The sequence below is a fragment of the Flavobacterium macacae genome (genome assembly GCF_003865365.1).
In the GTDB taxonomy this organism is placed as follows: Bacteria; Bacteroidota; Bacteroidia; order Flavobacteriales; family Flavobacteriaceae; genus Flavobacterium; species Flavobacterium macacae.
On sequence record NZ_RQVR01000007.1, the window covers coordinates 1 to 115343 of the forward strand.

Annotated in this window: 107 protein-coding genes and 2 tRNA genes (1 of these 109 running past the window's edge); 65 read left to right on the forward strand and 44 right to left on the reverse strand. The window is 36.3% G+C overall.

Annotation, left to right across the window (positions count from 1 at the left end; all coding sequences use genetic code 11):
- Positions 1-337, forward strand: a 337-nt coding sequence (locus EG849_RS07280; protein WP_125012420.1) for a type IX secretion system membrane protein PorP/SprF, incomplete at its 5' end; no start/stop codon positions are given.
- 20 nt (positions 338-357) lie between these two features.
- A complete protein-coding gene (locus tag EG849_RS07285; RefSeq protein ID WP_125012421.1) occupies positions 358-2226 on the forward strand; it encodes an OmpA family protein in 1869 nt (622 codons plus the stop codon).
- A 236-nt stretch (positions 2227-2462) separates the two neighbouring features.
- On the opposite strand, the gene EG849_RS07290 is transcribed toward EG849_RS07285, so the two are convergent.
- A complete protein-coding gene (locus EG849_RS07290; protein WP_125012422.1) occupies positions 2463-3056 on the reverse strand; it encodes a HupE/UreJ family protein in 594 nt (197 codons plus the stop codon).
- A gap of 132 nt (positions 3057-3188) precedes the next feature.
- Between EG849_RS07290 and EG849_RS07295 the strand changes: the two genes are divergently transcribed.
- Complete coding sequence (locus EG849_RS07295; RefSeq protein WP_125012423.1) at positions 3189-3620, forward strand: tellurite resistance TerB family protein; 432 nt, start codon at positions 3189-3191, stop codon at positions 3618-3620.
- Between the two features lie 80 nt (positions 3621-3700).
- On the opposite strand, the gene fbp is transcribed toward EG849_RS07295, so the two are convergent.
- Positions 3701-4717: a class 1 fructose-bisphosphatase gene (gene fbp, locus EG849_RS07300; protein ID WP_125012424.1), complete on the reverse strand. Its 1017-nt coding sequence runs from the start codon at positions 4715-4717 to the stop codon at positions 3701-3703.
- 402 nt (positions 4718-5119) lie between these two features.
- On the opposite strand from fbp, the gene EG849_RS07305 reads away from it, so the two are divergent.
- From EG849_RS07305 to EG849_RS07320, 4 genes are all read left to right on the forward strand, one after another.
- A complete protein-coding gene (locus EG849_RS07305; protein ID WP_125012425.1) occupies positions 5120-5590 on the forward strand; it encodes a GNAT family N-acetyltransferase in 471 nt (156 codons plus the stop codon).
- Positions 5591-5642: 52 nt separating this feature from the next.
- Positions 5643-6902 carry an aspartate kinase gene (locus EG849_RS07310; protein WP_125012426.1) on the forward strand — a complete coding sequence of 420 codons (1260 nt, stop codon included), beginning with the start codon at positions 5643-5645 and terminating at the stop codon, positions 6900-6902.
- 126 nt (positions 6903-7028) lie between these two features.
- On the forward strand, positions 7029-10436 hold the full coding sequence (locus EG849_RS07315) for a hypothetical protein (RefSeq protein WP_125012427.1): 3408 nt from the start codon (positions 7029-7031) through the stop codon (positions 10434-10436).
- Between the two features lie 56 nt (positions 10437-10492).
- On the forward strand, positions 10493-10966 hold the full coding sequence (locus tag EG849_RS07320) for a hypothetical protein (RefSeq protein ID WP_125012428.1): 474 nt from the start codon (positions 10493-10495) through the stop codon (positions 10964-10966).
- Between the two features lie 186 nt (positions 10967-11152).
- On the opposite strand, the gene EG849_RS07325 is transcribed toward EG849_RS07320, so the two are convergent.
- From EG849_RS07325 to EG849_RS07360, 8 genes are all read right to left on the reverse strand, one after another.
- Positions 11153-12154, reverse strand: a complete 1002-nt coding sequence (locus EG849_RS07325; RefSeq protein ID WP_125012429.1) for a hypothetical protein — start codon at positions 12152-12154, stop codon at positions 11153-11155.
- 260 nt (positions 12155-12414) lie between these two features.
- Positions 12415-13668 carry a TSUP family transporter gene (locus tag EG849_RS07330; RefSeq protein WP_125012430.1) on the reverse strand — a complete coding sequence of 418 codons (1254 nt, stop codon included), beginning with the start codon at positions 13666-13668 and terminating at the stop codon, positions 12415-12417.
- Between the two features lie 48 nt (positions 13669-13716).
- Positions 13717-14628: a cysteine synthase A gene (cysK, locus tag EG849_RS07335; protein ID WP_125012431.1), complete on the reverse strand. Its 912-nt coding sequence runs from the start codon at positions 14626-14628 to the stop codon at positions 13717-13719.
- A 29-nt stretch (positions 14629-14657) separates the two neighbouring features.
- A complete protein-coding gene (epsC, locus tag EG849_RS07340; RefSeq protein WP_125012432.1) occupies positions 14658-15479 on the reverse strand; it encodes a serine O-acetyltransferase EpsC in 822 nt (273 codons plus the stop codon).
- 12 nt (positions 15480-15491) lie between these two features.
- A complete protein-coding gene (locus EG849_RS07345; protein WP_125012433.1) occupies positions 15492-16730 on the reverse strand; it encodes a sulfate adenylyltransferase subunit 1 in 1239 nt (412 codons plus the stop codon).
- An 18-nt stretch (positions 16731-16748) separates the two neighbouring features.
- Positions 16749-17654 carry a sulfate adenylyltransferase subunit CysD gene (gene cysD / locus EG849_RS07350; protein ID WP_125012434.1) on the reverse strand — a complete coding sequence of 302 codons (906 nt, stop codon included), beginning with the start codon at positions 17652-17654 and terminating at the stop codon, positions 16749-16751.
- Between the two features lie 21 nt (positions 17655-17675).
- Complete coding sequence (locus tag EG849_RS07355; protein WP_125012435.1) at positions 17676-18368, reverse strand: phosphoadenylyl-sulfate reductase; 693 nt, start codon at positions 18366-18368, stop codon at positions 17676-17678.
- Positions 18369-18915: 547 nt separating this feature from the next.
- Positions 18916-18989: transfer RNA gene (locus tag EG849_RS07360), tRNA-Ala, on the reverse strand.
- Between the two features lie 101 nt (positions 18990-19090).
- Here EG849_RS07360 and EG849_RS07365 point away from each other — a divergent pair.
- The 4 genes from EG849_RS07365 to EG849_RS07380 all read left to right on the forward strand — a co-directional run bounded on the left by EG849_RS07365 (position 19091) and on the right by EG849_RS07380 (position 22423).
- Entirely contained in the window at positions 19091-19858 is a 768-nt protein-coding gene (locus tag EG849_RS07365) for an enoyl-CoA hydratase/isomerase family protein (RefSeq protein ID WP_125012436.1), read from the forward strand.
- Between the two features lie 26 nt (positions 19859-19884).
- A complete protein-coding gene (locus EG849_RS07370) occupies positions 19885-20334 on the forward strand; it encodes a 6-pyruvoyl trahydropterin synthase family protein (protein ID WP_125012437.1) in 450 nt (149 codons plus the stop codon).
- Positions 20335-20418: 84 nt separating this feature from the next.
- Positions 20419-20859: a deoxycytidylate deaminase gene (locus EG849_RS07375; RefSeq protein WP_125012438.1), complete on the forward strand. Its 441-nt coding sequence runs from the start codon at positions 20419-20421 to the stop codon at positions 20857-20859.
- A complete protein-coding gene (locus EG849_RS07380) occupies positions 20849-22423 on the forward strand; it encodes a S41 family peptidase (protein ID WP_125012439.1) in 1575 nt (524 codons plus the stop codon). Before EG849_RS07375 ends, EG849_RS07380 begins: the two co-directional genes overlap by 11 nt.
- Positions 22424-22487: 64 nt before the next feature.
- On the opposite strand, the gene EG849_RS07385 is transcribed toward EG849_RS07380, so the two are convergent.
- From EG849_RS07385 to EG849_RS07395, 3 genes are read right to left on the reverse strand one after another with little or no spacing between them, the layout of a single operon-like run.
- The gene (locus tag EG849_RS07385) at positions 22488-23102 is read right to left on the reverse strand and encodes an FAD-dependent oxidoreductase (RefSeq protein WP_125012440.1); all 615 of its coding nucleotides are present in this window, start codon (positions 23100-23102) and stop codon (positions 22488-22490) included.
- Between the two features lie 2 nt (positions 23103-23104).
- On the reverse strand, positions 23105-23305 hold the full coding sequence (locus EG849_RS07390; RefSeq protein ID WP_125012441.1) for a hypothetical protein: 201 nt from the start codon (positions 23303-23305) through the stop codon (positions 23105-23107).
- A 50-nt stretch (positions 23306-23355) separates the two neighbouring features.
- The gene (locus tag EG849_RS07395; protein ID WP_125012442.1) at positions 23356-23931 is read right to left on the reverse strand and encodes a MarC family protein; all 576 of its coding nucleotides are present in this window, start codon (positions 23929-23931) and stop codon (positions 23356-23358) included.
- A gap of 169 nt (positions 23932-24100) precedes the next feature.
- Here EG849_RS07395 and EG849_RS07400 point away from each other — a divergent pair, with 169 nt between their 5' ends.
- The 9 genes from EG849_RS07400 (at position 24101) to dgt (ending at position 31995) form a co-directional block, all read left to right on the forward strand.
- On the forward strand, positions 24101-24670 hold the full coding sequence (locus EG849_RS07400) for a DUF3109 family protein (protein ID WP_125012443.1): 570 nt from the start codon (positions 24101-24103) through the stop codon (positions 24668-24670).
- A 270-nt stretch (positions 24671-24940) separates the two neighbouring features.
- Entirely contained in the window at positions 24941-25930 is a 990-nt protein-coding gene (locus EG849_RS07405; RefSeq protein ID WP_125012444.1) for a ribonucleotide-diphosphate reductase subunit beta, read from the forward strand.
- A gap of 111 nt (positions 25931-26041) precedes the next feature.
- Positions 26042-28480 carry a ribonucleoside-diphosphate reductase subunit alpha gene (locus EG849_RS07410; RefSeq protein ID WP_125012445.1) on the forward strand — a complete coding sequence of 813 codons (2439 nt, stop codon included), beginning with the start codon at positions 26042-26044 and terminating at the stop codon, positions 28478-28480.
- 91 nt (positions 28481-28571) lie between these two features.
- Positions 28572-28790 (forward strand): hypothetical protein, encoded by a 219-nt coding sequence (locus EG849_RS07415; RefSeq protein ID WP_125012446.1) that lies wholly within the window; start codon positions 28572-28574, stop codon positions 28788-28790.
- Positions 28787-29071, forward strand: coding sequence for a type II toxin-antitoxin system RelE/ParE family toxin (locus EG849_RS07420; RefSeq protein WP_125012447.1), 285 nt, complete (start codon positions 28787-28789; stop codon positions 29069-29071). The genes EG849_RS07415 and EG849_RS07420 overlap by 4 nt, the downstream gene beginning before the upstream one ends.
- A gap of 77 nt (positions 29072-29148) precedes the next feature.
- Complete coding sequence (locus EG849_RS07425) at positions 29149-29853, forward strand: AAA family ATPase (RefSeq protein ID WP_125012448.1); 705 nt, start codon at positions 29149-29151, stop codon at positions 29851-29853.
- A gap of 11 nt (positions 29854-29864) precedes the next feature.
- Positions 29865-30092 (forward strand): hypothetical protein, encoded by a 228-nt coding sequence (locus EG849_RS07430; protein WP_125012449.1) that lies wholly within the window; start codon positions 29865-29867, stop codon positions 30090-30092.
- A gap of 5 nt (positions 30093-30097) precedes the next feature.
- Entirely contained in the window at positions 30098-30610 is a 513-nt protein-coding gene (locus tag EG849_RS07435) for an RDD family protein (RefSeq protein WP_125012450.1), read from the forward strand.
- A 35-nt stretch (positions 30611-30645) separates the two neighbouring features.
- Positions 30646-31995: a dGTP triphosphohydrolase gene (dgt, locus tag EG849_RS07440; RefSeq protein WP_125012560.1), complete on the forward strand. Its 1350-nt coding sequence runs from the start codon at positions 30646-30648 to the stop codon at positions 31993-31995.
- A gap of 1 nt (position 31996) precedes the next feature.
- On the opposite strand, the gene EG849_RS07445 is transcribed toward dgt, so the two are convergent.
- A complete protein-coding gene (locus EG849_RS07445; protein ID WP_125012451.1) occupies positions 31997-32971 on the reverse strand; it encodes a DUF3078 domain-containing protein in 975 nt (324 codons plus the stop codon).
- Positions 32972-33012: 41 nt separating this feature from the next.
- Complete coding sequence (locus tag EG849_RS07450; protein ID WP_125012452.1) at positions 33013-34782, reverse strand: 1-deoxy-D-xylulose-5-phosphate synthase; 1770 nt, start codon at positions 34780-34782, stop codon at positions 33013-33015.
- Between the two features lie 86 nt (positions 34783-34868).
- Between EG849_RS07450 and EG849_RS07455 the strand changes: the two genes are divergently transcribed.
- The 3 genes from EG849_RS07455 (at position 34869) to pbpC (ending at position 43510) form a co-directional block, all read left to right on the forward strand.
- Entirely contained in the window at positions 34869-35312 is a 444-nt protein-coding gene (locus EG849_RS07455) for a nucleoside deaminase (protein WP_125012453.1), read from the forward strand.
- Between the two features lie 180 nt (positions 35313-35492).
- Positions 35493-40991, forward strand: coding sequence for an alpha-2-macroglobulin family protein (locus EG849_RS07460; RefSeq protein ID WP_125012454.1), 5499 nt, complete (start codon positions 35493-35495; stop codon positions 40989-40991).
- A gap of 146 nt (positions 40992-41137) precedes the next feature.
- Positions 41138-43510, forward strand: coding sequence for a penicillin-binding protein 1C (pbpC, locus tag EG849_RS07465; RefSeq protein WP_125012455.1), 2373 nt, complete (start codon positions 41138-41140; stop codon positions 43508-43510).
- A 156-nt stretch (positions 43511-43666) separates the two neighbouring features.
- On the opposite strand, the gene EG849_RS07470 is transcribed toward pbpC, so the two are convergent.
- The gene (locus EG849_RS07470; RefSeq protein ID WP_125012456.1) at positions 43667-45211 is read right to left on the reverse strand and encodes an Rne/Rng family ribonuclease; all 1545 of its coding nucleotides are present in this window, start codon (positions 45209-45211) and stop codon (positions 43667-43669) included.
- A gap of 399 nt (positions 45212-45610) precedes the next feature.
- Positions 45611-45907 carry an HU family DNA-binding protein gene (locus EG849_RS07475; RefSeq protein WP_125012457.1) on the reverse strand — a complete coding sequence of 99 codons (297 nt, stop codon included), beginning with the start codon at positions 45905-45907 and terminating at the stop codon, positions 45611-45613.
- 133 nt (positions 45908-46040) lie between these two features.
- Here EG849_RS07475 and mutY point away from each other — a divergent pair, with 133 nt between their 5' ends.
- The 3 genes from mutY to gldD are packed head-to-tail and all read left to right on the forward strand — an operon-like array spanning position 46041 to position 48136.
- The gene (mutY, locus tag EG849_RS07480) at positions 46041-47081 is read left to right on the forward strand and encodes an A/G-specific adenine glycosylase (RefSeq protein WP_125012458.1); all 1041 of its coding nucleotides are present in this window, start codon (positions 46041-46043) and stop codon (positions 47079-47081) included.
- Between the two features lie 57 nt (positions 47082-47138).
- On the forward strand, positions 47139-47570 hold the full coding sequence (locus EG849_RS07485) for a single-stranded DNA-binding protein (RefSeq protein WP_125012459.1): 432 nt from the start codon (positions 47139-47141) through the stop codon (positions 47568-47570).
- Between the two features lie 2 nt (positions 47571-47572).
- On the forward strand, positions 47573-48136 hold the full coding sequence (gldD, locus tag EG849_RS07490) for a gliding motility lipoprotein GldD (RefSeq protein ID WP_125012460.1): 564 nt from the start codon (positions 47573-47575) through the stop codon (positions 48134-48136).
- 33 nt (positions 48137-48169) lie between these two features.
- Here the strand turns inward: gldD and EG849_RS07495 are convergent, their stop codons facing one another.
- Positions 48170-48715 (reverse strand): heavy-metal-associated domain-containing protein, encoded by a 546-nt coding sequence (locus tag EG849_RS07495; RefSeq protein WP_125012461.1) that lies wholly within the window; start codon positions 48713-48715, stop codon positions 48170-48172.
- 119 nt (positions 48716-48834) lie between these two features.
- On the opposite strand from EG849_RS07495, the gene EG849_RS07500 reads away from it, so the two are divergent.
- Positions 48835-49701 carry a DMT family transporter gene (locus EG849_RS07500; RefSeq protein ID WP_125012462.1) on the forward strand — a complete coding sequence of 289 codons (867 nt, stop codon included), beginning with the start codon at positions 48835-48837 and terminating at the stop codon, positions 49699-49701.
- Between the two features lie 110 nt (positions 49702-49811).
- Here the strand turns inward: EG849_RS07500 and EG849_RS07505 are convergent, their stop codons facing one another.
- On the reverse strand, positions 49812-51857 hold the full coding sequence (locus EG849_RS07505) for a M16 family metallopeptidase (protein WP_233581757.1): 2046 nt from the start codon (positions 51855-51857) through the stop codon (positions 49812-49814).
- 10 nt (positions 51858-51867) lie between these two features.
- The gene (locus EG849_RS07510) at positions 51868-53196 is read right to left on the reverse strand and encodes a M16 family metallopeptidase (protein WP_125012463.1); all 1329 of its coding nucleotides are present in this window, start codon (positions 53194-53196) and stop codon (positions 51868-51870) included.
- Positions 53197-53416: 220 nt separating this feature from the next.
- Between EG849_RS07510 and rplU the strand changes: the two genes are divergently transcribed.
- Together rplU and rpmA are read left to right on the forward strand one after the other, a co-directional pair.
- Positions 53417-53839: a 50S ribosomal protein L21 gene (gene rplU, locus EG849_RS07515; protein WP_125012464.1), complete on the forward strand. Its 423-nt coding sequence runs from the start codon at positions 53417-53419 to the stop codon at positions 53837-53839.
- Between the two features lie 23 nt (positions 53840-53862).
- Positions 53863-54123: a 50S ribosomal protein L27 gene (gene rpmA, locus EG849_RS07520; protein ID WP_125012465.1), complete on the forward strand. Its 261-nt coding sequence runs from the start codon at positions 53863-53865 to the stop codon at positions 54121-54123.
- A gap of 76 nt (positions 54124-54199) precedes the next feature.
- On the opposite strand, the gene EG849_RS07525 is transcribed toward rpmA, so the two are convergent.
- The 9 genes from EG849_RS07525 to EG849_RS07565 form a co-directional block, all read right to left on the reverse strand.
- Positions 54200-54622: a hypothetical protein gene (locus EG849_RS07525; RefSeq protein WP_125012466.1), complete on the reverse strand. Its 423-nt coding sequence runs from the start codon at positions 54620-54622 to the stop codon at positions 54200-54202.
- Between the two features lie 62 nt (positions 54623-54684).
- Positions 54685-56535, reverse strand: coding sequence for a type VI secretion system baseplate subunit TssF (locus EG849_RS07530; protein WP_125012467.1), 1851 nt, complete (start codon positions 56533-56535; stop codon positions 54685-54687).
- A gap of 8 nt (positions 56536-56543) precedes the next feature.
- Positions 56544-56975, reverse strand: coding sequence for a GPW/gp25 family protein (locus EG849_RS07535; protein ID WP_125012468.1), 432 nt, complete (start codon positions 56973-56975; stop codon positions 56544-56546).
- Positions 56944-59397 carry an AAA family ATPase gene (locus EG849_RS07540; protein ID WP_125012469.1) on the reverse strand — a complete coding sequence of 818 codons (2454 nt, stop codon included), beginning with the start codon at positions 59395-59397 and terminating at the stop codon, positions 56944-56946. The genes EG849_RS07535 and EG849_RS07540 overlap by 32 nt, the downstream gene beginning before the upstream one ends.
- A gap of 11 nt (positions 59398-59408) precedes the next feature.
- Entirely contained in the window at positions 59409-59927 is a 519-nt protein-coding gene (gene tssO, locus EG849_RS07545; protein WP_125012470.1) for a type VI secretion system TssO, read from the reverse strand.
- A gap of 24 nt (positions 59928-59951) precedes the next feature.
- Complete coding sequence (locus tag EG849_RS07550) at positions 59952-61133, reverse strand: hypothetical protein (protein ID WP_125012471.1); 1182 nt, start codon at positions 61131-61133, stop codon at positions 59952-59954.
- A 10-nt stretch (positions 61134-61143) separates the two neighbouring features.
- Positions 61144-62007, reverse strand: a complete 864-nt coding sequence (locus EG849_RS07555) for a TssN family type VI secretion system protein (RefSeq protein WP_125012472.1) — start codon at positions 62005-62007, stop codon at positions 61144-61146.
- Positions 62004-62930: a hypothetical protein gene (locus EG849_RS07560; RefSeq protein WP_125012473.1), complete on the reverse strand. Its 927-nt coding sequence runs from the start codon at positions 62928-62930 to the stop codon at positions 62004-62006. The genes EG849_RS07555 and EG849_RS07560 overlap by 4 nt, the downstream gene beginning before the upstream one ends.
- A gap of 3 nt (positions 62931-62933) precedes the next feature.
- Entirely contained in the window at positions 62934-63536 is a 603-nt protein-coding gene (locus tag EG849_RS07565) for a C40 family peptidase (protein ID WP_125012474.1), read from the reverse strand.
- A 404-nt stretch (positions 63537-63940) separates the two neighbouring features.
- On the opposite strand from EG849_RS07565, the gene EG849_RS07570 reads away from it, so the two are divergent.
- From EG849_RS07570 to EG849_RS07650, 18 genes are all read left to right on the forward strand, one after another.
- Positions 63941-64933: a PKD domain-containing protein gene (locus EG849_RS07570; protein WP_125012475.1), complete on the forward strand. Its 993-nt coding sequence runs from the start codon at positions 63941-63943 to the stop codon at positions 64931-64933.
- A 41-nt stretch (positions 64934-64974) separates the two neighbouring features.
- Entirely contained in the window at positions 64975-65439 is a 465-nt protein-coding gene (locus EG849_RS07575) for a hypothetical protein (protein ID WP_125012476.1), read from the forward strand.
- A gap of 7 nt (positions 65440-65446) precedes the next feature.
- Complete coding sequence (locus EG849_RS07580; protein WP_125012477.1) at positions 65447-66814, forward strand: DUF5458 family protein; 1368 nt, start codon at positions 65447-65449, stop codon at positions 66812-66814.
- Positions 66815-67003: 189 nt separating this feature from the next.
- Complete coding sequence (tssD, locus tag EG849_RS07585) at positions 67004-67390, forward strand: type VI secretion system tube protein TssD (protein ID WP_125012478.1); 387 nt, start codon at positions 67004-67006, stop codon at positions 67388-67390.
- 109 nt (positions 67391-67499) lie between these two features.
- A complete protein-coding gene (gene tssD, locus EG849_RS07590) occupies positions 67500-67895 on the forward strand; it encodes a type VI secretion system tube protein TssD (protein WP_125012479.1) in 396 nt (131 codons plus the stop codon).
- A gap of 10 nt (positions 67896-67905) precedes the next feature.
- Entirely contained in the window at positions 67906-68841 is a 936-nt protein-coding gene (locus EG849_RS07595) for a polymorphic toxin type 23 domain-containing protein (RefSeq protein WP_125012480.1), read from the forward strand.
- A complete protein-coding gene (locus EG849_RS07600) occupies positions 68841-69413 on the forward strand; it encodes a hypothetical protein (protein WP_125012481.1) in 573 nt (190 codons plus the stop codon). The genes EG849_RS07595 and EG849_RS07600 overlap by 1 nt, the downstream gene beginning before the upstream one ends.
- Before the next feature lie 65 nt (positions 69414-69478).
- Entirely contained in the window at positions 69479-70207 is a 729-nt protein-coding gene (locus EG849_RS07605; RefSeq protein ID WP_125012482.1) for a tetratricopeptide repeat protein, read from the forward strand.
- A gap of 30 nt (positions 70208-70237) precedes the next feature.
- Complete coding sequence (locus tag EG849_RS07610) at positions 70238-72046, forward strand: type VI secretion system Vgr family protein (RefSeq protein WP_125012483.1); 1809 nt, start codon at positions 70238-70240, stop codon at positions 72044-72046.
- A 56-nt stretch (positions 72047-72102) separates the two neighbouring features.
- Positions 72103-73158: a DUF2931 family protein gene (locus tag EG849_RS07615; protein ID WP_262679740.1), complete on the forward strand. Its 1056-nt coding sequence runs from the start codon at positions 72103-72105 to the stop codon at positions 73156-73158.
- A 17-nt stretch (positions 73159-73175) separates the two neighbouring features.
- Positions 73176-75077, forward strand: a complete 1902-nt coding sequence (locus EG849_RS07620; RefSeq protein ID WP_125012485.1) for a phospholipase effector Tle1 domain-containing protein — start codon at positions 73176-73178, stop codon at positions 75075-75077.
- Between the two features lie 12 nt (positions 75078-75089).
- Positions 75090-75839 carry a hypothetical protein gene (locus EG849_RS07625; protein WP_125012486.1) on the forward strand — a complete coding sequence of 250 codons (750 nt, stop codon included), beginning with the start codon at positions 75090-75092 and terminating at the stop codon, positions 75837-75839.
- Between the two features lie 15 nt (positions 75840-75854).
- Positions 75855-77264, forward strand: coding sequence for a DUF4280 domain-containing protein (locus EG849_RS07630; RefSeq protein ID WP_125012487.1), 1410 nt, complete (start codon positions 75855-75857; stop codon positions 77262-77264).
- The gene (locus EG849_RS07635) at positions 77254-78147 is read left to right on the forward strand and encodes a hypothetical protein (protein WP_148096057.1); all 894 of its coding nucleotides are present in this window, start codon (positions 77254-77256) and stop codon (positions 78145-78147) included. The genes EG849_RS07630 and EG849_RS07635 overlap by 11 nt, the downstream gene beginning before the upstream one ends.
- A gap of 273 nt (positions 78148-78420) precedes the next feature.
- Positions 78421-78594 (forward strand): hypothetical protein, encoded by a 174-nt coding sequence (locus EG849_RS15595; protein WP_158611928.1) that lies wholly within the window; start codon positions 78421-78423, stop codon positions 78592-78594.
- Positions 78595-78929: 335 nt separating this feature from the next.
- Positions 78930-79484, forward strand: a complete 555-nt coding sequence (locus tag EG849_RS15815) for a hypothetical protein (protein WP_233581759.1) — start codon at positions 78930-78932, stop codon at positions 79482-79484.
- Between the two features lie 162 nt (positions 79485-79646).
- The gene (locus tag EG849_RS07645; protein ID WP_125012489.1) at positions 79647-80078 is read left to right on the forward strand and encodes a hypothetical protein; all 432 of its coding nucleotides are present in this window, start codon (positions 79647-79649) and stop codon (positions 80076-80078) included.
- A gap of 15 nt (positions 80079-80093) precedes the next feature.
- The gene (locus EG849_RS07650; RefSeq protein ID WP_125012490.1) at positions 80094-80561 is read left to right on the forward strand and encodes a hypothetical protein; all 468 of its coding nucleotides are present in this window, start codon (positions 80094-80096) and stop codon (positions 80559-80561) included.
- A gap of 282 nt (positions 80562-80843) precedes the next feature.
- Here the strand turns inward: EG849_RS07650 and ahcY are convergent, their stop codons facing one another.
- Complete coding sequence (gene ahcY, locus EG849_RS07655) at positions 80844-82160, reverse strand: adenosylhomocysteinase (protein ID WP_125012491.1); 1317 nt, start codon at positions 82158-82160, stop codon at positions 80844-80846.
- A gap of 283 nt (positions 82161-82443) precedes the next feature.
- Here ahcY and EG849_RS07660 point away from each other — a divergent pair, with 283 nt between their 5' ends.
- From EG849_RS07660 to EG849_RS07685, 6 genes are all read left to right on the forward strand, one after another.
- The gene (locus EG849_RS07660; RefSeq protein WP_125012492.1) at positions 82444-83079 is read left to right on the forward strand and encodes a 4'-phosphopantetheinyl transferase family protein; all 636 of its coding nucleotides are present in this window, start codon (positions 82444-82446) and stop codon (positions 83077-83079) included.
- A gap of 90 nt (positions 83080-83169) precedes the next feature.
- On the forward strand, positions 83170-83907 hold the full coding sequence (locus EG849_RS07665; RefSeq protein ID WP_125012493.1) for a geranylgeranylglyceryl/heptaprenylglyceryl phosphate synthase: 738 nt from the start codon (positions 83170-83172) through the stop codon (positions 83905-83907).
- A 4-nt stretch (positions 83908-83911) separates the two neighbouring features.
- On the forward strand, positions 83912-84535 hold the full coding sequence (gene pnuC / locus EG849_RS07670) for a nicotinamide riboside transporter PnuC (RefSeq protein WP_125012494.1): 624 nt from the start codon (positions 83912-83914) through the stop codon (positions 84533-84535).
- Positions 84496-86610 (forward strand): DUF4301 family protein, encoded by a 2115-nt coding sequence (locus EG849_RS07675; RefSeq protein WP_125012495.1) that lies wholly within the window; start codon positions 84496-84498, stop codon positions 86608-86610. Before pnuC ends, EG849_RS07675 begins: the two co-directional genes overlap by 40 nt.
- A gap of 2 nt (positions 86611-86612) precedes the next feature.
- A complete protein-coding gene (gene arfB / locus EG849_RS07680) occupies positions 86613-87014 on the forward strand; it encodes an alternative ribosome rescue aminoacyl-tRNA hydrolase ArfB (protein ID WP_125012496.1) in 402 nt (133 codons plus the stop codon).
- A gap of 233 nt (positions 87015-87247) precedes the next feature.
- Complete coding sequence (locus EG849_RS07685; protein WP_125012497.1) at positions 87248-89479, forward strand: TonB-dependent receptor; 2232 nt, start codon at positions 87248-87250, stop codon at positions 89477-89479.
- Positions 89480-89704: 225 nt separating this feature from the next.
- Here EG849_RS07685 and EG849_RS07690 read toward each other — a convergent pair whose 3' ends face one another.
- Positions 89705-90130 carry a Rieske (2Fe-2S) protein gene (locus tag EG849_RS07690; protein ID WP_125012498.1) on the reverse strand — a complete coding sequence of 142 codons (426 nt, stop codon included), beginning with the start codon at positions 90128-90130 and terminating at the stop codon, positions 89705-89707.
- A 164-nt stretch (positions 90131-90294) separates the two neighbouring features.
- Between EG849_RS07690 and greA the strand changes: the two genes are divergently transcribed.
- Together greA and EG849_RS07700 are read left to right on the forward strand one after the other, a co-directional pair.
- Entirely contained in the window at positions 90295-90771 is a 477-nt protein-coding gene (gene greA, locus EG849_RS07695; RefSeq protein WP_125012499.1) for a transcription elongation factor GreA, read from the forward strand.
- Between the two features lie 71 nt (positions 90772-90842).
- Complete coding sequence (locus EG849_RS07700; protein WP_125012500.1) at positions 90843-91232, forward strand: HIT family protein; 390 nt, start codon at positions 90843-90845, stop codon at positions 91230-91232.
- A 75-nt stretch (positions 91233-91307) separates the two neighbouring features.
- Here EG849_RS07700 and EG849_RS07705 read toward each other — a convergent pair whose 3' ends face one another.
- A complete protein-coding gene (locus EG849_RS07705) occupies positions 91308-92453 on the reverse strand; it encodes a sensor histidine kinase (protein WP_125012501.1) in 1146 nt (381 codons plus the stop codon).
- 130 nt (positions 92454-92583) lie between these two features.
- Here EG849_RS07705 and EG849_RS07710 point away from each other — a divergent pair, with 130 nt between their 5' ends.
- From EG849_RS07710 to aat, 3 genes are all read left to right on the forward strand, one after another.
- Positions 92584-93462 (forward strand): flavin reductase family protein, encoded by an 879-nt coding sequence (locus tag EG849_RS07710; protein WP_125012502.1) that lies wholly within the window; start codon positions 92584-92586, stop codon positions 93460-93462.
- Positions 93463-93515: 53 nt separating this feature from the next.
- Positions 93516-93890: a DUF3127 domain-containing protein gene (locus tag EG849_RS07715; RefSeq protein ID WP_125012503.1), complete on the forward strand. Its 375-nt coding sequence runs from the start codon at positions 93516-93518 to the stop codon at positions 93888-93890.
- 160 nt (positions 93891-94050) lie between these two features.
- Positions 94051-94695: a leucyl/phenylalanyl-tRNA--protein transferase gene (gene aat / locus EG849_RS07720; protein ID WP_125012504.1), complete on the forward strand. Its 645-nt coding sequence runs from the start codon at positions 94051-94053 to the stop codon at positions 94693-94695.
- Here the strand turns inward: aat and EG849_RS07725 are convergent.
- Entirely contained in the window at positions 94692-95390 is a 699-nt protein-coding gene (locus EG849_RS07725; RefSeq protein WP_125012505.1) for a DUF1826 domain-containing protein, read from the reverse strand. The two genes, aat and EG849_RS07725, sit on opposite strands and share 4 nt — an antisense overlap.
- 245 nt (positions 95391-95635) lie before the next feature.
- On the opposite strand from EG849_RS07725, the gene EG849_RS15960 reads away from it, so the two are divergent.
- Positions 95636-95761, forward strand: a complete 126-nt coding sequence (locus EG849_RS15960) for a hypothetical protein (protein ID WP_262679707.1) — start codon at positions 95636-95638, stop codon at positions 95759-95761.
- Between the two features lie 452 nt (positions 95762-96213).
- Here the strand turns inward: EG849_RS15960 and tsf are convergent, their stop codons facing one another.
- From tsf to EG849_RS07755, 6 genes are all read right to left on the reverse strand, one after another.
- Entirely contained in the window at positions 96214-97176 is a 963-nt protein-coding gene (gene tsf, locus EG849_RS07730) for a translation elongation factor Ts (protein ID WP_125012506.1), read from the reverse strand.
- A 114-nt stretch (positions 97177-97290) separates the two neighbouring features.
- On the reverse strand, positions 97291-98067 hold the full coding sequence (gene rpsB / locus EG849_RS07735) for a 30S ribosomal protein S2 (protein ID WP_125012563.1): 777 nt from the start codon (positions 98065-98067) through the stop codon (positions 97291-97293).
- Positions 98068-98249: 182 nt separating this feature from the next.
- Positions 98250-98636: a 30S ribosomal protein S9 gene (gene rpsI, locus EG849_RS07740; protein ID WP_125012507.1), complete on the reverse strand. Its 387-nt coding sequence runs from the start codon at positions 98634-98636 to the stop codon at positions 98250-98252.
- Positions 98636-99091 carry a 50S ribosomal protein L13 gene (gene rplM / locus EG849_RS07745; RefSeq protein ID WP_125012508.1) on the reverse strand — a complete coding sequence of 152 codons (456 nt, stop codon included), beginning with the start codon at positions 99089-99091 and terminating at the stop codon, positions 98636-98638. Before rplM ends, rpsI begins: the two co-directional genes overlap by 1 nt.
- Positions 99092-99345: 254 nt before the next feature.
- Positions 99346-100182, reverse strand: coding sequence for a ferritin-like domain-containing protein (locus EG849_RS07750; RefSeq protein ID WP_125012509.1), 837 nt, complete (start codon positions 100180-100182; stop codon positions 99346-99348).
- Positions 100183-100207: 25 nt separating this feature from the next.
- Positions 100208-100957 carry a ferritin-like domain-containing protein gene (locus EG849_RS07755; protein ID WP_125012510.1) on the reverse strand — a complete coding sequence of 250 codons (750 nt, stop codon included), beginning with the start codon at positions 100955-100957 and terminating at the stop codon, positions 100208-100210.
- 376 nt (positions 100958-101333) lie between these two features.
- On the opposite strand from EG849_RS07755, the gene EG849_RS07760 reads away from it, so the two are divergent.
- The gene (locus tag EG849_RS07760) at positions 101334-102368 is read left to right on the forward strand and encodes a LacI family DNA-binding transcriptional regulator (protein WP_125012564.1); all 1035 of its coding nucleotides are present in this window, start codon (positions 101334-101336) and stop codon (positions 102366-102368) included.
- A 59-nt stretch (positions 102369-102427) separates the two neighbouring features.
- Here EG849_RS07760 and EG849_RS07765 read toward each other — a convergent pair whose 3' ends face one another.
- Positions 102428-103735, reverse strand: a complete 1308-nt coding sequence (locus EG849_RS07765) for a serine hydrolase domain-containing protein (protein ID WP_125012511.1) — start codon at positions 103733-103735, stop codon at positions 102428-102430.
- Positions 103736-103846: 111 nt separating this feature from the next.
- Positions 103847-106687: a DNA polymerase I gene (gene polA, locus EG849_RS07770; protein ID WP_125012512.1), complete on the reverse strand. Its 2841-nt coding sequence runs from the start codon at positions 106685-106687 to the stop codon at positions 103847-103849.
- A gap of 315 nt (positions 106688-107002) precedes the next feature.
- On the opposite strand from polA, the gene EG849_RS07775 reads away from it, so the two are divergent.
- Together EG849_RS07775 and EG849_RS07780 are read left to right on the forward strand one after the other, a co-directional pair.
- The gene (locus EG849_RS07775) at positions 107003-108241 is read left to right on the forward strand and encodes a metallophosphoesterase (RefSeq protein ID WP_125012513.1); all 1239 of its coding nucleotides are present in this window, start codon (positions 107003-107005) and stop codon (positions 108239-108241) included.
- A gap of 76 nt (positions 108242-108317) precedes the next feature.
- The gene (locus EG849_RS07780; protein WP_125012514.1) at positions 108318-108614 is read left to right on the forward strand and encodes a thioredoxin family protein; all 297 of its coding nucleotides are present in this window, start codon (positions 108318-108320) and stop codon (positions 108612-108614) included.
- Here the strand turns inward: EG849_RS07780 and EG849_RS07785 are convergent.
- Together EG849_RS07785 and EG849_RS07790 are read right to left on the reverse strand one after the other, a co-directional pair.
- Positions 108611-109258, reverse strand: a complete 648-nt coding sequence (locus tag EG849_RS07785) for a polysaccharide deacetylase family protein (protein ID WP_125012515.1) — start codon at positions 109256-109258, stop codon at positions 108611-108613. The two genes, EG849_RS07780 and EG849_RS07785, sit on opposite strands and share 4 nt — an antisense overlap.
- Before the next feature lie 78 nt (positions 109259-109336).
- Complete coding sequence (locus EG849_RS07790) at positions 109337-112621, reverse strand: DUF2723 domain-containing protein (RefSeq protein WP_125012516.1); 3285 nt, start codon at positions 112619-112621, stop codon at positions 109337-109339.
- 142 nt (positions 112622-112763) lie between these two features.
- Here EG849_RS07790 and EG849_RS07795 point away from each other — a divergent pair.
- Positions 112764-112834, forward strand: a tRNA-Gln gene (locus EG849_RS07795).
- Between the two features lie 52 nt (positions 112835-112886).
- On the opposite strand, the gene EG849_RS07800 is transcribed toward EG849_RS07795, so the two are convergent.
- Entirely contained in the window at positions 112887-113711 is an 825-nt protein-coding gene (locus tag EG849_RS07800; protein ID WP_125012517.1) for a universal stress protein, read from the reverse strand.
- A gap of 190 nt (positions 113712-113901) precedes the next feature.
- On the opposite strand from EG849_RS07800, the gene rimP reads away from it, so the two are divergent.
- Entirely contained in the window at positions 113902-114366 is a 465-nt protein-coding gene (rimP, locus tag EG849_RS07805; RefSeq protein WP_125012518.1) for a ribosome assembly cofactor RimP, read from the forward strand.
- Between the two features lie 14 nt (positions 114367-114380).
- Positions 114381-115343: the 5' portion of a transcription termination factor NusA gene (nusA, locus tag EG849_RS07810; RefSeq protein ID WP_125012519.1), read on the forward strand. It continues 282 nt past the right edge of the window; only the first 963 of its 1245 coding nucleotides appear in the window; it begins with the start codon at positions 114381-114383; the stop codon falls past the right edge of the window.

Sequence of the window (115343 nt, forward strand, 5' to 3'; positions counted from 1 at the left end):
TTATTTCCTGACGGCAGGTTATGTCTTCCAGCTTTCAGAAAGCGTGAAGTTCAAACCTTCGGCCATGCTTAAGTCTGCCTTCCAAGCGCCAGCCTCACTTGACGCATCTGCCAATTTCCTTTTCAACGAAAAGTTTGAGATCGGTGCGACTTACAGGCTTGACGACTCTTTCGGAGCGATGGTCAACTATGCGATCACGCCCAACCTGAGAATAGGATATGCATATGACCACATCGTTTCTGACCTAGACGTTACCACGCCTTCGTCACACGAGGTTATCCTGCTTTTCGACTTGAACTTCCCGAAAAAGGTTTCACGTTCACCAAGATATTTCTAACCTAAAAGCGACACAGTACAATGAAGAAAATATATATCACACTAAGCCTGCTTGCAGGGATGTCCCTTGCGGCTCAGAACAAGGACACCGAGAAGGCAGACAAGCTTTTCTTGAGGTTCGAGTATGTCGACGCGGCTGCAGAATACCAGAAGCTTGTTGACTCGGGCAAATCAGACGCCTACGTTTACAGACAGCTTGCGGACAGCTATTATAACGTTTACAATTCAAAGGAAGCGATCAAATGGTATGCCAAGGCAACAGAAAGCACCCAGGATTCAGAAACTTATTTCAAGTATGCCCAGATGCTGAAAGCAGAAGGGAAATATGAGGAGGCAAACGTCCAGATGAAGAAATTCGCTGGGTTGGCTCCCAATGACCAGCGTTCTGTAGAATTCATGAAAGACCCGAACTACCTTCCGAAACTGAAGTCCCAGACCAAGCTTTTTGATGAAGTGGCCTTGGGCATCAACAGCGGCAGTTCTGATTTCGGGGCAGTGCTTACGGATGACAACACGATTTATTTTGCGAGTTCCAGAAACAAGTCCAGAAAGACTTACGGATGGAACGAGGAGCCTTTCCTTGATCTTTATACGGCTACCTACAATGCCAACGGCACGTTCAGCGAGCCGGTAGCGGTAAGCGAGCTGAACACGAAATTCCATGACGGTCCTGCCAGCGTGAGCGCCGACGGGAACACGATCTACTTTGCGAGCGAAAGCTTCAAGGAAGAGGATTTCGAGAAAGACAAGAAGAACAAGCTGAAAGTGGGCCAGGTGTACCTTTTCAAGGCGACCAAGGACGGAAGCAAATGGGGCAACGTGAAAGCGCTTCCCTTCAACAGCAAGGACTATTCGGCAAGCAACCCGAGCCTGTCTAAAGACGGCAAGACGTTATACTTTTCGTCAAACATGCCGGGATCTTTGGGTGGCAACGACATCTGGAAGGTAGCTGTCAATAGCGACGGAAGTTTCGGGACGCCAGAAAACATGGGCCCGAAGGTAAACACTCCCGGCAACGAGAGCTTCCCTTTTATTACAGAAGACAACGTGCTTTACTTTGCATCAGACGGCAGAAAGGGACTTGGAGGATTGGACGTTTTCCGCATCGACCTTTCAAAAGGATCAGAAGCAGAGAACCTTGGCGAGCCGGTGAACACATCAAAAGATGATTTCGCCTTCTCCTTCAACAAGACCAAGAACGTAGGTTTCTTCTCCAGCAACAAGACTGGAAAAGATAAGATCTACCAAGCAAATCCGGTTTGCCATATAGAAATTGTCACGCTCGTAAAAGATGCCAAAACAGGTGCTGTTTTAGCAAATTCAAAAGTTTCTGTTCTTGATGACAAGAAAAATGTTATTGAAACGAAGGTTTCTGGAGCTGACGGAAAAGTGACGTACAACGCCGATTGCAATAAAGCATTTATGATTCAAGTGGCAAGAGATGGTTATGAAAGCAACAGTTTTCCGGTGGCGAAAACGAATGGCGGTGTTGTAAATGTTACGGCTGATCTGCAGCCTATCGAAACGATTGTTAAAGAAGATGTTGTGGTGTTGAACGATATTTATTTTGAATTCAATAAATCAAATGTTACTAAAGAAGGTGCGTTTGAATTGGACAAATTGGTTCAAGTATTGAACAAATATCCAAATATGGTTGTTATGGTTAAAGGCCATACGGATAACAGAGGAAGTGACAGCTACAACATGAGCTTATCAGACAGAAGAGCGAAATCATCGGTGCAATATATTCTTTCAAAAGGAATTGCGAAAGCAAGAATTTCAGGAAAAGGGTATGGCGAAAGCGAGCCTAAAGTGGACTGCAAAGAAAACTGTACTGAAGAGGAACACGCACAGAACAGAAGAAGTGAGTTTATTATCGTAAAAAAATAAGAATTTGATTATTTGTTTTAGTTAGAACGAAAAAGCAGCCGAAAGGCTGCTTTTTTTATGGATTCCTATTGGTAAAGGCAAAGATTGGAAAAGCCAGCAAGTATTCAAATGGATTGCCGATAGCCCCGATTGGCGGCAGTAGCCTTTTTTCCCGGGGTTCGGGGAAAAGCTACTGCAGAAAGCGGGAATATGGATGGTTGGAAATGCCTAAACTTTCGCTTCTAAATAAAAGAAATTTATCTTCCCCAGATTTCGCTTTCAATGATCATTGGCAAAACGACGCCGATGACAAAGGCGGACATCACCAGTGTCCAGTCGCGTTTTGAAAAACGGAAAACGGTTTGCACGATGTAAGATAAAATGAGCACGATTAAAACGACAATGATTTGTGCGGCTTCGATACCGAGCGCAAATTCTAATAACGGCAAGAGTTTGGCTGTGGCGTTTCCGGGCAAAATTGTGTTGAAATAATTTGAAAACCCCAATCCGTGGATGATTCCGAAGAAGAGCGTGACGAGAGCAATAAAGCTGATGCTTTCTTTTTTTGAATTTTTTCCGGCGGTAAAAAGATGGAAAACGGCGGTTATCAAAATGGTTATGGGAATTAAAAATTCGACCAAATTGACTTTTATCTGTATCAATCCGTACACTGAAAGAAGCAATGCCATGGTGTGGCCAACGGTAAAAAGAGTTACCAGTAATAATACTCTTTGCCAGTCTTTAAAGGCGTAAGGAATGGTTAATGCGATTAAAAATAAGACATGGTCGTAGGCATTGATGTCTAAAACGTGACGCAGTCCGGTGTTGAAATAGATCCAGAATTCTGACATAGTATTGTGTTTTTTTTGATTGGGATTCCAAACTTACGATATATTTTTAAAACACTTAATTTGTGTTAATAAAAGTGAAGATTTTGTATCGTTAAAATGGAAATAGGATTATATTTGCAAAAAAATATACTTATGTCAATTTCAGATTTATTTGATAGCGGGTTTAAAAATAGAAATAAGGGCCACTTTGCTTCTATTGTGAGAGTTGCAATGGAAAACGGGCATTTGAGCGAAGAAGAAAGACACTTCTTAGACAAATTAGCGAACCAATTGGAAATTTCTCCGGAAGAATATTCAGAGATTCTTGCCAATCCGATGCGATACCCAATTAATCCTCCGTACTTGCACACGCAAAGATTGGAGCGTTTGTATGACTTGTCAAGAATGGTTTATGCAGACCACGTACTTGGGCCAAAACAAAAAGAGATTTTGACGCGTTTTGCATTGGCTTTAGGTTTTACGCCAGGAAACGTGCAATACATTACTGATAAAGCATTGTCATTGCTTGTCTTGGGTGTTGACTTAGATACTTTTCTTTTTGAAATGCAACACATGAACAAATAATAGCAGAAACTATTGATATAAAAAAAGCTCCGAAATATCGGAGCTTTTTTGGTTTTTGGTGGTTTGGTTTATTGGTTGTATTATAAATTGTTATTGGCGTTTTCCATAAACTCTTCTGCTTTTTCAACCATATTTTGGCTGCCGCAGAAAAAAGGAACGCGCTGGTGTAATTCCGTGGGCTGGATTTCCATGATTCTTCCAAAACCGTCAGATGCTTTTCCTCCGGCTTGCTCTGCCAAAAATGCCATAGGATTGCATTCGTATAAAAGACGCAGTTTTCCGCTTGGGGCTTTTGAACTTGTCGGGTAAATATAAATTCCTCCCTTGATCATGTTTCGGTGAATGTCAGAAACCAAACTTCCAATGTATCGTGAAGTATAAGGCCTGTCGCCTTCTTCAAGCTGGCAGTATTTGATATAATCTTTTACGCCCTGCGGAAAATGCACATAATTCCCTTCGTTTATCGAATAGATATTGCCATCTTTAGGGAACTGCATGTTTGGGTGCGAAAGATAAAAAGTTCCGATCGCTGGGTTTAAAGTAAAACCGTTTACGCCGCGGCCTGTGGTGTAAACCAACATTGTGGAAGTGCCATAAATGACATAACCCGCAGCAACTTGATTCACGCCAGGTTGTAAGAAATCTTCTATCGTTACTGGAGTTCCAATAGGTGTCACCCTTCTAAAAACTGAAAAAATTGTTCCAACCGATACATTTACGTCGATATTTGAAGAACCGTCAAGCGGATCCATCAACACCACATATTTGTTATTGTGGCATTCGTCTTTTCCTTTGATCGTAATAAAATCATCGCTTTCTTCAGAAGCAATACCGCACACGATTTCTCTATTGATTAAAGTTTGGATAAAAGTGTCATTGGCAAAAACGTCTAATTTCTGCTGGTCTTCGCCTTGAATATTTTGTGCGCCAACAGCGCCAACGATATCCACCAATCCGGCTTTGTTTACTTTGTAATTAACGACTTTTGCCGCCAATCGAATGGAATTGATTAATCGGGATAATTCTCCTGATGAATATTGAAAGTCTTCCTGCTTTTCGATAATGAACTCGCCTAATGTCTTATTTCTTTCTTCCATTTACTATAACGTTGTAGTTGTTTTGCAAATATCGTTTTAAAATTCAATTATTCTATTTCCAAATAAACATTTTTAAGGCTAAACCAAAATAAATTTAAAACATAATATTATATTAATGGTGCGTTTTGATAAATAAAAACAAATGATGTGTAAAAATATATTTTATTTATTATTTTTGTCGGATTATTATGTTTTAAAAGAAAATTCACGAATGGATGCAGTACAAAGTGGAAAATTATTTTCGAAAATTTAAGAAATTAAAAGACCCGTCCGCTTAATCGATTTCATCTTTTAATATCTTAGCCAAAAAAGAGCAACAAGGTCTGTCTGTTGGTTATAAAGTCAGGAAGAGCTTTCTGAAAAAAATAAAACTTCGTTTCGAAATTATAAAAAAAATAAAAAATGGTTATCCGAAAAGGAACTAAAGAAGATATGCCGGCAGTTTTAGACTTGATAAAACAGCTGGCTTTATTTGAGAAAGAACCTGATGCTGTGGTGATTTCAGCGCAAGATTTGGTCAGGGACGGTTTTGGCGAAACGCCGATGTTCGGTACATTTGTAGCCGAAGTCGAAAATGAAATTATTGGCGCGGCCTTGTTTTATTTTCGCTATTCTACTTGGAAAGGAAAAACCATCCATTTAGAAGATTTGATTGTAACCGAAAACAAGCGTGGAACCGGAGCCGGTTTTGCCCTGTATTCAGAAGTTATTAAGGAGGGAAAAAGGCAAAATGTTCGCAGAATTGAATGGAATGTTTTAGACTGGAATGAACCTGCAATTCGGTTTTATGAAAAATCAGGAGCCAAAGTTTTTGAGGATTGGCGAACAGTTCAAATGGACGAAAATGCCATTAATGAATTTTTAAAAAGATAAAGTTACCGCATTTCAGAGGTCAAATCTGGAATCTTAAATCTGAAATCAAAGAATGAGAGTATTTAAATTTGGGGGTGCTTCGGTAAAAGATGCCGAAGGAATTAAAAACGTCTATAGCGTTTTACAGCAAGTGGGTTTTGATGATGTTTTGCTCGTGGTTTCGGCAATGGGAAAGACAACCAATGCGCTGGAAGCTGTCATAAAGAACTATTTTGAAAAATCACCAGAGTTGCAGTCCTCGGTTCAAGATGTCAAGAAATACCACAACCAAATTCTCTTGGATTTATTTGATGACGAAAAAAATGACGTATTTACGGCTTTTAATTGGTTGTTTTCAGATTTAGAAAGTTTCTTGAAAAACAATAAATCGCCGAATTATAATTTTGTGTATGACCAAATTGTAAGTTTTGGAGAAATTATTTCGACCACCATTATCAGCCATTATTTCAACTTTGCAGGTATCAAAAATCAATGGCTTGATGTCCGGAATTTTATTAAAACAGATACGACGTACCGTGATGCGATCGTTGATTGGGATCAAACGCAAGCCTTGATTTCAAAAAACGTCAAAAAAAATGTCTTGAATATCACGCAAGGATTTTTGGGTTCTGACGAAAATAATTTCACCACAACATTAGGAAGAGAGGGTTCTGATTACACGGCGGCGATCTTTGCCTATTGCTTAAATGCGGAAAGTGTGACGATCTGGAAAGACGTTCCAGGTGTGATGAATGCAGATCCCAGATATTTTGAAAATGCCACTTTGCTCAACCAGATTTCTTATCGTGAAGCCATTGAATTAGCGTTTTATGGTGCCACCGTAATTCACCCAAAAACATTACAGCCGTTGCAAAGAAAGGAAATTCCGTTGTTTGTAAAATCATTTTTGAATCCGTCTTTGCCAGGAACAAGTGTCAGCAAAGGAGCCGATTTAGAACCGCTTTTGCCGTGTTTTATCGTGAAAAGAGACCAGCTTTTGATTTCGCTTTCGTCGATTGATTTCTCTTTTATTATGGAAGAAAACATCAGCGAAATCTTCGGACTTTTTTACCAATATAAAATGAAAGTGAGCTTGATCCAAAATTCAGCCATTAGTTTTTCGGTCTGCATTGAAGATAAATTTGGCAATTTCAACGACTTAAAAAATATACTTTCAAAGAAATTTAAAGTGTCTTACAATGAAAATGTCTCGCTTTACACGATTCGCCATTTTAACGAAAAAGCGCCAGAAATGGTCGAAAAAGGCAAACAGGTTTTGCTAAAACAAATCAGTCGCGAAACGATGCAGATTGTAACTAAAGACGCGGAGTAAAGTACAAATACAAAGAAAAGGAGAATGTAAAAGTTTTCCTTTTTTATTTAAAAGTTATTCGGACGAAAACGTCCGAAATTTTAATTTTATAAATACTACTTTTGACCTTTCCGAGTTATAGTATTTATGTTTAAAAAACTGCTCTTCTTGTTTTTAATCGGCTTTGTTTCTGGGCTTTCCGCTCAGGAAATAAAATCGCCGTACAAGAATAAGAAAATTGCAGTTTCAAGAGACACGATTCAGCTCGACAGCGTGAGCATCAACAAGTCTTTTTTTAGGCTTCAAGATGCACTTGGAAACGATATTGACACCACTTTTTATAAAGTCGATTTCCAAAAAAGTCTTCTTATTTTTAAAAATAATTTTAAAACGGAAGATTCTTTGAATGTAAGGTATTTTGCATATCCCGAATATCTTACCAAAGAATACAGCATTTATGATGACAGCCGTGTGGTTTCTAACGAATCTGGAACTGGCAATTTATACAAAGTTTCCCGCGACCCCATTTCTACCTTCAAGCCTTTTGACGGATTAAATACATCGGGAAGCATTACGCGAGGCATTACGATCGGGAACAATCAAAATTCGGTGGTTAATTCCAATTTAGATTTGCAAATTACCGGAAAAATTTCAGACAAGGTAAGTCTTCGCGCTTCCATTCAAGACAGCAATATTCCCTTGCAAGAAGGCGGTTATTCTCAAAAGTTAGATGAATTTGACCAAATCTTTATTGAACTTTTTGCCGAAAAATGGAACATTCGGGCCGGAGATTTGTTTTTGGAAAACCGCCAATCCCGCTTTTTGAATTTCAATAAGAAAGTGCAAGGTTTGGCTGCTAATTTTAATTTTGGAACTCCAGAAAAAAAGACAAATATTTTTGCGTCGGCGGCTTTGGTCAGAGGGCAATATGCCAAAAGTACTTTCGTGGGTCAGGAAGGAAATCAAGGTCCGTATAAATTACAAGGTCCCAATGGCGAGTTGTATATTTTAGTAATTTCAGGTTCTGAACGTGTTTTTGTCAACGGAATTTTATTGACGCGTGGCGAAAATAAAGATTATACCATCGATTATAATGCAGGAGAAATTATTTTCACCTCGCTTTTCCCGATTACCTCAGAAATGCGAATTAATGTCGAATACCAATATTCTGATAGAAATTATACGCGTTTTGTGACCTATGCAGGCGCTACGCACGAAGAAGAAAAATGGAGCATCGGCGGTTATTTATATTCTGAAAATGACGTAAAAAATCAACCGTTGCAACAAAATCTTTCGGCAGAACAAGTTGCGATTTTAAAAGAAGCTGGAGATGATTCTGCGTTGATGACTGCTCCTTCGGCTTATATTGATTCTTATTCTGAAAATAAAATCTTGTATAGAAAAACTCAAATTTCGGGTGTTGAAATTTATGAATTTTCAACGGATCAGGAGGAAGAATTGTATAACGTAAGATTTACTTTGGTCGGTGCCAATCAAGGAAACTATACGTTGGCAAATTCAGCAGCGGTCGGTAGAATCTACCAATATGTTGCTCCGTTAAACGGAATTCCGCAAGGGAATTATGAGCCGATTGTACGATTGGTGGCCCCCACAAAAATTCAGATTGCAACCGTTATGGCGAAATACAAACCCAGTGAAAAAACGCTGGTTGATTTTGAAATTGGAATCAGCAATAATGATTTGAACTTGTTTTCTTCGGTTGCAGATAGCGATAATTCAGGTGTTGCCGGAAGAATTTATGCCAAACAACGATTGCTTTCAAAAAAATGGGAAATTGACGCCTTTGCCAATTATCAATTTGTGCAGAAAGAATTCAAAACCATCGAGCGATTATTTACCATAGAATTTGATCGGGATTGGAATTTAGTAAATCCATTGGGAAACCAAAGCTTGTTGATTTCTGGAGCCAATTTTAATCTTCCGGGAAAAGGTTCAGCCAAATATCAATTGGAGAAATTAGATTTTTCTGAAAGTTTTTCAGGATCAAGACACGTGGTTGACGGACTGTTTCGGTTTAAAAATTTGATGATCCAAAATTCAGGAAGCATTTTAAAAAGCGACAGCGATTATTCAGAATCTATGTTTATCAGAAATCAATCACAAGCCCGATATCACTTCAATAAAAACTGGGTTGGCGGTTCTTTTCGATTGGAAGACAATGAAGAAAGATTAAAAGAAACCAACCAGTTTTCTGCTTTAAGCCAAAGGTTTCACGAATTTGGAGCATTTGTTGGGCGAGGGGACAGCACTAAAGTTTTTGTGGAATTAGGTTATTTGCAACGTTCCAACGACAGTTTGGTCAACGGATTAATTCAGAAAGTAAATACATCAAATTCCTATTATTTGAAATCAAGATTGTTGAAAACAGATAAAAGCGATTTGTCTTTATTTGTAAATTATCGTAACCTGAAATTTGAAGATTCTGAAAGAAAAAATGAACCTTCGTTAAATTCGAGATTGCTTTACAATGATCGTTATTTTGACCAACTGATTCAAGTTACCACGGCTTATGAAACGACTTCAGGAACGATTCCGCAACAAGAATTCACCTATTTAAAAGTGGAAGCGGGACAAGGAATTTATGTTTGGATTGATTACAATAACAACAATATTCAAGAATTGGAAGAATTTGAAATTGCCCAATTTTCCGACCAGGCAGAATACGTCCGGATTTTTCTTCCGAATCAGATTTTTATCAAAACGCATCAAAATAAGTTTTCCCAATCGGTTATTTTGAATGCCAATCAATGGCAGAACGAAAAAGGATTTAAAAAGTTCTTGTCGTATTTTTACAACCAGACTTCCTTTTTGATTGATCGAAAAATCATTCGTGGCAACGCTAATTTCGATCTTAATCCGTTTTCAACCAGCGATGATGATTTATTAGGGTTAAATTCGAGTATTCGAAATAGTTTGTTTTACAATCGGGGCAAGCAAGACCATTCGGTGACTTTGACTTATTTGCGAAATCGCGCCAAAAACTTGCTTTCTGTAGGTTCTCAAGAAAATAATAATCGTTCGTACCAATTTCAATATGCGCATCTTTTGAAGAAAAGCTGGCTTTTTGGTTTGGTAGGAAAAACGATTGAATCAGAAACCATTTCGGAAAATTATGCCAGCAAAAATTTTGAATTAAACGGCTATCAATTGGCTCCAAAAATATCTTACTTGTTTTCAAGAAATGCAAGCTGGGATTTATTTTATGAATACCAAGACAAGAAAAACCAGATTAATGATCTGGAAACGTTGCAACAGCATCGCTTCGGAACGTCTTTTACTTACAATTCAGAAGCAAAATTAACTATGAACGGCGAATTTTCGTTATACCAAAATGATTTTGCAGGAGATGAATTGTCGCCAGTTGCGTATCAAATGCTTGAAGGTTTGCAAGCCGGACAAAATTTAACTTGGAGATTGTTAATTCAAAAAAATCTGACGCAATATCTTGATGTCAATGTGAATTACCAAGGAAGGAAAAGCGAAGAGAGCAAAACGATCCATACCGGAAGCGTTCAGTTAAGAGCGTATTTTTAACATAGATAATTATTAAAATATAGTATATTTGGAATCTAAATATTTAAAAACTAACAATGAAAACTAAGATATTTTTAAGTTCACTTTTGGCAGTTTCACTTTTTATGGTTTCTTGCCAGAAAAAATTACAGCCACAAGAAAGTGCTGAACCAACCGAAGCAGCTGTAATTGATGCTTCATCTCAGCAAGTACCGACTGCTCAACCAGGAGCAATGCCATCTGAAGCGCCAGCAATTACACAACCAGGACAGCCAGGACAGCCAACAACAACGGCTCCAGGAATGAATCCTCCACACGGAGAACCAAACCACAGATGTGATATTGCTGTTGGAGCGCCATTGAATTCGGCTCCAAGTAAAAATGCTGCACCGCAAAATCCAACGCCAGCACCATCACCAATCCAAGCGCAACCGCAAATGCAACCACAAGCTACTGCACCAGCAGGAGTAACGGCTCCGGGGATGAATCCGCCACACGGTCAACCAGGACATAAATGTGAGGTTGCTGTAGGAGCGCCGCTTCCAAAATAATTTTTACAGTTTAAAAATAAAAAAGAGCAATTACATTAGTAGTTGCTCTTTTGTTATTAGCATTCATTATAAAATTAAAATCATTTTATCCATTCTGGTGCTTCGCCCAAATACTTCCAGTTTTTTCTTTAAACTTCGCCGATGAAATTAATTTGATCAAAAAATTTCATCGGCGAAATGGCTTAATTATTTCTTTTTCTTAAAACTTGGATTAAATGAAAAACCTAGGATAAAATAGCCCGTTCCGTCTTGATTGTTGGAATAAATATAGTCGTTTGTGTTTTCGCCTCTTTCTGAAACTCTAGAATTGAAAACCGTCGCCAATCCGGCTCTAAAACTACCAATAATTGAAGGGCTGAAACTGTGTTCGTACTTCAAGCCACTGTTGATTTCGATCGTTCGGTAATCGTATACTTTTGCAAAACCCGATTGGTTGACATAGGTGTAAAATCCGTTAGTGTTCAACTCACTTCCTAAAGAAAGCCTGCCATCTTTGAACAAATCTCTTTTAAACATCAAACGCTGTGGTAAAATAAAATCCATTGTCCAAGGCGAATCTTTAAAGCGGTGTTCCCACATAAAAGTTGGCGTAGCAGGAACCGGAGATGTTGGATCAACCAGCACAATCAAACCCAGTCCAATTGTGGTTCTTTCTGTTTTCTTTAAAATAACTGTCGCTCCAAAAAAACCTTTGATTCTTTCGGCGTCTTTTTCAGTTCCATCCACAATTAAACTGGCATTGTAAATAAAAGGCTTGTTGAATAATTTCGAAAAATAGGTAAAACTCAACGCTCCAGATAAATAGTGATAATTGTATTTTTTATCATAAAGCGGGATTGAATTATCGACACGATTGGCCACATCATTTACTTCAAAAGCTTCGTATCTGTAACGCAATGAAGTGGTAATGTTCCATTTTGGCTTCATAATTATCGGAAGATTGGCACTCGCGCTAAAACGATAATGGTTTTTAATTTCGCCTTCCTCAAACGGAGCGTCAAACAATTCTGAATCAAAATCGGTTGGCAAATAGTGCTGGTATTGCACATCAAAAAGGCGTGCTGACGGGAAACGATTTGTCACTGCTTTTCTAGTGTTTTCTTTCAGTTTTTGGTCTTCTTCTTTTTCTTCTTGGGCATTTGTAATCGTGCATATAAAAGCGGTTAAAAGCAGAAACTTTAATTTCATTGGTTGTTGATAAGGGTTATTGTTTAAATTTTATCTGGAATGTTTTTTCCTAAATATGGTTCCAAAAACTTTTTTCGGAGCACTTCACCAATCGGAATTTCGGTGGATTTTTATAAATGGTAGGGTTGCCAAAGAAATCAATGCAACTGCTGTTGACCAGATATGATCGACATAATCTTTTTGTATACGATTCGTTTTTAAAATCTAAAGGTAAAACTTTAATTGATAATAAAGAAAATCGGTTCCTTAAATGTAATTCACTAAAAAAATATTCTTTTTAAGCTGGTGATTATGATCAAAATACCAACAAATAGCATCATCGGTTTCGTCGGAATTTTATTTGCCATAAAAGCGCCAATCGGTGCAGCAATAACGCCTCCAATAATTAATCCTAATATAACCGACCAATGTGTAAATCCAATGGTGGCGATAAAAGTAAAGGAGCTCGCCAATGCAACAAAAAACTCGGCTAAATTTACAGAGCCAATCGTGTAGCGCGGGTTTTTTCCATTGGCAATTAAAGTTGAAGAAACAATTGGTCCCCAACCGCCACCGCCTATAGAATCTAAGAAACCACCCGCTGCCGCAAGTGGAAATAAACGTTTTACTTTTTTGCGGCTTCGCTTTTTTTGCAAGGCTTTTCGAATGATTATAATTCCCAAAATCAAAGTATATGCTGAAACAATTGGCATAATGTATTGGTTGTAATCTTCCAAGCTTGTCAATAAATAAGCGCCCAAAATGGCTCCGATAACACCCGGAATTAGCAGGTTTTTAAATAGTTTTGAGTTTACATTTCCAAATTTCAAATGCATTAATCCCGAAACGCCGCTGGTAAAGACTTCAGAAGCGTGGACGCTTGCGCTCGAAACGGCAGGACTCATCCCAAAGGACAGAAGAAAACTTGTGGCAGTAACACCATAAGCCATCCCTAAAGCACCATCGATCAATTGTGCCACAAATCCGGCAAGGATGAAAAGAAGGATATTTTCGTCTAAGTTATCTAAAACGCTGGTTCCCATTCTTCCAATTTCTTCCGGAGAAATAAAGCGCCCCAAGAAATAGGCGGTGAGAAGCAAAGCCGGAATGCTCAAACCATAAATCCAAAACCGGATGTTGCTGATTTTTAAGCGTCCCGTTTTTTCTACATAAGGTTCTGTCAAAGAAAAGTCGCTTAATTGCGGTTTTCCTGCCAAATAAACCGGCAGTTTTTTTTGCTTTGCGATTTCTCGTAGGGCTAGATTTTCAGCATCAGAATCTAAAGCAAGAATCACGAAATCGACTTCGTCTAAATCGTTTATGGTAAAAGATTTGTTGCTGGTTTTTATATGCGGAAATTTCCCCAACACTTTTGAAAGCGATGGGGAAATTTTATCTGAAAGTAATGTTATTGACGCTTTTGGATACAATTTTAAAACCATTTCGGTTTTTTTCAGTGCCATTTTTCCGCCACCAACAATTAAAAATCGAGCCACTTCTGCCTTCAAAAAGACCGGAAATACAGTTTCACTCATTAGTATGTTTTAGTTCTGAATGCATAGAACTTTTAGGTGAAAAATAATTTAAAAAAGACCTTCGGTAGAAAGATAACGTTCGCCCGTATCGTAATTGAAAGTCAAAATAATAGCGTCGTCTGGCAATGTGGCCGCTTTCTTTGCTACAGCGGCAAGTGAAGCTCCCGTTGAAATTCCAACCAGAATACCTTCTTGATTGGCACTTTTTCGAGCATATTCAAAAGCTTCTTCTTTGCTGATTTGAATGACTTCGTCAATGGCGTTTGAATGATAATTTGCTGGGATAAATCCGGCACCAATTCCTTGAATCGGATGCGGTGCAGGAGAACCGCCACTTAAAACCGGAGACAATTCTGGCTCCACAGCAATCACTTTCAGGTTTGGATATTTTTCTTTTAAAACTTCAGCTACGCCCGTGATGTGACCGCCCGTTCCCACGCCTGTAATCACATAATCCAATCCTTCAGGGAAATCCGCAAGAATTTCTTGAGCGGTTGTTTTTTTATGAACTTCAATATTCGCAGGATTTTCAAATTGTTTTGGCGACCACGCTTTTGGGTTTTCTGCAGTCAATTCTGCCGCTCTTTCGATGGCACCTTTCATTCCTTTTTCACGAGGCGTCAATTCAAATTCAGCTCCATAAATTTCCATCAGTTTTCTGCGTTCGACAGACATTGATTCTGGCATTACCAAAATCACTTTGTACCCTTTTACAGCGCCAACCAAAGCCAAACCAATTCCAGTATTTCCAGATGTTGGCTCAATGATTACGCTATCTGGCGACAATAATCCTTTTGCTTCAGCATCTTCAATCATTGCCAAAGCAATGCGGTCTTTGATGCTGTTTCCTGGATTGTTTCGTTCTAGTTTGATCCAGATATTTTTATTGTCTCCGAATAATTTATTGATTTTTACCACAGGTGTTTTTCCGATGGTTTCTAAAATGTTCTGTGCTTTCATAATTTTTAAATATTAAATTAAGAATTCGTTTATATACTAAAATTCAAAGCTTCCGGAAAAACCGTCTTGCTTTTTATGATGATTTCGCTTTTATGAAAAACCAATGATTCTGCCGGAATAGAGTTGGTGATCCAAACATTTCCTCCGATAACGGCGCCTTTTCCGATAGTCGTGTTGCCCCCTAAAATGGTAGCATTCGAATAAATGATCACGTCATTTTCAATCGTAGGATGGCGTTTTTTTTCCGCTTTGTCTTTGCTGACACTTAAAGCGCCAAGCGTTACGCCTTGATACACTTTCACATCGTTGCCGATAATTGTGGTTTCGCCAATGACAACGCCGGTTCCGTGGTCGATGAAAAAACGTTCGCCAATTTTAGCACCGGGATGAATGTCGATTCCGGTTTTGCTGTGCGCAAATTCTGAAATCAATCTTGATAAAATCAGGGCTTTTTGTTTCCATAATTTGTGCGAAATTCGATAAACCGTTATGGCAAAAAATCCGGGATAAGCCAGCAAAACTTCGTTGCGGGATTTTGCTGCGGGATCAAATTCCAAAATCGCTTTTAAATCGTCAGAAAGCAATTTGTGTATGGCATTTATAGTTTCAAAAAAATCTTCTGAAATTTGAGATGCCTTGTCAGAAGAAATTGAGGATTCTTCCAGCAAAGTTTTCAAAAGCAGTTTCAGTTCGTTTTCTTTTTCTTCAAAAAACGTGTAATTCACATATTCCTTTTCGCTACAGAAAAGCCAATTTGACAATTCATTAATCCAATATTTTGCTTCTTTTCTGTTTAAGAAAATTCGCTTTTGATGGAAATTTGCTTGGTAAAGTGATTTGTTTTTTGACATAATTGAAACCGATTAATTTTCTAAAAACATTAAAGCACCAACGGTATTAAAACTTGTTTCGTCAATAAGGATTGCGTTTCCAGTCTTGTCATTATCTACAAAAGAATCAAAGAAAAGTGGCTGATTGGTGCGGATTGAAATCTGTGCAATATCGTTTAATTTGATATCTTCGGCAGGCGTAAATTCCCAATCGTTGACGTTCCATTTTTGGTTGATGGCTTGCACCTTTACGCGGACATTTCTAAAACGATGCTGTAAAATATAGGTTTTCCCCAATTGCAATGGCGCATTATCCAGCCAAGAAACCCAAGTGTTGATTTGATTCGATTCTTTCGGAAGCTCGTCAAATTTCACAACGGTGTCGCCACGGCTGATGTCAATATTGTCTTCAAAATGCAACACGACATTTTCGCCCGCTTTTACTTCTGAAACCGATTCTAAATTTATTTCAATCTTCACGATCGAAGTTTCGATATTCGCAGGAAGGATTTTTACTTTGTCGCCTACGTTGTATTTGCCACTCAAAACCAATCCGGCGTAACCTCTGTAATCGTGGTTTTCTTCATCTTTTGGACGAATAACCCACTGCACTTGAAATCTTGAAGCGAGATTTATGTTGCTTTTTGGTTCAATTTCTTCCAAAGTTTCTAAAAGCGCTTTTCCAGAATACCAAGGTGTTTGCGAAGATTTTGCTACGATATTATCTCCGGCCAAAGCACTTACAGGAATATAAACGATTTCGTCAAAAAGCAATTCGGTGCTAATTTTAGCAAAATCATTTTTGATATTCGTAAAAACTTCTTCGGAATAATTAATTAAATCAATTTTATTCACGGCAATAATGGCTTTTTTGATTCCCATTAAAGAACCAATGCTGGCGTGCCTTTTGGTTTGTACTGTAATTCCTTTTCGGGCATCTACAAGAATAATGATAAGGTCAGAATTGGAAGCTCCGGTAATCATATTTCGGGTATATTGCTCGTGGCCTGGCGCGTCGGCAATAATGAATTTTCTTTTCTTGGTAGAAAAATATTTATAAGCAACATCAATCGTAATTCCTTGTTCTCTTTCGGCTCTTAAACCGTCGGTAATTAAGGATAAATCAATGTCAACACCTTCTTGTTTGGTCTGTTTTTGCAACACGCCAAGTTGATCTGCGTGAATAGAATCGGAGTCATACAGCAATCTTCCGATCAAGGTGCTTTTTCCGTCATCAACATTTCCTGCTGTAATAAATCGTAATGTTTTCATAGTTTTCTTGGCTTTAAATTAAAAATATCCTTGTTTTTTTCGGTCTTCCATTGCGGCTTCTGAAAGTTGGTCGTCTAATCGTGTTTGACCTCTTTCACTGATTCTTGTTTGAAGAATATCTTCGATAATATCTTGAATCGTAGAAGCTTCTGACAGAACTGCAGCCGTACAAGTCATATCCCCAACCGTTCTATATCTTACTTTTTCTACCACGACGGTATCTGATTCTAAAGGCTGAATAAATTGAGAAGTTGCCACCAATTTGTCTTGGTGAACGATGCATTCCCTTTCGTGAGAAAAGTATAAATTAGGCAATTCGATATCATATTTTTGGATGTAATTCCAAACGTCTAATTCGGTCCAATTGCTGATTGGGAAAACACGAACGTTGTGTCCTTTCTGGGTTTTTCCGTTTAAAATATCCCACAATTCTGGGCGTTGCAATTTTGGATCCCATTGCCCAAAATCATCTCTCACAGAAAAAATTCGTTCTTTTGCACGCGCTTTCTCTTCATCACGACGCGCGCCTCCAATGCAAGCGTCAAACTCGTTTTCTTGAATGACATCTAACAAAGTGTAAGTCTGCAATGAATTTCTTGACGGAAAACGCCCGGCAGTTTCTTTTAAATTATATTTTTTGATGCTGTCTTCCACAGAACCAACAATTAGTTTTTCTCCGATTTTATTGGCTAAATAATCTCTGAAAGCAATGGCTTCTGGAAAATTATGACCGGTATCAATGTGTACCAAAGGAAACGGAAATTTCCCTGGGCGAAAGGCTTTTAATGCCAAATGCACCAAAACAATTGAGTCTTTTCCGCCAGAAAAAAGCAAGGCGGGTTTCTCAAATTGAGCGGCAGTTTCACGAAGAATGTAAATGGCTTCGTTTTCTAATTGGTCTAAGTAGTCTTTTGAGTTATTCATTTCGTGCTTAAAATTTTAAAATTATTTATGAAGACCGCATTCTTTTTTAGAATTGTCTTCCCACCACCAACGTCCCGCACGGAAATTTTCTCCGGCTTTAATCGCTCTGGTACAAGGCGCGCAACCGATGCTGATAAAACCTTGGTCGTGCAACGTGTTATAAGGAACGGCATTTTTTTTCAAATAATCCATTACATCTTCGGTCGTCCAATGCAATAGCGGATTGTATTTGAAAAGCTGTTGCTGTTCGTCCCATTGAAGCATTTCTAATGAATTTCTGTTATCTGATTGTTCGGCTCTTAAGCCTGTAATCCAGACTTTAGCGCCTTGCAACCCTTTTTGCAACGGAACCACTTTTCGTATTGAACAGCATTCTTTTCGCAATGCTACCGAAGTATAAAAAGGATTGATTCCGTTTTCATTCACAAAATTTTCTATGGCATCCGCATTTGGATAATAGCATTTTATTTTGCCACCATATTGAAGCAAAGTTTTGTCCCAAACGGCATACGTTTCAGGAAACAAGCGTCCTGTATCTAAAGTAAAAACCTCGATATTTTTTATTTTTTGGCTGAAAATTGCGTGCGAAATCACTTGGTCTTCAATACCGAAACTTGTTGAAAAAACTATTTTTTCCTCAAAATTTTCAGCAAGAAACCGAAGGCTTTCCTCTAAGCTTAGATTCGCTAAATTTTCTAAAACTGGACTATTCATTTTTTTGTTATTAAAAAAAGCCTGTTGACAATCGACAAGAGGCTTTGGTAGAACTAATTATATTGCAATACTATAATCCGACGGCTTCCTCTTGATGAAAGAAGACAGCACGTTTCGCTAAAAAATATTGCATTTAAAATCATACTTCTTGATGTTATAAATAAAAAATCCCCAATTTCTTGAGGAGATTTGTTATACTTTATATCATTCTATAAAATGGCAAAAGCAGACACTTACTCCTCGATTTTCGAACAGCAGATACAAGCTAAGTACTTATTTATAAGGTAATTATTCATTTTTTTTTATATAAAAAATGTTGAAGTAAACTTATAGCGTTTTTTCAATTTCTCAAACTTTATAAAAATCTATTAACAGCGAAATCAGAAATTATATTTTTTAAGTGTAAATTATTGAAGTATCTGTTTTTTTAGGCAAAAAAAACTTTAGGAAAGTTAAAGATTCACAATAAAGGTGGTTTAGAAATGTTAAAGAAGATATCATAAAAAAACCTTCAATTCAAAGCGAACAGAAGGTTTGTAGAAAATAGTGGAGAATATCGGATTCGAACCGACCACCTCTTGCCTGCCAGGCAAGCGCTCTAGCCAAATGAGCTAATCCCCCAAAAGTATTCCGCAAATAAAGTCATTTAATTTTCAAAAACCAAATAGCTGGCCTTGAAAATATTTTTCAAAACCGTAACTTTACGAACAAATAAATTTTTTATGATTACAGATAGAGAAAACGGATCACTTTACACCACTATACTTAATAAGATTGCCACTGTTGAATTCGGGCATCCGGCAAGCAATTCGTTTCCTAGCGAGTTGCTGGAAAGGTTGACAGATGAATTGAATGCTTTGAGTAAAAATGATGAAGTAAGTCTGATTGTTTTGAAAAGCCAAGGCGAAGGCGCGTTTTGTGCGGGTGCTTCTTTTGACGAATTACTTGCGGTTTCGACTTTAAAAGAAGGTGCAAAATTCTTCTCTGGATTCGCTAACGTAATAAACGCGATGCGAAAATGCTCTAAATTAATCATCGGAAGAATCCACGGAAAGGCGGTAGGAGGAGGCGTTGGCCTGGCTTCTGCCTGCGATTATGCTTTTGCAACAGTTGGCAGTTCGGTGAAATTATCTGAATTGGCAATCGGAATTGGGCCTTTTGTAATTGAACCAGCCGTTTCTCGAAAAGTAGGGAAAGGCGCTTTGGCAGAAATGACTTTGGCGGCCCACGAATGGAAAACGGCCTATTGGGCTCAAGAAAAAGGAATGTTTGCCAAGGTTTTTGAAACCACTGAAGAGTTAGATAAAGAATTAGAAATTTTTACTTCAAAATTAGCAAAGTACAATCCTGAAGCTTTGTCAGAGATGAAAAAAGTCCTTTGGGAAGGCACTGAAAAATGGGATGCTCTGTTAATGGAAAGAGCTGCGATTTCAGGGAAATTGGTTTTGTCAGATTTTACTAAAAATGCCCTGAACCAATTTAAAAAGTAACTAAATTTGTACCCAAATACAATAGAATGAGCAAAATCAGAATTACCAAGCAATTTAGTTTCGAAACCGGCCACGCACTTTACGGCTATGACGGAAAATGCAAAAATGTGCACGGTCACAGTTATAAGCTGTCGGTAACCGTTATTGGAAGCCCGATAACAGATGTAAATAATGTGAAATTTGGGATGGTGATTGATTTTACAGATTTGAAAAAAATCGTAAAAGAGGAAATTGTTGACAATTTTGACCATGCGACTGTTTTCAATAAAAATACGCCACACATTGAATTGGCAAAAGAATTGCAAAATCGTGATCATCACGTTATTTTAGTTGATTATCAGCCAACAAGTGAAAATATGGTGATTGATTTTGCTGCTAAAATAAAAAGCAGATTGCCAGAAAACATAAATTTACATTCACTAAGATTGCAAGAAACTGATACTTCTTTTGCAGAGTGGTTTCAAAGTGATAATTAGGCGTACTACTTTATTATATAGGGCTCACAAAGCCAATACGCAAAATTGTGAACTTAGAAACTTAGCATCTCAGAAACTTAAAAAATGAATCCACAGAAATTAAATAAATACGACAAAGCTTATTTGCGCATTGCAAAAGAGTGGAGCCGACTTTCATATTGCAACAGAAAACAAGTTGGCGCAATTATTGTTAAAGATAGAATGATAATTTCTGACGGATACAACGGTACGCCATCCGGATTTGAAAATTGCTGTGAGGGCGCTGACGGATTAACGCTTTGGTATGTACTTCATGCCGAAGCAAATGCGATTTTAAAAGTAGCTGGTTCTACACAATCTTGTGAAAAAGCGACATTATATATCACACTTTCACCTTGCAAGGAATGCAGTAAATTGATCCACCAATCTGGGATCAAAAGAGTGGTGTATCAAGACGGTTACAAAGACGAATCTGGAATTGAATTTTTAAAAGAAGCTGGTGTTGAGGTTGTGCATATCTCTGAAACCGAAATGAATGAAAAATAAGAAAATATTTTTGCCGATTGTTATTTTCACCGCTCTAGCTTTGGGAGTGGTTTTGGGTGGAATGCTTAATTTTCCAACCCAAGGCGTCGCTTTTTCTAAAACTAATCCCAAAAATAAATTAAACAAATTACTTGACTTTATCGACCGGGAATATGTCGATAATGTCAATACGGATTCGATTGTTGACTTGACTGTCACCGGAATTTTAGATAAACTGGATCCTCATTCCGTTTATATTGCCAAGAATGAGATGGAGGAAGTTTCGCAAAGTATGAAAGGCGATTTCGTGGGAATCGGGGTTAACTTTTATATGTACAATGATTCTGTAGCGGTCATAAAACCGGTGGAAGGCGGTCCTTCTGAAAAAGCAGGAATCAAATCGGGTGACCGAATTCTTTTCGCAAATAACTACAAACTTTTCGGTAAAAAAATTACAAACGATACGCTGTTTTCTAAATTAAAAGGAAGCGTAGGGTCAGAAGTCGAACTTACGATTTATCGAAAAAGTGAAAACAAAAAAATAAAAGTTAAGGTAAAACGGGATATTGTTCCGATAAAAAGCGTGGATGTTGCTGTGATGGTAAATCCCACGACGGGTTATATCAAGGTGAATCGTTTTGCTGAAACCACTTATGACGAATTCGAAAGCGGTTTGTTAAGCTTGAAAAAACAAGGTGCCAAGTCAATGATTATTGATGTTCGCGACAATGGCGGGGGTTATTTAGACAAGGCAATTGAAATGGCCGACGATTTCTTGAAAGACGACGCCCTTATCGTATTTACTAAAAACAAAAAAGGCAGGATCGACAGGACCTTTGCTACTAAGAATGGTAGTTTTGAAGACGGAAAAGTATACGTCTTGATTAATGAAAATAGTGCTTCTGCAAGCGAAATTTTGGCAGGAGCGATTCAAGATAACGACCGAGGTTTGATTGTTGGAAGACGCTCTTTTGGAAAAGGCTTGGTACAGCGAGAAATGCCTTTGGGCGATGGTTCTGCAGTGCGATTGACAGTTGCTCGATATTACACGCCAACCGGTCGTTCGATCCAAAAATCGTATGAAAAAGGAAGTGAAGAATATTTCAAGGAATTTGAAAAACGTTTTGATTCAGGGGAATTGTACAAATCAGACAGTATAAAAGTAGCCGATACTTTAAAATTCAAAACGCCAAAAGGGCGAATTGTTTATGGCGGAGGCGGTATCGTTCCTGATATTTTTGTGCCTTTGGAAGTAGAACACGGCGAGGAAAGCATTGCTTATTTAATGCAATCTGGTTTGGTGGGTTACTTCGCATTTGAGCAATTGGACAAAAACAGAAAAGAGTTTAAGGGATTGACATTTGCTCAGTTTCAAGAAAAAATGGACAACTCAGATGTCTATTTTCAAAGTTTCCAGAAATATTTGGTTAAAAATGCGGTGTTGTTGAATTTGAAACATACCAAAAATCTTGTAAAACGCTATCTCGCTGCTGAATTTGCAAGGCAGTTATACGGAGACGATAAATATTATGAAATCGTTCTGAAAGAAGATGCAATGATTAAAGCGGTTTTGGAAAATAAATAAAATTTTGAAGCCAGAAGTTTACGTATGAAAAATTATTTCATGAATCCAAGTGAATTTTTTGAAATTATTCTTTATTTCTAATGCTGTCATGGACTTGAGAATGTTTTCCTTCATTCCACAAAGTAAGAATATCTGTGGCAACAGAAGCGCCGCTTCCGGCGGCAATTGACAATTGGCTTCTCCAGCCTGCCAAAGTTCCGGCTACATAAATTCCTTCTGAAACTAAATGGTCTTCGTTCTGAAGTTGGATTCTGTTTTTCTCAACAATTACTTTTTTATGCGGAATCACATAATGCATCAATCCTTCAATGGCAAAAGTATTCGAAGCATTGACCGCCACAACAATCATTTTTGTCTGGTAAGAAGCTTTGTTGGTTACAACGGTAAAATTCGGGAATTCTCCCTCCACGCGAAGCACTTTTTCGTTAGAAATTTGTTCTACTTGAGGATAAAGTGTGTGTAATTGTTCGATGCTTTCTGACATGATTTCCGAGCCTAATTTTCCAGCCGGAATTCCGTAAGCATTGTTAAATAAAGCATCTTGAAGGTTTGATGCTTTTTGGTGTGTAAAAATCCCGACTTTTTTATCAGCTGCAAAAGCTTTATTTCCTGCAGAACCTAAGACCAATGCGCAGGACATTCCAGAAACGCCGCCACCAATGATTAAAACATCAAACATGATTACCTGTCTTTGGTTTTTTCTTCAATCATTTTTGACATTCTAAAAATTAAAAGAATGAAAATAGCACAAAAAGAAGCTGCAATGCCGATTAAGCCCACAACGCTATCGCCTTCAAAAAGATGGTCGAAGTCTAAAATTGTAATGTTAAATACGATTAATGCTAAAGCTAAAACTATTAATATGTAAGTAAAAATCTTCATTATAAGATGGGTTGTCTATTTATGAGACCGTGAAATTAATAAAATCTATTTTAGATGAAAAGCCCTTTAACATTGGCGCCAAATAATTTAACAGCAATGGCTAATAAAATCACCCCAAATATTTTTCGGATGACTCCAAGTCCGTTTTCACCAAGTAATTTCTCGATTTTCGCGGAAGACTTTAGAACGGCGAAAACTACAATTATATTTATGATTATCGCCATAATAATATTTATTTTTTCATATTCGGCACGAAGCGATAGAATTGTAGTCATCGTTCCGGCTCCAGCGATTAATGGAAAAGCAATGGGCACGATAGAAGCCGTGCTCGGATTGTCTTCTTTGTATAATCGAATGCCGAGAATCATCTCCAGTGCCAGAAAAAATAAGACAAACGAACCGGCCACGGCAAAAGAGCTGGCGTTGATTCCAATTAATTTTAAAATTTCTTCTCCAACAAAAAGAAAAGCGATCATGATCACACAGGCCACAATCGAAGCTTTTTCCGATTGAATGTAGCCGACTTTTGTACGTAAATCAACTATAATAGGAATACTTCCAACGATGTCAATTACTGCGAATAACACCATGCTTGCGGTAAAAATTTCTCTCCAGTCAAAGCCCATAATTACTGTTTTTTTGAAAGGCGCAAAATTATTTTATTTATGCGATAAATTAGCAAAGTATACGTTAAATTTTTACCTAGTAAAATACTGGAAATCTGATTATTGCGTTAATATCTAAATTCTCAATGCTAAATTCTCAAATCTCAAATCCAAATCGTATCTTTGCCGCATGTTTCAAATAGGAAAAACCATTGTCTCTGAAGACATATTAGAAAAGGAATTTGTATGCAATCTTTCAGCATGCAAAGGCGCTTGTTGCGTGGATGGAGATGCAGGTGCGCCATTAAATGAAGAGGAAACCAAAATCTTGAAAGCCATTTATCCAAAAGTGAAGCCCTTTCTTCGAAAAGAAGGAATTGCTGCGATTGAAGCGCAAGGTACTTGGGTAACCGGAACCGATGGCGAATTAGAAACACCGCTGATTGATGATAAAGATTGTGCTTACGTCATCTTTGACGGAAAAACCGCGCTTTGCGGAATTGAGCAAGCCTATAATCAAGGAATAATTGACTGGAAAAAACCAGTCTCGTGCCATTTGTATCCCATACGGATTAAAGATTTCTCAGAATTTGCAGCAGTAAATTATGATAAATGGGATATTTGTGACGATGCCTGTTCTTTAGGCAAAGAATTAGAAGTCCCGGTATATAAATTTGTAAAAGAAGCGCTTGTCAGACGCTTTGGTGAAGATTGGTATATGGAACTTGAAAAAGTGGCTGCGGAGTTAAAAAATCAATAAATTTTCTTAATCCTTTTTAAGGATTTACCCCTAATTAAAATCCTATAGTTTACGGGCAATTGCAAATATTTTATTTCGCAATTGCTTGTTTTTCAGCATTTTGTATTTTTTAAGAAAAAGAAGAATAAAAAAATGCTTTGTTCAAAACTATGCGCAATTGTGGATAAGTTTGAATTGTTTTGGCTTTTTTAAACCGTAAGAAATGCCAATCTTTGTATCTCTGAAATAACGAAAAATCCTTTTTCGCAACAATATAAAAGTCAATTGAATATGTCTGCAATAGAACCAATTTTACAAGAAAACAAGAACCGATTTGTCATTTTTCCAATCAAGCACCACGATATTTGGGACTGGTATAAAAAAATGGAGGCCAGTTTTTGGACAGCGGAAGAAATTGACTTGCACCAAGATTTGAACGACTGGAATAATAAATTGAGCGAAGATGAAAAATATTTCATCAAACATATTTTGGCGTTTTTTGCAGCTTCTGACGGAATCGTTAATGAAAATTTAGCGGAGAATTTCGTAAACGAAGTGCAATATGCAGAAGCAAAATTCTTTTACGGTTTCCAGATCATGATGGAAAATATCCATAGTGAAACCTATTCACTATTGATCGATACCTATGTGAAGGATGAAACTGAAAAAGACCAATTGTTCCGTGCTCTGGATGTTTTTCCAGCCATCAAGAAAAAAGCAGACTGGGCTTTAAAATGGATTGAATCTGACTCTTTTGCCGAAAGATTAATCGCTTTTGCAGCAGTAGAAGGAATTTTCTTTTCAGGAGCTTTCTGTTCTATCTTCTGGTTGAAAAAGCGCGGATTGATGCCAGGATTGACTTTTTCAAACGAATTGATTTCTCGTGACGAAGGCGTACACTGTGATTTTGCAGTGCATTTGCACAACCATCACTTGATCAATAAAGTTTCAAAAGAAAGAATCAAAGAGATTTTGGTGGATGCTCTTAATATCGAAAGAGAGTTTATTACTGAGTCGCTTCCGGCAAGCTTGATCGGAATGAATGCGACTTTGATGGCGCAATATTTAGAGTTCGTAACGGATAGATTGTTAGTGGAATTAGGATGCGAAAGAGTGTACAATTCTTCAAATCCGTTTGATTTTATGGATATGATTTCGTTGCAAGGAAAAACAAATTTCTTTGAAAAACGGGTTTCTGAATACCAAAAAGCGGGTGTCATGAACAGCGGATCTCAAGGTGACAGCGATTCTCAGAAAATTAGCTTTGACGCTGATTTTTAATAAGAAGCTGAAGCTCTGAGTTACAAAGCCTTTAAGTTTTCTTCTTAGAAAAAAAATAAAAAAATGAACGCACGTCAGTGCAAATGAAACAACACTCAAAATTCGAAAAATATGTATGTAGTAAAAAGAGACGGCAATAGAGAGCCAGTAATGTTTGATAAAATTACGGATAGAGTAAGTAAATTATGCTACGGATTAAACGATTTGGTTGATCCGGTTAAAGTGGCAATGCGTGTTATTGAAGGATTGTATGACGGAGTTACGACTTCTGAATTAGATAATCTTGCAGCAGAAACTGCAGCTTCAATGACGATTTCGCATCCAGACTATGCTCAATTGGCGGCCCGAATTGCAGTTTCGAATTTGCACAAGAATACCAAAAAATCGTTCTCAGAAACGATGCATGATATGTACCATTACATCAATCCAAGAACTGGAACTGCGGCTCCGTTATTGGCAGATGATGTTTTTGAAATTATTAAAAATAACGCACAAGAATTAGATTCAGTTATCATTTATAACAGAGATTTTAACTACGATTACTTCGGATTTAAAACATTAGAGCGTTCTTACTTGTTGAAAATCAACGGTAAAATCGTTGAAAGACCACAGCATATGTTGATGCGTGTTTCTGTTGGAATCCATAAAGAAGATATTGCTGCTGCGATCGAAACGTATGAATTGATGTCTAAAAAATTCTTTACGCACGCAACGCCAACACTTTTCAACGCAGGAACTCCAAAACCCCAGATGTCGTCTTGTTTCTTATTGACCATGAAAGATGACAGTATTGACGGGATTTACGATACATTAAAACAAACGGCAAAAATCTCGCAATCAGCGGGAGGAATCGGTTTGGCAATTCACAACGTGAGAGCCACAGGTTCCTACATCAGCGGTACAAACGGAACTTCAAACGGAATTGTTCCGATGTTGAGAGTTTATGATATGACGGCTCGTTATGTAGATCAGGGTGGTGGAAAACGTAAAGGTAGCTTTGCAATGTACATCGAACCTTGGCATGCCGATATTTTTGATTTCCTTGATTTGAGAAAAAATCACGGTAAAGAAGAAATGAGAACACGTGACTTGTTCCTTGGCATGTGGATTCCGGATTTGTTTATGAAACGTGTTCAAGAAGACACGACTTGGACATTGATGTGCCCTAACGAATGTCCAGGATTATCAGATGTTCATAGTGAAGAATTTGATGCGCTGTATTTGGGTTATGAAGCAGCAGGAAAAGGTAGAAAAACCATTAAAGCTAGAGAAATTTGGGAAAAAATTCTTGAATCTCAAATAGAAACGGGTCTTCCTTATATGTTGTATAAAGATGCAGCGAACAGAAAATCAAACCAAAAGAATTTAGGAACCATTCGTTCTTCAAATTTATGTACAGAAATCATCGAATTTACTTCGCCTGATGAAGTTGCAGTTTGTAATTTGGCTTCAATTTCATTGCCAATGTTCGTTGAAAATGGAAAATTTGATCACCAAAAATTATTCGATGTTACCAATCGAGTAACATTGAACTTGAATAAAGTAATTGACAGAAATTATTATCCTGTAAAAGAAGCAGAAAATTCTAACGTTCGCCACAGGCCGGTTGGTTTGGGAGTGCAAGGGTTGGCTGATGCGTTCATCTTGTTGAGAATGCCTTTCACAAGTGACGAAGCGAAAAAATTGAACCAAGAAATTTTTGAAACCCTTTATTTTGCGGCAGTTACCGCTTCGATGGAATTGTCAAAAATAGAAGGTCCTTATTCGACTTTCCAAGGTTCGCCGATTTCTCAAGGAGAATTTCAATACAACCTTTGGGGATTGAAAGACGAAGAACTTTCTGGCCGTTGGGATTGGGCTTCATTAAGAACAGAAGTGGTGAAACACGGTGTGAGAAACTCACTATTAGTGGCTCCAATGCCAACTGCTTCGACTTCTCAAATCCTTGGAAATAACGAAGCTTTTGAGCCTTACACTTCAAATATTTATACAAGAAGAACGCTTTCTGGAGAGTTCATCGTGGTAAACAAGCATTTATTAGAAGATTTAGTAGAGCTTGGAATCTGGAACGAATCGTTGAAACAAGAAATCATGCGCCACAACGGATCAGTTCAAAATATCGATGTAATTCCGGCGGATATCAAAGCATTGTACAAAACGGTTTGGGAAATGAGTATGAAAGACATCTTAGATATGTCACGCCAAAGAGGTTATTTCATTGACCAATCACAGTCGTTGAACTTGTTTATGGAAAATGCAAACTTCTCAAAACTGACTTCAATGCACTTTTATGCTTGGCAGTCAGGTTTGAAAACAGGAATGTATTATTTGAGAACAAAATCTGCGGTTGATGCGATTAAATTTACGTTAAACAACGATAAAAAGGCAGAACCGGTTTTGGTTGAAGCAGAAGTTGCTTCGGCGCCAGCTAAAAAATTAGCGCCCAATGTTTCTGCAGATGTAGAACCAATTGATGTGAATGATTTTAAAGCCATGTTGCAAAGAGCACAATCTGCTGAGCCAGATGATTGCGAAATGTGCGGGTCTTAATTTTTAGAACACAATCATATTAAAAAGAGCTGTTAATTGACAGCTCTTTTTTTATTTTTATTTGTAAATTTGACTTCTAAATCTTGATATTATGGATATTACAGTCGAGAAAGAAAATATTTTGCGGTGGATTAATAATTTGAAAGATGAAAAAATCATCGAAAAAATTCTTGATTTAAAGGAAGAAATTGAAATTTCAGATTTTGAAAATCAAATAATCCAAAAAGGACTAAAAGATATTGAACTCGGAAAAGTCTCTTCTCATAAAGAAGTGATGGAGCGTTTTTCAAAGAAATTTGAATCTAAATGAATGTAGTTTGGACGGAGAATTCTGAATATACCTTAAACGAAATCATTGAATATATTGAAGTGGATTTCGGTCTTTTAGTTGCGCAAGATTACTATTTTGATGTAATTTCAATGGTACATTCCATTAGCAGGAAGCCTGAAATTTTCTCCATCTGCCAACTGAAAACACAAGTTCGAAAAGCGGTTATAAATAAGAAAACCATTCTTTATTACAAAACATTTTCTGGCAATCTTTATTTGCTGGGATTTTACGATACCCGAAAAGAAATACATAAATTTTAAACAGCCGTCATTTTGATGGCTGTTTTTTTAAGCAATAGTTTTAGTCTCACTATATTTGCAAACAAATTACGGAAACCTTGAGCACTTTATATTTCAGAGACCGCGAAGATGTCGATTTAAAGGATGTTGTTTTTGAAAAATCAGTTTCAGAACAGATTGCTCAATTTTTGCGCGAGCATCAGTTTTCGGCCATTTTACAGCAGTATGAACTTCCGGTGGCAAATAAAATATTGCTGTTTGGAAAAACAGGCTGTGGCAAAACAATGACGGCAAAAGCAATTGCAAAAGCATTGGATAAAAATATTTTTATCATAAATCTGGCGTCGATTGTTTCTTCAAAATTGGGTGAAACGTCAAAAAATGTGCAAAGCATTTTTAAGGAAGCCAATTATGAAAACTCGGTGTTGTTTTTTGACGAATTTGATTCTTTGGGACAGATCCGGGATTACGACAACAAAGACAGCAGTGAAATGAAACGCGTTGTGAATGCGATTCTGCAATTGATTGACAACTTTCCGAAGAACTCAGTTTTGATTGCGGCAACAAACCAGATTCAGATGATTGACGAAGCCTTGGTCAGAAGATTTGAGTTGAAATTAGAATTTGAATCACCATCAAAAATGCTTCTTGAGGAATATTACAGCAAGTTATTGGCAAAGTTTCCGGTAAAATATCAAAATATAGAAAAGCAGTTTGATGTTTCTTTTTCAGAAGCAAAAGATGCGGTTTTTAAGCAGGTTAAGAATAATATAATTTTAGACGAATTAAGTAAATTACAATAAATAAAAACAAAATGGCAAAAGAAAATCAAAAAGGGGTTTACACAGGAATTATCGAAAAAGACGAAAACGGAAACTATTTTTGCGGTCCTTATCTTTTAGATTACCAGCAAGTGGAAGCAACTTTTAAAATTGGCGACGAAGTAAACTTGAAAACGGTTATCGAAAATCCAAGTGATAAAACCTACGAGAAATATCCAAAGAAATCAAAATTGTTCTTTCTTGCAAATAAAAAGGAATAGTTTTTATGGAATACAGAAGGTTAAAACCATTTGAATTTGATGATGAGATTTACGCAACAATGGGACAGCGTTTTGCCAACTACATCATTGATTACATCATTCAAATTATCATTGTCATTGGCATTTCTTTTGTTATCGCATTTGTTGCGATGCTGACAGGAAATGAGGCTGTTATTGCAAGAATGGAAGCGATCAATCAAATTGAAAAATATGCGCTCGGAGCGGTAATCGTGTTGGTGTATTATAATTTTTTTGAAATATTTTTCGCGCAATCTGTTGGTAAATTTATTACAAATACTATTGTTGTCAATGAAATGGGTGAAAAACCAACTACAAATGAAATATTGAATCGTTCGCTTTGTAGATTAATTCCGTTTGAGCAATTTTCTTTTTTGTTTATTCCAAATAAAGGCTGGCACGACAGTATTTCAAACACGTATGTTGTAAAAAAACAGGTTTTGGAAGAAAGAAAAAGAGCGCATAATTCACTGGAAGATATCGGTAAATCAGAAGAATAAATTCTAAATTAAAATCTTAAATCAAGCATCCAATGATGAACTGGGAACAACTTTTATCGTTAAAAAGACAAGGCGACAAAGGCAAGAGACTGCGAAAAGAGCAAGACGACACACGTCTTGGTTTTGAAGTAGATTATGACCGAATCATATTTTCTGCACCTTTCAGAAGCCTTCAAGATAAAACACAAGTTATCCCGCTTTCAAAAACTGATTTCGTGCACACCAGATTGACACACAGCTTGGAAGTTTCGGTTGTTGGACGTTCAATTGGAAGATTGGTTGGAAAAAAAATTATCGAAAAATACCCGCATTTAAAAGAAGTCCACGGGTATCAGCCGAATGATTTCGGAGCGATTGTGGCAGCGGCATCCTTGGCGCATGACATTGGGAATCCGCCATTTGGGCATTCGGGTGAAAAGGCTATCGGCGAATATTTCAAGATTGGAAACGGCAAGATATTCCAAGACCAGCTTTCTGAAAAAGAATGGCAAGACTTGATTGATTTCGAAGGAAATGCCAACGGGTTTTCACTCTTGTCAGCGACCCGCCCTGGAATTGAGGGCGGTTTAAGGCTTTCGTATGCCACTTTGGGAGCATTTATGAAATATCCGAAGGAATCGCTTCCGAAGAAACCAACGAAAAATATTGCCGATAAAAAATATGGTTTTTTTCAAACGGATAAAATATTCTTTGAAGAAGTGGCGAAAGAATTAGGGATGATTTCGAATAAAACCGGAAGTGATGTTGGTTTTGAAAGGCATCCGTTGGCATATTTGGTAGAAGCTGCCGATGATATCTGCTACACGATTATTGATTTTGAAGACGGAATAAATCTTGGTCTAGTATCTGAAGATTTTGCTCTGGAATATTTAATCAAGTTGGTAAAAGACAGCATTGATACGCCTAAATTCAATGCACTGACCACTAAAGAAGACCGAATCAGTTACTTGAGGGCGCTTGCCATTGGAAGCTTGATCAACGATGCAGTGAAGGTTTTTGTTGAAAATGAAGAACTGATCCTGCAAGGAAAGTTTCCGTATGCTTTAACCGAAAAAAGCAAATACACCGTTCAAATGAATGACATCATTGCCTTGAGCGTGAAAAACATTTACCAAAGCAGGGAAGTGATCGAAAAAGAAGTAGTGGGCTATCAAATCATCCAAACCTTGTTGGATAAATTCATCACGGCTTTCAACAATAAGTTCCATGGAGAAGCATCCAATTATGACAATCTATTGCTGAAAATGCTGCCTGAGAAGTTCCTTCATAATGACAAAGAAAGTCTGTATCACAGATTGCTTCATATTTGCCATTATGTGTCGCTTTTGACCGACGGAAATGCTTTAGAATTATTTAATACCATCAACGGAAGGAAGAAATTATAGTTTAAATGCTATAAATCAAGCCAACGCCCAGCATTTGTTTCAACTGAATTTTTGGGCCCACAATAACCTGTTCACCCGCAATTTCTTCTTTCGCTTTAATGTCGTCATCATAAATTACGTGCGTGTTTATGTTGGCGCGAACATATTTGTTTACGATAAAATCAAGTTGTAATTGCCAGTCAACATCAATGTTTCCAAAATTATTGATGTAGTCACTATACAGCGTTAATTTGTTTTCTAGCTTGATATTCTTGACGATTTCAGTTTTGTAATTGTTTGTGAATAAGAAACCAAGCTCTGTTCGTGAGTTTTTACCACTTCTTATTTTTCTACCAGTTAGTGGGTCATAAATAGCTTTATCAACCCCAAAAGCACCTTGGTCAGCCAATCTTTGGTCTAAAACCATGGTGTTCTTAAGTGTCAGGGGAGAAATATAGAGCTGTAAATTTTTCTTTTTATTGTTAAATTCAGCACCGACCCCAAGGAAAGTATAAGCTGGCGCAAAGGGTTTTGAAATCGCCAGTTCGGTATTTGGATACGCATAACCGCTCGTGAACTGGGTATTGAAATTAAATTTTGCAGAATGGTACCAATTTGAAGTTGTGTCTTTTCTATAGCCAAAAGTGGAAGTGAACTGCAATGCATCGTCCGTTTTTCGCAACTCAACGCCATCTTGTTTGCTGACGCCGTAGCGCATGATCAACTCATTGTTCCATTTTAGATTCCCGTTTTGATATTTTCTGGTGAAAGTTCCTTTAATAAGCCCTGAGATAGCGCTGTTTCCTCCAGCGTTCCAGTTAACGAAAGCAATTTCATTTAAATCAAATCCAATGATATTTTCACTTTTCCAATAAGAAACTACTTTTGGAATGATAATGCTGTCAGGTTTGTTTACTTTGATGGTGTCAACTGATTGTGCGAAAGAATTGGAAAAAAGGGAAAGAAATAATCCGAGAATAAAAAAATGTAACCTCATAGCATGCATATTATATTTTGGTTTTGCAAAAGTCTGCAATTTCAATAGCTTTCGAAAGTGTTTTTTAAACTTTTTGGATCGATTTTGCTATATTTTTGTAATTCTTCAACGGTACCCTGTTCTATAAATTCATCTGGAATCCCCAGTGTTTTTATAGGAATTAAATAGCCATTTGTTGAAGCAAACTCTATTATAGAACTGCCAAACCCACCTTTTATTGTGCCATTTTCTAATGTTATGATATTTTCAAAGGTTTTAAATATTTCATGAAGCAAATTTTCATCCAGCGGTTTTACAAATGAAAAGTCATAATGTGCAAAGTCATGCGGGTTTTTAATTTCCGCCAAAGCAGGAATGACATTTGTGCCAATAAACCCGTTGGAAAGTATCGCAATCCGACTTCCTTTTTTTAATAATTTGGCTTTGCCGATTTCTATTTTTTCAAAAGGTTTTTTCCAATCCATAATTTCACCTCGCCCTCTCGGGTAACGAATCGCAATCGGGTGGTTTAAGCCTAATTGTGCGGTGTACAAAATGTTTCGAAGCTCAATTTCATTCATTGGAGAATAAATAATCATATTCGGAATGCATCGCAGATACGCCAAATCAAAAACGCCGTGGTGTGTCGCACCGTCTTCGCCAACCAAACCGGCCCGGTCCAGACAAAAAATGACGGGAAGATTTTGCAACGCTACGTCGTGAATCAATTGATCATAAGCGCGTTGCAAAAATGTAGAGTAAATATTGCAATACACAATCATGCCTTGAGTCGCCATTCCGGCAGACAGAGTGACGGCGTGCTGTTCGGCAATTCCTACATCAAAAGCACGTTTTGGAAAAGCATCCATCATAAATTTTAACGAACTTCCCGAGGGCATGGCCGGAGTAATTCCTATAATTTTTTCATTTTTTCCGGCCAATTCTAAAAGGGTCAGCCCAAAAACATCCTGGAATTTAGGAGGGAGGTTTTCTTCTGATGTAAAGATGATTTCGCCTGTCAATTTATCAAATTTTCCCGGAGCGTGGTATTTTACTTGGTCTTTTTCAGCTTGTTCTAAACCTTTACCTTTGGTCGTAATTAGGTGTAAAAACTTAGGTCCTTTGGTGTTTTTTAAGCGACGCAATTCTTTAATTACGGCAAAAATATCGTGTCCGTCAATCGGTCCTGAATAATCAAAATTCAAGGATTTGATCATGTTGTTCTGGCGCGGATTTTTTCCTTCTTTTACCGAAGTAAGATAGTTTTTTAAAGCGCCAACACTTGGGTCAATCCCGATGGCGTTGTCGTTTAAAATCACCAATAAATTAGCATCGGTAACTCCTGCGTGGTTCAAGCCTTCAAACGCCATTCCTGAGGCAATCGAAGCATCGCCAACCACGGCAATATGATTTTTGTCTAAATTTCCGTTTAAATTAGAAGCAATCGCCATTCCCAAAGACGCTGAAATGGCGGTAGAAGAGTGGCCTACGCCAAAAGTATCATACTCACTTTCACTTCTTTTTGGGAAACCAGAAATACCGCCCAATTGGCGGTTGGTATCAAAATTATCTTTTCTTCCGGTCAAGATTTTATGTCCATACGCTTGATGGCCCACATCCCAAACCAATAAATCTTCGGGCGTGTTGAAAACATAATGCAACGCAATGGTCAACTCAACCACGCCAAGGCTTGCGCCAAGATGGCCTTCTTTAACCGAAACAATATCGATGATAAAATCACGCAATTCTCGGGCAAGCTGTGGCAAATCCTGTTCTGGAATTTGGCGCAAGTCAGTAGGAGAATTTATATTTTGGAGTAAATTTTTCGACATAAGGCAAAGGTACAATTTGAAATCGTATTTTTACACGCAACAAAGCGATTTCAGAAAAACCAAATTCATGAATTCTTGGCATTTATATGGAAAACATTTTCACCGACGAATATTTTATGAGGAAGGCTTTGCAAGAAGCACATTCGGCTTTTGACAAAGGCGAGATTCCTGTGGGTGCCATAATTGTTGTTGAAAATCGAGTGATTGCCAGAAGTCATAATTTGAGCGAAATGCTGAATGACGTTACCGCTCATGCCGAAATGCAATCCATCACAGCTGCTGCCAATTTCTTAGGCGGAAAATACCTTAAAAATTGCACTTTGTATGTCACTTTAGAACCGTGCCAAATGTGTGCCGGCGCTTTATATTGGAGCCAAATATCCAAAATTGTCTTTGGCGCGAGAGATGAACAACGCGGTTTTATGACTTTAGGAACCAAATTGCATCCCAAAACAGTTGTTGAATTTGGCGTTTTAGAAGAAGAAGCTTCGAGTTTGATGAAGCGATTTTTTGTGGAAAAACGTAAATAGGCGAACAATAACACAAGAAATTATATTAGTAAAAATTCTTACTAATAGTTTTAAAAATTAATCCTATATTTATTATAATAAAGAATGCTCTTCTTTAGTTATGGAACAAAAGTGGCTAGGTACTTTTGTTTTATGACCTTGACCTGCCTCTATTTACGTTCAAACTCAAACCCACCTTTTATGAAAACTCAAAAAGTACTGCTCTTGCTTTCCGTGTTTTTTTTCTTAAACGCCTGTAAAAAGTCTTCACCAGCAGATTTTGATTCTGATTTCTCTCAATATAAAGATTATGTCACGAGCTTTTCTTCGGGAACTATTTCTGCCAATGCGCCAATTCAAGTGGGTTTGGCATTTTCAAAAACCGAATGGAAACCGAACGAAAAATTAGGCAAAGATATTTTTGACATTTCGCCAAGTGTCGATGGAGAAGTAGTGATTTTGCCAAACAACATCATCGCTTTTCAGCCGAAGAAAAAGTTGAAGCAAAACGAGCAATATCAAGTAACGATGAATCTTTCGAAACTAGTTGATGTCCCGAAAAAGTTGTCTGAATTTAAATTTACGGTAAAAACAATTGCCCAAGATTTTAAAGCAGAAGTCCAAGACCTGCAATCGTACAGCAAGGAATCACAGTTTTTAAATATGATTTTAAAAACGGCTGATGATATGGATTTGGCTACCGCAAAAAAACTCGTTTCGGCAACACAAAACGGAAAAAAACTTGAAATAAAATTCAACGAAGCTGTAAAATCGGGGACGGAGTTTTCTTTTGTAATCGATAAAATCCAACGTGGAAATGAAGACAGTTCTGTGTTGATAAAATGGGATGGAGCCGATGAAGATATTGAACGAAAAGGGGAGCTAGAATTTGCCATTCCTGGTAAAGACAATTTTAAGATTGTGGATGTGAAAATTGGTGATGAAAACAACCAATCGGTTCATATTAATTTTTCAGATCCCATTAATAAAGACCAAAATTTTAGCGGACTGGTAGCTCTTGAAACGGCTAATAATTTAAGATACGGCGTTGACGGAAACGTTTTAAAAGTATTTTCAGATATTGCTTTAGACGGAAAATTATTGTTAGAAGTCTTTCAAGGAATTGAAAACACCGACGGCTTTAAAATGAAAGAAGGATATGCCGCAAAAATCACTTTTGAGCAGATAAAACCCGAAGTTCGTTTTGTGAAAAGCGGTACTATTTTGCCAAGTTCCAATAATTTAAAAGTCAATTTTGAAGCCGCCAATTTGAAAAAAGTAGATGTAAAAGTCTATCGCATTTTTGAAAATAATGTGCTTCAGTTCTTGCAAGACAATCAGCTGAATGGCAATTATGATTTGCGAAAAGTGTCGCTACCGATTGCCAAAAAAACTTTAGAATTGACTGCGAATAAATTGGCTAACTATAAAAAATGGAATACCTATTCGATCGATTTATCCATCTTGATCAAGCCAGAACAAGGCGCGATTTACCGCGTGGAAATGACCATCAAAAAGTCATATTCGCTTTATAAATGTGATGCTTCCAGGGAAGACGAACCTGAAGAAGTTGAAGAAGAGGGAGATTTTGATGAAATGTCTGGATATGATTCGTATGATTATGACTATTACGACTATGATTACAACTGGAATGAACGCGATAATCCGTGTGACCGATCGTTTTATTCCAATAAAAAAATTGCCACTAATATTTTAGCAACCGACTTAGGTGTAATTGCAAAACGGGGTGAAAACAACTCCTATTTCTTTGCCGTAAATAATATTGTAACAACAGAACCGGTTTCTGAAGCAACAATTGATTTGTACAATTACCAAAAGCAAAAACTGACTTCAGTAACCACAGATGGAGACGGAACGGTTCATTTGACATTGGATAAAAAAGCCTTTTTTGCCATAATTAAAAAAGACAATAACACGACATACGTTAAACTTGACGACGGAAATTCACAATCTGTCAGCAGTTTTAATGTCGATGGCGAATCGTTGCAAAAAGGTTTAAAAGGATTTATTTATGGCGAAAGAGGCGTTTGGCGTCCGGGCGATACCATTTATTTGTCGTTTTTATTGAATGATAAATCGAGCCGATTGCCAAATACGCATCCGATAAAATTGAAATTGACCGATCCAAACGGAAAAATAGTATATCAAAAAGTACAGCAGTATTCAGATTTAAACCATTATCGTTTTGCGTTTAACACGCAACAAAATGCACCAACCGGAAATTATGAAGCCGTAGTTTCTGTCGGAGGCGCGCGATTTTACAAATCTGTAAAAATTGAAACGATCAAGCCAAATCGCTTGCGGATCAAAAATGGTTTTGACGGAAAAACGCTTTCTGCATTCCATCCAAACGATGCGAGGGTCAGCGTTTCTTGGCTTCACGGCGCTATTGCAAAAGACTTGAAGTTAGAAATGCAGGCAAAATTTACAGCACAGAAAACAGAATTTAAAAATTATAGTAAATATGTCTTTGATGATCCAGCGCGAAAATTTTCTACGGAAGAAGTAAATATTTATTCTGGAAAAATTGATGAAACGGGTCAAGCAAATGTCAGCATCCAACCCAAATTGCAATCGCAAGCACCGGGAATGTTGAAAGCCACATTTATTACAAAAGCCTATGAAAATGGAGGCGATTTTAGTACGGATGTCATCACGGCAACGTATTCTCCGTTTGAAACTTATGTGGGTGTAAAAAAACCAGAACCAAACAAATATGGAATGCTTGAAACCGGAAAAAGCAATGCTTTTGATATTATTACGGTTGATGAAAATGGTCGTCCAAAAGCCGTAAGAAATCTGGAAGTTCGAGTGTACAAAGTTAATTGGCGCTGGTGGTGGGATGCTTCGGATGATTTGTCAAATTACAGTTCTTCCTCTACAAATACGCCGTTTTATTCGCAATCGGTAAACACGGATGGTTCCGGAAAAGCGCGTTTCCAATTTTCTGCGGATGAAGACGAGTGGGGAAGATATTTGGTACGAGTTACGGATCCAAACGGAGGCCATTCTTCTGGTGAAACCGTGATGATTGATTGGCCTTACTGGTCAGGAAAAACAAGAAATACAACAGGGCAAGAAGCTAAAATGCTGGTTTTTTCTTCGGATAAAGAAAAATATAATGTGGGCGAAAAAGCAATCGTTTCGTTTCCGTCAAGCGAAGGAAGCCGTGCTTTGATTTCATTAGAAAGCGGTTCGCAGGTGGTGCAGACGCTTTGGACAAAAACCAAAAAAGGCGAAACGCAAGTTGAAATCGAAATTACTGAAAAAATGGCGCCAAATGTGTTCATTCACATTACGCTCCTACAACCGCACGCGTCCACGAAAAATGATTCGCCGATTCGTTTGTACGGAATTATTCCGATTGAAGTAGTCGATAAAAATACGGTTTTAGAGCCTCAAATTGTAATGCCAGATGTGCTGAAACCAGAACTGAAAACCACAATAAAAGTCAGCGAAAAATCAGGAAAAGCAATGACGTACACCCTTGCAATAGTAGACGAAGGGTTGCTTGACTTAACCCGATTTAAAACACCAAATGCATGGAATAGTTTTTATGCCAAAGAAGCTTTGGGTGTTAAAACTTGGGATGTTTATGACGATGTTATCGGAGCGTACGGCGGAAAAGTCAACCAGATTTTCAGCATTGGTGGGGACGAAGATTTAGGTGGAGGCCAAACTAAAAAAGCCAATCGTTTTAAACCTGTGGTCATTTATCTCGGGCCATTTTCATTGCCAAAAGGGCAGACAAAAGCGCATACCGTTACCATTCCAAAATATGTGGGTTCTGTCAGAACGATGGTTATTGCTGGAAACGCGGAAGCAAGCGCTTATGGAAGTGTGGAAAAAGCAACTCCGGTCAGAAATCCGTTGATGATTCTGGCTTCGTTACCACGAAAAGTATCTCCGGGCGAAAAAGTGACGTTGCCAGTGACTGTTTTTGCTATGGAAAAACACGTAAAAAATGTATCGTTGCAAATCAAAACTAACAATGGTTTCAGGGTAATTTCTTCTTCAAAACAGTCAATGTCAATTGTAAATCCAGATGAGAAAATTGCTTATTTTGATTTGGAAGTTGGCGCTATCACCGGAATCGGAAAAGTAACCGTTCTCGCTACTTCTGGAAATGAAAAAGCCAGTTTTGATGTAGAATTGGATGTGGTAAATCCAAATCCGGTAACTCAGCATTACAAAGAATTGGTTTTGGAACCCAACAGTTCAGGAACAATAAATTGGGAAGCTTTTGGCGTGGTCGGAACCAATAAAGCGAAATTAGAAGTTTCAGCTTTTCCTTCAATGGATTTCAACAAGCGTCTGGATTATCTTATTCAATATCCGCACGGCTGTTTGGAACAAACGACTTCGGGTGTCTTTCCGCAATTATATTTGGCCGATATTGCCGATATTGATGCTAATAGGAAAGCAAAAATCCAGAAAAATGTAACGGCAGGAATCCAAAAATTAGCGCAGTTTCAAGTCGCAAACGGCGGTTTCGCTTATTGGCAAGGACAGCAAAATCCTGATGATTGGAGCACTTCTTATGTCGGGCATTTTTTGATTGAAGCCGAAAGAAAAGGATATGCGCTTCCGGCAAATGTCAAAAAACAGTGGATTTCTTATCAGTCTAAAAATGCAAAACAATGGCGTTATTATGAAGCCTATCATAATGATTTTGCGCAAGCATACCGACTTTACACTTTGGCTTTAGCCGGCGCTCCAGATTTATCTTCGATGAACAGGTTGCGTGAAACCTCTGGAATTTCTAATGAAACCAAATTGAGATTGGCCGCCGCTTATGCATTATCCGGCCAAAAAAATGTCGGTTTGGCATTATTGAACCAAAGCACGATTGATGGCGAACAAGAATATGGCTATTACTATTATTATGGTTCAAGCGATAGAAACCGTGCGATGGCTTTGGAAACTTTATTGTTGTTAGGCAAAAAAAGTGAAGCATTTGCAATGGCAAATAAATTGGCGAAAAGTATGTCTTCAAACCAATGGATGTCAACGCAGACCAGTGCCTATTGTTTGTATTCTATGTCTAAATTTGCAGGCCAAAACGGTACAAAAGGCATCGATGTAACGTTTACAAGCAAAGGAAAATCAGAAGCCATAAAAACCGCCAAAACTTTTGCAGACAGGACATTACAAGTTTCGGCTGGCAGAAATGCGGTGACCATTAAAAACAATAAAAACACGACTTTATATGTTAAAGTAATTTCAAGCGGTATTCTTCCGATCGGTCAAGAACAGACTGAACAGCGAGGATTGGCAACTGATATCGTCTTTAAAGACCGAAAAGGAAATACGATAAATGTGGCTTCACTTTCGCAAGGAACCGAATTTGTTGCCGAAGTTACCGTTGCCAATATGAAAGGCGAACGCGTTGAAAATGTGGCATTGACGCAGATTATTCCATCAGGTTGGGAAATTGTCAACACGCGTTTCACCGATTACGGCAGTTTTGCTGACAATAAAGTCGATTACACCGATATTCGCGACGACCGAACTAATTTTTATTTTGAGCTAAAATCCAATGAAACCAAGACGTTCAGGATACTTTTAAACGCATCATATCTTGGTAAATATTACCTTCCGGGCGTGCAATGCGAAGCAATGTATGACAATTCTTATTTTGCAAGAACGCAAGGAAAATGGGTAGATGTAGTGAAGTAATATTAATTTGAAGCGAAAAGCTTGGGCTTTTTCAGCCATCCATTTTCCCGCTGTTCAGCACTATCTTTCTTTTTTTAAAGAAAAAAAAGAAAGGGTAGTCACTGACATCGGGGCTATTTGAGAAACTATTTGAACTTTTGTAAACTTTGCTGAACCGAATAAAAGCGTTTTCAAAACGCATTTTCCATAAAATAAAAAGCAATCCAAAGAAATCCATTTTCTTCGGGTTGCTCTTGATTGCGTATTATTTTTGTTTGCCCAGAACACTTTTTGAACAGCCCTATTCCACCGTAATTGAAAGTGAAGAAGGTGAATTATTAGGAGCAAAAATTGCAAAAGACGGCCAATGGCGATTTCCTGCACAAGATTCTATTCCAGAAAAATTTAAAAAATGCATTGTTTATTTTGAAGACGAACATTTTTACAAACACCCCGGATTCAATCCTGTGGCGATGGTAAAAGCCGTGCAACAAAATTACCAAGCAGGAAAAGTAGTCCGTGGCGGAAGTACTTTGACACAGCAAGTCATCCGACTTTCAAGAGATGGAAAAAACCGCAGTTATTTTGAAAAAATTATTGAATTGGTTTTGGCTACGCGATTGGAATTCAGGTATTCCAAAGAAAAAATTGTTGAATTATACGCCGCGCACGCGCCTTATGGCGGTAATGTTGTCGGCTTGGAAATGGCGTCATGGCGTTATTTCGGAGTGCAACCGCACCAGCTTTCATGGGCAGAAACGGCAACTTTGGCAGTTTTGCCAAATGCTCCCAGTTTAATCTATCCTGGAAAGAATCAGCAACGATTATTGAACAAGAGAAATGGGTTGCTGAAGAAATTATACGAAGAAGAAGTCATTGATAAAACTACTTATGAGACTTCTGTTATAGAAGATTTGCCACAAAAACCATATGATTTACCACAGATTGCGCCACATTTATTGCAAAATGTTGCCAGGAAAAAGGATGGCGAAAGAATAAAAACTACGGTGAAATACGCTCTGCAAAATAGGGTGAATCAAATTGCAACACAGTATTACAATCAATACCGGCAATCTGAAATTCACAATCTGGCCATAATAATCGTGGATGTTGAAACCAGAAATATCATTAGTTACGTCGGGAATTCGCCAACAGATGTGGCGCATCAAAAAGATGTTGATATTATCACGGCGCCAAGAAGCACGGGAAGTATTTTGAAGCCGTTTTTATACGCTTCAATGTTAGACGAAGGAGAAATTCTGCCGAATACTCTGGTTCCGGATATTCCTACGCAGATTGCAGGTTATAGTCCGAAGAATTTTGATTTGACTTATGATGGTGCAGTTCCGGCTCATCGAGCGTTGTCGCGATCGTTGAATATTCCTTCGGTTTTAATGCTGAAAGACCACGGCGTGTATCGTTTTTATGACCAATTGCAGAAATTTAAATTGCGTGATATCAATAAGCATCCAAATCATTATGGACTGTCGTTGATTCTTGGTGGTGCAGAAAGCAATCTTTGGGATTTGACAAAAACCTATGCAGGATTAAGTTCCACGGTTAATTATTTTACCCAAAATTCAGCCAAATATAGAACCAATGAATTCACAGATTTGAATTGGTCGCTCGGAAAAAAAGCCGATTTTGGAAAAGATTCGTATGATGAAAAGAATCTCGGTGCGGGTTCCATTTGGCTGACGTATAATGCTATGAAAGAAGTCAACCGCCCCGAAGGCGACGAGGCTTGGAAATTCTATGATTCTTCGTTGGAAATTGCATGGAAAACAGGAACCAGTTTTGGAAATCGCGATGGTTGGGCCATCGGTACCAATTCTAAATATGTTGTCGGAGTTTGGGTGGGGAATGCTTCTGGTGAAGGCCGTCCGTCTTTGACTGGCGTTGGAAGTGCGGCTCCGATTTTATTTGACGTTTTTAATTTATTGCCAAGAAAAAAATGGTTTGCCACACCTTTTGATGATTTAGAAGAAGCGGAAGTTTGTCAATTAAGCGGTCATATTGCGGGAGAATATTGCCCAAAAGTCAAACAATGGATTCCGTTGAGAAGCAAAATGACGACTGTTTGTCCGTATCACAAAATAGTACATTTAGATAAATCCGAACAATTTCAAGTGAATAGCAATTGTGAAAATATGGAAAATATGGTTTCAAAACCGTGGTTTGTTTTGCCTCCGGTAATGGAAATGTATTATAAAAGCAAACATATCAATTATGTTTCCTTGCCTCCTTTTCGGGAAGATTGCTTAGGGAATGCTTCTTATTCTATGGATTTTATTTATCCGAAAGAAAACGGAAAAATGTATTTGACTAAAGATTTTACTGGAGAAATTCAGCCTTTCGTATTAAAAGTGGCGCATTCAAATTCCAAGGCAAAATTATTTTGGTATCTGAACAGCGAATTTTTAGGAACAACTCAAACGTTTCATGAAATGTCAGTTCAGGCAAAAACAGGTATTTATTATATTACGGTGACAGATGAATTTGGGAATGAGATTAGCAGGAAAGTTGAGATTGTTCGTTAATAATTTTAATTTATAACGCAAAGAAGCGCAAAGTTTTTTCGCAAAGTTTCACAAAGCTATATCAAAAATCTCTGTGAATCTCCGTAAAATATACCCATAAAAAAACCGCCAATCTCACGAAAGGCGGTTTTTTTTGAATCTGAAATAAATTCAGATCTAATCTTTAATTTCATTTCCATTTTTGTCATAGAAATGATATTCTAAAAACGTGTAAGCGTCACGAGGTATGATTTTCACCCACTTCTTATACTCAAAAAACCATTTTGAGCGTAAGGATGGAAAACCTTTAGTAAGGTATGCGGCCACAAAAGGGTGTGCATTTAGCACAATTTTTTTATGGACTTTTAATAATCTATCAATGTCTAAAGTAATTCTGTCGATGATTAAAATAGGAGCTTCAATTTCCTCTTTATCATTATTCGGATCTTCTTCTCTGGTTTTGATATTAACTTCTGGTCTTACCCTTTGTCTTGTGATTTGGACTAATCCAAATTTACTTGGAGGCAAGATTTTGTGTTTGGCTTTATCGTCGCTCATTTCGTCTCTCAAAAATTCGTAAAGTGTTTTACGGTTTTCAGGATTTGACATATCAATAAAATCTACAACTATGATGCCTCCCATGTCGCGGAGACGAAGTTGTCTAGCCACTTCTGCAGCGGCGATCATGTTCACTTCTAAGGCAGTATCTTCTTGATTGGTAGCTTTATTTGAACGGTTGCCGCTGTTCACGTCAATAACGTGCAAAGCTTCAGTGTGTTCAATAATTAAATAAGCTCCTTTGCTCATCGATACTGTTTTTCCGAAGGAAGTTTTGATTTGTCTCTCTATGTTATATTTTTCGAAGATAGGCGTGTCGTTTGATTGATAAAACTTAACTATTGATTGCTTTGAAGGTGCAATTTCTTGCAGATAATCCTTCGTTTCGTTGTACAACTCTTCGTCATCTATATGAATTCCGGTAAAAGAATCATTGAATACGTCTCTTAAAATAGAAGAAGCTCTGTTGAGTTCTCCTAAAATTTTTGACGGATGATGAGCAGTTGGTAATTTTTTACACATTGCAGTCCATCTGCTGAGCAGATTCTGCAAATCTTTGTCGAGTTCGGCTACTTTTTTGCCTTCTGCTACTGTTCTCACAATAACACCGAATCCTTTTGGACGGATTGATTGCACTAATCGTTTAAGACGATCTTTTTCTTCTTTGGATTCTATTTTTTGTGATATAGAAACACGGTCAGAAAAAGGAACGAGAACAATAAATCGACCCGCAAGAGATAGTTCTGAACTAATTCTTGGACCTTTTGTCGATATAGGTTCTTTGACGACTTGTACTAAAATGGATTGATTGGCACTGATTACATCAGTGATAACGCCATCTTTGTCAATCTCTTTCTCGAAAGGAAAGCTTTTTAGGGAGAAATCTTTTATTTTACCTGCGCTTACAAGTTTGATGAATTTCAATTGGGAAGCTAAATTGGGACCCAAATCGTGATAATGTAAAAAGGCATCTTTTTCAAAGCCAACATTTACAAAAGCAGCGTTCAATCCCGCAACTGGCTTTCTGATTTTGGCAATAAAAATATCACCAACCTGAAAGTTGCTTTTTTCTTCTTCCTTGTGTAATTCAACTAGTTTTCCATCTTTCAATAAGGCAAAATCTACGGCTTCCGAACCTGACCTGATGATCAGTTCTTTATTCACACTGTAAATTTTTATCCATATCTCTTAGTCAAAAGTTAAAAGCCATAAAGTCAAAAGTGTAAAACTCTTAATTCATAACTCTTAATTCATAACTGAAAAATACAGATGGATTAAACAATTATTTAACAGGTATTGTACCCGGAGAAAAGAAGATTTAAAGAAAAAAGAACCAAAAATCAAGATTTATAAAGTCTTTTATCTTGTTTCTTTCTTCTTTTGAATCTGTTTTCAATTTCAATGAACTTTTGTAATTCTTTAAAAAAAGAAAAAAGTAGTTAGACTACTTTTTCTTCTTGTGACGGTTAGCTCTCGCTCTTTTTTTGCGTTTGTGCGTTGCTACCTTATGTCTTTTTCTTTTTTTACCACTTGGCATAGTGTGAAATTTTAGTGATTAATAAATTAGTTTACTTTTGTTTCAGTATTCGTTTTAACTCCTTCAACGAAAACCTTTGCTGGCTTAAATGCAGGAATATTGTGTGCAGGAATTTTTATTGTAGTGTTTTTCGAGATATTTCTACCTGTTTTTTCGGCTCTTGTTTTGATGATAAAGCTACCAAAACCTCTTAAATAAACATTATCGCCAGTTTCCAAAGAGTTTTTTACTTCTTCCATAAAAGACTCAACTGTTGCTTGAACGTCTCCTTTTTCAAGACCTAATTTTTCTGAAATTTTCGCAACGATATCTGCTTTCGTCATTTTCTTTCGTATTTAAATTTATTGTGTGAAATTTTGAGGTTGCAAATATAGGAATTAAAAAAACAATATTTCAACCTTAAACGATTAAAATTTAATAACATAAACTTTTACTTTTGCTAACCAATTTTCAATCATGATTTTCTCTAAAACTCTTATTAGCTGGTATTTACAAAACAAACGTGATTTGCCTTGGCGAAAAACTGCTAATCCATATCATATTTGGCTCTCAGAAATTATGTTGCAGCAGACCAGAGTTGCGCAAGGTTTGCCTTATTTTTTGTCTTTTACGACTTCATTTCCAACTATTTTTGATTTGGCAAATGCCGATGAAGAACAGGTGCTGAAATTGTGGCAGGGCCTTGGATATTATTCTCGAGCTAGAAATTTACACGCAACTGCAAAATATATTGCTTCTGATTTACACGGAATTTTTCCGGATTCTTTTTCAGGTTTGTTAAAATTAAAAGGAGTAGGAGAATATACCGCGGCGGCAATTGCTTCGTTTTCCTATAATGAAGTAGTTCCCGTGGTGGACGGTAATGTATTCAGAGTGCTCTCCCGATTTTTTAACATTGAAACCGATATTGCTTCGAGTGGCGCCAAAAAAGAATTTACGGCTTTGGCCAATGAACTGATTCCAAAAGACAATCCGGCAATTTTCAACCAAGCCATTATGGAATTTGGGGCGCTGCAATGTGTCCCGAAAAATCCAGATTGCGGGATTTGTGTTTTGAATTCAGGGTGCTTGGCTTTGAAATATAATAAAGTGGGCGAGCTTCCGGTGAAATTAAAAAAGACAAAGGTCAGAAACCGCTACTTTAACTATATTGTCTTTTCAGATGCAATTCAAAATCTTATTATAAGGAAGCGCGTTGAAAAAGGAATTTGGCACAATTTATATGAATTCCCTTTGATTGAAACCGATGGAGAAGTTGATTTTGACAGTATTTCAAAGCTGATTAATGATAAATATGGCAATAAAAATGCCATTCTTTCAATTAAGCCGTTAAATAAAAGTAAGATTTTACATAAATTATCGCATCAGCATTTGTTTGTTGATTTTTATAAAGTAGAAGTAGAAGGTTTGCTGGAAGAGGCAATAACTTATGAGTCAATGATTTTATTTCCTTTTCCGATTGTAATTTTTAATTTTATTGAAAAAGAATTGGCATAATATATCCATATTTAATTGGAATTGTTATATTTGAGGGTTTACTAACTACCCACGAAAATGAACGGAACATTAAATAAAGTGATTTTAATTGGGCACCTTGGCGATGAAGTCAAGATGCACTATTTTGAAGGAGGAAATTGCATCGGAAGATTTCCATTGGCCACGAATGAGATTTACATCAATAAGCAGACGAACGAAAAGATTGCTTCCACTGAATGGCACAATCTTGTGGTTCGAAATAAAGCTGCTGAAATCTGTGAAAAATACTTGTCAAAAGGGGATAAGATTTATGTGGAAGGAAGAATAAAATCACGCCAATGGCAGACAGACGAGGGTGTTACAAAATACACTACTGAAATTCAAGTTACTGAATTTACATTCTTGACTACCAAGAAAGACATCGATGGAGGAAAACAAGGGTCTTCTGTTGATGTTAAGACAGCTAACTTTGATTCGAATTCTACTGCTGAAGATAATATCCAATATTAAGAATGTTTAAAAAAAGTATTTCTTTTCTTTTTCCTGGATTAATTTTGGTTTCAATGCTGAGTTGTAAAAATGACACGTTGCCAAAACCCGCAGGTCATTTAAGGCTTGAATATCCAAGGCCAGAATATGTGAATTTTGAAAACAGCTGTCCGTTTTTATTTGATATCAACGACAATGCGATCATTTCTGACAAAGGAAATTGCAATTTCACGATTACGTATCCACAGATGAAAGCAACGATTTATCTGACTTACAAGCCTGTGAAAAACGATATTAATGCGCATTTGAGAGATGCCCAGAAATTGACTTATGGGCACACGGTTAAGGCAGATGATATTACCGAACAGCCTTTTATCAATAAAGACAATAAAGTTTACGGAATGTTTTACAAAGTGGGCGGCAATGCGGCGACAAATGCGTTGTTTTACGCCACTGACAGTACGAGGCATTTTATAACGGGCTCTGTTTATTTTTATGCCAAGCCCAATTTTGATTCTATAATGCCGGCATCAAATTATGTCAAGAATGATATGCAAGTGATCATGGAAACATTGCGCTGGAAATAAAAAAAGAGAACCAGTTGGTTCTCTTTTTTGTTTTTATGTCATTAAAGAATTAAGCGCTTTTAGCTTTTTTCTCGTCAGAAGAACATGCTTTTTTTCCAGAGCAACATGCTGGTTTTGCTTCTTTTTGCTTCTCATCGTTTGAAGATGGTTTTTGTCCTCTTTCTTTTTTTCTTTTTCTTTATAAAGCATCGCTTTATCGCCAGATGATTTTACATTAGATACTTTATATGTCTTTCCGTCCGCTTGTGCTTCAACAGTGGTTACAAGAGTTTCTGGAGTTTGCTTTGCAGCGTCATACGAAACAGTTGCCGTTTTGTTTTCATAGTCAACTTTTGCATCCTGGACTCCTTCAAGTCCGGCTAATTTTTTCTCGATAGTTTTTGCACATCCAACAGCGCAAGACATTCCTTCAATGTTGAAGCTTGCGGTTTGAAGATTTTCTGCAGTAACTTTTGTTGCGGTTGTGTCAGCTGGAGTATCTGCCGGCTCGCCAACTTCCGGTCTTCCGTCATTGTTTTTGCAACTCACGAACATAAATCCTGAAAGCGCAAGAACTAATAATGATTTTGAAAAATTCATAGTGTTGTAATTTAAATTTGAATTAACAATTCCTTTGAAATTAAAGGTTTACAAAAATACTAAAAAAAGAAAGTAGAAATTCATTAAAATAACAGAATTTTGCGCTTCAAAATTTTTCTATGAAAGCGGTGCAATCCAAATGGTTATTTCTTGTTTTTCTTTCCTTAATTTGGGGGAGTTCTTTTATTTTGATAAAAAGAGGTTTGGTGGGTCTTTCGCCTTTTCAATTGGGTTCGCTTCGAATGATTTTTGCAGCGACTTTTTTATTGATCATAGGTTTTAAAAGCTTGAAAAAAATTAAACAGCACCAATGGAAATATATTGCTTTGACAGCAATGATGGGAACTTTTTTTCCTTCTTATCTTTTTGCCATTGCACAAACTGAAATTGACAGTTCGATCAGTGCTATTTTAAATTCTTTGACACCCTTAGGAACATTGGTTCTTGGTGCCTTGGTTTTTGGGCTGCATTTTCAAAGAAGTCAAATCTTTGGAGTGGTCATTGGTTTGGTCGGAAGTGCTTTGCTGATTTTAAATGGCGCGGTAAATCACCCTGGACAAAATTATTGGTTTGCAACTTTGGCCATTATTGGGGCGCTTTGTTATGCGGTGAATGTGAACTTGATTAAGAAATATCTTTCAGATTTGACACCTTTGAGTATCACGGTTGGGAATTTTGCGGTTTTATTAATTCCTGCATTTGTCATTTTGGGGTGTTCCAATTTCTTTGAAGTGGCGCATCTGCCAAATGTAAAAAACTCCATGCTTTTTGTTGGAATTTTAGCGATTGCCGGAACTTGCGTAGCCAACGTAGTTTATTTTAAATTAATTCAAATTTCGTCGCCCATTTTTGCTTCTTCTGTGACGTATATGTTGCCTTTGGTGGCGTGTTTCTGGGGAATTTTAGACGGGGAAAGTTTAACCTTAGTTCAAGGTCTTGGCGCTTTTATCGTTTTGGTAGGGGTTTATTTGTCTGCGAGGAAGTAGTTTTTATGAATTATCTTTGATTGAGAACCCTAAATCAAAGTTCGAAAGCCATAAATAAAAAAGACTGCCATTTCTGACAGTCTTTTTTTTTTTAACTATTTTGTTTCTTCTTAGATTTTGAAATCTGCATCAGTAACACCTTCGTTTACTTTTACGCTTGTGGCGTTTAATTCGATTTCCATTCCAACGTTTAGAACCGTTTTGTGAGCGATTTTTACACCTTTTACGTCTTTGTAATCAGAGAAAGTAATTACTTGAGTCATTTGTTGACCTTGTACTTCTTGTGTTTCTGATTGAGCGATTTTTAAACCGCTTGTTGTGTCGTAATAAAGAGTTTTGCTACCATCTTTGATTGCATAAGCATCTTTTCCGTCAATTGACTCGATTCCTGATAAAGTAACTCCTGATTTTGAAGCCAAGTTTAATTCAGGAAAAATTGTTGCATCAAATTTTGCATCAGCAATTTTTGCAGCATCATACTCTGTTTTTTGACCTTGCGCTGATTCGTATCCTTTGGTTCCGTCAAAAACTTCTTTACTTAAAGTTTGTCCCATTCCGGTTACTTCGTCTAATTTTTTACCTGTAGCAGTTGACTTTCTAACCATTGTAATGTCAATTCCTTGCACTTTTCCAGTCATTGTCACAAATACAGATTTTGCTGCTTTTGCATTTTTTTCTCCACCAATAGCTTTGATATAGTTCTCAAAAACTGTTTTCGTAGTTACTCCTGCAGGAACTTCTTTTTTAGATACTGGTTTTTCAATTGAATTTCCGAATTTATCGAAATAAAACATTGGAATTCCTAATTTTTCTAGTGCTGGCAAAACTTCACTTCCTTTACCGGTGATCATTATTCTCGTGTTGTCGGCCAAGAAATATTTGTTAGCTACTCTCTGAATATCTTCTGCAGTTACAGCATTGATGTTTTTGATGTAATTTTCATAGAAATCTGCTGGTAAACCTTGCGTTTTTGTAAGCAATGCATAACGAGCAACGGTTCCTGGTTTTTGAATTTGCATTACAAAGTTTCCAACATAACCTGCTTTTACGTTTTTCAACATGTCATCAGCAACTCTTTCTGTTCTGATTTTTTTCAATTCTTTAAAGAATTCCACAACAGCGCTGTCAGTAACTGAGTTTCTAACTTGCGTTGAAGCCTTGAATTTTCCAACATATTTGTCTCCGCGAATGCTTGAACGAGCTCCATAAGTCCATCCGTGTGCTTCTCTCAAGTTCATGTTTAAATAACTGTTGAAATCACCACCAATGATTTGATTTGCTAAAATTGTTGCAAAATAATCTTTGTCAGTCATTTTTAAGTTAGAAATGTTTACCAATGCAATTTCTGATTGAACTGCGTTTGGCATGTCTACAAAGTTGATTTGTGTATACTGAACATCTTTTGGGTCTGCATAAGAAACAGCTGGTGCAGCAGCTTTTTTCCAAGAACCAAAATGTTTTTCAACTGCTTTTTTGACATCTTTGAATTTGACATCACCAATTACAACTAAGTACGCTTTTGCCGGAACAAAGTAAGTTTGGTAATTGGATACGGCGTCATTCAATGTTACTTTGTTGATTCCTTCTTCGGTAAGATATTCACCATTTGGATGGTTTTTTCCATACACTAAAACGTCTTCAACTCTTGATGCAACAGCAGCAACACTTTTTTCTTGTGTTTTTAATCCTTCGATTAATTTTGCTTTTTCTTTGTCAAATTCTTCTTGTGTGAAAACAGAATTTAAAGCTCCGTCAGCCATCAATTCAAGAATCCTATCCGCATATTTGGAAAGACCTGAGCCATAAGCTCCATTAGCGTTAAAGCCTATGTTAGCGCCTAAAAAGTCAATTTCTTCGTTAAAAACATCTTTTGACATTTTTTTAGTACCGCTTCCGATTAATGCGCTGGTCAAATCAGCTACTCCTTTTTTATCGCCTTCTGCATAAGGAGCGTTGTCCATCGTAAGGTTGAAAGAAACTCTTGGAAGTTTGTTGTTTTCAACAACCATTACTTTCAATCCGTTTTTTAATTCAAAACTTTGTGGTTTCCCGATGTTGATCACCGGAGCTGGTCCTGGCTTTGGCTGTGGTCTGTCTTGTGCTTGCATAATAACTGTTAAAAACAAGCTTGATAAAATGAATATTGTTTTTTTCATGATGTATATCTTAGTTTTGAGCTTTGTCTTTTGCTGGAACATAATCCAAAATCAATCTCTGGTTTGGATTTAGGTATTTTTTAGCAGCGTCTCTAATTTCTTCACGAGTAATTGATTGGTAAATCTCATTTTCCGTGTTAATCAAGTTTACATCGCCATAAAGCAAATAATATGTAGCTAAGTTTTCTGCGATTCCTTCAATAGAAGCGTTGCTGTTTACATAGCGATTCTCAAATTTGTTTTGTAATTTTTGGAAATCTTTTTCAGAAATCAATTCTGTTTGAAGTTTCGTGATTTCTTCGTCAATTTCTTTTGTAAGACCTTCAAGTGTTGTTGGTGCCATTGGCAATCCAAAAATAAAATAAACACCATAATCTTCTTGACTATAATTAAATGCGCCAATTTCTAAAGCCATTTTCTTTTGGTCAACGATTTTTTTGTACAATCTAGAGCTTTTTCCATCGCTTAAAACGGAAGAAATCATATCAAGAACTTTAGCATCGCGCGTTTTCATTGATGGCGTTCTGTAAGCTGTTACCAACATCGGAAGTTGAATGTTTGGATCTTCGTAAGTTGCTTTAATAGGAGAAGTAATTGGGTCTTCAGTGAAAACAGTTTTTTTAAGATCTGTTGTCCCTTTAGGAATTGATCCGAAATATTGCTTCACCCATTTGATGGTTTGGTCATATTCAATATCTCCAGCAACTACAAGAACGGCGTTGTTAGGAACATAGAATTTTTTGTTGAAAGCCTGGAATTCCTCTAAAGTTGCAGCGTCTAAATGTTCCATTGAACCAATTGGAGCCCAACGGTAAGGGTGTTTTTTAAACATATTTTCTTTTACTGCAGAGAAAAGATTTCCATAAGGCTGGTTGTCAACACGAAGTCTTTTTTCTTCTTTAACTACCTCGTTTTGAGTGTCAACACCGATTTGGTTGATAACAGGATGCAACAATCTTTCTGATTCCATCCAAAGACCTAATTCAAGATTGTTTGATGGAAATACTTCAAAATAGTAGGTTCTGTCGTCAGAAGTATTGGCATTATTTGTGCCTCCGTTTCCAGAAACAATTTTAAACCATTCGCCGCGGCCAATGTTTTTGGTTCCTTCAAATAAAAGGTGTTCAAAAAAGTGAGCAAAACCAGTTCTTTCTGGATTTTCGTCTTTAGCACCAACGTGATACATTACTGATGTGATTACTACTGGAGCCGATTTGTCTTGATGCAAAATAACATGAAGACCATTTTCTAGTGTATATTCTTCAAAAGCTACTTTTTGAGCTGAAGCAACACCGCCAAGCATGAGGACAGATCCCAAAGCCATTAATGATTTTTTCATAGATTAATAATTTGTAGTTTGATTTTGATATAAGTATACCTAATAGGTGTTTTGTTACGTCAAATTTAGTTTATTTTAAATTTATTTTCCTAAATTAAGGAGTTTATTGCGCTAAAGTGCTGTCAATTTGAAAGATGGGAAAAATAATTACTGTAAGGATTGCAAGTTTGGGAAATAGTTGTATATTTGCAACCTTAAAAATTAACTAAACATCATTGTTATGTACGCAATCGTAGAGATAGCAGGGCAACAATTTAAAGTAAGCAAAGACTTAAAGGTTTATGTTCACCGTTTGGCTGACAAAGAAGGAGATGCAATTTCTTTTGCAAAAGTTCTTTTGTTAGACGATAACGGAACAATCACTTTAGGCGCCCCGGCTGTAGAAGGTGCTTCTGTAGAAGCTAAAGTGTTACAACACTTAAAAGGAGACAAAGTAATTATCTTCAAAAAGAAAAGAAGAAAAGGTTACAAAAAGAAAAATGGACACCGTCAATATTTGACTCAAATCCAAATTTCTGGAATCACTTTCCCAGGTGCTAAAAAAGAGAAAGCTGCTAAAAAAGAAGCTGCTCCTGCAACTGAAGAAGCTGAAGCTCCAAAGAAAAAAGCTGTAAAAGCTAAAAAAGAAGAAACTCAAGAATAATTAACATTTAAAACTAATACGTCATGGCTCACAAGAAAGGTGTCGGTAGTTCCAAGAATGGTAGAGAATCAGAATCGAAACGTTTAGGTGTTAAGATTTATGGTGGACAAGCTGCAATCGCTGGGAACATCATCGTTAGACAAAGAGGTTCTAAACATAATCCAGGTGAAAACGTTTACATGGGTAAAGATCATACTTTACATGCAAGGGTTGATGGAGTTGTTAAGTTCCAGAAAAAAGGAGATAATAAATCTTTCGTTTCTATCCTTCCATTCGAAGCATAAGAATCAAGATTTTTTGATATTAAAAAGCCCATTCAGTTTGAATGGGCTTTTTTTTGATTTTACTACAAAGCAAAAATTATTTTGCTTTTGCTTTTTCTAAAGTATTATTGTAACCTTCTTTTAAATCAGCTTTTGCTTTTGCAGCAGACTCTTTCAGGTTTTCATTGGCTTCGCTCGCTTCAGTGTTAATTTTCTCACCAGCAGTACTTATGCCTTGTTTAGTTGCTTCCCAAGCACTTTTGGCATTATTAACAGCAATTTGAGCAAGTCTTTCTGATTCTTTATCACCTTTCGCTTTTGCTTCTGCTAATTTTACTTCCGCAGCATCTAAATCAGCTTTTGCTTTTTCGCTTAATTCAAGATCAACTGTGTTTTCAGTTGTTGTAGTTGTTACAGTTGTAACTCCATCTGGTGAAGTTTCTGTAACTGTTTCTTCTTTTTTGCAAGATGTTGCTAAAAGCATTCCGCAGATTGCAACAGATAATGTTAGTTTTTTCATTGAGATTAATTTTATTCTGATAAATGTAACAAAAAAACCATTCCGTTTTATTTAAAAAAAAATTAAAGGTAAATAATTCGAAACGGAACAATGTTTATTGCCCTATTTTCAATCATTAATTTTAAATCTTCGCTCAAGAAATACCATTCTTCTTCGTTATAAAAGTCTATGTCTTTTCGATGTAAATAAATGTCAATTGTTGGTGTGTAGCCCACATTGCTGTCCAGGCTTGTCTGGATTCCGTTTTTTACCTCGACTTTCGTAATCGCTTCGCCGTAATGATTTTTGCATAAAATGATGATGTCTTGTCGCGTCACAACACGTTGATTTGAAACTAAGTTCTCGCGATACGCATAAATTTTTTCTGAGTTGGAAAGCTCATTTTTCCCACCTTGCGTTGTGGATAAAAGCATAATATTTTCTCTTTCAAAGTCAGAACCTTTGTGCGAAACTAATCTTGAAAAAGTGTTGATTTTATTGGCTGCCTCGCCATTTGTGGTCCAGTATTTTGCAAATAAAGTTCCTTTGTTTACGTTAGTGGCAGTATTTAAAATCAAGTAAGGATTATTGATATTCTCCATTCCCACCTGCGACATTTTATTTCTGAAACGGGAGATGATCTGGTTGATTTCTTTCAAATTGTTATCCGTAAAATCGTGGCCAAGCCTTGAAAAAGCCGCCGCTTCATCACGGATCAAATCAATCAAATAATTGATTTCTTCGGTAGCATTTCGTTCGTCAAAACGCGCAATGCCACCAAATCTCAAGTAGGCATAATCAGTGTCGCCCTTTTCATCATCGTTTTTTATGACGTCAAATTCTTTATTTTTATCGTCTGCAACAGAAAATAATTCCAAGAAAAATTCATCATTTAAATTCAACGGATAAATGTTCAACAGGTTTTTAATATTGCCCTGGACTTCATTCAATTTTTTGTTGATTACCGGAAAACAGTTGTTGGCACAAAAAACTTCTGATAAAATAGTGGCACCAATCACATTTGGGAACTCAATTTTTAACCAAATTAACTTTTCATCAGATAGCCTTTTATGGTATTCTGAAGGAATAAAAGTGCTCAACTCTGGCGGCATTGAATAATTGCTATCGCCAATATTGATGACATCTTTCACCGTGATAAAATTCTGTTTGTAAAAATCATTGGTGTGTTCCTGCGTTCGTTCAATATGGTAAAAATCTTCTTGGATCAGTTCGCCATAATCGTTTGAATGCTTGTCATCATTGTTATATCCTTGTTCTGTGGTTAAAACATGTCCGTTCATTGACCATTTGGCTCTGGGCAAAAAGTGGAAAAAGGTATTTCTGTCGTGAATATTTTTTAGGTAAAAGTAGAACATCAAGTCTTTGATAATTCCGTCACCTTGGTGTTTTAACCCAAGCCAAATGGTTCCATGTTGCATGGGTCTTGTAAAATTAGCACTGCTGACAACTTCTCTAAATTGTTCCTTTACAATCTCTTGGACCCCACTCGGCAAAATCACATAATTCAGTTTATTTCGGTTCAATTTAACTGGTTTTGTGGGTCCGAAGAAATAGTTTTTGATCACATTTTCTGTCGGATTATATGGATTTATTTCTTTTCGCTGAAAATAAAATTGATGGTAATCGTTTAAAGTCACTTCATTTTCCACGGGATACGCACGCATAATTGCTCGCGCCGGTGTTGCTTTTGCCGAAGCTGTCGGCGTTAATATATCAACCAATCGTTCTGTGATTCTTCTGCGGCTTGAAAAAACTTCGTGCGAAATTTTTTCTAATTCTTTGGCACAAACATCAAAAAGCAAATTGACGATTGGATCAAAGACGTTTTCCAATTCCACATCAGAATAACCCCATTGTTTGGCGGCACGCTTGAGTAATCGGTCTTTTATTTGGTCTTTTGAAAGTGGGTTCATCGATGCTTTTATTTAAATGAAAATGGGGCTAAAAAGTATGAGCTTTTGTAATAATAAGGTTGGTTTGTTTTTTTTATTACGCCATAGACCACGATGTCTAAACGTTTTTTTACACGAATATTGGCTTCATAACTCACGGTGTCCTCGCTTACGCCTAAAGTGACGTCGGTGATAGTCAGCCTCTTTTCATATTTTTTCACCTTTTCGTGAACCGATTCTTTGATCATGTCTTTCAGCTGGTTGGCATTGGCCAAAAGATTAAAATCAGTTTCCCAAATCACGGTTCCAAATTCGTCATCATATTTATATTCTCCAAAAATGGTGGTGATGATCAATGAAATATACTGCGCCAAAGATTCTTCAATCGTTACCTTCCGAATGTCTTCACCTGTTGTCAATCGCTTAAAATCAATTGGTATTTTGTAAAATAGGTCTTTCATTTTCTATCGTAAATTTAATTTCACCTTTTTTATCCAAAGTCACTTTCAGTGCATCACCTTTTTTAATTTCGTTTGAAATAATCATTCGAGAAAGCGGTCTTTTCAGTTGGTTTCTAATCGTTCCCTTAATTGGTCGAGCACCATATTCTGGCGTGAAACCCATTAAAGCGATGGTTTCTTTGTCTTTTTCGTCAATTGTCAGCGTGATATCTAATTTCTCCAACAACTGTAAAAGTTCTTTCTTTAAGTGAATGTCAAAGATTCTCGAAACGCTTTTTTTGCTGATGGGTGCAAACGGAATAATTTCGGTCAAGCGTCCTAAAAACTCAGGACGGAAATAACCTGTCATCAATTGAATCAAGTCATTTGACTTCGGAATTATTTCTTTTTCAAACGATTTTACAATATAATCAGAACCAATATTGGAAGTGAAAAGAATCACTGCATTTGAAAAATCGCCTTCTTTTCCGAGCCTGTCGTGCAGTTTTCCTTCGTCCAATATTTGAAGAAACACATCAAAAACCGATTTGTGCGCTTTTTCAATTTCATCAAAAAGTACAATTGAATAAGGCTTTTGCCGGATTTTATTGACCAACAAACCGCCTTCTTCATAACCCACATATCCTGGGGGCGCTCCGTATAAAAGTGCGGCAGAATGTTCTTCCTTAAACTCTGACATGTCTAAACGGATGATGGCATTTTCATCGCCAAAAAGAAAATCTGCCAATGATTTTGCCAATTCCGTTTTTCCCGTTCCGGTTGGCCCAAGAAAGAAAAAAGAACCGATGGGCTGGCCTGGTTTTGTCAATCCGGATCTTGATTCTAAAATTGCGTCAGCAACCACTTTCACGGCGTGATCTTGACCGATAACCCTTTGTTTTAATGTGTTTTCAATGTCTAAAAGCCGTTCGCGCTCGTCAGATTTTACTTTTCCTGCAGGAATTCCGGTAATTCCTGAAACCACGTGGGAAAGATGTGCATTTAATACAATATTCTCTTCCTTGTTTAGCTTTTCTAAATTTTCTAAAAGCGATTGCAGATGGGATATTTTATGTTCGTTTTCTATCGTAGAAAATGTATCATCATCTTCGCTAAAAAGCTTTCCGGTTTTATTTTGAATGTCAGAATGCAACCAATGAATTTTTTCCTCTTTTTCTAAATCTTCAATGATTTCCTGAATTTCTTCTAATTGTTTTCTCAATTCTGGAAGGTCTTTCTTGATATTTTCTTTTGCTACTTTTAAGGAAGACATCGTTCTGTCAATCAAATCCAAGGCTGAATCTGGAAGCGATTTTTCTTTTAAATAGCGCTTTGAAAGGCGAATGGATTCCTTCAAGCCTTCTTCGTCAATGCTAAAATCGTGGTGCGCTTGATAATGAGAAATCACGTTTTTAATCATTCGCAACGCCAATTCTTGCGTGGGTTCGGTAACTTCCAAGGTTTCAAACCTACGCGAAAGCGCATCGTCTTTACCTAACGATTTTCTGAATTTCTCTGTTGTCGTGGCGCCAATAAAAGTAATATCGCCTTTTGAAAGTTCTGATTTTATGATACTGCCGATTCCGTTTCCTTGGTTCGAATCAAATAGTTCGTGGATGTCATCTATGAATAAAATCGGTTTCTCGTAGTTTTTTACTTCGTTGAAAATTTTCTGAAGTCTGTCTTCAACTTCCCCTTTATACGAAGCTCCGGCAAATAACGGACCGATATTTATTTCAAAAACAGTCGCATTATTGAAAGCGGTCAACGTTGATTTATCAGCGATTTTTCCGCAGAAACCTTCAATCAATGTTGATTTTCCAACGCCAGATTCACCGATTACAATAACGTGCGGTTTTAATTTTCGGTTTAAAATTTCGGTAATTGTCTTCAATTCGTCATCACGGCCAATCATCGGGATTGATTCTTTTGTCTTGTATTGCTTGACTTTATCGGTGCAATATTTATCTAAAGTGGACGCGTTTCCTGTTGGATTTGCTTTTGACTTATCAGAAGTGTTTTTTGATGTGCCACTTTCAAACTGCGTTGCTACATCACTAGGACTTATCGGAAGCGATTTCAATTGGTCGTGAGAAAATCCAACGCCTGGAGTTACCAACGCTTTTAAAATTGGAATAAAATCCACTTCATCGCCTGTTTTCTTGGCAATTTCTTCCGCTTCAGAAAGCACGGTATTTACGCCACTGTCGGGAGCCGGATCGTCATTTGGTTTCGAAGCTTTTGGATATTCGCTGATTCTGATGTCGGCCCATTCATCCAGATAAAAAACATCAATTCCTTTAGAATCTAGTTCGCGCATAAACGTGAACTGCGGATTCAAAAGTGCTTTCATCAAGTGTGCGGACGAATATTTTTGGTTGAAATTGTCTTTCGCATATTGTTTTGCAATGTGAATTGCCTGCAAGATATCTTCTGTAACCATAATTTAGAATTTTAGTTTGGACCTCTTCTGCCTAATTGCGATGCCATTTTCAAGTCTCTCACAAGTTCTTTGTTCTCTTCGTCTAATGCTTTTACTTGCTCGTTTAAGGATTCAATTTCTTTTTTAGAATCATTAACCTGAAGCAATAATCTTTTGGCATTTACCAAGTCTTTCAACGACAAAATCACGTTGTCATACAGCTTTAAACCTTGGTCAGAATCCACCGGAATTTTCTCTTGCAGTTCCACCAATTCATAATTGATGTTTTGTTCGATGAATTGGAAACTTTGTGGTGCTTTGTCAAGTGAATCGATCAAAACGCCAATGTGTTCTATCTTTTCAGAAAACGTTTTTTGAAAATTAAATTCGGCTACAATCTTATCATTTTCGTTTTTCAGCACTTCATTTTCTTTTACGGGCAATTTATAATTGAAAAATATCGCAAAAAATAAAACGCCCGTTGTGATGATAAACATCAAAAGGAATAGCAAAAATGCCGAGGTTCTTTCTTTTTTATTTAAAATATCCATCTTTGGTGTAGGTTTTTGGTTGGTTTATTCTGCTAAAAAGGAGGGTGATGAAGGCGGATTTTCGTCTTTATTATCGTTTCCGAAAAAGCTTGGCCTTTCATTTCGAACAATATTTTCGTTGACAAAAATTCCGGTATCGCGTTTTTTACCGATGTAATCCAATTGGTTCAAAAGGTTAAACAGATAGTCGATTTTTGCAATAAAATTATTGGCGTGGGCCACAGTCGGTTCCATATCAAAAGCCTTGTATTTAGCATTAATCGTCTCTGAAAAAAGCCTCTCATAGTCACCGCTTGAAATCTCAGTCCATTCTGAAAAATAGTTGAAAAGCATTTCTTTTCCGTCTCCAGAAAAAGAGTCAAAACTGTTTTTGATGATTCTGGCCAGACTCACAACGTTTTCCAAAACTTCCATTGGTTTCATGCTGAAGCTTGTCCATTTGTTTCGGGTAATATTTTGCGCCACGTAATTCAATATTTTTTCACACGCCTCAAAAACCATATTGGCAATCAGGTTTTCATCTTCGGTGCTGTTCCTGAAACGTATTTTTTGTGAAATCTGGACGGCGTTAAACTCCAATTGCTTGAAAAGGGATTCATAGTTTTCAAAAAGGGTAATCAAAGAAGGATGGCTATTTACCGTCAATGTCGGCGGAATATAATCAGTCAAAATTTCATAGCTGTTGGCAGAAGTTTTGAATTTTGCCAACGGAAATTGCAACGCACCAATGTTGTTTTGATTGACTTCACTTTCAATGACGCTGGTCAAAAAATAACGCGACATCGCATTGGGAAAACGTGGCGGAATTTCCTCCATATTCTGTTCTCCGGTTGGGATTCTTTGAAACGGATCCACATTCAACAGCAAATAATAATTATTCTCTTTAAAATCAAAATCTTTCAACTCAATCTTTTCATTGAATTCTCCCGTAAAATCTGTGATTTCAATTCTTCCACCGCCAGGCGTTACGGCTTTCATCATTTTAATATTGACACTCAATTCATTGTGCGCATCAATTGAAATGGAGTACTGGAAAGGGCGTGTCAAATGGGTGGACATCAATCCATAATTCAGTTCGTTCACGCCTAAATTTCTGGCGTCACGAACCAAATCTTCAATATTATCTTGTAACGTGATGAAGTGATTTTTATTGATTTTCATCCCATCAATCCAGTTTACTGGAAAGTGTTTTATATTCTCAGCCATAATTAAAAAATTATATTCGTTGACATATTATTGTTTCTCCGTCTTTGATATTGTTGGTGTCGATTGCCAATTCTGGGTCGATGTAATCCGATGAGCTGAACCATTTGGGCTTTGTATAAAAATACCATCCATAAGGCTGATTTTTTTGGTCTAAATATTGAACTTGGCTGTTCGGATTTTTCTCGTTGTAATCATTTATGAAATAATAAAATAGTTTTCCAAAGTCAAATGCCCGCGGTGCCTTTACCTTAAAATTGATGATGGTAGCGTCATTTTCTTTTTTGGTAAAAACTAAATTGACAATGATTATATTTCTCATTTCAGCAATATGAGGCGCCGGATATCTTGAGTTAACCGGATAAAACCATCTTTTGTGCAACTTGGCCGGAATGGAAATGGCAGTTTTGAAAAGGGTAAACACAAATGTGGGAACCAAGAAAAATAACATGGCTCCAAAAAAGTAAAACATATATTCTAACTCTTGGAAATGCCCCAAAAGCATAATCAAAAAGGCAAGCATAAAAGTGCCAGAAACGATTGAAATGAAAATTTCTTTGTAGATTTCTTTCGCATCAAACCGTTTAAAATACAAATGATAAAAGGTTAAATGAACTGCTCCGGCAATCAAAAGATAGACTTGAAAAGAGATAAATCGAGTAGTAATTGTCGTGCCTTTTAAATTATAAAGCAAGGCTCCAAAAAGCAACAAGATCAAGCCTTGGCAAAAAATATAAATAAAATAGCGTTTTTTATCTTGTCTAAATTTGGGCGTTTTCATCCCGATAAACATGCTGATGATCATTGCAATTGCAATGGCCAAAAAAATGTAAACTAAGGTTTCGCCTCCGCCAATTTGGTTTAAATATTTTCTCATATTACTGTTGATATTCCTAGTCTTGATTTGTAAATAGTGTCGTCCATTGAAAAAAGTTCGTCTTCGTGATGCAGTTGGATTTCAAAAGAATATTGCACCTGAAACGGAAGGAAAAGATTGAAGAACGTGTTTAAAAAATTTTGTAAAACTTGATGGTCAAAATAATTGGGCAAATGGTCCGGATTTTTCAACGGGCCAATATTAAAATTATATTTTTTCAAGAAAATTTCTTGATTGCTTTGCAATGTCGTGTTGATTCCCATAATCATTTCACCTGAACCTGCTTCCACGTCGTGGCCGTTTTCGAGCTGAATGTTTCGGGAGGTGAAAGAAACCTTTTCTCCTAAAATTTTCTCTAAAACGTGGCTGATGTCTGATATGTTTTGGCCAGCATTTCCTTTTTGTTTCATTAAAGCATAAAACATTTTTACGGTCAAAATATCTGGAATATTGTCTTCGACTCCCAAGACCATTCTAATGATATCTGCAATTCCGTTGGTGCTTATTTTTGAAAAGAAATCGGCTTCATATTTTTCGATTTCATGCCTGAACCGGAACAATTCATTTTCCAAAGGATTATAGAAGTGACGCGCTTCTTTTTCCTCTTTTTTCCGGATTTTAAATTCTTGCGAAGCGTCATTTCGCTGTTCTCGATTTCGATAATTGTGGGTGATGCTTTCAGGCAGAATATCATAAAACCCATCACGGCTGATGTCAATGTTTAAGATGTCAGCATCGTTAGGATCAATTGAAATATTCATCGTGTCTTTGCTGAATTTTCTGAAAAACACCCCCTTTGTCTGCATTACAATATCTAAATCGTCAGTTTTGTTTTTTAAGAGCATGTCAAAAAGCAGCTCGGCCCTTAGGTCAAAGGGCGTGAGATGTCTATAATTCTCAACAAAATAGCGATTTTCTATCATAAATTATTCTTGTTTAAATCTTCCGGCGGCCATGAAATTTTTTTTCCAGTATTGCTTTTTCAAATTTGCAATTTCAACGCCGCCTACCAAATTGGCTGCAAAAAACTTGTCATTTTTTAAATAGATTCCCACATGTGTTATAATTCTTTCGTCATTCAGCCTGAAAAAAACTAAATCGCCCTCCCGTAGATTTTGGTCTGACCTGAATAATTCTAATCGTTTGTCCAACGTCATTTCTTCCGCAGTTCTTGGCAGTTCTTTTTTATAAACATAGCTGTACAATTGCTGGACTAAGGCAGAGCAATCGATTCCGTTTCGAGATTCTCCACCCCAAACATATTTTGTGCCTTCCCAGCTTTTTATAAAATTATAAAGCCTTTCATTTATAATTTCATCTTTACTGACATTTAGTCTTTGAGCAAAATATTTTCGTTCGTCTTCAGTCAGAGATGTATCATAAGAATATCTGGCTTTTTTTTCTTTTTTGCTCCTTTCAGAGGCTACCAGTTCATCGGTGATCGTGTATTCTTTTTGCGAATGACAAGAAACCGCCAGCAAAAGCATATGAACGCTGAAAAGAGATAGGTAAAGTATCTTTTTTAACATAAAGGAACACGATTTCGTTAATGAAAAACTTACTAATTTAATATAATTTTTGTTGCTTTTTAAGGGGGAAAGCAATTATTTAAATGTAAAAATATTGGGAACTAATTTATACAATTCTAATTGATAAATCCGCTATACGGTGTTAAATTAATACTTTTTAGCTACAAAAAACATATTTAACAATTACGCAAAGTTAATTTAACAAAATATTATCAATACGTAGAAATGTAGGAAAATCAGGCTTTGGCATATCGCTTATATGTTAAAAGGCTATGGCATGCGTAATAAAAATTGTATTTAATTAATTAATAGTGAGAAAGGAAAGGAAATTTTTATAAATTTGGAATAAGACAAACTTCACTTATTTATTGCCCCCAGCAGTTATAATTAAATTAATTATAAAAATGAATAAGAGCAACCAGATTAAGACCCACTTCGATGGAAAAGTTATATTGTTTTTCTTTATAATTTTCATTGGTGCATGCGGGCTTTTAGCATTTAAGATCAATACTAAAGAAGTTTGTGCCGTAAAAGACTTTAAAATTGATGCGCCTAGTTTTAAAGCAGGCGAGTTAATTACTTTTTCAGATGCGACATTGAACGCATCCGAATGGAGATGGTATTTTGGAGATGGATCTAAAATTTCTTACCGATCAAAAGTAGCGCACTCCTTTTCAAAACCCGGAAAATATACTGTAAAGCTGTTGGTGAATAATAAATGTACAGTTGAAAGAACAATAACAATAATCGAAAAAAACGAAATAATCGATGAAAGTCTTTTGCCGAAATTTACGGGTCCAACTTTGGCGTATGTGGGAGAGCCGGTCACCTTTATGGATACCACTTCGCATGCTAAATCTTGGGAATGGCGGTTTGGAGACGGAAGCAAAATCGATGCAATTGACAGAAATCCGACTTACACCTATAGAATTTCTGGAGAAAAAGCGGTAACGCTGGTAATCAATGGCGACATGAAATATTTTGCCCAAAGAAAAATTACCGTGCTTCCGGCTAGAAAAGAACAAAAAGATATTGTGGCCGAAAGACTGGCCAGAAGAAGCAGTGCAAGAGGCGATGTGGTGAACGATTATTTCAACAGCTTGCCTGACGCACCCAGAAGAAGTCCAGAATTTTCGGGTTTAAATGAAGAGAAATTTAAAGGAATTTTAAACGGAATCTGTAAAGATGAGCTTTCTTTTGAAAATGTAAAAAGGTATTTCTGTGAAGACGATTTGCCTTTGGTTAAGTTGAGAAATGAAACAACGATTTCTTTAAAACAGTTAGATACTGATATCAGAAATCGAAATATCAATATAAAAAAGATTCAGTTTCAAAAAGACCAAGACGGTTGCATCACGGTTATCAACTTGAATTACAGATACAAGACTATTTTTTAATCTCATTTCTATATAAAATACTAATTTAAATACTTGACAGCATGGCAAATAATTTTTCAAACAGTTATGGAATTGGGGGTAACGAAGTAAGACAGGAAGGACAGGAAGCAATCTTAGAAATTCCACAAAACAAAACGTTGATCGCTCAAAAATTAACTCCAAATACACCTGTTCGTCCCGAAATTGTAACAGGGCTTAAAAATATGGATGAAGTGTTTGAACATTTTGATCCAAAAATTAATGTAGCATTTGAAGATGATGAAGGCAAAATCACAAGAGAAGAATTGGCTTTTAAAAACGTAGGAGATTTTTCAATCAAAGGATTAACGGCTCAAAGCGCATTTTTAACAGACCTAAAAACAAAAAATGAGCAATATCAAAAAATGATCAAACAGTTAAAGACAAACAAAGTTTTAAAATTGGCTTTGCAAGATCCAGAAGCTAGAAAATCAGTGATTGAAACTATCGAAAAACTAATCAAAGAAATCGAACAAACCGAAAAATAAGGAAGCCATGGCAAATCAAGAAAACACTAAAACGGCAAATAATGCATTTGAGAATCAAGAAAATCAGTCACGATCTCTTGAGCAAAATGTAGAGTCATTTATACAGTATGGCGGTTTCGATCTTTTGGAAGGTGCAATTGAAGGAGTTCAAAATTTGAATCCGGAAAGAAAAGCGCGCAAAAATATTTTTTTAAGCGAAAGCAATAAAAAGGCGGAGCGCCAAGCTTTAAAAACAGTCTTGAAACTGTGGGCAGAATCGTTGAAAACCACTGATGATCTCTTAGAATTGGTGAACGAAAGTACCAAAAAATCAGAACAGGCCGAAAAAGCGCTGAAGAAAAACTTGGCTGTGGCTGTTGAAGAATCAAAAGAATTAGAAGAAAATTATAGAACACTTTCTCTTTTCTATAAAAATACCGAAGAAAGCAAAGTCAAAAATATTTCAATCATGAATGCCGAATTAGATCAATTGAAAGATCTTGACAATTCGCGTTTCATTGATAATATTGAAGAAGAATTGGTAAACGGGTTTGACCGTCTGGACTTGCGTCAAAATTACTCACTTTTGGTTATTCCTGGATATTTGGGTTCTAACAAGGTGATTGAAAAATGGGCAAAAATCGCTTACGACAATAAAGTAATGCTGATTACCGATTTCCAACATTTAGACGAACCGGATGATGTAATGGAAATGTTTGAATCTGCCAATTTAACGGGCGGAGACACCTATCGTTCCAATGTGATGATGGCCTGCAACTGGCTTGTGGGTCGTGGAAAACACGATGAAATCGATGAATTAGATCACTTGTATATTCCGCCATCAACCGCTTTGGCAGGAAAAGTGTATAATACTTTGATGTCACAGGTTACTGCCGGTAAAAAATATGGCGGTATCAATGAAGTGGACGGAGTGAAGTTTGACTTGAAAAAAAGTGAAATTGCAAATCTTGAAAACTTAGGATTGATTCCGATGGTAAATGAATATGGAAAAGTTATGGCGTTCTCAGGAAAAACCCTTTTCAGTGGCGACAATCTTGGACTGCAAACGTATTCTGTTGTTCGTGTGTTTGACTACGTGACCAAAGTTTTAATGGATTTCTTAAATCGCAGGGCTTTTGAGAACTTCAATGCAAAAACCAGAAAAGAAATCTTGAACCAAATTGTGAAGTTCTTAGACAATGTTGCAGGACCAGATAAATTGATTGAAGATTTTGAAATCAAAAGATTTGAACAAGATCCAAACCAAAAGGATCGAATCTTTTTGGACATTCGTTTGAAGCCTTATTTTCCGGCAAAAAATTTCCTAATTAAAATGGATGGGCAAAAAGGAGATGACGGAAACGACTGGGATACTGAGTACGCAGAGTCAAAATAACATTTAACAGGTTAGATTGTTTTAAATCAGGTTATTAATGGATAAATTTTAGATTTTTTAACATTAATTTTATTGCACAAATCTAAAAAAGTAATATCTTAGAATACAATTAATTAGCAGGAAAAATAGAATAGAATCTCCCCCGCTTCTATCAAAATTAATAAATTTTAATCTTTAAATTTTTTTATTATGTCATTCAAATCAAAACTAAAAGTTGGCGGGAAAGAATTGAACATTTTGAACGCTTCGTATGATTTGCATCAAGAAGTAGATGCTAGCGGACGTCCATCATCAGTAACACGTGGTGGAACAATTAATTTAACTGTGGAATCAACTGGTGATTCATTCTTCTTCGAATGGATGACTAACAATTTCGAAAGAAAAGACGGTTCAATCCAGTATGTAAAAAGAGATACCGACGCCAAACTAAAAGAAATGAACTTCAAAGAAGGCTATCTTGTGAAGTACAAAGAAACTTTTGATGCAGCTGATGGTAGCCCATTGACTGAAACCTTCACGATTTCTGCCAAAGAGCTTTCTATGGGAGGTGGAGAACACATTAATGAGTGGGTTTAATTCAATTAGAATTACTTTAAAGTTTTAATGATAAAGGGTTTGTCAACGCATTCCCTTTGTCATTATATCTTATTATTTCAGTTTTTTTAATAATTAAATCTTATCAAATATGTCATTTTTAGCAAAGCTTGAAATTGACGGAGAGGTTTTGAATGTACTTGAATTTCAATGCACTCTTGGTCAAGATACCGATAAAAGCGGAAAACCGTCGGCTGATCCAGCTGGGGGAAAAATCCGAATAGTTGTAGAATCTACAAAAAGCACTATGTTATTTGATTGGATGGTCAGCAATTCGCAAACAAAAAATGGAAAACTCACTTTTTATAGAAGAGATGCCATTTCAAAAATGCGGGAACTCCAATTTAAAGAAGCCTATTGCATCAGATATGATGAACTTTTCGTGGCGTACAATACGATGTCAATGAAAATTGAAATTGTAGTTTCTGCCAAAGAAATAAATATGAACGGTTCGCAATTTGCCAGAAACTGGCCGTTGAAATTCTAAATAATTTTTTATGGACGAATTGGATACTAAATTTTTCGTAGGATTGAGTTGGCATTTCGGTGGCGGTAAATCATACATGAGTGGCACTGCAGGTGTAGGTGTCAGCAAGCGATTTGGTCCGGTTGAACCAGGCGTTAATCTTGCCGTAAATTTTTATAACGGAGGAATGGGAGCTCGTTCAGACAGCAATGCAATGAACTTTGATACCGTTTTTACCGGAAAAGTTACCGCAGGAACTGGCCGTGCAAACCCAATGTCAATTTATCCGTTGCACATGGACAGCGGAACAGGTATGAACGATACTTATAAATATTCTGCAACACTGGGAACCAGCATGATTCTGAACAACAACGACAGAAATCAGCAGGTCGGTTTTCTTCAATTGAGATCCGATAATTTTGGATTTCAGTTTTATAATGATTTTGGAGGATTCAAAAAAATTGGTATTGCCGATGGTCACGACAGATGGTGGACAGGTGGGGGAAAAGTAATCTTGGGAAATAACAATAGCAATTATCAATTGTTGATAGGTAGTGATGTTTTTACCGCAGATACTGATTCACAAAGCCTTGTCGATGAAGAAAATGCGAAGCGAAGTTTGGCAGAATTTGAGAAAACAAATACTGGAAATTTCTTTGAAAGAACAGCAAATCGAGCTTTTAACTATACGCCGACACAAGCAACCGAAGTAGGTCAAGAATTTTTAGACGCCAAAAGAAACGGTGTGCTTTGGAATGAAAACGCGCATTCTTTTGACTTGAATATGGGCCAAACTTCTTTTCATGGCAGAACTCCACAAGGGAGTTTCGGGGTTAATGGATTAGGCTCCAGCCATATGTTTTCACAAGATTTGATTCACCGAGGTATTAATTTTCACTTGATTCCGTCACAGCGACCAAATTATTGGGAAGTGCAAACGGGGCCACAGATAAATACCGGATTTTAATGAAAAATAAATTCTGGATTATGTTGCTATCTTTTGCCTTTTTCTCTTGTTCAAAAAAAATGTATGTCAAAGAAGATTATACATTATACGAACAAGATTTCAAACGGAATCCTATTTCACAACTTCGTACCGACGGAGTGTATGTTTTAGAAAATATTTGGACAAAAGATTCAGGCAGAAAACCAGAAGAACACATTTTTTATAAATTTTATGAAGAAGGCCAAGTCAATATTACAGTGGATGTAGGCCATCAAATTAAAACAGAACAAGAATATATCGAAAGCATAAAAAAGCACATTGCTTCCACAAACCAACCCAAGTTTACAACTCATTTTGAAGGGTATTACAAAATGGAAGCAAATAAGATAGTGATACAGCGTGTGTCTTCTCCGCGCAATTTATTTGTGTATTATTATGGAATTGTTGAAAAAGACAAATTGATAATTGTAAAGGAAACAATCGACGGAAAAGGCAAAATAGAAGACAAATATTTTACAGATTATTATAAGGAAACCTATCCTTTTTTGCCACTTGATAAATCTCAGATTGAAAACTTAAAACCCGGCTGGTAATTTATTATTTTATAAATTTTGGAAGAATCGGGACTTGAAAAGCTCTACATTTTAAAACCGAAAATATGATCCAAAAAATTTATATAATCTTTCTTCTTTTCTTAGCAGTCCAAACTTCTGCTCAAGAAAAAAAACGTGATGTTTCAGATTTTGATGATGCTTATTTGAAAGAAATTAAAGCAGAAAATTCAGAACTTTCTTCAAGAATAAAAACATTTCCTCAAAACATTCAAGATTTAAACAAACAAGTCAGTCAGGCAATCAAAAGCAATGATGATGCAAAAGCATTAGAATTAGCTCTTGAGATGGATAAATTGTACCCAAAAAATGCAGATATCAAAAATTTTATAGGTAAAAGGCAAGCCAAAGCCCAAGATCATGCTTCGGCTTTAAAGAGCTTTGATGAAGCAATTAAAATTGACAGCAATAACAAATGGTTTTACATCAATAAAGCTTCCGTTCAAGCAGAAAATAAACAGATCGAAGAGGCCTTAAAAACAATGGAAACACTATTGGTTTTACAACCCAATTGGAGCATCGCTTATAATATGAAAGCGTCGCTTCTGCGTGAACTGAATCAGCAAAGTGAATCTTTAAGAGCGTATGAAATGGCTTTAATGGGAGAGCCGAAAAGTGCCCAAATTTATACCAACAGAGGGGATCTTTATTTAGAGTTAAGTAAAGAAAAAGAAGCAATTGCCGACTATAAAAAAGCATTAGAAATTCAACCCGATTATGCTCGCGCAAAAGAAAATCTAAATAAGACATTAAAAACTGCTTCTGACAAGAAGTAGTTCAAATATAAATTTTAAAAAAGTAAAGCCATGCCAATCAGTACGCAAGTAAAAATTGATATCGAAGGTGAAGCGCTTACCCGCTTTTCGAAATTGGTGATTGAACAAAAAGTGCAAACGCACCACCGATTTTCACTTTTGCAGCCGCTTCCAAAGGAATTTGTCAGCCAGGCTATTGATAAAGCGCAACTTTATGTAGGGAAAACCATAAAAATCAGCATAAATCCGTCGAATATGATGACGGCTTCCCCGCTGACTTTTAACGGTGTCATCACAGAAGCGCAATTGGTCAGAACAGCGGGCGCTTCCGGAGGAATCATCATCAACGGTTACAGTCCGACGATCATGATGGAAGGCACGCCAAACATCCGTTCTTATTCTGATAAATCATTGTCAGATATTGTGAATGAAGTGCTTAAGAATTATTCTGTGGCTAATTTAAAACCTGCAGTTTCAGTAGAAAAAGACACAAATTTGCCCTATACGGTTCAGTATAATGAAAGCGATTTTGGCTTTTTGGCAAGACTGGCTCAAAAAAAAGGACAGTGGTTTTTTTACAATGGAGAAGAGCTTCAGTTTGGAAAACCAAAATCTAAAAATTTCACTTTAGAATATGGAAGAACGTTGCATTCTTTTAATATTGAAATGCGTGCAAAATCTTTAGGATTTGAATACTTAGGATACGATCCTTCAAACGGAGAAATGCAAACAGCAAGTTCTTCTGAAGTAAATTACCAACCAGATGGTTACTCAAAATCAGTTTTTGAAACTTCAAAAAAAATGTTTCCAAACATTTCAACTTTGTTGTATTCGCATTCTTTAGAAGAAGGAAATTCAAAAACACATCTTACTGATCGTGTTACCACACAATTGCAATCTCGAAGTGCAGATTTAGTAACTGCAAAAGGTGATTCTGACGAAACAGGTTTGAGAGTCGGAGATGTTGTGAATATCAAAGAACCTGCATTTTCATTGACCGGAAACCTTACTGATGGATTACAAGAGCAAAACTTTGGAAGTTATATTCTTACAGATATTGTTCACATTTGCGACGAGTCTGGTAATTATCACAACACTTTTGATGCCGTCCCAGAAAATGTAGTTTCGCCACCTTATGGAAATGTCCACAGTTTCCCTATTGCAGAATCACAGCCAGCAACGGTTATTTCAAACGATGATCCGGCTGGTTTGGGAAGAATTCAAGTGGCATTTGCTTGGCAAAAAGATACTGGGGCAAATACACCTTGGCTTAGAATGACAAATCCACATTCTGGGGGAGGAAAGGGATTTTATTTCGTTCCAGAAGTAGGTGAAGAAGTGTTGATCGCTTTTGAAGGAGGCAATGCCGAAAAACCATTTGTTCTCGGAGCAATGTATAACGGAAGTGCTTTGAGCGAATACCACACATCCGGAAATGATAAAAAAGTAATTCAAACACGATCAGGTACAAAGGTGATTATGAACGATGCAGAAGGAAGTGTTTTTATCGAAGATCCAAGTGGCAATACTTGGCTAATGGACGGAAAAGGAAATATTGATGTGAATGCCCCAAAAAACATGACTTTCACGATTGGCGAAAATTTTAATATTTCGGTAGGAAAAGACATGATAACAAATGTTGGCGAAAATAGATCTACAACCATCACTTTAAACGACCGACTAAAAGCCAAAGAGGCATTTGAAAACATTGACGAAAATAAAACGGTTAAAATTAGTGGGGATTTATCAGAAACCACAGGAACCACAACTCATAAGGCAGAACAAGGAGATATATTTTTTCACAGTGCCGGTGTTGCCAAAGTTTTAGGTGCAATTGATGCTAAAGTAAATAAAGGATAGTCAAAATGGTCAAAATAATAAAACCTCTTTTAAGTACAATTTTACTTCTGCTGACAATGGCAAGTTCTTGTCAAAAGAACGATGCAAAAGCTAATGAAGTTACAAAAAACAACAAAAAGCAAACAATGAACATAGAAAAATTTTATTGGCAAGAAAATATAAACAGCCCATTGGGATATCCGGTTGAGGTTTACAAAGGAGGTCTTGAATCACCAAGCGCAAGCTATGTCAGTTTAAGTATCGGTCCAGATACTGGAAATTGGGGAGAGCTTGGAAGCGGTATGAGTACTGGCATAAAACCAGTGCCAAATCGATTGAACTTGACTTGGATCTCATATGCAGAAAATGTTTTTTATGATATCGATACGCTGATTGATTATGAAAAAATGGTAAAATTATTTAAAGAAGGTTACCCAGAAGAAAATAAAAAATGGGGAAGGAGAAAAGCAGAATATGATGTGATTTTGGTTGGATTTGCTCCTGGCGGTGTTGTAGTCGTTTGGCTCGCAGGCGCTGGAAAACAAGTCGAAATTGGAAGATACCAAGCGACTCCAATAAAAATTCCTCAAGAAGAAATTGATAAACTTGATGGTCATGACAAGTTGCTTTTTGATGAAGCAACTACCAAAAGAATTATGGCAAGAGAAAGTTTTGTGCCACTTGAAGTTCAAAAAGCCAATGCCGGCAAACCTATTCCATTTGGACTTTGGGACACATACAGAAAAAAATACAATTGGAGTATAGATTTTGTCGCCGGAGAAAAGGGTACGATTTCATCTGTAAGATATGTGCTGTTTAATGGTGAAAGAGATGCTTTGTTGCCTGAAAATTTTAAGGAAGAAAACTTTAAAGAAAGAGCAATTCCAAAAGAATTCGGACTCAGTTGGCGTGATGAATCAGGGCAATTATACGGTGGATTTATACAATTTAGCGAGGCAGAAATTTTTAAGGCCTTCGAAACGATTTATAAAAAAGACGCATCTGCAAAGATTACAGTACAGCTTTCAATTAACAAAACAAACACGTTTGTTATTGCCGTATTAAAAACTGCAGACCAATCGGTAGGATTGAAAGAAAATAAAATTAATGTTTTCAAGTCAAAAAGAGATTAAGATTTAAAAGCAAGAATATGGGAAAGAGTTTTGTATATAACACAGGTGAATCAAAGGCCCCAGATGAAGAATTAGAGTTCACTTTTGGCGTATTTATAGATGGAACTTTGAATAATAAAACAAACACAGAGCTTCGTAGAAAATATCGAAATGGAGGTGTAGAAAATCTTAGGGATGAACAAATAGCTGAATCTGTAAAAAAAGATGAAGAAGCATATAAACAACTAAAAAAACGCGGATTTCCTGAAAAACCAAATGAATATGAACAATATCTTATTGGATCTCATAGAACTTACTTGGATAAGATGGGAACTGATAATAGCTATAGCAATGATTACACAAATGTGGCAAGAATGTGGAAATATTGCGATAAAGAATATAGAATTTATGTGGAAGGAATGGGAACCGATGACAAACAAAAAGATAGTCAAGACGGTTTTGCATTTGGTGCGGGACTAACCGGAGTAAGGGCTAAAGTAAGAAAGGCTTGCGAAATGGCTTCTAATAAAATAAATAAGGAGTTGCAGAAGGAAAATAATGCAGACAAGATTTTGACCAAAATTACTTTTGATGTTTTTGGTTTCAGTCGTGGCGCTGCATCTGCTCGAAATTTTGTGCATGAAGTCAACGTAAAAAAATCATACGAAGCAAAACCTTTTAACATGCCTGATGGCTATCATCCGATAAATCCTTATTCACAAAGTGGTATGCCAGTCCAGAAATACAGAAGCGCAATTGGTGATGCTGATGGATTAGAAGTAAATTCTGGGATTTTAGTACAGAATAAACTTCCGGGAATGGGACATCTTGGATATTCAATCTTGAAAGAGACTGACTTAACCATAAAAGAAATTGAAGCTGTCACGGTCGTAATTCGTTTTGTTGGAATCTATGACACCGTTTCTTCTTATGGTGAATCAGGAAACAGACTTGGCGAATATGACGCATTTGGTGAACTAAAAGATGATGGATTTTTACTTAAAGCAAGTAAAGAAGTTGTTTCAAGTCATTTTAATGATGATGTTGAAGAGTTGCAATTGAATAATCTGGGATACTTTCAGAAGATGGTACATTTTACAGCAAAAGATGAGCATCGCAAGAACTTTGCTCTTACCAGAATACGCCAAATTAAAGATCGGTCAATCGAAAAAAATCTTCCGGGAGTGCATTGCGATATCGGCGGAGCTTATGAAAATGAAACCGAATATAAAGACGAAATAGAAACGTCAAACCATAAGCCTCTATGGAAGTTGAAAAACTACATGGAAGAGCTTATTGCTGGTGGATGGTATAAGGATGGTGAGATAGAAATAAATAATAAATTTTGGAATTGGCTGACAAGTGGCATCGTTTATAGAAAATTAAGCGGCACTCGTTTTGTTAAAAAAGAATACAGCTATTTGCCTTTGCATTTCATGGAAGAATTTGGCAAAGAAATAATGAAAACGCAAGAAAAGAGTACAGCAATTATTGAAGATTTGACACTAAGATATAGCATTTCTGGAATGCCTCTTTTGGAGCAAGCTAAAACATATCTTGATGGATACATGAAAGATGAAATTCCGGAGTGGGATTTTGAGAGTGATGAAGAATTAGCTCAAAGAAAACAAGATAGAATCAATCGAGAAAATCTTGAAAAAATGCTTGAAGAAATTGAAAAAAATAAAATTCATCAAGAACAAAATGCTCCAGGATTTAAAGGAGAGAAACAATATTGGCCAACAATGCCATCTCAATTCCCAACTCCCGAAGAGCCTGAAGAAGATATTATTACAATAGATATTGAAGAGGTCGTGATAACGGCATATCATCCGCAAACGCTGTTGCGTAAGCTCAGAAACGAATATTTTCACTGGTCGGCATCACGAGACTGGTTTGGCATGGAGCCCAATAAAAATAGAATAAGAGGAGAACATTAAAAACAAAAATGAATGATATCTATAGTTCGCGGCTTAAAAGAATATTATCTCAAACCTCAAGTTGGAGCACAATACAACTATAGATTTGAAACAATAATTGATGATTTTACAAATGAAAAAAGACCAATTCAAAAATCTTGCATCAGAGATGTAATGATTATGCCAATCGAAAAACAAGATAGCTTGGAAATTTATCAAATTTTCACATCAAAAATAACCATAAAAAGCAATGTGTCAATTGCAGATGAATATCTCATAAAACAATTGGGTTATGTATTCGACGAAATTGAAGCAGGAGTTGATTTTTCTGGAAAAATTGTAAAAATATATAATTTAAAAGCGTTGCAATTTCGATGGAATTTGAAACAAGAAGAATTAGAACAAGATTACATTGGAGCTTCGGTTTATAGCTATTTTAAAAATATTGGTAGAATTTTAAATAATGAATCACAGTTAATAGATTTTCTGTCAGACTATAAAATGTTCGGTCTTTATTTTCACGGATTATTTGGGAATTATCTTTTATGGGAAATGCCAATAAAAAGAGAATTAAGAATAGAAGATTTTGAATATACTATTGTGAATGAACAAATATTTCCTGAGAAAAGAGATTTTGTAAAATATAAAATTGAAGGAAAATCAGAAGCGATAGATGAATATAAAGGAGAATTGATTTATAATGAATTTCAATTGCAAGAAGCGCTAATTGTATGTGAAAACAAAATGCATTCGATTAAATATGGAGCGTTGTTTTTAGGCTAATTAAAAAGAATAGCTATGGAAAATGTCAAAGAGAATAATAATAAAACAATAGCTGAAAAACGGGAAGTGCGTGAAAAAGAAGACAAAGTTTCAGAAGAATTGAAGCTTGTAATTGATGGTGCGAAAATTGAATGCAAGCTTTGCACAAATCCACAAGGAATTCTGAAAGTAAATTTTGACACGCCCACAACACAAGATAAATTGACTGCAACTGTTGTCGAAAAAGATATGCGAAGTCTCATTTTTATGGGAAATTGTTTAAAAAGTCCCAATGCAGCAGCTCCATGTGTGGCAGTCATGCAACTTGGTGAATGGAAAGATGTGGGGACTTTAAAGGTTCAGGATCAATTTCCATTATTGAAAAAAAGTACAATTCCATGCAATTATGGAGGAAGCACTATTGAAATTACTGATAGCGGACAAAAGAGCGAGCCTGCTGAAATTAAAACTATCGCTGCGCCAATTCCTCAAGAGATTTTGGTCAACGGACATTTTTATAATGCTGATGGAAGTTTTGAAGGCAAAGCAAATAAAACAGAATATACAGGAAGCGTAAATGACGTGTATGTTTGTTCTGGTAAAGAAACTAAAAATGGCACCGATGGAAAACCAGTTGAGGTATTTAAAGATGCTCAACTTTTAAAAGAAGGTGATACAAATATTACGCATCCAGATTTTTGCTACATTGCATATATTGTTAAGCACGAAGCAGGAAAAGACGATTTAAAAGAATTAAAATGTATTGCTTACACAAGTTTTAACAGGTCAAAAAACGTAAAATCAACTTGGAAGAAATTACTATCAACAGGATATTCTTCTGTTCCGAGTAAAATTTTAATGAACGAAACATTAAAAGATATAAAATCAAAGTTGACAAGACAAGCCCTGATTTATGTCTTACAAGGAAAGGATGATTTGACAAAAGGAGCTGAGTTTTGGGACGGAACTGACTTTTTAGCTTGGGGAAATTCTGAAACAAATCCTTATAATAAATTAGGTCAAAATAAATTTGATGAATACAAATTCATTGAAATTCCAAAAGATGTGTATGATGATTTTCTTGCGGCAAACGGAACTTCTTCAAGATATAAAGACAAAGGAAATCACAACGAACAAACTCATCAAGGAGATCACGAACATATTACAAAAAAAGTAAAAAAACCTGTGCTAGGAAAAGACGGTAAACAAGTGAAAGGAAAAGATGGAAAACCTTTATTTCAAGAGGTTAATGTACCAGATAGAATTAAATATCCAATTCCTGCGGCAGATTTTAAAAATCAAAATTATTGGACAACTGGCCATTTTTATTATGATACAGGCGTGAAAACCGCAAAAGGAATTTCGGGAACAATTACCGCAGGGAAAAGTATTTTTTGGAAACTAACAGCAACACGACTAACAAATGATACAGCAGTTGAAAAATAAAGTTCATATAATGACATTGGCGATTTTGAGCAGTATTTTGCTTTCCTTTTGCATGCCGAAAAATAGCATTCAAAAATATAAAATTTCTCATTTGCAGGAAGTTACGATTGAAGACGGAAATAAAACAATTGAAAATTATTATGCCGTTTTTCCTCAAAATAATGATACTGTTATGGTTTATAAAACCGCAACTGACGATGTTGGCCGTTTTGAAAAAAAATACCAATATACTTATGAAAACATAAAATCAAACGCAATAACCTTTGTTTTTCAAGAAGACCAGCAATCAGTAGAAAAACTGAAAATCGCTTTTGAAAAAAACACCCTATTTATCAATGATGATATCTATAAAGTGAATGATGCTTATTATAATTATTTAAAACAAAAAGTACTTACAGAAAAATCAATTTTAGAAATTGTGTATTTGGCGAAAGAGGGCTTGGGTGATTATGCGATCCTTTTAGAACCTTTAAATAAAAATTGGAACGCTGTGAAATCAGATAAAAATTTTCGACTAATTTCAATAGATATAAAAAATAAAAATTACCAGACTGATGATCAATATTTTCAGCAACATGTGAAATATAATTATGATAAATCTGGGAATTTTGTAAAAGCCGATAGTAAAAATTTTAAAAAAGTAAAAAATAGTGAATCTGCAAAATTTGTAAAATATCACATTTCAAAAAACGACGAAAGAGTTTCTTCAGAAATTGAATTATACCAAAATAAAAAAACATCATTAGATTCAATATCTGTAAAATGGGAACAATTCTCTACGTCCAAAGAATACAGCTATATTAAATACCAATCAAATCTAAAAACCAAAAGTGTAGATAAAAGACCAAAAGCAGATAAGGAAATAATAGAGTCTTTTAAATGATTTTCTGTTTACTGAATTAATAGTCAGTGCTTTGTAAAGATTTCTCTTTGAAAATCATATTAAATTATAAAAAAAATAGTAAATTCAATTTAACGATGTAAGTATCTTCCTCCAAATTTATTTTAACCTTAAAAACTACTATTATGCCTATCAGTACAAAGATTGTTATAGAAATTTCCGGAGAAACATTAACCCGATTTTCAAAATTGATTATCGACCAAAAAGTGCAGGCGCGTCATAGATTTTCACTTCTGAAACCTTTGTCAAAAGTTTGTGAGCCAGGCCCTTGACAAAGCACAAAAATATGTGGGACAGGAAATTAAAGTTTCAATACTGCCCACGGCAATGTCCACCGAATCTCCTTTGCTTTTTAACGGAATCATTGTCGAGACCGATTATTATGAAGAATTTTGGAGTGGTTGGAATAGTACCAAAACGAATCAATAATTCTAAAAAATTTACAACAGAAATCAATTTCGTAAAGTAATGCCAATATGAGCAAAACTGCCATAGTCGGCGGAAAAATTCTGGAATCCACGGGAAGTGATTTCAATATTTATGCAAAAAAAAAATCGTGTACAGTTCGGTTGCGACCATTACAGAAACCGGAGATGAAAAAGTCGTAAATTTATTCACAACACTGGTTTGGCCACAAACAGCACCGTTTTACATGAAGGCGAGCACTCTTTTTCACTGCCGCACACTTTTCAACAAAGCGCTGGCTTGAGCCCGTATTTTTTTACAAGGTTTTTTCAGATAATGACCAGAATTTTCTAGAAAGCTTGTACAAGACATACGGTTATTCTGACGATGCTGAACTTTTAAAATGGATTGCCAAAAGGACAAAATTCGACAAGAATAATCTAGAGGAATTCGGGAAATTATTTTGGACAAAGCAATGTGACGGAACGATAAAAAATCAGCTTGCAATCTATAAAGCGCTTCATTCTGTTTATAATCCTGATAAAAATATACAGCCGCTTTTACTGGATAATATTCAGGAGTATATCGATTATTTTGCCGATTTTGAAAAAAATAAAATAGAGGGATTGTCAGCATCCGAAAGAACAAAAATCGCAGCACACATCGTTTATTTTGCAGAACAATATAAATACGATTCTAATTATAAAAGTCAAAATAAGATGATGGGAAGGCTGCGTTATTGGCTTGGAAATGATTTGAAAATAATCTGGCAAAATAATTTTTACAACCTGCCAAAATTCAAAGAATGGTGGGAAAGAGCAGAATATGACATGGTTTATGTGCAAGAATGTGAATACGAAGGAACTTGCGGAGGCGACAATCCGACGCCAAGTCCGGCTGGATACAAACAATAATTTTTGAATAATCAACATTTATAAAAAATCGAAAATTCAATGAAAGTAACAAGGTTAGCACTTTTTTTATTATTCGTATTTATTTCCTGCCAAGAAAAAAGCAGGTAGAAAATAGGACAAAATAACGGTGAAATTCTTTATAGTAATGAAATCGAACCGTTAGTGAAAAAGCAACTCGAAGCTGGTTATGCTGCAGAGAAAGACGAGACAGATTATCCAAATTATGATTTGACTGAAGAGGACTTAAATGCTTCTAATGCAATTTTGAAAGGATATTTGACAAGCAATGGCTATAAATCTCCAGCAAATGAAGAATTTGGAAAAAGAATAGAAAGCATTTTTAATAGAAAACTTGATTTCAGTTCTGATAAAAAAACTGTTATTGTAAGTTTCACTTCGCCTTGTGAAAAGGAAATGAAATTTTTGAAAAATAAAGATTTGGATTATGTAAATTACATCAGCAAGGATGGAAATTTTCTTTCTGAATTGTTCTTTATTCCAGAGATTTTGGAGTATCAAAAAATGTTTCCTGAAATAGTAACTTTTGAGAATGATTTGCCTGAAGAAACTAACGAAATTAAAATTTATAAGTGAAATGTAAAACCCGATTTGTCTCGAGAAAGGTCACAGAATTTAAGAACCGTTTTGGCAAGAAATAAGTTTCTTTTTAATGACAGCAAAGCTGATTTAGAATGGCTTTTGGCTAATGACAAAGATTTCTTGAAAATGCTTGTTTTTACCTACGGATATGATACAAATGAGAAAATAAACAAACTTGTTCTGAATGATTTTTATACTAAATATGACAAAGCAACGCCAAAGCAGACTCAAAAAATTGGAGAACTTTTCTTTGCAAAAGATTGCGACGGAAATTTAGACGTGCGTACTGATTTGCTTGATTTCGCAAAACTAAATACAACTGCCTCAGATAATAGATTTGTGTATGCGCTCGCAAAGTATGCCTTAGTCTTATTTGACGGCGATGTGGACAATGTTTTTAATGAAGGACAAGGATCCATCGAAGAAATTTATAAAAGCAGACAAGGCGAAAATCATCGCTTATATTGCAAGTATTGAAAGTCCGGCAACCGAAAAATATAAAAAGGAAAATGCGACAGTTTGGAACAATGAAGCCACCGTGATTTATAATATCGCATCTTCACAACCAGAAATTATTCAAATCATAAAGAAAAATAATTACTATAATATTCCAAATTTAAAGCAAATTATAGATTCAAGCGAAACAAGAAGCCGAAGCTTATAAATTGCGCATGCCAGATTAGCTTACGAATTATTCAAAATAAAAAACCCTCACATCGCTGCAAGGGTTTCTCTATTCTCAATACTGATTTCTCAATACTAATATCTGTAATATTCAGGTTTAAAAGGGCCTGCAACTTCAACGCCAATGTAAGCCGCTTGGTCATCTCTCAATGTTTCCAATTCAACTCCTAATTTAGCCAAGTGCAAAGCAGCTACTTTTTCATCTAAATGTTTTGGCAGCATATAAACTTCATTTTTGTATGAAGCGCTGTTTTTCCACAATTCGATTTGAGCCAAAGTTTGGTTCGTGAAGGAGTTGCTCATCACAAAACTTGGGTGGCCAGTTGCACAACCAAGGTTTACCAAACGGCCTTCAGCTAAAATGATGATGTCTTTTCCCGCGATTGTATATTTATCAACTTGTGGTTTGATTTCAACTTTTGTAGCTCCGTGGTTTTTGTTCAGCCAAGCCATGTCAATTTCATTGTCAAAGTGACCGATGTTACAAACCACAGTTTTGTCTTTCATTTTCTCGAAGTGAGAACCAAGCACAATGTCTTTGTTTCCAGTAGTCGTGATAATGATATCCGCGTTAGCGATAACAGTATCTAATTTTTTTACTTCAAAACCGTCCATTGCCGCTTGAAGCGCACAAATTGGGTCAATTTCAGTAACCGTTACAATAGAACCAGCACCTCTGAATGAGGCCGCAGTTCCTTTTCCAACGTCACCATAGCCACAAACGATTACTCTTTTTCCAGCCAACATCAAGTCAGTTGCACGACGAACTGCATCAACAGCAGATTCTTTACAGCCATATTTGTTGTCAAATTTCGATTTAGTAACCGAGTCATTTACGTTAATTGCAGGCATTGGCAAAGTTCCAGCTTTCATTCTTTCATAAAGTCTGTGAACGCCAGTAGTCGTTTCTTCAGAAAGACCTTTGATTCCGGCAACCAATTCAGGGTAACGGTCGATAACCATATTGGTCAAGTCACCACCATCATCAAGAATCATATTTAAAGGCTGACGGTCTTCACCAAAGAATAAAGTCTGCTCAATACACCAGTCAAAATCTTCTTCGTTCAAGCCTTTCCAAGCATAAACTTGAATTCCAGCAGCAGCAATGGCAGCAGCAGCCTGATCTTGCGTTGAGAAAATATTACAAGAAGACCAAGTAACTTCAGCTCCAAGAGCGATTAAAGTTTCGATCAAAACTGCCGTTTGGATTGTCATGTGAAGACAACCAGCAATTCTTGCACCTTTCAACGGTTGCTCATTTTTAAATTCAGCACGAAGCGCCATCAAACCTGGCATTTCAGCTTCCGCCAATTCAATTTCTTTTCTTCCCCAAGCTGCAAGAGAAATGTCTTTCACTTTATAAGCCACAAAAGGTAATGTCGTTGTACTCATCTATTTGTATATATTTGTATTATCAAAATTTATGCAAAATTACGGAATTACTTTTTATTAAAATAATCTATAAATTTTATTTAAGGATTGTTTAATATGCGATGTTTTTAAAGTAGTTAGGAGTGAGATTTTAGAATTGTGGCATAGAAAAAAAGCAATAGTTATTGGCGTTCAAATCAACCCAAAGCTTAGCGAACTTAGCAAAAACGTTGCATCTTTGCAGTTAAAGTAAGTCCATTCACCACACTTCAAAGCCCTAAACCCAAACCTGAACCTAAACAAAATGCCTTTACATAAAACCATACAATACAATCCGAATACCAAAATCTTGATCTGGAAAATTACCGAAAGCTTCGACGCGCTTTTCTCTGAAGTCCTCTTAAAAGAAAAAACACTTACAAGGTTGCAAGGAATGAAGTCAGAAACGCACCAAAGAGCTTTTTTAAGCGTTCGGAAATTATTGCAGGAAACAGGCCACAACGACCTGCAATTGCATTATGACGATTACGGAAAGCCTGCTTTGGATAATGAGAACCACATTTCAATAACCCATTCTTTTGATTTTTCTGCCATTATTTTAAGTGACAAAAACGTGGGAATCGATATCGAACAACGCAGGGAAAAAATTATAAGAATAGCCGATAAATTCGTAGATGATTCTGAATTTTTATTTCTAAACAAAGAAAACCAACAAGATTATATTTCGAAATTAACTGTAATTTGGGGCATCAAAGAAGCCGTTTTTAAAATCAGAAATGAAAAAGGAATCAGTTTTAAAGACCATATTTTTGTGGCTCCGTTTGAAATGGCAGACTTAAAAGCAGAAGCGTTATTGACTTTTGAAAACCTAAATGTGAAATTTGAAATCAGCTTTGAAGAAATTGAAAATTACACGTTGGTTTATGCGTTTGAAAAGTAAATTTTTCTAAGATTCGAGCAGTGCTGTCTGATCTAAGTGCCAGATTATCTAATTTTCTTTGCGTAGCTTTGTGAAAATTTTGCAATCGCTGTGGAACAAAAAAATCAAACCATTTATACCGAAATACTGCAAGCCAAAAGTGCGAACCAAAAATTATTGGCCATTCTTTTAGATCCGGATAAAATTACCACAGATTCGCTTCAAAATATAATTCCGAAAATCAATCAATCGCCGGCAACCCACATTTTTATTGGCGGAAGCATTGTTACAGACAACACGATTGACGAGCTGATTTCAGAATTAAAACAAAAAATAAAACTCCCCATTTTACTTTTTCCAGGAAATCCGTCGCAAATTTCAAACCAAGCCCACGGCATTTTATTCTTGAGTCTGCTTTCGGGCAGAAATCCCGATTTTTTAATCGAACACCAAGTAAGAGCGGTGCCTATCTTAAAAAAATCAAAGCTCGAAATTATTTCCACGGGTTATATTTTAATTGAAAGTGGTAATAAAACAGCCGTTGCATCGGTGAGCAAAACCATTCCGTTGCCAAGACATAATTCGCAAATTGCGGTGGATACCGCTTTGGCAGGCGAGTTTTTAGGAAGCAAATTAATCTACCTTGAAGCCGGGAGCGGAGCCAAACTTTCAGTGCCATTAGAAACGATTTCTTTGGTGGCAAAAAACATTTCAATTCCATTAATTGTCGGCGGTGGCATTACTACTTTTGACGGAATAAAGGAAGCTTTTTTTGCTGGAGCAGATTTGGTTGTCATCGGAACCGCTTTTGAAAACGACACTAATTTTTTTACTAATTCCAATTTTTAAAACAATGATTGATTTTTTCCTTGATACTTATAAAAACGCGACCACATTTGATATTGTGACGGAAGCCACGGTTTTTGTCTTTGGGATTTTGAGCGTTTATTATGCCAAGAAAGAAAATATATTAGTCTATCCCACGGGAATTATAGCCACATTTTTAACGGTTTACTTGCTTTTTAAAGCCGGATTTTTAGCAGAAATGGTTCTGAATATTTATTTTTCAATAATGAGCATTTATGGCTGGATTAATTGGTCTAGAATGAAAGGCGACGTACATGTAGTTTCCATTTCACGCACAAATACCAAGCAAAAAGTTATTGGAATTGTGCTATTTTTTCTTACTATTGCTGTAACTTATGTAGTGTATCATTTATTCGATAAAGAAATTTTGCCGGCAAATTATATAGATATCGTCTTATCCGGAATATTTTTTACTGGAATGTGGTACATGGCAATGAAGAAAATTGAAAACTGGACTTTATGGATCATCGGTGACGCTATCGCAGTGCCACTTTATGCCGATAGGGGATTGGGAATGTTAGCTGTGCAATACATATTTTTTACAATTTTGGCTATAATGGCTTACATCGAATGGAGGAAAATCTTAAACAACAAGGAACAGATAAAATAAAAATAGCATTGTACGGTCCCGAATCTACTGGGAAGACGACTTTGGCAAAACAATTGGGGGAAAGATTTCAAGCCACCTGGATTCCTGAATTTGCGCGTGAATATCTTCAAGAAAAATGGAATGTTTCTCGAGAAATATGCACAGCTGAAGATTTGATTCCGATTGCCATTGGGCAAATGAAGCTTGAAAATGAAGCGTTACAGACAACAGAGAAATATCTTTTTTCAGACACTAATTTGATGTGTACCAAAGTGTTTTCTGAAATATATTATGGTTTCTGTGATCCAATTTTAGATAAAGCGGCGATAAAACACAAGTATGATTTGTTTCTGTTAACCGATATTGATGTTCCTTTTGAAAAAGATGACTTGCGCGACAAACCCAATGAACGCCCCATGCTTTTAGAGAAATTTGAAAAAGCGTTGGTTGAAAATAAAAAGCCTTATATTTTAATTTCAGGGAATCAGGACGAGCGTCTTGAAAAAGCGGTCGGTATTATTGAAGACTACACGAAAGCGAAACAGCACGGGTTTTCCTCTTATGATTTTGTCCAAATTTACAGCCAAGGGATAAAAATTGACACGGTAATAAACGGTTTAGAAGTTTTTAAAAAAGGAATTCCAAAAATCATTCTTGAAAAATCAGCCTCTTTAAATAACGGGATTAGGGCGCTTTCCGAAAGTGAAGCGAAATATTATGCTAATTTATTCGATTTAAAAAAAGACAGCTTAAAACTGCAGAAATTTGTTCCGGCTTCGGGTGCCGCAAGCCGAATGTTTAAGTTTTTAAGTGAATTTTTAAATGAATTTAAGCTCGGAAAAGAATCTGTTAATGCTTACATTAATAGAACTAAATGTACAGATTTGTCTATTTTTTTGATAGGAAAAGATAAATTTCCGTTTTATAAAGCTTTAAAAGAATATACAAAATCAAAATATCCAGAATACAAATCTTGGGATAACGATACCAAATCCTATCATTTTATAAAATTGCTATTGGACCAAAATCATTTTGATTATGCTTCAAAGCCTAAAGCAGTGTTGCCTTTTCACGAATATGCAACCCATCTTGCCACGCCGATTGAAGAGCATTTGAATGAAAGTGGCTTTTATGCTTCGTCAAATGCTATTTCGCATCTTCATTTCACAATTTCTGAAGAACATCAGGTCGAGTTTGAAGAAATATTGAATCAGGTGAAGCCAAAAATTGAGGAAAAATCCAAAACAAAAATAGGTTTGGCTTTTTCCTACCAACACAGATCTACAGATACGCTGTCAGTTGACTTAAACAATAATCCTTTTAGGACTGAAGACGGAAAATTGTTCTTTAGGCCGGGAGGACACGGTGCTTTGATCGAAAATTTAAATGACCTGTATGCGGATGTCATTTTTATTAAAAACATTGATAATGTAATCCAAAATCACATTGAAGTAATTTCATTGTATAAAAAAGCGCTTGCCGGAACATTATTAGAGTTACAAGAAAATATTTTCAGTTTTTTAAGAAATCTGGATTCAGAAACGATTTCAAAAGAAACCTTTGATGAAATTTTACTATTCTTAAAAGATAAATTGCACATTTCGGTAACGTCAGAATTTAAAAAATACGCAAAAGAATATCGGATTGAATATTTGAAAGAGATTTTAAATCGCCCGATCCGTGTTTGCGGGATGGTCAAAAATGAAGGCGAACCTGGCGGAGGACCATTTTGGGTAAAAGATGAAGAGGGAGGAAAATCGCTTCAAATTGTAGAAAGTTCTCAAATTGATATTGAAAATCCGGCGCAAAAGAAAATTTTGTCAAGTGCCACACATTTTAATCCGGTAGATTTAGTCTGTGCGACAAAAAATTACAAGGGTAAAAAATTTGATCTAAAGGAATTTGTCGATCATAACAGCGGTTTTATTGTAGAAAAAACTAAAAATGGCAAGCCGATTAAAGCGTATGAATTGCCAGGTTTGTGGAATGGCGCAATGGCCAAATGGATTACAATTTTTGTAGAAGTGCCTTTGATTACCTTTAATCCTGTGAAAACCGTGAATGATTTATTAAAATCGCCACACCAACCTCAATAACATTGGAACAAGAAAAGATTACATCTGAATTAAAGTTTAAAGCGGTCAGGAGTAGTGGCGCGGGTGGCCAAAATGTCAATAAGGTTGCTTCAAAAGTGGTGCTGTCCTTTGATTTATGGAAATCAAATGCTTTAAGTGAAGAAGAAAAATTGCTTTTGGAACAAAATTTAGAAGCAAGATGGACCAACGATAAAATCTTGATTTTAAATTGTGATGAAGATCGGAGCCAATTAAAAAATAAAGAAATCGTCATCAAAAGATTTTTGCAAATCATCAAGCAAGGTTTGATTGTTGCAAAGGAAAGGAAGGCGACAAGAGTTCCGAAATCAGTGATTAAGAAACGAATCCAGAACAAAAGAAATCTTTCAGAGAAAAAGGAAAACAGGAGAAAACCTGATTTTTAAATTTTTCCTAGATTCATCATATGAAATTCATAATTTATAGCTAGTTTTGCCCTGTCTCAAAGGGGTGCTCTAAATAACGAGCTGAGATTATACCCAAAGAACCTGGGCGGGTAATGCTGCCAAGGGAAAAAACGACAACATTTTTAGAGTGCACGCTATAAATTTGTCGTAGATCATCAATTTTAATTTTAACAACCGAATAATTACCCCTTTTATTTCGTAAAATTTTACGAATGAAACCTTTATTCAAACAATCTCCTCTTTGCAAAAAGAGTCCAGAACGATCGGGCTTTTTTAAGGCAAAAACTATTTTTACCATCACATTATTTTCTTCCGTTTCGCTTTTTGCACAAGAACAAAAAGTAATTGACACCACAAAGGTTACAGCCTTAGATGAGGTTTTAGTTTCGGCAGTCCGTGTTACGGCGCAGACTCCGGTGACTTTTACAAACATCACCAAAAAAGAATTGCAATCGAGAAATTTAGGTCAAGATATTCCGGCTTTGCTGAATTATCTGCCTTCAGTCGTGACGACTTCTGACGCTGGAAACGGCATCGGCTACTCGGCGATTTCAGTGCGTGGTTCTGATTCGCGACGCGTGAACATTACCTTAAACGGAATCCCGTACAATGATTCGGAGTCACAGGGAACTTTTTGGGTAAACATGCCTGATTTTACGTCTTCTGTACAAAGTATGCAGTTACAGCGCGGTGTCGGGACTTCAACCAATGGGGCGGGAGCTTTTGGTGCGAGCTTGAATTTGCTTACCGATTCGTATGCTTTGGAGTCGAATGGCGAAATTTCTAATTCTTTCGGAAGTTTTAATACCAGAAAACATACCGTGAAATTCAGCACGGGCTTGATGAACAACAGTTTTGAATTGGCTGGAAGGGTTTCTAATATCAAGTCTGACGGCTATATTGACAGAGCCGAATCGGATTTGAAATCCTACTTTTTCCAAGGAACTTATGTCGGAAAAACAACCTTGATTAAAGGATTGGTTTTTGGTGGAACTGCAAAAACATACCAAGCTTGGAACGGTTTGGAAGATCTGGAAAAATTAGAAAACGACCGAACTTACAACGTTTCAGGGCAATATATTGACGATCAAGGAAACTTGCGTTTTTATGACAATGAAACTGATAATTACAACCAAGATCATTATCAATTGCATTGGAATGAAAAATGGAGCGATAAATGGAATACCAATTTGGCTTTTCATTACACCAAAGGTATTGGCTATTATGAAAATTATAAAGTCGGAGAAGATCTGTCTGAATACGGAATCGCACCTCAAATTATCGATGGAGAAGAAGTTGTTGAAAGTGATTTAATTCGAAGAAAATGGTTGGATAATGATTTTTACGGAACCACTTTTTCTGCTAATTATAAGAATGAAACGTTAGATTTTATTCTTGGAGGAGGAATGAATAAGTATGAAGGAGCGCATCGTGGTAACGTGCTTTGGACCAGAAGCGTCGTATTGCCAGAATATGATTTAGAATATTATAATGATTTTTCTACAAAAACCGACCTTAATTTCTTTGTAAAAGCAAACGTAAGGATCAGCGATCACTTGAGCCTTTTTGGTGATTTGCAATACAGAAATGTGGCGTACAAAGCCAATGGAAACGAAACCGGTCTGGTGGATGACAATTTTAATTTCTTTAATCCAAAAGCAGGAATTACCTACATCGTTAATGAAACGAACGATATTTATTTCTCGTACGCGAGGGCAAATCGCGAGCCAAACCGAAACGATTATGAAGGTGGCAATCCAAAACCTGAGAAGTTGAATGACTTTGAATTAGGCTGGAGATACAACGCGCCAAAAACCAAATTAAACATCAACGGATATTTTATGCGTTACAAAGATCAGTTGGTTTTAACCGGAGAGTTGAATGATGTGGGAGCTCCATTTCGTGAGAATTCAGGAAACAGCTACCGTTTAGGTTTGGAAATTGATGCGAAAGTTATGGTTTCAGAAAAGTTTATTTTGCGTCCGAATGTAACGGTGAGTTCAAACAAAAATGAAGATTTTTACTTTCAAAGAGATGGTGTTTTACAAAATTTAGGAAGCACCAATATTGCATTTTCGCCTAACGTAATTGTGGGCAACGCGATCACTTTTCTGCCGATAAAAAACATGCAGGTTTCGCTTTTGAGCAAATTTGTAGGAGAACAGTATATGTCTAACATTGATTCAGAAGGTTCAAAATTAGATAGTTATTCGATTAGTGATTTGAATGTTTCGTATGAAATAACAACAAGTTCAGTTTTTAAATCGATAATTATCTCTGGTTTGGTGAACAATATCTTTGATTACAAATACGAATCAAACGGTTATTTTTATACGTATGATGATGATTTTTCAAATCCGGGAAGCATCAGCACGATTGGAGGTGCAGGTTATTTTCCACAAGCAGGAATCAATTTCTCGGCTGGTGTGACCTTAAAATTTTAGAGTTAGTTTTAATTCCCTTGAAAGCCCGGCAGAAGCACTAGTTTCTGTCGGGTTTTTGATTTTTTAGGAAATTGGATTGTAGTTGGTTTATTGACTACAACTGTTTGCGTGAGGGATTGCAACGGAAATCCTTTTGCTGGCTTTTTTGCCGGCGAAAGATTGCAGGGAAAAGCCCGACCCCAAGAAAATGCGTTCGCTTTTTCTTGGGGTCACGCCCCAAAAATATTAGTTGAAGATACGAATTACGTTTCCGGTAACTTCAGTGCGGTATTGCATTAATGGATATCTTAAATCAGCATTTGGCAAGCCTGTATATAAACTGTAAGTTACATTGTCGCAAGGGCAAAGAACATTTGGCTCTGAAATTTCAAGTACCGAACAGTTCTGTGGAATTTGATTTGGACAAGTGGCTTCCCACGCTAAATAACTGCCACCCGCATTGAAAAGAATAATTCCGTTAATTCCTGAGCTCCCGGAGTTGATCCAAACAGCGTTTCCAGCATAATTTAAATCACTGTAAGCGGGCAGGTTTAAGTTTACTTGAACATTCACTGCGTAATTTGGCAAGAAGGGATTTCGAGTTCGAATGTCGTCGTCTGAACAGCTTAAAATCGAGATTATGGCAATTAATAAGGGAAGAATCTTTTTCATTTTTAAAAATTTCAAGGTTTAATTGTGGAAACAAATTTAATTTAATTAACTTTGGATTTGTATACGAACAGCGTATAAATTTAAACTGAATTAAAAAATACTATCTTTGTGGAAAGAAATCCCGTGGTCATGGGATTTTTTCTATTTATATAAACGATGAAATTATGAGTAACGTATCTTATTATACCGCAGAAGGATTAAAAAAATTAAAAGAAGAGCTTGATCACTTGAAAAGTATTGAGCGCCCAAAGGCTTCGCAGGATATTGCAGAAGCAAGAGATAAAGGTGATTTGTCTGAAAATGCCGAATATGATGCGGCCAAAGAGGCGCAAGGTTTGTTAGAAATGAGAATTTCTAAATTGGAAGAGGTGTATGCCAATGCAAGATTGATTGACGAATCACAATTAGATTTGTCAAAAGCGTTGGTTTTGTCGAAAGTAAAAATCAAGAACCAAACCAACGGTATGGAGATGACTTATACTTTAGTTGCTGAAAGTGAAGCCGATTTGAAATCAGGAAAAATCTCGGTGACTTCGCCTATCGGTAAAGGCCTGCTTGGGAAATCTGTGGGGGAAATTGCTGAAATTACCGTTCCAAACGGTGTTTTAAAATTTGAACTTTTAGAAATTACGAGAGAGTAACGCAGATTTGAGATTTCTGATTCTCACGCCTGTCTAAGTAGTCTCATTGTCTAATAATCTAAGAAGTCAAAATGGAATCTATTTTTACCAAAATCATCAAGGGAGAAATTCCCGCTTATAAAGTTGCCGAAGACGAAAATTATTTGGCATTTTTAGATGTGAATCCAAATGCAAAAGGGCACACGCTTTGTATTCCGAAGCAAGAAATCGACAAGATTTTTGATATGGAAGAAGAACAGTATTTAGGATTATTGAAGTTTTCAAGAAAAGTTTCAAAAGCCCTAGAAAAAGCAGTTCCGTGCAAAAGAGTAGGAATGGCCGTTATCGGCTTGGAAGTTCCTCATGCGCACGTGCATTTGATTCCTTTGAATGAAATGGATGAAATGCGTTTCCAAAATAAAGTGAAATTGACAAAAGAAGAATTTGAAGAAGTAGCAGAAAAGATTAAAGCTAATTTGTAAAACTATTTTTTACACGAATTGCACTAATTACCACGAACTGTTTTGTGGAAATTAGTGCAATTTATTTTTAAGCGATTAAACCTTCTTAAAACTAACCAGCATACAAGTTCCTTTTGCGGTTTCTGACGAAAAGACCTTTATTTTTCCGTCGTGGTATTCTTCCACAATTCTTTTAGTTAAAGACAATCCCAATCCCCAACCGCGTTTTTTGGTTGTATATCCCGGTTCAAAAATTCGTTTGAATTGATTTTTCGGAATTCCTTTTCCAGAATCTTTGACTTTTATTTTTACGAATTTGGAATCTTCTTCAATTTCAATCGATAGTTTTCCGCGTCCTTTCATGGCATCAATGGCGTTTTTGACCAAATTTTCTACTGTCCAACTGTGCAAAATTGGATTTATGGAAACCACAATCGGATGTTGGGGCGCTTTAAAGGTGAAATCAATTTGGCTTGAAAAACGGGATTTTAAATAGTCGTAGGAATCTTCAGTTTCTTTGATGATGTCTTTTTGTTCCAAAACAGGCTCCGAGCCAATTTTTGAAAAACGATCCGCAATGGTTTGCAACCTGACAATGTCTTTTTCAATTTCGGTTACCGTAGTTTCGTCTACATTATCAACTTTCATAATTTCAATCCAGCCCAATAACGAGGAAAGTGGCGTGCCAATTTGATGGGCAGTTTCTTTTGCCATTCCGGCCCAAAGCTTGTTTTGAGTTGCCATTCGGCTGGCCCGATAAAAGTTGAAAATCAATAATCCGAAGAGCAATAAAATTAAAAATAAGGCAATCGGATAGTATTTTAGATTGTTCAGCAAAGAAGAATTTCCGTAATATAAATACTGAAATTTGCCAGGGACATATTCGATTTCAATCGGTAAGTTGTCGCTTTTAAGACGAATAAGAAATTTATCTAGCCGTTCATTATCTGCAACAATTTCATCGTCAATATTTGCCGTGCTTTTTACCGAATCATTTTCGGTTAAAATAATTGGAATGGTAGTGTTATTGCTGAAAATTTCCAGCGGAAGTTCTAATTCTGTATTTTCATTGGCGTTAATTAAGGTCTTTTGCGCTTTTGCCCAAACATTCATTTTAAGCCTTTCTTCATTCTTGAAAATCTGGAAAAAGGTGTAGGTGTTCCAAAGAATTAAGGTGATAATTATAAAAGAGATTACGATGATGATCCATCGGGTGACATTTCTTTTTTCAGAAAACTGCATAAATTTTATTTTGAGGTATAAATATAAGCAAAAGAAATAAGCTGAAAATTTCGAAAGTGTTTATAAGTCTTAAATACTAAATTCTTTCTTATTGAATCAATTTATTACTTTTGTTTAAACGCAAATTTTTATGATTAGTATCGAGCCGAATGAAATTTCGACAGCAAAATTGCAAGGTTATCTTCAGGGTTCCGTTGGTCCAAGACCGATTGCTTTTGCCAGCACGGTTGATGAAAACGGAAATCCGAATTTGTCTCCGTTCAGTTTTTTTAACCTTTTTAGCGCTAATCCGCCGATTTTGGTTTTTTCGCCTTCGCGACGCGTTCGTGACAATACGATAAAACACACCTTGATTAACGCTCGCGCGACGGGAGAAGTCGTGATAAATGTAGTTAATTTTGATATGGTGCAACAAACGTCGCTGTCAAGCACAGAATATGGTGATGGTGTTAATGAGTTTGTGAAAGCGGGTTTTACGGCAATTGCTTCTGATTTGGTCAAGCCATTTCGAGTAAAAGAATCTCCGGTTCAGTTTGAATGCAAAATCCAGCAGATAATTAGCTTGGGAACCGAAGGCGGTGCAGGGAATTTAATTGTTTGCGAAATCGTAAAAATGCACATCGACAAAGCGGTTTTAGATGAAAACGGAGGAATCGACCAACATAAAATTGACTTGGTTTCTAGGTTGGGAGGAAATTGGTATTCCCGTTCCAACGAAGGTCTTTTTGAAGTTGAAAAACCCTTGACAACATTGGGAATAGGTGTAGATGCTATTCCGAAGTTTATCAAAGAAAGTACGGTTTTTAACGGAAATGATTTGGGGAAATTAGGTAACGTGGAAGCATTGCCTACAACAGAAGAAGTTGCTATCTTTGTAAGCGAAAATTTTGCTGTCAAAGGCGTTTTGAGTTCTGATGACAAGCAAAAAATTCACCTGAAAGCAAAGGAATATCTGGACAATAATGAAGTAATTTCTGCTTGGAAAATGCTTCTGTCGGAAAGAAAATAATGAAAGGGCTGTATTAAAAGCCATATAAATAAACGAAAATAAATTAGAGAATTATGGAAATTTCAGGAAAAGTTAAAGTGATTAACGCAGAACAGCAGGTTAGCGCGGCGTTCAAAAAAAGAGAATTGGTTGTTACTACAGAAGAGCAATATCCACAACACATCATGATTGAATTTACGCAAGATAAATGTGATTTGTTGAACAATTATAGAGCAGGCGAGGCGGTAAAAGTTTCAATCAACTTGAGAGGCAGAGAATGGACAAATCCACAAGGTGAAACAAAATATTTCAACAGCATCCAAGGCTGGAGAATCGAAAAACTGCAAGCTGACGCGCCACAAGGACAAGTTCCTCCAATGCCAGCGAAAGACGCTTTTGAACCGGCTCCAAGCTTTAAGGAAGAAGAGCACGACGATTTGCCTTTCTAGTCTTTAAAGAAATAAAAAACAGACCGCAGAATTTTTTTTGCGGTTTTTTTATGTTTTGTTTTTGTGTGTGATGCAAAGTTTTTTTTGCCAAGCTTCACAATGCTTTTTATGTAGTTTGTGAATCTTTGGGTAATAGTGGAGTATTGAAATTAGCAGTAAGATGTATTTTTTAAATAGAGAATTGTTTTTTCCGCCGGTAGACGAAACCAATGACGACGGTATTTTGGCTGTGGGAGGCGATCTGTCTTCCGAGAGGTTATTGTTGGCGTACCGAAGCGGTATCTTTCCTTGGTTTGAAGAGGACGAGCCTATTTTGTGGTGGGCGCCCGAATACCGGATGGTGGTTTTTCCGGACGAATTTGCGGTTTCAAAGAGCATGCGGAATATTTTGAACAGAAATAGCTTCAAAATTACGTTCAACCAAAATTTTAAGGAAGTCATTTCAAATTGCAGTTCCATCCAAAGAAACGGACAGAAAGGTACTTGGATTACGGAGCAAATGATGGAAGCCTATTGCAGATTAAACGAAATGGGTTTTGCCAAATCAGTGGAAGTCTGGCAAGACGATGTTTTGGTCGGCGGATTGTATGGCATTGATTTAGGACATGTTTTCTGTGGCGAAAGTATGTTTTCCAAAGTTTCAAATGCGTCAAAAGTGGCTTTTTCTTTTTTGGTCGAGAAATTGAAATCTGAAAATTATGCATTACTGGATTGCCAAGTTCATAACGATCATTTGGAAAGCTTGGGCGCACGCGAAATCCACCGTGAAGATTTTATGGGAATATTGACTTCAAAAGAAATCTAACAGATCAGAAGCAAACGATATTCGCCATTGTTTTCTTTAGGTGCGCGGTGTATACAAGGCAAAACATCCTGTTCAGGATGGTCAACTGCCAATCTCCAGAGAAGCCCGATTCCTAAATTTGTGGGAACAGCATTCGAATTAGGTTCGTAATGTAAATCAAAATAATTCTCTTGTAAAAAACTTTCAAAATCTTCTGCTTTGCCTTCGTATAATTCTCTCAGTTTTTCTCGAATTTCTGGAATTAGAATTTTTTGTGTGGCTTGGTTGTTTGCCAAAATATCACTTGATGCGCCATAATAAGTACATAAAAAAGTATCAGTTGCAATCGGTGAACGATCCACGTGATACGAATAAACATCAGTTGAGATGAAATCAAATTCTTCGTCTCTTTCATAGTTCTTAAGCAGATTAAGCGATGGCAAAGCTCCGAAATCAGTTAAGGATTGTAAATCGTTTAAAATAGCATCTCTTGCGATGGCTCCGTTTTCAGATAGTTGTAATGCTAAAAGATCATCGATAGAAATTTCGGTAATGTTTTCTTTTAACTGAAGTTTTAAAACTATTTCTTGAAAATCGCCGCTCAAATTTCTTTGCCAACAAATCGCGTTATTGTTTCCCTGAAATTTGGCCTGTGCTAATTCTGAAAAAGAAGAAACAATTTTAGTTTGATTGTTATCAGGGAGTATTTTATCCATAATTATAAAGAAATTGTATTTTACAAAATTAAGAAATCTTACAAAAGATAATTGCTTAAAGCTTTTTTAATTGTTAAGTGAAATTTTTCCTTCAATTTTATTTTTTTTAAGTATTTTCTTTCATAATTAAACAAATTAGCTCTTTTTGTTCTAAATTTTTTTAAAGAATATCTTTTTTTTGTATTATTGTAATGATTGCTTTTTTTTGGAGTAATTACGTTTTTAATTCCATAATACCACAAAGGATGAAACAACTACTACTATCAATTCCTACAATTATTGAAACAGAGACAAGAGTTTCTTGGCTTACTTTTAAAGTTGTCTTGATTATGGTTTCTTTTGTTGCTGTAGGATTTTTCATTTTTGAATAATCCTACGTAAAAGAACATTTCAAGTAAAGAAAAAACACCTTAGATTAAATTCTTAAAGCGTTTTTTTATTAGAAAAATAGAGGTTTTTAAAATACTAATTTCGGTATAAGTCACCTTGTTTTCTATGTAAGTTATTTTTGCTTTAAGATAATTTTGATCTAAATTTAAAATTTTTAATGTAGATTCATCATTAACATAACTTGTTGTCTATGTGTTTGCGTTATTGATCCAGTATCGCTATCACTATAATTATAGGATTATGAAAAGTGAAATTCAAAATATTATTGGGTAAAGTCCCGATATTGAAGAGCTGAAAGCTATCTTTTTCCACAGTCGGTGTAATGTTCGTATTATAATTTATTAGGTCTTAAATTATCAACAAAATACTTCAATTTAAATGTATAAAAAAAAGCGTCACAAAGTGACGCTTTTAGATATTTAATGGTAACTGATTAACCTAAAGCAACTCTTTTGAAACCTGTGATTTCAACTTTTGATTCTTTAACATAATCACCTACTTTTTTGCTATCATCCTTGATAAAGTTTTGATCTAACAAAGCTTTTTCTTGATCTAAAGTTGTGTTGTCAGAGATAAAACGCAAAATTTTACCTGGAATGATTTTATCCCAAATTTGTTCTGGTTTTCCTTCTGCTTTCAATTCTGCTTTAGCATCTTCTTCCGCTTGTTTCAATACTTCTTCAGTTAATTGAGAGTAAGAAATATATTTAGGTACATTTTTCAATGTTTTTCCTAAACGTACTGCTTCTTCATTTTCTTTTTCGATTACAGCGATACGAGCATCAAGTTCAGAAGCAACGAAAGCAGGATCAAAATCCTTGTAAGATAATGTGTCAGCTCCCATTGAAGCAACTTGCATCGAAACATCTTTTGTCAATGATGCAGCGTTGTCAACTTTTTCAGAAATCGCTGTTAAAGCAGCAATTTTGTTTACGTGAACGTAAGATCCAACAAAAGCACCTTCTAAAATTTCAAAACCACCGATTTCGATTTTTTCACCGATAACACCAGTTTGCTCAATTAATTTTTCAGCAACAGTCATTCCGTTGAAATCTGAAGCCAAAAATTCTTCTTTAGAAGAAAAGTTAATTGCTTTTTCAACCAATTCTTTAGCTAAAGTTACGAAAGCTTCATTTTTACCTACGAAATCTGTTTCGCAGTTCAAAGTGATGATTGCTCCTTTAGTATTGTCAGCATTGATAAAAGAAACAGCAGCTCCTTCAGAAGACTCACGGTCAGAACGGTTAGCAGCAACTTTTTGTCCTTTTTCTCTTAGGTTTTGGATGGCTTTATCGAAATCTCCATCAGCTTCAACCAAAGCTTTTTTACAGTCCATCATTCCGGCGCCTGTAGTTTGTCTTAATTTATTTACGTCTGCAGCAGTAATAGTTGCCATAATATTTTTTGATTTAAAGATGAAAAGATTGAAAAATTTAAGGATTAAAAGTAGTATTAATTCTAAAATCAATAATTACCTAATCATTAAATCTTTCAATCTTTAAATTTATTATTATTTTTCTTCAGTTGCAGTTTCTACAGACTCTGTTGGAGCAGCAGCAACTTCGCCAGCTGGTTGTTCCTCTTTGTTATCAGAAGAATTTCTATCAGAAAGACCTTCGATAACAGCAGCAGTTACTAAAGATAAAATTTTATCGATTGATTTAGAAGCATCATCGTTTGCAGGGATTACATAATCAACCTCTCTTGGGTCAGAGTTTGTATCCACCATTGCGAAAACTGGAATGTTTAATTTTTGAGCTTCTTTAATCGCGATGTGTTCCGCTTTAATATCTACTACGAACAATGCAGCAGGAAGTCTTGACATATCAGCGATAGAACCTAAGTTCTTCTCTAATTTTGCACGAAGACGATCAACTTGTAAACGTTCTTTTTTAGATAAAGTCATGAAAGTACCGTCTTTCTTCATTCTATCAATAGAAGCCATTTTTTTAACCGCTTTTCTGATAGTTACAAAGTTAGTCAACATTCCACCAGGCCATCTTTCAGTGATGTAAGGCATGTTTGCTGCAGCCGCTTTTTCAGCTACGATATCTTTTGCTTGTTTTTTGGTAGCAACGAATAAAATTTTTCTACCTGATGCTGCGATTTTTTTCATTGCTTCGCTAGCTTCTTCGATTTTCGCTGCAGTTTTATATAGATTGATAATGTGAATTCCATTACGCTCCATATAGATGTAAGGAGCCATGTTTGGATCCCATTTTCTAGTCATGTGTCCAAAGTGAACACCTGCTTCTAGTAAGTCTTTAACTTCTACTTTGTTTGCCATTTTAATGTAATAGTTTACGTTCTGTTGAATTAGCAATGTTCCTTTTGGCTTTAAGCTTTTGAGCATTTGGCTTTAGGCTTCATTTAGATGCTAAACTAATTTCCTGCCTCGACAGGAACAACAACATTGTTTTTAAATAATAAATGAACGATGTCTTGCCCGCATTGAACAAGACGGTAATATTAACGTTTAGAGAATTGGAATCTCTTACGAGCTTTTTTCTGACCGAATTTCTTACGTTCAACCATTCTTGGATCTCTTGTTAATAAACCTTCTGGTTTTAAGATAGCTCTGTTTCCTTCGCCAACTTCGCACATTACTCTGGCTAAAGCCATTCTTACAGCTTCTGCTTGACCAGTTGAACCACCACCATAAACATTAACTTTTACGTCATAGTTGTTTACATTTTCTGTCAAAGACATTGGTTGTAAAACTTTGTACTGTAAAGTTGCAGTTGGGAAGTAAGTTGTAAATTCTTTTTTGTTTACTGTGATGTTTCCAGTTCCTTCTGTAACATAAACACGAGCAACAGCAGTTTTTCTTCTACCGATTTTGTGAATTGTAGCCATTACTTAAGATCGTTAAGGTTAACAGTTTTAGGTTTTTGAGCTTCTTGTTTGTGCTCAGTACCTACAACAACATTTAAATTTCTGAAAAGTTGCGCTCCTAATTTGTTTTTAGGTAACATTCCTTTTACAGCTTTTTCTACCAATGTAGCAGGGTTTTTCGCCTGTAATACTTTTGCAGTCAAAGTTCTTTGTCCTCCTGGGTAACCTGTGTGACGCATGTAAATTTTGTCGTCCATTTTAGTACCTGTAAGGTTGATTTTTTCTGAGTTGATAACGATTACGTTATCTCCGCAGTCCACGTGTGGTGTGTAACTTGGTTTGTACTTACCTCTTAAAATCATTGCGACTTTTGAAGCAAGACGTCCTAAGTTGTGACCTTCAGCATCAACAACGATCCACTCTTTTTGTACAGTGGCTTTGTTTGCTGATTGTGTCTTGTAGCTTAATGCGTCCATAATAAATTTTTAATTAAACATTCCATTCCCAATAAAGGGAGTGCAAAAGTACAATAAATTATTTTAAATGCAAACACCTATAAAAGATTATTTTAAGTGTTGATTATCAGAAAGATTTTCTAAAAAAGAAGTGTGAGAATTTAAGCATAATTTTTCATACAAAGAAATTAACGTCTTAACGCGATTTATAAATGCAAAAAATCATCTGAATTAGCTATTCAGATGATTTTAAATGTGGGAGGTAAATAAGTTATTTACACAATAAATAAATTGGCAATATCAACGGATTGTTGTGTTGTCAATGGCTCGTCATATGATTCTGAACCAGCTAATGAAGGTATTGCTGGACCCATAGAATTGGTTACGTTGCTTGTGTTGAAGCCCGCTTGCATCACATTTTCTTCACCATTATATACGGCTTGTGTTGCTTCTGGCATTCCAGCACCTCTTTGGTTTCCTGTAATCCATCCTTTTAAACCGCGCAATCTTCTAACTTCTGAGGCGTGTCTTGCTTCCACAGAGTGAATTTGCAATGCTGCTGTCAATAAATCAGGTGTTGAAATTAAATTTCCGGCTTGACCTTTATAGGCTCTAACTCCGGTATCTTCAAAAGCTTGTGCTAAAGCCAAAAATTGTTGATAAGCAGCAGCAGCTCCAATTCCGGTTGCATTAAATGGATCGAAAGCACCACCAACCGTAAAATCAAAAGTTGGTTTTGGGATTGAATTTGCCCCTAAACCTGCGATTAAAAAATCTACGTGATCTGCTTCGTGCTGTGCAATCTGCATAAACACTTTTTCATCTCTGCCGCCTGTCGGAATTACTCCAGATTGCAAACCTAGCTGATAGAATTCATCTTCAAGATATTCTAATGTAAGTGCTAATTGCAATGCTCCAACGGGTGTATTTGGCGTTGGGTTGATATCTGCGGCAAAAGATTTGTTTGACATTGCAGCTAATCCAAAAGGAATTGATGCTAATGCCATATTTTTTCCGAGGTTGCCAAACTGCCCAAAACTATCTCTTCTTGAGCCTGCAGCATTCATCAAATTATCATTTGTGAATGACTCTATAAATTTTAATACGTTCATAATTTCTAAATTTTGAGATTGGTGATTAAGTTAAGAATTGTGCCGTAAATGGTGTTGCAAAGAAACCTCCTGCCGCATCAATAATTTGTGCTGGCGCAAGAGCTTGGTCAAGTCCGTTCATAGCGCTAACTACATCATCACCCGCAAAATCTTTTGAATTTGGATTCAATAAACTTCTGATGGCAGAAGCGTGTCTTGCTTCCACAGAAACAATTTTTCCTGCCAAAAGCAAATAATCGCCACTGGTGATTAATCTTCCGGCCCCATTATAAGCCGCTACACCTGTGTCTTCTAGTGTTTTTGCTGTATTCAAAACAGAAAGTCTATCGTTGAAATTTACACCGTCATAATTAAATTCTAATCCAGGAAGTAATTGAGACGAAGGATTTGGCAAAGCGCCACTTAACGCCGCCTTAAAAAATTCTCTATGAATTACTTCGTGTGCATACAAATCGGAAAGTACTTGCTGTTCTTCTGAATTGAAAATACTGCCAAATTGGTCGCCATTTACAACTTTAGTATAAAAGTCGGCTTCAAGCTGTTCTAGTGCATACGCATACGTTAAAACGCCAAAATCGCCTCCTCCTAAATCAAAAACGCCATTTCTGATTCCTGGCAATTGATTTGATCCAGGTGTGGTTCCTCTATCATCGTCATCATTACATCCGGTCAGGATTAACCCTGTTGCTGCCAATGTAAGCCCGCTGATTTTTAAAAAACTTCTTCGGTTTGTTCCCGAGGTAAGCTGCTCTTTTACAGTTACTACGTTTTTCATAATTTAACATTTAAAAGTTATTAATAATAGGTTGGTTGATTTTATTTTTTGTGTAAAAAAAGAAATCATATTGTTGTACTTACGTTAAAATTATGTTAGCGGTTTTGACTATTTTTTATATAATTCACATATTAACTTAGTATTGGTAGTTGTTTATGCAAGAAAGTATTGATTTTTATGTAAGATTGTCAAAATAAAATTTGTAAGGAATAGTGTTGTGATTATCAGTTATTTATGAGATTTTACAAAAATTTAAATTTGCTTAAACCTTTAAAATTAAAAATCAATATTTTTTTTGGTTTCTAAATGTTTGGGATAACTTTTAAGAATATTTTACATTTTTTCACTTACTTTACACTTCCTTATACACTAAATGATGAAACCAAAAGCGACCTTAAAGCAAATTGCAAAAGAATTAAATGTATCTGTTTCAACAGTTTCTAAAGCGTTGAGTAACAGCCCGGAAATCAGCGAACCTACAAAAATTAAGATTCAAGAATTTGCAAAGTTGAAAAACTACAAGCCAAATAATGTGGCAATCAACTTAAAAAACAGAAGCACAAAAACAATTGGTGTCATTATTCCGAATATCTTAAATCCGTTTTTTGCAAAGGTTTTCTCAGGAATTGAGAAAACGGCAAATGAAAAAGGCTACAATGTCATCACTTGCATCTCTAATGAATCTTTGAAAAAAGAAATCCACACAATGGATATGCTGAGCAATGGAACGATTGACGGATTTATTCTTTCTATTTCAGAGGAAACTCAAAAAGAACAAGAATTCAGGCATTTTAAGGAAACCATTTCTGAAGGTGTGCCCATCGTGATGTTTGACAGAATTTCTGACGAAGTAAATTGTGATAAGGTAATTGTTGATGATTTTGATTCTTCAGTAAGTGCCGTAAACCATTTGATCAAATTAGGTTGTAAAAATATTGCGTTAGTTTCGTCAATTGATAATTTGAGCGTCGGGAAATTGCGTGCGCAAGGTTATGTAAAGGCACTTAAAGACAACGAAATGCCAATAAATAAAGATCTGATTATTAGAACCGATAATCCGGACGAGTTTGATTTTAGGATGCAGGAACTTTTAGACAAGCATAAAATTGATGCTGTTTTCGCTTTAGACGAGCATACTTCAACAATGGCAATGAAATTAGCCATCAAAAAAGGAATCAAAATTCCAGAAGATTTGCAGGTAATTGGTTTTGCAGACGGCGTTTGGTCCAGAAGAATGACGCCAAGCTTAACCACAATCAGCCAGCACGGAATCGAAATTGGGGAAGAAGCAGCACGATTGCTGATCGAAAAATTAGAAAGCAAAGAAGAAGAAGAAGAAGAAGAATATACTTATACGACTACAGTTATCAAAACTGAATTGCGCCAAAGAGATTCTACGAAGAAATTATAAAAGAATACATTTATTTTTTAGCCACGAATTTGATCTGAAAAAATTCGTGGCTACTTTTTTTATTTCTCTTTGGTCAGCTTAAACTCTTGTCCGCTTTGAATAATAGTCATCGCGTTTTCTGCAAAAACCAATTCCAATCCAGCCGGATCAAAATTGAATTTTGTCTCACTCAACGGATTTAAAGGAAAAGATTCTTGACCTGTCGCCTGGCAGATCAAGACACCGTTTTCTTCCTTAATTGAAATCTTTAAAGGAAATCCGGCATCGCCATAAGTTCCTTCGTATTTTTTTAATGTAGCAACAGCAACATCCACCGATTTTAAATTTGGGAATCGATAGGGCATTTTGTAATAAATGCTTAGAACGCCGATCATAATGTCATTCATTCCATAACCTTGGCCGTTGTCAAGCAAGGCAATTGAGAATTTTTCTTTCGGATAAAAACCTAAAGAAGACGTGAAATCCTCAATTCCTCCGGTATGGCCATAAAATTTTCTTTCGCCAAATGGCATCGTGAAAATTCCTTTACCAAAACCTTTTTCGATTTCAGTCATAGTAACTAAAGAAGGAGGTTGCAGTAATTTACCGGCAAATAAACCATTAATAAATTTGGTCAAATCAGAAGCATTTGATAAAATAGCACCGGCACCACCCGGAATCGACATGTCTTCTTTTTGGGCTTGCTCCCAGTTTTTCCCCTTCAAATGATACGAAATTGCTTCATTTTTGGTTCCAGTAGAAAATCCGGTGTTCGTCAAGCCTGATTTTTTGACGATTCGGGTTTCTATATTTTGAGCGTAGGTTTTTTTAGTCAAATCTTCGATAATCCAGCCTAAAAGCACAAAATTTGAATTGCTGTATGCGGATTGTTCGCCCGGTTCAAAAACCGGATTTCCGGCTTTTATCTTTTTCATAAGTTCGGCTCTCGTTTTCGGAAGCTTTGCATATTCATTATAATCGGCATCGTCAGTAAAGCTATAAATACCGCTTGAATGTTCCAGCAAATTTTCAATTGAAATGTTTTCTGAATTTTTTATCGACGGAAAAAACTTTGAAAGCTTGGTGTCTAACGTCAATTTTTTTTCTTCTACCAATTGCAAGATCACAACCGATGTAAACATTTTGGTAATCGAACCAATTTTATATCGGGTCGAAGCGTCGGCTTTAATTTGATTCTTTACATCAGCATAGCCATAACTTTTTTCAAAAACAACTTTGTCACTTTCTTGGATGGCAACCGACCCCATAAACTTGTTGTTAGAAGCCAAATAGGTCAAAAGGCTGTCAATCTTATCGAATTTAGTTTCGCTTTGCCCAAAAGAATTCAGCGAGAAAGCAACAAATAAAAAGGCGGCTATTTTTTTCATAAGAATGGGTTTGAGATGAAAACGGAAAAGGTGCTTATTTATGATGCGTTTTTTTATAGATTTAAATATTTCTTTGATGTTTTTATTTTTCAAAAACCCTAAATCAAAAATTTAATGCGCTTCCAGCCAGTTTTGTCCTTTGCCTAAATCCACAATCAAAGGAACGTCTAACTTAACGGCACTTTCCATTTCTTCTTTTATCATCGGCTGGATTTTTTCTAATTCGCTGTTGTGAACATCAAAAACAAGCTCATCATGAACCTGAAGCAACATTTTGCTTTTCCAATTTTCAGCAATCAATCTTTTTTGGATGTTGATCATCGCAATTTTGATAATATCAGCCGCGCTTCCTTGAATCGGCGCGTTGACAGCATTGCGTTCGGCGCCACCTCTGACCATTGCATTTTGAGAATTGATGTCTTTTAAATAACGCCTTCTTCCTAAAATGGTCTGGACATAACCGTTTTCTCTCGCATATTCCACCTGTTCTTGGATGTAGGCTTTCAATCGCGGATACGTGACATAATACGCATCGATCAAATCTTTAGATTCGGCTCTTGAAAGTGAAGTTTGGTTGCTTAAGCCAAAGGCAGAAACGCCATAAACAATTCCGAAATTTACGGTTTTTGCGTGGCTTCTCTGTTCACGGGTTACTTCTTCTAAAGCCACATTGAAAACTTTTGCGGCTGTGGAAGCGTGAATGTCTTCTCCGTTTTGAAATGACTTGATCATATTTTCTTCCCCGCTCAAGGCGGCGATAATTCTAAGCTCAATTTGAGAATAATCGGCAGAAACCAGCGTGTAATTTTCATCTCTGGCAATAAATGCTTTTCTGATCTGGCGGCCTCTTTCGGTACGGATCGGGATGTTCTGCAAATTCGGATTGTTGGAGCTCAAACGGCCTGTTGCAGCCACGGTTTGCATATAATCGGTGTGGACTCTTTGTGTTTTTTCGTTTACCTGATTGGGCAAAGCGTCAACATAGGTGTTTTTTAATTTCACCAATTGTCTCCAGTCTAAAATATCTTGCACAAACGGACTCGTCAAAGCCAAATAAGAAAGTACTTCTTCGCCGGTTGCATATTGTCCGGTTTTGGTCTTCTTTTGTTTTGCGCCGCCGATTTTTAATTTGTCAAAAAGAATATCTCCCAATTGTTTCGGCGAAGCCAAATTGAATTTTTCGCCTGCATTTTCATAAATCTGGTCCTCTAATTTTTGAATATCAGCTTCTAAATCTGCCGAAAGCGATTTTAAAAACGGAACGTCAAGATTGATTCCTTCCATTTCCATAGCGGCCAGAACGGGAACTAACGGCACTTCAATTTCTTCGAATAATTTCTTCGTATTTGTAGCGTCTAATTCGGTGTCGAAAAATTCTTTTAGTTGCAACGTCACGTCGGCATCTTCCACTGCATATTCTTTGACATCTTCCACCGAAACTTCACGCATCGTCTTTTGGTTTTTTCCTTTTTTTCCAATCAAATCTTCAATTGGTTTTGGAGAATATTGCAGGTAGGTTTCTGATAAAATGTCCATATTATGGCGCATATCCGGGTTGATCAAATAATGTGCAATCATTGTATCAAAGATTTTTCCTTTGACTTCTACCTTATATTTGGCTAAAACTTTTAAATCGTATTTTAAATTCTGGCCGATTTTTTCAATTTCTTCGGAATTAAAAAACGGAAGAAATTTAGCAACAACTGCTTGTGCTTCTTCTTGATTTTCTGGAATTGGAACGTAAAATCCTTTTCCTTTTTCCCAAGAAAATGAAATTCCGACCAATTCTGCTGTCAACGGATCGATTCCGGTTGTTTCGGTATCAAAACAAACACTTTTTTGTTTCAGAAGATTTTGCAACAAGAATTTCATGGCCATATCGCCTTCCACGATTTGGTAAAAATGTTCGGTATCGGCCAAGGTTTTGTAAAAGCTGGTTCTGCCTTGTTCTACATTTTCTCCGTCAGCCGATGGCAATGCAAAAAGGTCAAACTGGTCGTCATTTTTTGGCTGTGCTTTTTTATACAAACGCGCTTCCGCTGGATTGTTTGCAACAGCAGCGTTGTGATCGACTCTAAATAAATTGTCAAATTGTTCAGCCATTCTCCTGAATTCCAATTCTTGGAAAATAGCTTCGGTTTTTTCAATATCGGGACGTGTCAATTCATAATCTTCTTCGTGAAAAGTCACATCGCAATCAACGATAATTGTGGCTAATTTTTTAGAAAGAATCCCTTTTTCTTTATTGGCCTCGATGTTTTCTTTCATCTTTCCTTTTAGCTCGTGCGTGTTTGCCAAAAGGTTTTCCATCGAACCGTATTCTTTCAAAAATTTCTTGGCTGTTTTTTCACCAACTCCTGGCAACCCAGGAATGTTATCGACAGCATCGCCCATCATTCCAAGGAAATCAATCACTTGCTCTGGTCTTTCAATTTCAAATTTCTCTAAAACTTCTGGAATTCCCCAGATTTCGATTCCGTTGCCCATTCTCGCGGGCTTGTACATGAAGATATTTTCAGAAACCAGTTGTGCAAAATCTTTGTCTGGCGTGACCATAAAAACTTTGTAATTCTGTTTTTCTGCTTGTTTTGCAATGGTTCCAATCAAATCATCGGCTTCGCAACCGGCAATTTCAATAATCGGAATGTGCATCGCTTTCAATAAATCTTGTATATAAGGTATGGCAATTTTTATCGCGTCAGGCGTGGCGTCACGATTTGCCTTGTATTCGGTGTACATTTGTGTCCTGGCGTGGCTTCCTTCCTTGTCAAAAGCTACGGCCAAATGATCTGGTTTTTCTCTTTTGATGACATCTAAAAGCGAATTCATAAATCCCATAATGGCGGAAGTATCCATTCCTTTTGAGTTGATTCTTGGGTTTTTTATAAATGCAAAATAACCGCGAAAAATCAGGGCGTAGGCATCGAGAAGGAAAAGGCGTTTTTGTGACATAAAATTTTATTTGTATAGGTTTCAAAAATACAAAACTTAGGCGCTAAAAATAGAAAACCGGCGCTAAATTACTAACATCGGTTTTTCAATAAAAAACAAAAAACTGACTAAATAACAAAATGAAACGGATTTCAAATGATTTCCTTCTGGTTTTTGGGATCGTTTTTTGACCGTTTTTATAACCTGTAGATAAAGATACGGTGGTAAAATAGGCAGGGAGTTTTGTATTGGAAATTGTGTATAGTTAAAATTTAACCAATTATTCAAAAGACGAGTTTATTATTTATTTACTTTGCTTAAATTCAAATACAAATTATGCTTCGCTGGATCTTTTTTATAGCTTTTGTACTTCTCGTAGAACTTTATGCCTTCCAGGCTTTCAAAACCATAACAAGGGCAAAATGGATTATAATTCCATATCAAATCATTTCTCTTGCCATTATCGTTTTTGTAATTTATTCTTTTACGCAATTTGACCGAACTGTGGGCCAAAACCGTCAGTCGCTCATTACTTTTGGGTTGCTTCTGCTTACTTTTTTACCAAAGCTTATTGTTACTTTATTTTTATTTGGAGAAGATGTGTATCGCGTTTTTATGGGGATAATTACCAATTTTACAGGAGATAATTCTGCAGAATCGGGTTCGTTTTTGCCAGACAGAAGAAAATTTGTAAGCCAAATTGCGCTTGGAGCGGCCGCTATTCCGTTTTTATCGCTGCTGTACGGCATGACCGTTGGGAAATACAATTATAAAGTAATAAGACAAGCCATTTTTTTTCCAGACCTGCCTGACAGTTTTGACGGAATGACGATTACCCATATTTCAGATATTCATTCTGGCAGTTTTGATAATCCTGAGAAAATCCAATATGCTATTGATTTGATAAACGAGCAGAATTCAGATATTGTACTTTTTACCGGAGATATTGTCAACACACATGCGACCGAAATGCATCCGTGGATTGATACTTTCAAGAAAATTCACATTCCCAAGTTTGGTAAATATTCCGTTTTAGGAAACCATGATTATGGCGAGTACGTGACTTGGCCTTCGGCAAAAGAAAAGAATGATAATTTTGAAGCCATTAAAGATTTGCACCGCCAAATAGATTTTAAGCTGTTGCTGAACGAGAATGTAAAAATCAATAACGGGACAGAAGAAATTGCTTTATTGGGATTAGAAAATTGGGGACATAATTTTAAAAAAGCTGGAGATTTAGCCAAATCTACTCTTGGTTTGACAGATTCTGATTTTAAAATAATAATGAGCCACGATCCGTCGCATTGGGAATATGAAGTTAAAAACCATAAGACAAAATACCATCTGACTTTGAGCGGGCACACACACGGATTGCAATTAGGAATTGAAATTCCGGGCATATTTAAGTGGAGTCCAGTACAATATGTTTACAAGCAATGGGCAGGATTGTATGAAAATTTGGGAAGATATGTCTATGTAAACCGCGGTTTTGGCTTTCATGCCTATCCGGGCCGTGTGGGAATTATGCCTGAAATTACAGTGCTTACGCTAAAAAAAGGTAAAAATGTGGCATAATTAAGTAAATATGCTACATTTGTATTAAAAATTGTTGTAAATTAGGATTAAAAGACAAAAGAAAACTTACAATTATATGTCAAAATTTGGAGAACTTATCAATGCCTCAGTACCAGTATTAATTGACTTCTATACAGAATGGAACGAACAGTCTGTGTCAATGCATCCGGTGATTAGAGATGTCGCGGCGGCTTTGGGAGACCGAGCAAAAGTGATTAAGATCGATGTTGATAAAAATCAGGAATTGGCCGATGCCCTTCGAATCAAAGGACTTCCTACGCTGATGATTTACAAAGAAGGACAGATGATCTGGAGACAATCTGGTGAAATGGACGCCAACACCATCATTGGCTTGGTGCAGGAACACGCTTAGTGTATTGTTTCAAACACAAATCCTTTATTTTTTAAATATTCAATTGCTTTTGGCAATGCGTATTCCAGGTTTTTAAAAGCCTTTAGGCTGTCATGGCATGCAATAATGCTGCCGGGGACAGTATTTTTTATGATATTTTCCAGACATTGTTCTGGAGAAATCTCCTTGTCATAATCTACGCTCAACACATCCCACATTATAATTTTATAGCCCATTTTTCGCAAAACTTTTGATTGCGAAGGTTTGATCTTGCCGTAAGGCGGACGAAAAATTTTGGTTTTTAGATTTAAATTTTTGGTTTTTTCGTTTATGGCTTCTTCACAAAGAAGTGTGTTTTTAATGTATTCTTCTTTGCGCGAATTCCATCCTTTTAAATGGTTGAAAGTGTGGTTCCCGATCGAATGCCCACTTTCAATTACTTTCTGAAAAATGGCAGGATGCTTTTTAATATTGTCTCCAATACAGAAAAAAGTCGCTTTTACTTCGTGCTGCTTCAGTGTTTCTAAAACCCATTCAGTTACTTCAGGAATAGGGCCGTCATCAAAAGTCAGGTAGATTTTGTTTTCAGAATTTTTTATGTCCCAAATATATTTTCTAAAAATCCATTTTACAAATCGGTTGGTTTTTACCCACATCAAATCCATAATACATTTTTTTTTATAAATAAAATGTGCCAAAACTGATTGCAGATTGGCACATTTTAAACTCAAATTAGTTAACTATTATTTTAAATTTTCACGCTTAAATTGTTTGAACATTGCGTTGAAAGAATTGAAGGTTTTCTTGTTTTGTTCATAAAACTCTAAATCGCCACGGTCTTTCATGACTTCCAGTAAGCTTCTGTATCTTTCGATGTCAGTAACGATGTCAATATAATGGTCTTCTTGTTTTGCAAAAGTATACGTTTTGAAATGCGTTAAGCTTTCTTGGTATTTCTTTGAGACTTTGGTTAAAATATCCCTCGCTTTTTGTTTTTCGCCCACTTCATAGTAGCCTCCAGCAAAAGGTTCCAAGAAAGTGTAAAAGCCAAATTGATCGATTGGCATTTCTTTCATTGCCAGATCAATAATGTCTTTTGCTTTTTTAGTCTTTCCTTCATTGATCAGCTGTTCCATCAATCGGGCCAGATTTGTTCTGTACGTGATGCTGTTTTTGCGGGTTTCTGGATCGTGGTAGATTTTAGTACTGCCGCTATTTCCCCAATCCCATTTCATCACGATGTCATACATTTTGTCAGAATCGATCTGTCCCATGTCCATTGGGCTGGCCGCTTTTGATAAAGGTGTTTTTATCGGAACTAATTTATAAACGACCCCGTCCAGTTGCAAGTAGTCTTTCATCCAAAGGTAATCATCGTCTCCAAAGCTTCCTCCAGTGAAATAAATAGGGCGTTTCCAGTCATTTTGAGCCACGATATCCAGCATCATCAATCTGTTTTTGTACAAGGCGCCTTCTTTGATATTTACATCAATGAAAGGTACAATTGAATCATAGAATTTTGGAGAAACCATTTTGTTTTTAATGATTTCTTCTTTGTTTACCGGAATTCTCAACTTGTTTGTTGGAAAGAAATTGATTTTTTGACCATTTGGAATTTCATACAAAGTTCGCGGATCCTCTAATGACAAAAAGCTAATGAAATCTTTAATATTCCAGCGATTCTCTGTTTGCGGACGATAAATGGAATAATTCAACTTGTCTCCCACATATTGGTCGTGCGTAAAGCTGATTGGTAAAGGCTCCGATTCATACGCTTTCGCTTTCATTTGGTCAATATACCAATCTGTCATAAACAAACTGGTATTCACGATTCTAACATCGGTTCTGATGTGTTCAATTTCTTGAGCATACCATAACGGGAAAGTGTCGTTGTCGCCAATTGTAAATAATATGGCATTTGGTTCACACGATTCTAAGTAATTTCGTGCCATTGCCAATGCGGTATATTTTTCAGAGCGATCGTGATCATCCCAGTTTTGAGAAGCCATTAATACCGGTGCGGCTAAAAGCGTGACAGCAATAACAACGGGTCCGGCAATTTTTGGGCTTAAGAATTTTTTAATGGTGTCATATATGGCATAAACTCCGAAACCGATCCAAATTGCAAATACATAAAAGGATCCTACCAATGCATAATCTCTTTCACGAGGCTCGAAAGGTCTTTCATTTAAATAAATTTTTAAGGCTAAACCGGTAAATAGGAATAAAACCAATAAGACATAAAATCCTTTTAAGTCTTTATTTGCGTGGTAAACCAATCCGATGATTCCAAGAATAAAGGGTAAGAAATAGTACAAGTTTCTTCCTTTATTGTTTAAAACATCAGGAGAAAGATTTTGTTGCGATCCCAGACGTGCTTCGTCAATGAAATCGATTCCGCTCATCCAGTTTCCGTCCAGACTGTCATAACTTCCTTGGTTATCATTTTGTCTTCCGGTGAAATTCCACATTAAATACCTCCAGTACATGTATCCAAATTGGTATTCGAACATAAATGAAATGTTGTCGCCTGTTGTGGGTTTGTCAATGATTAAATAATCGCCGTAAGTTTTCAAGAATTTATGATATCCGTCTGTATCGATTTGTCCAGACATGTAACCTCTTCTGAATTCAGAAACGGTTTTCTCCATTTCTGCACGAATCTGGGTAACATAATGCTGAAGTTCTTCTTCGGATAATTCATTTGGATTTACGCCATATCTAGGAAGCTCATTTTCGTAAGAATAATTTGGATCTAATCTAAAATTTAAGACATTGGTAAAAGTCATGTAATTGGCGGCGTGATCGGTACTCCACATTCTCGGAAGAAATGCTTTGTGATTGTCATCTGTATTTTGTTCCGCTTTGATATAATTGTTTACAATAACATATTTTCCTGTTTTGTAATCTCTTTCGTAGTTCGGTTTTCCATCTAAGTAAGGAGTGTCTTTATCTAAACCAGCATACGTATCAGAAAATTGAGGGCCATAAAACAAAGGGTTTGAGCCATATTGCTCTCTATTATAATACGCTAAAACTTCTCTTGCGTCAGAAGGTTTGTTTTCGTTAATAACCACATTTGCATTGGCACGAATCGGTAACATCATCCAAGTTGAGAATCCAATTAAGATGAAAAGGATGCACAAAATCATGGTGTTTAATTGTACAAAACCTTTTTGTTTCGTGTATTTTAATCCAAAATAAAATGCAGCGACGAATAATAAAGCCACAAAGATGGTTCCTGAATCAAATGGAAGGCCAAGACTGTTTACCATAAAAACCTCTGTTTTTCCGAAGAATCCCATCGTTAAAGGCAAAAGCAATTGGAAAATAAACAGCAAAACAGAGACTACCACAATGTTTGCGATAATGAAATTTTTGACTGTAACTGTTTTGTAATGTTTGAAATAATATAAAAATCCGATAGAAGGAATCGTCAATAGGGCCATAAAGTGGACTCCAAAAGATAGACCTACCACTAATGATATGATTAATAGCCAGCGATTTCCTCTTGGCGTGTCCATGTCTTGTTCCCAACGCAACCCTAACCAAAATAGAACAGCTATCAGTAAGCTTGCCATGGCATAAACTTCGGCTTCCACAGCGTTGTACCAAAAACTATCTGAAAAAGTATACGCCAAAGAACCTACAAAAGCACTTCCTAAAATAGCGACCGAATTACTGTTGTCGATCTCAGAAAACCTCGAAACTAACTTTTTCAAGATCATTGTCATGGACCAAAACATAAAAAGAATGGCAAAGGCACTTGAAAAAACAGACATCATATTAACCATCAAAGCCACCTTTGAAGCTTCGGTTGCGAACATTGCAAAGAAGGCTCCCATCATCTGATAAAGCGGTGCGCCGGGCGGGTGGCCGACTTCAAGTTTTGCGGCTGTTGATATATATTCGCCACAATCCCAGAAACTTAATGTGGGTTCAACAGTTAGGGAATAAGTCACTAATGCGATTGCAAAAACTGACCATCCGATAATTGTGTTCCATTTTTTAAAGTTGAAAGATACCATAATAGACTACTAATTTTATACTTGCAAAGAAAATGCTTTTTTGCTTAACGGAAAGCCAAAAAAAAAAAATTCAAGAAAAATTGAAAAAAAACTTGCACAATATGTTTTTTGTACTAAATTTGCACTCGCAATAAAGAAATACTGGCCTATGGTGTAATGGTAACACTACTGTTTTTGGTGCAGTCATTCAAGGTTCGAGTCCTTGTGGGCCAACAAAAAACCTCTCAAGAAATTGAGAGGTTTTTTTATGCAGTTAATTGAAATATTAGATTTTAAATGTCACCACCGGACGTTTTGAATGGTTCACTAAATCTTCACTAATGCTTCCGTTAAAGAAATGGGAAATACCTTTTCTTCCGTGCGTGCTCATTCCGATCAAGTCGGCATTGATGCTTTTAGCAAAGTTTAAAACTCCTTTTTCTACATTGGTGTCGTTGTAAATGTGAGAAGTGTAGTTTGAAATATTGAATTCTTGGATAAAATCAGTCATTATTTTCTTAGCAACCTCAGTTGATTTGAAATTATTTGGCGTGTTGATCATTACCAAATTTAAGTGGGCGTTGAATTTTGTTGCAAAATCTACCACTTTTGTAAATGAATTTTTGATTTCATCGCTAAAGTCTGAGGCGAAAACGAATTTCTCTACGCTAAAATCAGCATCTTCTTTTTTGATTACTAAAACAGGAATGTCTGAAGAGCGAACTACTTTTTCAGTATTTGAACCAATAAACATTTCTTGAAAACCGCTAGCTCCATGTGATCCCATTATGATTAAATCCACATTATTTTTGTGGCTGACGCTTACAATTCCTTCAAAAGCTTTTTCAAATTGGATGGCTTGTGAAACGGTAATTCCTTGTAAATAGTCAACATCCATTAAGCTTTCCAGTTTTTCGATCGCTTTGTTTTTGAAAAACATGATTTCTGGAATATCGCTTCCAGATCCAATTGCATCACTTCCTTGTCCGGGTAATTCAAGCATGTGCAAGAGAATGATTTCTCCGTTATTTTCACGGGCAATTTTTGCGGCAACTTTAAGTGCGTATTCGGCGTGGTTTGAAAAGTCGGTAGGGACTAAAATTTTTTTCATAGTTGTAAGGTTAAGAATATTTTATAAAAAATTATGTTCGTTTTTCCTACATTAAAGGTAAGAATAAAAAATAACATCGCACAATATACTGCAATGATTTTAGATATCTAAAAAAAACACTATATTTGCACCGTTATTTATTAAAAACTAGATAATGAGGGGACTAATTGTCCCCTCTTTTTATAAAAATATGACATTTAAAGAAAAAGTTAGCGAGTTGGTAAACGCAGGCCTTGCAGAGAAACCTGATGTTTTTTTGATTGACCTGACGATTACAGATACTTTTAAAATTATTGTGACCTTAGATGGTGATAATGGCGTAAATTTGCAAGACTGCATCGATATCAATCGTGCAATTGAGAGCAATCTTGACAGGGAAGAACAAGATTATTCCCTTGAAGTAGCTTCTGGGGGGGTTTCTGCTCCGTTAAAGCTGGTTAGGCAATACAAAAAAAATATCGGTAGAACGTTGCAGGTGAAAACAGCGACAGATACTATTACTGCAGCATTAGTTGATGCCAATGATGAATTTATCACATTGACTTGGACTGCAAGAGAACCAAAAGAAATCGGCAAGGGAAAAGTGACAGTAGAAAAAAGACTCGAGCTTCCTTATGCTGATATTAAAGAAGCAATTGTTACAATAACATTTTAATTTAAAGAATAGGCATGGAGAATATTGCATTAATCGAGTCATTTTCAGAGTTTAAAGACGACAAGTTAATTGATCGTGTAACGCTTATGGCGATTTTGGAAGATGTGTTTAGAAATGCATTGAAAAAGAAATATGGTTCTGACGATAATTTCGATATCATTATCAATCCTGATAAAGGCGATATGGAAATTTGGAGAAGAAGAGTCATTGTTGCCGATGAAGATTTAGATTTCGAAAATGAAGAGATTACTTTAACAGAAGCAAGAAGAATTGAGCCTGATTTTGAGATCGGTGAAGAAGTTTCTGAAGAAGTAAAGTTGATAGATTTAGGAAGAAGAGCTATCTTAGCGCTTCGCCAGAACTTGATTTCAAAGATTCACGAGCATGATAATACCAATCTTTACAAACAATTTAAAGATTTAATTGGCGATATTTACACGGCAGAAGTGCACCACGTGCGCCCTAGAGCGGTAATTTTAGTAGATGACGAAGGAAATGAAATTGTGCTTCCAAAAGAAAAACAAATTCCGTCTGACTTCTTCAGAAAAGGAGATAACGTTCGCGGAATCATTGAAAACGTAGAATTAAAAGGAAATAAACCTCAAATTATTATGTCTAGAACTTCTGAGAAGTTTTTAGAAAAATTATTTGAACAAGAAATTCCAGAGGTTTTCGACGGGTTGATTATGATCAAAGGTGTGGTCAGAATCCCAGGAGAAAAAGCAAAAGTTGCTGTTGATTCTTATGATGACAGAATTGATCCGGTTGGAGCTTGCGTAGGTATGAAAGGTTCAAGAATCCACGGAATCGTTCGTGAGCTTGGAAACGAGAATATCGACGTAATTAATTATACAACTAACACACAGTTGTTTATTACACGAGCATTAAGCCCTGCAAAAGTGTCTTCGATTAAAATCAATGAAGAGACAAAAAGAGCAGAGGTTTTCTTAAAATTAGAAGAGGTGTCAAAAGCTATT

What these genes read in the sequence shown, in the direction of transcription:
- EG849_RS07285 (WP_125012421.1), top strand. Translation starts at nt 358, where the DNA reads ATGAAGAAAATATATATCACACTAAGCCTGCTTGCAGGGATGTCCCTT.
- EG849_RS07290 (WP_125012422.1), bottom strand. Translation starts at nt 3,056, where the DNA reads ATGTCAGAATTCTGGATCTATTTCAACACCGGACTGCGTCACGTTTTA.
- EG849_RS07295 (WP_125012423.1), top strand. Translation starts at nt 3,189, where the DNA reads ATGTCAATTTCAGATTTATTTGATAGCGGGTTTAAAAATAGAAATAAG.
- fbp (WP_125012424.1), bottom strand. Translation starts at nt 4,717, where the DNA reads ATGGAAGAAAGAAATAAGACATTAGGCGAGTTCATTATCGAAAAGCAG.
- EG849_RS07305 (WP_125012425.1), top strand. Translation starts at nt 5,120, where the DNA reads ATGGTTATCCGAAAAGGAACTAAAGAAGATATGCCGGCAGTTTTAGAC.
- EG849_RS07310 (WP_125012426.1), top strand. Translation starts at nt 5,643, where the DNA reads ATGAGAGTATTTAAATTTGGGGGTGCTTCGGTAAAAGATGCCGAAGGA.
- EG849_RS07315 (WP_125012427.1), top strand. Translation starts at nt 7,029, where the DNA reads ATGTTTAAAAAACTGCTCTTCTTGTTTTTAATCGGCTTTGTTTCTGGG.
- EG849_RS07320 (WP_125012428.1), top strand. Translation starts at nt 10,493, where the DNA reads ATGAAAACTAAGATATTTTTAAGTTCACTTTTGGCAGTTTCACTTTTT.
- EG849_RS07325 (WP_125012429.1), bottom strand. Translation starts at nt 12,154, where the DNA reads ATGAAATTAAAGTTTCTGCTTTTAACCGCTTTTATATGCACGATTACA.
- EG849_RS07330 (WP_125012430.1), bottom strand. Translation starts at nt 13,668, where the DNA reads ATGAGTGAAACTGTATTTCCGGTCTTTTTGAAGGCAGAAGTGGCTCGA.
- cysK (WP_125012431.1), bottom strand. Translation starts at nt 14,628, where the DNA reads ATGAAAGCACAGAACATTTTAGAAACCATCGGAAAAACACCTGTGGTA.
- epsC (WP_125012432.1), bottom strand. Translation starts at nt 15,479, where the DNA reads ATGTCAAAAAACAAATCACTTTACCAAGCAAATTTCCATCAAAAGCGA.
- EG849_RS07345 (WP_125012433.1), bottom strand. Translation starts at nt 16,730, where the DNA reads ATGAAAACATTACGATTTATTACAGCAGGAAATGTTGATGACGGAAAA.
- cysD (WP_125012434.1), bottom strand. Translation starts at nt 17,654, where the DNA reads ATGAATAACTCAAAAGACTACTTAGACCAATTAGAAAACGAAGCCATT.
- EG849_RS07355 (WP_125012435.1), bottom strand. Translation starts at nt 18,368, where the DNA reads ATGAATAGTCCAGTTTTAGAAAATTTAGCGAATCTAAGCTTAGAGGAA.
- EG849_RS07365 (WP_125012436.1), top strand. Translation starts at nt 19,091, where the DNA reads ATGATTACAGATAGAGAAAACGGATCACTTTACACCACTATACTTAAT.
- EG849_RS07370 (WP_125012437.1), top strand. Translation starts at nt 19,885, where the DNA reads ATGAGCAAAATCAGAATTACCAAGCAATTTAGTTTCGAAACCGGCCAC.
- EG849_RS07375 (WP_125012438.1), top strand. Translation starts at nt 20,419, where the DNA reads ATGAATCCACAGAAATTAAATAAATACGACAAAGCTTATTTGCGCATT.
- EG849_RS07380 (WP_125012439.1), top strand. Translation starts at nt 20,849, where the DNA reads ATGAAAAATAAGAAAATATTTTTGCCGATTGTTATTTTCACCGCTCTA.
- EG849_RS07385 (WP_125012440.1), bottom strand. Translation starts at nt 23,102, where the DNA reads ATGTTTGATGTTTTAATCATTGGTGGCGGCGTTTCTGGAATGTCCTGC.
- EG849_RS07390 (WP_125012441.1), bottom strand. Translation starts at nt 23,305, where the DNA reads ATGAAGATTTTTACTTACATATTAATAGTTTTAGCTTTAGCATTAATC.
- EG849_RS07395 (WP_125012442.1), bottom strand. Translation starts at nt 23,931, where the DNA reads ATGGGCTTTGACTGGAGAGAAATTTTTACCGCAAGCATGGTGTTATTC.
- EG849_RS07400 (WP_125012443.1), top strand. Translation starts at nt 24,101, where the DNA reads ATGTTTCAAATAGGAAAAACCATTGTCTCTGAAGACATATTAGAAAAG.
- EG849_RS07405 (WP_125012444.1), top strand. Translation starts at nt 24,941, where the DNA reads ATGTCTGCAATAGAACCAATTTTACAAGAAAACAAGAACCGATTTGTC.
- EG849_RS07410 (WP_125012445.1), top strand. Translation starts at nt 26,042, where the DNA reads ATGTATGTAGTAAAAAGAGACGGCAATAGAGAGCCAGTAATGTTTGAT.
- EG849_RS07415 (WP_125012446.1), top strand. Translation starts at nt 28,572, where the DNA reads ATGGATATTACAGTCGAGAAAGAAAATATTTTGCGGTGGATTAATAAT.
- EG849_RS07420 (WP_125012447.1), top strand. Translation starts at nt 28,787, where the DNA reads ATGAATGTAGTTTGGACGGAGAATTCTGAATATACCTTAAACGAAATC.
- EG849_RS07430 (WP_125012449.1), top strand. Translation starts at nt 29,865, where the DNA reads ATGGCAAAAGAAAATCAAAAAGGGGTTTACACAGGAATTATCGAAAAA.
- EG849_RS07435 (WP_125012450.1), top strand. Translation starts at nt 30,098, where the DNA reads ATGGAATACAGAAGGTTAAAACCATTTGAATTTGATGATGAGATTTAC.
- dgt (WP_125012560.1), top strand. Translation starts at nt 30,646, where the DNA reads ATGAACTGGGAACAACTTTTATCGTTAAAAAGACAAGGCGACAAAGGC.
- EG849_RS07445 (WP_125012451.1), bottom strand. Translation starts at nt 32,971, where the DNA reads ATGAGGTTACATTTTTTTATTCTCGGATTATTTCTTTCCCTTTTTTCC.
- EG849_RS07450 (WP_125012452.1), bottom strand. Translation starts at nt 34,782, where the DNA reads ATGTCGAAAAATTTACTCCAAAATATAAATTCTCCTACTGACTTGCGC.
- EG849_RS07455 (WP_125012453.1), top strand. Translation starts at nt 34,869, where the DNA reads ATGGAAAACATTTTCACCGACGAATATTTTATGAGGAAGGCTTTGCAA.
- EG849_RS07460 (WP_125012454.1), top strand. Translation starts at nt 35,493, where the DNA reads ATGAAAACTCAAAAAGTACTGCTCTTGCTTTCCGTGTTTTTTTTCTTA.
- EG849_RS07475 (WP_125012457.1), bottom strand. Translation starts at nt 45,907, where the DNA reads ATGACGAAAGCAGATATCGTTGCGAAAATTTCAGAAAAATTAGGTCTT.
- mutY (WP_125012458.1), top strand. Translation starts at nt 46,041, where the DNA reads ATGATTTTCTCTAAAACTCTTATTAGCTGGTATTTACAAAACAAACGT.
- EG849_RS07485 (WP_125012459.1), top strand. Translation starts at nt 47,139, where the DNA reads ATGAACGGAACATTAAATAAAGTGATTTTAATTGGGCACCTTGGCGAT.
- gldD (WP_125012460.1), top strand. Translation starts at nt 47,573, where the DNA reads ATGTTTAAAAAAAGTATTTCTTTTCTTTTTCCTGGATTAATTTTGGTT.
- EG849_RS07495 (WP_125012461.1), bottom strand. Translation starts at nt 48,715, where the DNA reads ATGAATTTTTCAAAATCATTATTAGTTCTTGCGCTTTCAGGATTTATG.
- EG849_RS07500 (WP_125012462.1), top strand. Translation starts at nt 48,835, where the DNA reads ATGAAAGCGGTGCAATCCAAATGGTTATTTCTTGTTTTTCTTTCCTTA.
- EG849_RS07505 (WP_233581757.1), bottom strand. Translation starts at nt 51,857, where the DNA reads ATGAAAAAAACAATATTCATTTTATCAAGCTTGTTTTTAACAGTTATT.
- EG849_RS07510 (WP_125012463.1), bottom strand. Translation starts at nt 53,196, where the DNA reads ATGAAAAAATCATTAATGGCTTTGGGATCTGTCCTCATGCTTGGCGGT.
- rplU (WP_125012464.1), top strand. Translation starts at nt 53,417, where the DNA reads ATGTACGCAATCGTAGAGATAGCAGGGCAACAATTTAAAGTAAGCAAA.
- rpmA (WP_125012465.1), top strand. Translation starts at nt 53,863, where the DNA reads ATGGCTCACAAGAAAGGTGTCGGTAGTTCCAAGAATGGTAGAGAATCA.
- EG849_RS07525 (WP_125012466.1), bottom strand. Translation starts at nt 54,622, where the DNA reads ATGAAAAAACTAACATTATCTGTTGCAATCTGCGGAATGCTTTTAGCA.
- EG849_RS07530 (WP_125012467.1), bottom strand. Translation starts at nt 56,535, where the DNA reads ATGAACCCACTTTCAAAAGACCAAATAAAAGACCGATTACTCAAGCGT.
- EG849_RS07535 (WP_125012468.1), bottom strand. Translation starts at nt 56,975, where the DNA reads ATGAAAGACCTATTTTACAAAATACCAATTGATTTTAAGCGATTGACA.
- EG849_RS07540 (WP_125012469.1), bottom strand. Translation starts at nt 59,397, where the DNA reads ATGGTTACAGAAGATATCTTGCAGGCAATTCACATTGCAAAACAATAT.
- tssO (WP_125012470.1), bottom strand. Translation starts at nt 59,927, where the DNA reads ATGGATATTTTAAATAAAAAAGAAAGAACCTCGGCATTTTTGCTATTC.
- EG849_RS07550 (WP_125012471.1), bottom strand. Translation starts at nt 61,133, where the DNA reads ATGGCTGAGAATATAAAACACTTTCCAGTAAACTGGATTGATGGGATG.
- EG849_RS07555 (WP_125012472.1), bottom strand. Translation starts at nt 62,007, where the DNA reads ATGAGAAAATATTTAAACCAAATTGGCGGAGGCGAAACCTTAGTTTAC.
- EG849_RS07560 (WP_125012473.1), bottom strand. Translation starts at nt 62,930, where the DNA reads ATGATAGAAAATCGCTATTTTGTTGAGAATTATAGACATCTCACGCCC.
- EG849_RS07565 (WP_125012474.1), bottom strand. Translation starts at nt 63,536, where the DNA reads ATGTTAAAAAAGATACTTTACCTATCTCTTTTCAGCGTTCATATGCTT.
- EG849_RS07570 (WP_125012475.1), top strand. Translation starts at nt 63,941, where the DNA reads ATGAATAAGAGCAACCAGATTAAGACCCACTTCGATGGAAAAGTTATA.
- EG849_RS07575 (WP_125012476.1), top strand. Translation starts at nt 64,975, where the DNA reads ATGGCAAATAATTTTTCAAACAGTTATGGAATTGGGGGTAACGAAGTA.
- EG849_RS07580 (WP_125012477.1), top strand. Translation starts at nt 65,447, where the DNA reads ATGGCAAATCAAGAAAACACTAAAACGGCAAATAATGCATTTGAGAAT.
- tssD (WP_125012478.1), top strand. Translation starts at nt 67,004, where the DNA reads ATGTCATTCAAATCAAAACTAAAAGTTGGCGGGAAAGAATTGAACATT.
- tssD (WP_125012479.1), top strand. Translation starts at nt 67,500, where the DNA reads ATGTCATTTTTAGCAAAGCTTGAAATTGACGGAGAGGTTTTGAATGTA.
- EG849_RS07595 (WP_125012480.1), top strand. Translation starts at nt 67,906, where the DNA reads ATGGACGAATTGGATACTAAATTTTTCGTAGGATTGAGTTGGCATTTC.
- EG849_RS07600 (WP_125012481.1), top strand. Translation starts at nt 68,841, where the DNA reads ATGAAAAATAAATTCTGGATTATGTTGCTATCTTTTGCCTTTTTCTCT.
- EG849_RS07605 (WP_125012482.1), top strand. Translation starts at nt 69,479, where the DNA reads ATGATCCAAAAAATTTATATAATCTTTCTTCTTTTCTTAGCAGTCCAA.
- EG849_RS07610 (WP_125012483.1), top strand. Translation starts at nt 70,238, where the DNA reads ATGCCAATCAGTACGCAAGTAAAAATTGATATCGAAGGTGAAGCGCTT.
- EG849_RS07615 (WP_262679740.1), top strand. Translation starts at nt 72,103, where the DNA reads ATGGCAAGTTCTTGTCAAAAGAACGATGCAAAAGCTAATGAAGTTACA.
- EG849_RS07620 (WP_125012485.1), top strand. Translation starts at nt 73,176, where the DNA reads ATGGGAAAGAGTTTTGTATATAACACAGGTGAATCAAAGGCCCCAGAT.
- EG849_RS07625 (WP_125012486.1), top strand. Translation starts at nt 75,090, where the DNA reads ATGATATCTATAGTTCGCGGCTTAAAAGAATATTATCTCAAACCTCAA.
- EG849_RS07630 (WP_125012487.1), top strand. Translation starts at nt 75,855, where the DNA reads ATGGAAAATGTCAAAGAGAATAATAATAAAACAATAGCTGAAAAACGG.
- ahcY (WP_125012491.1), bottom strand. Translation starts at nt 82,160, where the DNA reads ATGAGTACAACGACATTACCTTTTGTGGCTTATAAAGTGAAAGACATT.
- EG849_RS07660 (WP_125012492.1), top strand. Translation starts at nt 82,444, where the DNA reads ATGCCTTTACATAAAACCATACAATACAATCCGAATACCAAAATCTTG.
- pnuC (WP_125012494.1), top strand. Translation starts at nt 83,912, where the DNA reads ATGATTGATTTTTTCCTTGATACTTATAAAAACGCGACCACATTTGAT.
- EG849_RS07675 (WP_125012495.1), top strand. Translation starts at nt 84,496, where the DNA reads ATGGAGGAAAATCTTAAACAACAAGGAACAGATAAAATAAAAATAGCA.
- EG849_RS07685 (WP_125012497.1), top strand. Translation starts at nt 87,248, where the DNA reads ATGAAACCTTTATTCAAACAATCTCCTCTTTGCAAAAAGAGTCCAGAA.
- EG849_RS07690 (WP_125012498.1), bottom strand. Translation starts at nt 90,130, where the DNA reads ATGAAAAAGATTCTTCCCTTATTAATTGCCATAATCTCGATTTTAAGC.
- greA (WP_125012499.1), top strand. Translation starts at nt 90,295, where the DNA reads ATGAGTAACGTATCTTATTATACCGCAGAAGGATTAAAAAAATTAAAA.
- EG849_RS07700 (WP_125012500.1), top strand. Translation starts at nt 90,843, where the DNA reads ATGGAATCTATTTTTACCAAAATCATCAAGGGAGAAATTCCCGCTTAT.
- EG849_RS07705 (WP_125012501.1), bottom strand. Translation starts at nt 92,453, where the DNA reads ATGCAGTTTTCTGAAAAAAGAAATGTCACCCGATGGATCATCATCGTA.
- EG849_RS07710 (WP_125012502.1), top strand. Translation starts at nt 92,584, where the DNA reads ATGATTAGTATCGAGCCGAATGAAATTTCGACAGCAAAATTGCAAGGT.
- EG849_RS07715 (WP_125012503.1), top strand. Translation starts at nt 93,516, where the DNA reads ATGGAAATTTCAGGAAAAGTTAAAGTGATTAACGCAGAACAGCAGGTT.
- aat (WP_125012504.1), top strand. Translation starts at nt 94,051, where the DNA reads ATGTATTTTTTAAATAGAGAATTGTTTTTTCCGCCGGTAGACGAAACC.
- EG849_RS07725 (WP_125012505.1), bottom strand. Translation starts at nt 95,390, where the DNA reads ATGGATAAAATACTCCCTGATAACAATCAAACTAAAATTGTTTCTTCT.
- EG849_RS15960 (WP_262679707.1), top strand. Translation starts at nt 95,636, where the DNA reads ATGAAACAACTACTACTATCAATTCCTACAATTATTGAAACAGAGACA.
- tsf (WP_125012506.1), bottom strand. Translation starts at nt 97,176, where the DNA reads ATGGCAACTATTACTGCTGCAGACGTAAATAAATTAAGACAAACTACA.
- rpsB (WP_125012563.1), bottom strand. Translation starts at nt 98,067, where the DNA reads ATGGCAAACAAAGTAGAAGTTAAAGACTTACTAGAAGCAGGTGTTCAC.
- rpsI (WP_125012507.1), bottom strand. Translation starts at nt 98,636, where the DNA reads ATGGCTACAATTCACAAAATCGGTAGAAGAAAAACTGCTGTTGCTCGT.
- rplM (WP_125012508.1), bottom strand. Translation starts at nt 99,091, where the DNA reads ATGGACGCATTAAGCTACAAGACACAATCAGCAAACAAAGCCACTGTA.
- EG849_RS07750 (WP_125012509.1), bottom strand. Translation starts at nt 100,182, where the DNA reads ATGAACGTATTAAAATTTATAGAGTCATTCACAAATGATAATTTGATG.
- EG849_RS07755 (WP_125012510.1), bottom strand. Translation starts at nt 100,957, where the DNA reads ATGAAAAACGTAGTAACTGTAAAAGAGCAGCTTACCTCGGGAACAAAC.
- EG849_RS07760 (WP_125012564.1), top strand. Translation starts at nt 101,334, where the DNA reads ATGAAACCAAAAGCGACCTTAAAGCAAATTGCAAAAGAATTAAATGTA.
- EG849_RS07765 (WP_125012511.1), bottom strand. Translation starts at nt 103,735, where the DNA reads ATGAAAAAAATAGCCGCCTTTTTATTTGTTGCTTTCTCGCTGAATTCT.
- polA (WP_125012512.1), bottom strand. Translation starts at nt 106,687, where the DNA reads ATGTCACAAAAACGCCTTTTCCTTCTCGATGCCTACGCCCTGATTTTT.
- EG849_RS07775 (WP_125012513.1), top strand. Translation starts at nt 107,003, where the DNA reads ATGCTTCGCTGGATCTTTTTTATAGCTTTTGTACTTCTCGTAGAACTT.
- EG849_RS07780 (WP_125012514.1), top strand. Translation starts at nt 108,318, where the DNA reads ATGTCAAAATTTGGAGAACTTATCAATGCCTCAGTACCAGTATTAATT.
- EG849_RS07785 (WP_125012515.1), bottom strand. Translation starts at nt 109,258, where the DNA reads ATGGATTTGATGTGGGTAAAAACCAACCGATTTGTAAAATGGATTTTT.
- EG849_RS07790 (WP_125012516.1), bottom strand. Translation starts at nt 112,621, where the DNA reads ATGGTATCTTTCAACTTTAAAAAATGGAACACAATTATCGGATGGTCA.
- EG849_RS07800 (WP_125012517.1), bottom strand. Translation starts at nt 113,711, where the DNA reads ATGAAAAAAATTTTAGTCCCTACCGACTTTTCAAACCACGCCGAATAC.
- rimP (WP_125012518.1), top strand. Translation starts at nt 113,902, where the DNA reads ATGACATTTAAAGAAAAAGTTAGCGAGTTGGTAAACGCAGGCCTTGCA.